99 protein-coding genes and 1 tRNA gene (2 of these 100 cut by a window edge) are annotated in these 115343 nt (G+C 64.2%); 32 read left to right on the top strand and 68 right to left on the bottom strand.

Annotated features, from left to right (window positions below; all coding sequences use genetic code 11):
* Positions 1-3983: the 5' portion of an ATP-dependent RNA helicase HrpA gene (gene hrpA / locus AC3WR5_RS25350; RefSeq protein ID WP_492488066.1), read on the bottom strand. The gene continues 76 nt to the left of window position 1, outside the view; 3983 of the gene's 4059 nt are visible here — the first part of the coding sequence; it begins with the start codon at positions 3981-3983; its stop codon lies beyond the left edge, outside the window.
* 125 nt (positions 3984-4108) lie between these two features.
* Here hrpA and argA point away from each other — a divergent pair, with 125 nt between their 5' ends.
* The 7 genes from argA (at position 4109) to hemH (ending at position 13418) form a co-directional block, all read left to right on the top strand.
* The gene (gene argA, locus AC3WR5_RS25355; RefSeq protein ID WP_141290057.1) at positions 4109-5449 is read left to right on the top strand and encodes an amino-acid N-acetyltransferase; all 1341 of its coding nucleotides are present in this window, start codon (positions 4109-4111) and stop codon (positions 5447-5449) included.
* A 63-nt stretch (positions 5450-5512) separates the two neighbouring features.
* Positions 5513-5785: an oxidative damage protection protein gene (locus tag AC3WR5_RS25360; protein ID WP_492488068.1), complete on the top strand. Its 273-nt coding sequence runs from the start codon at positions 5513-5515 to the stop codon at positions 5783-5785.
* Positions 5786-5949: 164 nt separating this feature from the next.
* The gene (locus tag AC3WR5_RS25365; RefSeq protein WP_141290055.1) at positions 5950-6255 is read left to right on the top strand and encodes an H-NS histone family protein; all 306 of its coding nucleotides are present in this window, start codon (positions 5950-5952) and stop codon (positions 6253-6255) included.
* 303 nt (positions 6256-6558) lie between these two features.
* The gene (gene dnaG, locus AC3WR5_RS25370) at positions 6559-8502 is read left to right on the top strand and encodes a DNA primase (protein WP_492488070.1); all 1944 of its coding nucleotides are present in this window, start codon (positions 6559-6561) and stop codon (positions 8500-8502) included.
* Between the two features lie 505 nt (positions 8503-9007).
* On the top strand, positions 9008-11218 hold the full coding sequence (rpoD, locus tag AC3WR5_RS25375) for an RNA polymerase sigma factor RpoD (RefSeq protein ID WP_141289601.1): 2211 nt from the start codon (positions 9008-9010) through the stop codon (positions 11216-11218).
* A 143-nt stretch (positions 11219-11361) separates the two neighbouring features.
* Entirely contained in the window at positions 11362-12321 is a 960-nt protein-coding gene (locus AC3WR5_RS25380; RefSeq protein WP_141289602.1) for an adenylate/guanylate cyclase domain-containing protein, read from the top strand.
* A gap of 5 nt (positions 12322-12326) precedes the next feature.
* Positions 12327-13418, top strand: a complete 1092-nt coding sequence (hemH, locus tag AC3WR5_RS25385; protein WP_492488073.1) for a ferrochelatase — start codon at positions 12327-12329, stop codon at positions 13416-13418.
* Positions 13419-13436: 18 nt separating this feature from the next.
* Here hemH and AC3WR5_RS25390 read toward each other — a convergent pair whose 3' ends face one another.
* The 3 genes from AC3WR5_RS25390 to AC3WR5_RS25400 are packed head-to-tail and all read right to left on the bottom strand — an operon-like array spanning position 13437 to position 16438.
* On the bottom strand, positions 13437-14930 hold the full coding sequence (locus AC3WR5_RS25390) for a tripartite tricarboxylate transporter permease (protein ID WP_141284975.1): 1494 nt from the start codon (positions 14928-14930) through the stop codon (positions 13437-13439).
* Between the two features lie 15 nt (positions 14931-14945).
* Positions 14946-15455 (bottom strand): tripartite tricarboxylate transporter TctB family protein, encoded by a 510-nt coding sequence (locus AC3WR5_RS25395; RefSeq protein WP_492488075.1) that lies wholly within the window; start codon positions 15453-15455, stop codon positions 14946-14948.
* Positions 15456-15475: 20 nt separating this feature from the next.
* Positions 15476-16438 (bottom strand): Bug family tripartite tricarboxylate transporter substrate binding protein, encoded by a 963-nt coding sequence (locus tag AC3WR5_RS25400; RefSeq protein WP_141284979.1) that lies wholly within the window; start codon positions 16436-16438, stop codon positions 15476-15478.
* 141 nt (positions 16439-16579) lie between these two features.
* Between AC3WR5_RS25400 and AC3WR5_RS25405 the strand changes: the two genes are divergently transcribed.
* The 6 genes from AC3WR5_RS25405 (at position 16580) to dnaJ (ending at position 23332) form a co-directional block, all read left to right on the top strand.
* On the top strand, positions 16580-17263 hold the full coding sequence (locus tag AC3WR5_RS25405) for a response regulator transcription factor (RefSeq protein ID WP_141284981.1): 684 nt from the start codon (positions 16580-16582) through the stop codon (positions 17261-17263).
* A gap of 16 nt (positions 17264-17279) precedes the next feature.
* Positions 17280-18737 carry a sensor histidine kinase gene (locus AC3WR5_RS25410; protein WP_141285013.1) on the top strand — a complete coding sequence of 486 codons (1458 nt, stop codon included), beginning with the start codon at positions 17280-17282 and terminating at the stop codon, positions 18735-18737.
* Positions 18738-18825: 88 nt separating this feature from the next.
* Positions 18826-19266 carry an RNA-binding S4 domain-containing protein gene (locus AC3WR5_RS25415; protein ID WP_231012866.1) on the top strand — a complete coding sequence of 147 codons (441 nt, stop codon included), beginning with the start codon at positions 18826-18828 and terminating at the stop codon, positions 19264-19266.
* A 224-nt stretch (positions 19267-19490) separates the two neighbouring features.
* On the top strand, positions 19491-20027 hold the full coding sequence (gene grpE / locus AC3WR5_RS25420) for a nucleotide exchange factor GrpE (protein ID WP_141284985.1): 537 nt from the start codon (positions 19491-19493) through the stop codon (positions 20025-20027).
* A 98-nt stretch (positions 20028-20125) separates the two neighbouring features.
* A complete protein-coding gene (gene dnaK / locus AC3WR5_RS25425; protein WP_492488077.1) occupies positions 20126-22072 on the top strand; it encodes a molecular chaperone DnaK in 1947 nt (648 codons plus the stop codon).
* A 114-nt stretch (positions 22073-22186) separates the two neighbouring features.
* On the top strand, positions 22187-23332 hold the full coding sequence (dnaJ, locus tag AC3WR5_RS25430) for a molecular chaperone DnaJ (RefSeq protein WP_141284989.1): 1146 nt from the start codon (positions 22187-22189) through the stop codon (positions 23330-23332).
* 85 nt (positions 23333-23417) lie between these two features.
* On the opposite strand, the gene AC3WR5_RS25435 is transcribed toward dnaJ, so the two are convergent.
* From AC3WR5_RS25435 to ppsA, 9 genes are all read right to left on the bottom strand, one after another.
* Positions 23418-24704: a hypothetical protein gene (locus AC3WR5_RS25435; RefSeq protein WP_141284991.1), complete on the bottom strand. Its 1287-nt coding sequence runs from the start codon at positions 24702-24704 to the stop codon at positions 23418-23420.
* 448 nt (positions 24705-25152) lie between these two features.
* Complete coding sequence (locus AC3WR5_RS25440; protein ID WP_492488080.1) at positions 25153-26478, bottom strand: hypothetical protein; 1326 nt, start codon at positions 26476-26478, stop codon at positions 25153-25155.
* Between the two features lie 233 nt (positions 26479-26711).
* The gene (locus AC3WR5_RS25445; protein ID WP_492488082.1) at positions 26712-27824 is read right to left on the bottom strand and encodes a PA0069 family radical SAM protein; all 1113 of its coding nucleotides are present in this window, start codon (positions 27822-27824) and stop codon (positions 26712-26714) included.
* A gap of 170 nt (positions 27825-27994) precedes the next feature.
* Positions 27995-29419: a replicative DNA helicase gene (gene dnaB / locus AC3WR5_RS25450; RefSeq protein WP_141284995.1), complete on the bottom strand. Its 1425-nt coding sequence runs from the start codon at positions 29417-29419 to the stop codon at positions 27995-27997.
* A 193-nt stretch (positions 29420-29612) separates the two neighbouring features.
* Entirely contained in the window at positions 29613-30065 is a 453-nt protein-coding gene (gene rplI / locus AC3WR5_RS25455; RefSeq protein ID WP_141284997.1) for a 50S ribosomal protein L9, read from the bottom strand.
* 12 nt (positions 30066-30077) lie between these two features.
* Positions 30078-30362: a 30S ribosomal protein S18 gene (rpsR, locus tag AC3WR5_RS25460; RefSeq protein ID WP_141284999.1), complete on the bottom strand. Its 285-nt coding sequence runs from the start codon at positions 30360-30362 to the stop codon at positions 30078-30080.
* 19 nt (positions 30363-30381) lie between these two features.
* On the bottom strand, positions 30382-30690 hold the full coding sequence (gene priB, locus AC3WR5_RS25465) for a primosomal replication protein N (RefSeq protein WP_141285001.1): 309 nt from the start codon (positions 30688-30690) through the stop codon (positions 30382-30384).
* Between the two features lie 40 nt (positions 30691-30730).
* On the bottom strand, positions 30731-31093 hold the full coding sequence (gene rpsF, locus AC3WR5_RS25470; protein ID WP_141285003.1) for a 30S ribosomal protein S6: 363 nt from the start codon (positions 31091-31093) through the stop codon (positions 30731-30733).
* A gap of 171 nt (positions 31094-31264) precedes the next feature.
* On the bottom strand, positions 31265-33664 hold the full coding sequence (gene ppsA, locus AC3WR5_RS25475; RefSeq protein ID WP_492488084.1) for a phosphoenolpyruvate synthase: 2400 nt from the start codon (positions 33662-33664) through the stop codon (positions 31265-31267).
* A 221-nt stretch (positions 33665-33885) separates the two neighbouring features.
* On the opposite strand from ppsA, the gene ppsR reads away from it, so the two are divergent.
* Positions 33886-34710 (top strand): posphoenolpyruvate synthetase regulatory kinase/phosphorylase PpsR, encoded by an 825-nt coding sequence (gene ppsR, locus AC3WR5_RS25480; RefSeq protein WP_141285007.1) that lies wholly within the window; start codon positions 33886-33888, stop codon positions 34708-34710.
* Between the two features lie 43 nt (positions 34711-34753).
* Here ppsR and AC3WR5_RS25485 read toward each other — a convergent pair whose 3' ends face one another.
* The 16 genes from AC3WR5_RS25485 to rpsB form a co-directional block, all read right to left on the bottom strand.
* Positions 34754-35530: a TrmH family RNA methyltransferase gene (locus tag AC3WR5_RS25485; RefSeq protein WP_141285009.1), complete on the bottom strand. Its 777-nt coding sequence runs from the start codon at positions 35528-35530 to the stop codon at positions 34754-34756.
* Positions 35531-35543: 13 nt separating this feature from the next.
* Complete coding sequence (gene rnhB / locus AC3WR5_RS25490; RefSeq protein ID WP_141285011.1) at positions 35544-36176, bottom strand: ribonuclease HII; 633 nt, start codon at positions 36174-36176, stop codon at positions 35544-35546.
* Entirely contained in the window at positions 36148-37305 is a 1158-nt protein-coding gene (gene lpxB, locus AC3WR5_RS25495) for a lipid-A-disaccharide synthase (protein ID WP_492488086.1), read from the bottom strand. The genes rnhB and lpxB overlap by 29 nt, the downstream gene beginning before the upstream one ends.
* Before the next feature lie 16 nt (positions 37306-37321).
* A complete protein-coding gene (lpxA, locus tag AC3WR5_RS25500; RefSeq protein WP_492488088.1) occupies positions 37322-38110 on the bottom strand; it encodes an acyl-ACP--UDP-N-acetylglucosamine O-acyltransferase in 789 nt (262 codons plus the stop codon).
* Between the two features lie 7 nt (positions 38111-38117).
* Positions 38118-38567, bottom strand: a complete 450-nt coding sequence (fabZ, locus tag AC3WR5_RS25505) for a 3-hydroxyacyl-ACP dehydratase FabZ (RefSeq protein ID WP_492488090.1) — start codon at positions 38565-38567, stop codon at positions 38118-38120.
* Positions 38564-39610, bottom strand: a complete 1047-nt coding sequence (gene lpxD, locus AC3WR5_RS25510; RefSeq protein ID WP_492488092.1) for a UDP-3-O-(3-hydroxymyristoyl)glucosamine N-acyltransferase — start codon at positions 39608-39610, stop codon at positions 38564-38566. The genes fabZ and lpxD overlap by 4 nt, the downstream gene beginning before the upstream one ends.
* A gap of 27 nt (positions 39611-39637) precedes the next feature.
* Positions 39638-40141 (bottom strand): OmpH/Skp family outer membrane protein, encoded by a 504-nt coding sequence (locus AC3WR5_RS25515; protein WP_141287902.1) that lies wholly within the window; start codon positions 40139-40141, stop codon positions 39638-39640.
* Positions 40142-40143: 2 nt separating this feature from the next.
* Positions 40144-42489, bottom strand: coding sequence for an outer membrane protein assembly factor BamA (gene bamA, locus AC3WR5_RS25520; RefSeq protein WP_492488094.1), 2346 nt, complete (start codon positions 42487-42489; stop codon positions 40144-40146).
* Between the two features lie 11 nt (positions 42490-42500).
* Positions 42501-43871 (bottom strand): RIP metalloprotease RseP, encoded by a 1371-nt coding sequence (gene rseP, locus AC3WR5_RS25525; protein WP_492488096.1) that lies wholly within the window; start codon positions 43869-43871, stop codon positions 42501-42503.
* Positions 43872-43883: 12 nt separating this feature from the next.
* The gene (locus tag AC3WR5_RS25530; protein ID WP_492488097.1) at positions 43884-45074 is read right to left on the bottom strand and encodes a 1-deoxy-D-xylulose-5-phosphate reductoisomerase; all 1191 of its coding nucleotides are present in this window, start codon (positions 45072-45074) and stop codon (positions 43884-43886) included.
* 82 nt (positions 45075-45156) lie between these two features.
* On the bottom strand, positions 45157-45993 hold the full coding sequence (locus tag AC3WR5_RS25535; protein WP_492488098.1) for a phosphatidate cytidylyltransferase: 837 nt from the start codon (positions 45991-45993) through the stop codon (positions 45157-45159).
* Positions 45994-46000: 7 nt separating this feature from the next.
* Entirely contained in the window at positions 46001-46771 is a 771-nt protein-coding gene (gene uppS, locus AC3WR5_RS25540; protein WP_141289401.1) for a polyprenyl diphosphate synthase, read from the bottom strand.
* A 15-nt stretch (positions 46772-46786) separates the two neighbouring features.
* Positions 46787-47347: a ribosome recycling factor gene (gene frr / locus AC3WR5_RS25545; protein WP_141289400.1), complete on the bottom strand. Its 561-nt coding sequence runs from the start codon at positions 47345-47347 to the stop codon at positions 46787-46789.
* Between the two features lie 24 nt (positions 47348-47371).
* Positions 47372-48082 carry a UMP kinase gene (pyrH, locus tag AC3WR5_RS25550; protein ID WP_141289399.1) on the bottom strand — a complete coding sequence of 237 codons (711 nt, stop codon included), beginning with the start codon at positions 48080-48082 and terminating at the stop codon, positions 47372-47374.
* Between the two features lie 97 nt (positions 48083-48179).
* On the bottom strand, positions 48180-49103 hold the full coding sequence (gene tsf / locus AC3WR5_RS25555) for a translation elongation factor Ts (protein WP_492488100.1): 924 nt from the start codon (positions 49101-49103) through the stop codon (positions 48180-48182).
* Positions 49104-49222: 119 nt separating this feature from the next.
* Positions 49223-49969 (bottom strand): 30S ribosomal protein S2, encoded by a 747-nt coding sequence (gene rpsB / locus AC3WR5_RS25560; protein WP_141289397.1) that lies wholly within the window; start codon positions 49967-49969, stop codon positions 49223-49225.
* 715 nt (positions 49970-50684) lie between these two features.
* On the opposite strand from rpsB, the gene AC3WR5_RS25565 reads away from it, so the two are divergent.
* Positions 50685-51953 carry an NAD(P)/FAD-dependent oxidoreductase gene (locus AC3WR5_RS25565; RefSeq protein WP_492488101.1) on the top strand — a complete coding sequence of 423 codons (1269 nt, stop codon included), beginning with the start codon at positions 50685-50687 and terminating at the stop codon, positions 51951-51953.
* A gap of 28 nt (positions 51954-51981) precedes the next feature.
* Complete coding sequence (locus AC3WR5_RS25570; protein WP_492488103.1) at positions 51982-53607, top strand: NAD(P)H-hydrate dehydratase; 1626 nt, start codon at positions 51982-51984, stop codon at positions 53605-53607.
* Positions 53608-53631: 24 nt separating this feature from the next.
* On the opposite strand, the gene rnr is transcribed toward AC3WR5_RS25570, so the two are convergent.
* Positions 53632-55887, bottom strand: a complete 2256-nt coding sequence (rnr, locus tag AC3WR5_RS25575) for a ribonuclease R (protein ID WP_141286967.1) — start codon at positions 55885-55887, stop codon at positions 53632-53634.
* Positions 55888-56039: 152 nt separating this feature from the next.
* Between rnr and AC3WR5_RS25580 the strand changes: the two genes are divergently transcribed.
* Positions 56040-56124 (top strand) — tRNA-Leu (locus AC3WR5_RS25580).
* Between the two features lie 155 nt (positions 56125-56279).
* On the opposite strand, the gene AC3WR5_RS25585 is transcribed toward AC3WR5_RS25580, so the two are convergent.
* From AC3WR5_RS25585 to rlmN, 16 genes are all read right to left on the bottom strand, one after another.
* Positions 56280-56801: a phosphoribosyltransferase gene (locus AC3WR5_RS25585; RefSeq protein ID WP_141286969.1), complete on the bottom strand. Its 522-nt coding sequence runs from the start codon at positions 56799-56801 to the stop codon at positions 56280-56282.
* A 51-nt stretch (positions 56802-56852) separates the two neighbouring features.
* Positions 56853-58205, bottom strand: coding sequence for an adenylosuccinate synthase (locus AC3WR5_RS25590; protein WP_211361342.1), 1353 nt, complete (start codon positions 58203-58205; stop codon positions 56853-56855).
* 61 nt (positions 58206-58266) lie between these two features.
* On the bottom strand, positions 58267-59430 hold the full coding sequence (locus AC3WR5_RS25595; protein WP_492488105.1) for an ATP phosphoribosyltransferase regulatory subunit: 1164 nt from the start codon (positions 59428-59430) through the stop codon (positions 58267-58269).
* A gap of 75 nt (positions 59431-59505) precedes the next feature.
* Positions 59506-59694: a DUF2065 domain-containing protein gene (locus tag AC3WR5_RS25600; RefSeq protein WP_141286973.1), complete on the bottom strand. Its 189-nt coding sequence runs from the start codon at positions 59692-59694 to the stop codon at positions 59506-59508.
* 62 nt (positions 59695-59756) lie between these two features.
* On the bottom strand, positions 59757-60653 hold the full coding sequence (hflC, locus tag AC3WR5_RS25605) for a protease modulator HflC (RefSeq protein ID WP_141286975.1): 897 nt from the start codon (positions 60651-60653) through the stop codon (positions 59757-59759).
* A gap of 34 nt (positions 60654-60687) precedes the next feature.
* Positions 60688-61989, bottom strand: a complete 1302-nt coding sequence (gene hflK / locus AC3WR5_RS25610; RefSeq protein ID WP_141286977.1) for an FtsH protease activity modulator HflK — start codon at positions 61987-61989, stop codon at positions 60688-60690.
* A gap of 63 nt (positions 61990-62052) precedes the next feature.
* Entirely contained in the window at positions 62053-63297 is a 1245-nt protein-coding gene (gene hflX / locus AC3WR5_RS25615) for a GTPase HflX (protein WP_141286979.1), read from the bottom strand.
* Positions 63298-63346: 49 nt separating this feature from the next.
* A complete protein-coding gene (gene hfq, locus AC3WR5_RS25620) occupies positions 63347-63589 on the bottom strand; it encodes an RNA chaperone Hfq (RefSeq protein WP_141286981.1) in 243 nt (80 codons plus the stop codon).
* An 81-nt stretch (positions 63590-63670) separates the two neighbouring features.
* Positions 63671-65005, bottom strand: coding sequence for a ribosome biogenesis GTPase Der (gene der, locus AC3WR5_RS25625; protein WP_141286983.1), 1335 nt, complete (start codon positions 65003-65005; stop codon positions 63671-63673).
* A gap of 22 nt (positions 65006-65027) precedes the next feature.
* On the bottom strand, positions 65028-66167 hold the full coding sequence (gene bamB / locus AC3WR5_RS25630; protein WP_492488108.1) for an outer membrane protein assembly factor BamB: 1140 nt from the start codon (positions 66165-66167) through the stop codon (positions 65028-65030).
* On the bottom strand, positions 66164-66832 hold the full coding sequence (locus tag AC3WR5_RS25635) for a YfgM family protein (RefSeq protein WP_231012858.1): 669 nt from the start codon (positions 66830-66832) through the stop codon (positions 66164-66166). The genes bamB and AC3WR5_RS25635 overlap by 4 nt, the downstream gene beginning before the upstream one ends.
* A gap of 101 nt (positions 66833-66933) precedes the next feature.
* On the bottom strand, positions 66934-68253 hold the full coding sequence (gene hisS, locus AC3WR5_RS25640) for a histidine--tRNA ligase (protein WP_492488110.1): 1320 nt from the start codon (positions 68251-68253) through the stop codon (positions 66934-66936).
* 113 nt (positions 68254-68366) lie between these two features.
* Positions 68367-69671: a flavodoxin-dependent (E)-4-hydroxy-3-methylbut-2-enyl-diphosphate synthase gene (ispG, locus tag AC3WR5_RS25645; RefSeq protein WP_492488226.1), complete on the bottom strand. Its 1305-nt coding sequence runs from the start codon at positions 69669-69671 to the stop codon at positions 68367-68369.
* Positions 69672-69681: 10 nt separating this feature from the next.
* Positions 69682-70713 carry a helix-turn-helix domain-containing protein gene (locus AC3WR5_RS25650; protein WP_492488112.1) on the bottom strand — a complete coding sequence of 344 codons (1032 nt, stop codon included), beginning with the start codon at positions 70711-70713 and terminating at the stop codon, positions 69682-69684.
* Positions 70706-71482, bottom strand: coding sequence for a type IV pilus biogenesis/stability protein PilW (pilW, locus tag AC3WR5_RS25655; protein WP_141290516.1), 777 nt, complete (start codon positions 71480-71482; stop codon positions 70706-70708). Before pilW ends, AC3WR5_RS25650 begins: the two co-directional genes overlap by 8 nt.
* Before the next feature lie 92 nt (positions 71483-71574).
* Positions 71575-72654, bottom strand: coding sequence for a dual-specificity RNA methyltransferase RlmN (gene rlmN, locus AC3WR5_RS25660; protein WP_492488228.1), 1080 nt, complete (start codon positions 72652-72654; stop codon positions 71575-71577).
* Here rlmN and AC3WR5_RS25665 point away from each other — a divergent pair.
* On the top strand, positions 72592-72735 hold the full coding sequence (locus tag AC3WR5_RS25665) for a hypothetical protein (RefSeq protein ID WP_231012888.1): 144 nt from the start codon (positions 72592-72594) through the stop codon (positions 72733-72735). The genes rlmN and AC3WR5_RS25665 overlap by 63 nt on opposite strands.
* A 25-nt stretch (positions 72736-72760) precedes the next feature.
* Here AC3WR5_RS25665 and ndk read toward each other — a convergent pair whose 3' ends face one another.
* The 4 genes from ndk to AC3WR5_RS25685 form a co-directional block, all read right to left on the bottom strand.
* Positions 72761-73186 carry a nucleoside-diphosphate kinase gene (ndk, locus tag AC3WR5_RS25670; protein WP_492488114.1) on the bottom strand — a complete coding sequence of 142 codons (426 nt, stop codon included), beginning with the start codon at positions 73184-73186 and terminating at the stop codon, positions 72761-72763.
* Positions 73187-73352: 166 nt separating this feature from the next.
* Positions 73353-75494 carry a pseudouridine synthase gene (locus AC3WR5_RS25675; protein WP_492488116.1) on the bottom strand — a complete coding sequence of 714 codons (2142 nt, stop codon included), beginning with the start codon at positions 75492-75494 and terminating at the stop codon, positions 73353-73355.
* Between the two features lie 10 nt (positions 75495-75504).
* Positions 75505-76287 carry an SMC-Scp complex subunit ScpB gene (scpB, locus tag AC3WR5_RS25680; protein ID WP_492488118.1) on the bottom strand — a complete coding sequence of 261 codons (783 nt, stop codon included), beginning with the start codon at positions 76285-76287 and terminating at the stop codon, positions 75505-75507.
* 503 nt (positions 76288-76790) lie between these two features.
* A complete protein-coding gene (locus AC3WR5_RS25685; RefSeq protein WP_492488120.1) occupies positions 76791-77831 on the bottom strand; it encodes an RluA family pseudouridine synthase in 1041 nt (346 codons plus the stop codon).
* A 94-nt stretch (positions 77832-77925) separates the two neighbouring features.
* Between AC3WR5_RS25685 and AC3WR5_RS25690 the strand changes: the two genes are divergently transcribed.
* Positions 77926-78732, top strand: a complete 807-nt coding sequence (locus AC3WR5_RS25690) for an outer membrane protein assembly factor BamD (protein ID WP_141291065.1) — start codon at positions 77926-77928, stop codon at positions 78730-78732.
* Positions 78733-78777: 45 nt separating this feature from the next.
* Here AC3WR5_RS25690 and yoaA read toward each other — a convergent pair whose 3' ends face one another.
* Positions 78778-80790, bottom strand: a complete 2013-nt coding sequence (gene yoaA, locus AC3WR5_RS25695; RefSeq protein ID WP_231012853.1) for a DNA repair helicase YoaA — start codon at positions 80788-80790, stop codon at positions 78778-78780.
* An 8-nt stretch (positions 80791-80798) separates the two neighbouring features.
* The gene (locus AC3WR5_RS25700; protein WP_141289428.1) at positions 80799-81002 is read right to left on the bottom strand and encodes a DUF465 domain-containing protein; all 204 of its coding nucleotides are present in this window, start codon (positions 81000-81002) and stop codon (positions 80799-80801) included.
* A 44-nt stretch (positions 81003-81046) separates the two neighbouring features.
* Here AC3WR5_RS25700 and AC3WR5_RS25705 point away from each other — a divergent pair, with 44 nt between their 5' ends.
* Entirely contained in the window at positions 81047-81814 is a 768-nt protein-coding gene (locus tag AC3WR5_RS25705; protein ID WP_141289429.1) for a PP2C family protein-serine/threonine phosphatase, read from the top strand.
* Positions 81815-81959: 145 nt separating this feature from the next.
* Here the strand turns inward: AC3WR5_RS25705 and zapE are convergent, their stop codons facing one another.
* The 4 genes from zapE to AC3WR5_RS25725 all read right to left on the bottom strand — a co-directional run bounded on the left by zapE (position 81960) and on the right by AC3WR5_RS25725 (position 88958).
* On the bottom strand, positions 81960-83057 hold the full coding sequence (gene zapE / locus AC3WR5_RS25710) for a cell division protein ZapE (RefSeq protein WP_492488122.1): 1098 nt from the start codon (positions 83055-83057) through the stop codon (positions 81960-81962).
* A 94-nt stretch (positions 83058-83151) separates the two neighbouring features.
* On the bottom strand, positions 83152-84579 hold the full coding sequence (gene lpdA / locus AC3WR5_RS25715; protein ID WP_492488124.1) for a dihydrolipoyl dehydrogenase: 1428 nt from the start codon (positions 84577-84579) through the stop codon (positions 83152-83154).
* Positions 84580-84659: 80 nt separating this feature from the next.
* Positions 84660-85925, bottom strand: coding sequence for a 2-oxoglutarate dehydrogenase complex dihydrolipoyllysine-residue succinyltransferase (gene odhB, locus AC3WR5_RS25720; protein ID WP_492488126.1), 1266 nt, complete (start codon positions 85923-85925; stop codon positions 84660-84662).
* 174 nt (positions 85926-86099) lie between these two features.
* A complete protein-coding gene (locus AC3WR5_RS25725) occupies positions 86100-88958 on the bottom strand; it encodes a 2-oxoglutarate dehydrogenase E1 component (RefSeq protein ID WP_492488128.1) in 2859 nt (952 codons plus the stop codon).
* 338 nt (positions 88959-89296) lie between these two features.
* On the opposite strand from AC3WR5_RS25725, the gene AC3WR5_RS25730 reads away from it, so the two are divergent.
* Positions 89297-89644 (top strand): hypothetical protein, encoded by a 348-nt coding sequence (locus AC3WR5_RS25730; protein ID WP_141285019.1) that lies wholly within the window; start codon positions 89297-89299, stop codon positions 89642-89644.
* A 30-nt stretch (positions 89645-89674) separates the two neighbouring features.
* On the opposite strand, the gene AC3WR5_RS25735 is transcribed toward AC3WR5_RS25730, so the two are convergent.
* The 4 genes from AC3WR5_RS25735 to AC3WR5_RS25750 form a co-directional block, all read right to left on the bottom strand.
* Complete coding sequence (locus tag AC3WR5_RS25735) at positions 89675-90634, bottom strand: NAD(P)H-dependent flavin oxidoreductase (RefSeq protein ID WP_492488130.1); 960 nt, start codon at positions 90632-90634, stop codon at positions 89675-89677.
* Entirely contained in the window at positions 90634-92424 is a 1791-nt protein-coding gene (locus AC3WR5_RS25740) for an acyl-CoA dehydrogenase (RefSeq protein ID WP_492488131.1), read from the bottom strand. Before AC3WR5_RS25740 ends, AC3WR5_RS25735 begins: the two co-directional genes overlap by 1 nt.
* Before the next feature lie 87 nt (positions 92425-92511).
* The gene (locus AC3WR5_RS25745; RefSeq protein ID WP_492488133.1) at positions 92512-93441 is read right to left on the bottom strand and encodes an electron transfer flavoprotein subunit alpha/FixB family protein; all 930 of its coding nucleotides are present in this window, start codon (positions 93439-93441) and stop codon (positions 92512-92514) included.
* A gap of 2 nt (positions 93442-93443) precedes the next feature.
* On the bottom strand, positions 93444-94193 hold the full coding sequence (locus AC3WR5_RS25750) for an electron transfer flavoprotein subunit beta/FixA family protein (protein ID WP_492488135.1): 750 nt from the start codon (positions 94191-94193) through the stop codon (positions 93444-93446).
* A 252-nt stretch (positions 94194-94445) separates the two neighbouring features.
* Here AC3WR5_RS25750 and murI point away from each other — a divergent pair, with 252 nt between their 5' ends.
* Complete coding sequence (gene murI / locus AC3WR5_RS25755) at positions 94446-95261, top strand: glutamate racemase (RefSeq protein ID WP_492488137.1); 816 nt, start codon at positions 94446-94448, stop codon at positions 95259-95261.
* A 262-nt stretch (positions 95262-95523) separates the two neighbouring features.
* Here the strand turns inward: murI and AC3WR5_RS25760 are convergent, their stop codons facing one another.
* The 3 genes from AC3WR5_RS25760 to AC3WR5_RS25770 all read right to left on the bottom strand — a co-directional run bounded on the left by AC3WR5_RS25760 (position 95524) and on the right by AC3WR5_RS25770 (position 97152).
* The gene (locus AC3WR5_RS25760) at positions 95524-95832 is read right to left on the bottom strand and encodes an H-NS histone family protein (protein WP_492488138.1); all 309 of its coding nucleotides are present in this window, start codon (positions 95830-95832) and stop codon (positions 95524-95526) included.
* Between the two features lie 122 nt (positions 95833-95954).
* Positions 95955-96839: an ImmA/IrrE family metallo-endopeptidase gene (locus tag AC3WR5_RS25765; protein ID WP_492488140.1), complete on the bottom strand. Its 885-nt coding sequence runs from the start codon at positions 96837-96839 to the stop codon at positions 95955-95957.
* Complete coding sequence (locus AC3WR5_RS25770; RefSeq protein ID WP_492488142.1) at positions 96832-97152, bottom strand: helix-turn-helix domain-containing protein; 321 nt, start codon at positions 97150-97152, stop codon at positions 96832-96834. The genes AC3WR5_RS25765 and AC3WR5_RS25770 overlap by 8 nt, the downstream gene beginning before the upstream one ends.
* A gap of 251 nt (positions 97153-97403) precedes the next feature.
* On the opposite strand from AC3WR5_RS25770, the gene AC3WR5_RS25775 reads away from it, so the two are divergent.
* The 5 genes from AC3WR5_RS25775 to AC3WR5_RS25795 all read left to right on the top strand — a co-directional run bounded on the left by AC3WR5_RS25775 (position 97404) and on the right by AC3WR5_RS25795 (position 101701).
* Complete coding sequence (locus tag AC3WR5_RS25775) at positions 97404-97724, top strand: DUF3892 domain-containing protein (RefSeq protein ID WP_492488144.1); 321 nt, start codon at positions 97404-97406, stop codon at positions 97722-97724.
* 184 nt (positions 97725-97908) lie between these two features.
* Positions 97909-98169, top strand: coding sequence for a multiubiquitin domain-containing protein (locus AC3WR5_RS25780; RefSeq protein WP_492488146.1), 261 nt, complete (start codon positions 97909-97911; stop codon positions 98167-98169).
* The gene (locus AC3WR5_RS25785) at positions 98144-99334 is read left to right on the top strand and encodes a ThiF family adenylyltransferase (protein WP_492488147.1); all 1191 of its coding nucleotides are present in this window, start codon (positions 98144-98146) and stop codon (positions 99332-99334) included. Before AC3WR5_RS25780 ends, AC3WR5_RS25785 begins: the two co-directional genes overlap by 26 nt.
* A complete protein-coding gene (locus tag AC3WR5_RS25790) occupies positions 99267-99707 on the top strand; it encodes a ubiquitination-like system serine protease family protein (protein WP_492488149.1) in 441 nt (146 codons plus the stop codon). Before AC3WR5_RS25785 ends, AC3WR5_RS25790 begins: the two co-directional genes overlap by 68 nt.
* A gap of 860 nt (positions 99708-100567) precedes the next feature.
* Positions 100568-101701: an Lcl C-terminal domain-containing protein gene (locus tag AC3WR5_RS25795; RefSeq protein WP_492488151.1), complete on the top strand. Its 1134-nt coding sequence runs from the start codon at positions 100568-100570 to the stop codon at positions 101699-101701.
* Positions 101702-101777: 76 nt separating this feature from the next.
* Here AC3WR5_RS25795 and AC3WR5_RS25800 read toward each other — a convergent pair whose 3' ends face one another.
* From AC3WR5_RS25800 to AC3WR5_RS25820, 5 genes are all read right to left on the bottom strand, one after another.
* A complete protein-coding gene (locus AC3WR5_RS25800; protein ID WP_492488153.1) occupies positions 101778-102350 on the bottom strand; it encodes an AAA family ATPase in 573 nt (190 codons plus the stop codon).
* 295 nt (positions 102351-102645) lie between these two features.
* Complete coding sequence (locus AC3WR5_RS25805) at positions 102646-103299, bottom strand: DUF7002 family protein (protein ID WP_492488155.1); 654 nt, start codon at positions 103297-103299, stop codon at positions 102646-102648.
* 25 nt (positions 103300-103324) lie between these two features.
* Positions 103325-104932: an adenylosuccinate synthetase gene (locus AC3WR5_RS25810; protein WP_492488156.1), complete on the bottom strand. Its 1608-nt coding sequence runs from the start codon at positions 104930-104932 to the stop codon at positions 103325-103327.
* Positions 104933-104965: 33 nt separating this feature from the next.
* Positions 104966-106336, bottom strand: coding sequence for an ImmA/IrrE family metallo-endopeptidase (locus AC3WR5_RS25815; protein ID WP_492488157.1), 1371 nt, complete (start codon positions 106334-106336; stop codon positions 104966-104968).
* An 85-nt stretch (positions 106337-106421) separates the two neighbouring features.
* Positions 106422-106847, bottom strand: a complete 426-nt coding sequence (locus AC3WR5_RS25820; protein WP_492488230.1) for a LexA family protein — start codon at positions 106845-106847, stop codon at positions 106422-106424.
* A gap of 130 nt (positions 106848-106977) precedes the next feature.
* Between AC3WR5_RS25820 and AC3WR5_RS25825 the strand changes: the two genes are divergently transcribed.
* The 5 genes from AC3WR5_RS25825 to AC3WR5_RS25845 form a co-directional block, all read left to right on the top strand.
* Positions 106978-108600, top strand: coding sequence for a peroxidase family protein (locus AC3WR5_RS25825; RefSeq protein ID WP_492488159.1), 1623 nt, complete (start codon positions 106978-106980; stop codon positions 108598-108600).
* Positions 108601-108712: 112 nt separating this feature from the next.
* Positions 108713-112180, top strand: a complete 3468-nt coding sequence (locus AC3WR5_RS25830) for a patatin-like protein (protein ID WP_492488160.1) — start codon at positions 108713-108715, stop codon at positions 112178-112180.
* A gap of 24 nt (positions 112181-112204) precedes the next feature.
* Positions 112205-113110, top strand: a complete 906-nt coding sequence (locus AC3WR5_RS25835; protein WP_492488162.1) for a DUF2147 domain-containing protein — start codon at positions 112205-112207, stop codon at positions 113108-113110.
* Positions 113111-113232: 122 nt separating this feature from the next.
* Complete coding sequence (locus tag AC3WR5_RS25840) at positions 113233-113874, top strand: glycoside hydrolase family 25 protein (protein WP_492488164.1); 642 nt, start codon at positions 113233-113235, stop codon at positions 113872-113874.
* 122 nt (positions 113875-113996) lie between these two features.
* Positions 113997-115343, top strand: partial view of a pentapeptide repeat-containing protein gene (locus AC3WR5_RS25845; RefSeq protein WP_492488166.1) — the 5' portion only. 45 nt of this gene lie beyond the right edge of the window; only the first 1347 of its 1392 coding nucleotides appear in the window; the start codon lies at positions 113997-113999; the stop codon falls past the right edge of the window.

Raw genomic sequence — 115343 nt, forward strand, 5'->3', positions numbered from 1 at the left:
AACAGGCTGATGCGCAGTTCTTCCAGCTGCCAGCGGAAGTCGTCAAACCGCGCGTCGGCCTGGCCTTTGAGTTCGGCCAGGCGGCGCGTGTAGCGCTGCTCCAGCGGGCGCAGTTCGGCCAGGCGCTGGCTGTCGCGCGCGGGGTCGGCACGCAGCTTGTCCAGCCGCATCACGATGCCCTTCAGGTAGCGGCTGAAATGCTGCAACTGCGGGTAAGGCGTGACAGCCACGAAGCGCTTGGGCATCAGGCGCTGCAGTTGGCCGGTGATGTCGTCGCTCACCTCCTTGGGCGCGCGGGCGTCCTTGAGCTTGCGCAAGGCGGCGGCGTAGTCGACAAGGATGCTGCCGGCCAGGCGCGCCACTTCCTGTGCGATCAGGTTCAGCCGGGTGCGGCCGGTTTCCAGGCGCTGGTTGAAGGCCTGCGCGTTCTGCGGCAGCGGGTCCTGCAGGAAGGCCCGCTCCAGCGCCACATCGATGATCTGCGCTTTCAGTTCGTCGGCCGTGCCCAGCGGCATGTAGGCCACGGCCATCTGCGTCAGGTCCGGGATGTTTTTCTCCAGGTACTTCAGTGGCTCCTTGAGCTGCAGCCCCACCAGGCGACGCAGGCCGGCGCGATGCTTGGCCGCGGCCACATCTGGTTCGTCAAAAACTTCGATCTCGACGTGCGTGTTCTTGTCGATCAGCGCCGGGAAGCCGATCAGCGTCTGGCCGGCCTTGCGGATCTCCATCAGCTCGGGCAGCTCGCCGAAGGTCCAGCTGGTGTGTCTGGCGGGAGCCGTGTCGGCCGGCGGCGGTGGTGCCGCCTTGATGCCCGCGACCACGGCCTTGCCACCCGAAGGCGTTGCAATGGTCTGCGGCTGAGGTGCTGCCACCGCGGCGGCGCCCAGCTTCAGCGAGGCCAGGGCCTGGAACGCGGAGCGTGCCTGGCCACCGAGTTCGGCCTTCAACGTGGCGAGCTGGCGGCCCATGCCGAGCTGGCGACCATGTTCGTCCACCACGCGGAAATTCATGAACAGGTGCGGCGCGAGTTGCTCCAGTTTGAAGTCGTTGCGCTGCACGGCGATCTGGCTGCGCTCACGCACGGCCTTCAGCAGCACGTCCACCAGGTTGCCCTGCGCGAACGGCGCGCTCGCGCAGAACTCGGCCACGAACTCCGGCAGCGGCACCAGGCGCGAGCGCGGGCGCTGGTGCAGGCTCTTCACCAGCGCCAGCACCTTGGCTTCCAGCATGCCGGGCACCAGCCACTCGCAGCGATCTTCGCTGACCTGGTTCAGCGCGTAGATCGGCACGCTGACGGTCACACCGTCTTTTGGGTCCTGCGGCTGGTGCAGGTAGGTCGCGACGCAGTCCACACCGCCCATGCGCAGGGTCTTCGGGAAGGCGTTCGTGGTGATGCCGGCCGCCTCGTGGCGCATCAGCTCTTCGCGCGTGAGGCGCAGCAGCTCGGGCTGCCCGCGCTGGGCCTCGCGAAACCAGCGCTCGAAGCTGTGGCCGCTGACGATGTCGCCCGGCAGCTGCGCGTCGTAGTAGGCGTAGATCAATTCGTCGTCGACCAGCACGTCCTGCCGGCGCGACTTGTGCTCCAGTTCCTCGACCTGCGCGATCATCTTGCGGTTGTGCGCGAGGAAGGGCAGCTTGCTGTCCCACTCGCCGTTGACCAGCGCTTCGCGGATGAAGATCTCCCGCGCCAGCTTCGCGTCCACATTGCCGAAGTTCACGCGCCGATTGCTGTAGACGACGATGCCGTAAAGCGTGGCGCGCTCCAGCGCAATGACCTCGGCCGCCTTCTTCTCCCAGTGCGGCTCCAGCAGCTGGACCTTGAGCAAATGCCCGGCGATCTGCGGAATCCACTGGGGCTCGATGTTCGCAAGGCCGCGGCCGAACAGGCGCGTGGTCTCGACCAGCTCGGCCGCAACGATCCAGCGGCCCGGTTTCTTGCTCAGGTGTGCGCCCGGGTGGCGCCAGAACTTGATGCCGCGGGCGCCAAGGTAGAACTCGTCATCGTCCGCCTTCAGGCCGATGTTGCCCAAGAGGCCGGCCATCATCGCCAGGTGCAGCTGCTCGTAGGTCGCAGGGCTGCCGTTGATGCGCCAGCCTTGTTCGGCGACGACGGTGTGAAGCTGGGAATGGATGTCTCGCCACTCGCGCACGCGGCGCGGGTTGACGAAGCTGTCGCGCAGGCGCTGTTCCTGCTGGCGGTTGCTGAGCTTGTGCGAGTCAATCTGCTGGCCGGCCTGCGCAGCATGGCCGTGCTGTCCACGGCCTTCTTCTATCCACTTCCACAGCTTCAGGTAGCCCATGAATTCCGACTTCTCATCGTCGAACTTCTTGTGCTTTTCGTCTGCCGCCTGCTGCGCTTCCAGCGGCCGGTCGCGCACGTCCTGCACGCTGAGCGCGGACGCAATGATCAGCACCTCGCTCAGTGCTTCGCGCGAGCGGGCTTCCAGGATCATGCGGCCCACGCGCGGGTCCAGCGGCAGGCGCGAGAGCTCCTGGCCAATGCGCGTGAGCACGTTGGCATCGTCCACCGCGCCCAGTTCACCAAGCAGCGCGTAGCCGTCGGCAATCGCCTTCTTCGGCGGCGCTTCGAGGAAAGGGAATTCCTCCACGTCGCCCAGCCGCAGGCCCTTCATGCGCAGGATCACGCCGGCCAGCGAGGAGCGCAGGATTTCGGGGTCGGTGAAGCGCGGGCGCTCGTTGAAATCCTTCTCGTCGTAAAGCCGCACGCAGATGCCGTTGGCCACGCGACCACAGCGGCCGGCGCGCTGATTGGCGGCCGCCTGGCTGATGGACTCGACCTGCAGCTGCTCGACTTTGTTGCGGTAGCTGTAGCGCTTCACGCGCGCCTGGCCGGAGTCGATCACGTAGCGAATGCCGGGCACCGTCAGCGAGGTCTCGGCCACGTTGGTGGCCAGCACGATGCGATGGCCGTTACCGGCCTCGAAGACGCGGTCCTGCTCGGCCTGACTGAGGCGTGCGAACAGCGGCAGGATGTCGGCATCCCGGTGCAGCGGCTGGTGCGCCAGGTGCTTGCGCAAATGGTCCGCCGCTTCGCGGATTTCGCGCTCGCCAGGCAGGAAGACCAGGATGTCGCCACGGGCCTCGCGCCAGAGCTCGTCGACCGCATCGGCGATCGCGTCGTTGAGGTCGAAATCCTTCTTCTCTTCGAAGGGGCGCCAGCGCTGCTCGACTGGAAACGTCCGTCCGCTGACCATGATGGTCGGCGCCGGGCCGTGGATGGATTCGAAGTGCCTGGCGAAGCGGTCCGCATCGATGGTCGCCGAGGTCACGACGATCTTCAGGTCGGGCCGGCGCGGCAGGATCTGGCGCAGGTAGCCGAGCAGGAAATCGATGTTGAGGCTGCGCTCGTGCGCCTCGTCGATGATCAGCGTGTCGTAGGCCTTGAGCAGTGGGTCGGTCTGCGTCTCGGCCAGCAGGATGCCGTCCGTCATCAACTTGACGGATGCCCCTGCTTGCAATCGATCCTGGAACCTCACCTTGTAGCCCACCACCTCGCCCAGCGGCGAATTCAGCTCCTCGGCAATGCGCTTGGCCACCGAGCTCGCGGCAATGCGCCGCGGCTGGGTGTGGCCGATCAGGCCCTTGCCGCCAGCCCCCAGGCCACGGCCCAGTTCCATCGCGATCTTCGGCAACTGCGTGGTCTTGCCCGAGCCGGTCTCGCCGCAGACGATGATGACCTGGTGCTGCTGCAGCGCGCGCGCAATCTCCTCGCGCCGGCCGGAGACCGGCAGCGATTCGGGATAGCGAATGGGCGGCACCGGATTGGCCGGGCGCGGAGGGCGGGCTTCGCGCACAGCTCGCGCCTCGCGGGGTTCACGGGCTTCGCTGCGCTCTGCACGCTCGGTGCGGGGCGGACGCGGCGGCCTCGCGGCGGCGGGGGTGGCGGGGGTGGCGGCAGTGTCCGCAGCAGGGGCGGCGGGCGCGTCGGCGGTGGGATTGGGAGGGGAGGCTTGTCGATTCACGAGGCGCGGATTATCCCGCGCCGGGCAAGTCCGGTCCTGCGAGCCCGTCGTGTCCTTGTCGACGCGCCACCGAGCAAGCCCTTTCCAAGGACGGCGACGGCAGCTGCGGCACAATCCGCCCCGTGATGGATCTTGTCTTTCCCCATACCTTCGTGCCCTGGTTTCGCTCGGTGGCGCCCCATATCCATGCTTACCGCGGCAAGACCTTTGTCGTCGGCATGACCGGGGAGCTGATTGCGGCGGGGAAACTCAATTTTTTTGCGCAGGACATGGCCATCCTGCAGGCCATGGGCGTGCGGCTGGTGCTGGTGCATGGCTTCCGGCCGCAGGTCAACGAGCAACTGGCCGCCAAAGGCCATGCCTCGGTGTTCTCGCATGGCATGCGGGTGACCGACAGCGTGGCGCTGGATTGCGCGCAGGAGGCCGCCGGCCAATTGCGCTTCGAGATCGAAGCGGCGTTTTCCCAGGGCTTGCCGAATACGCCGATGGCAAATTCCACCGTCAGGGTGGTGTCAGGCAATTTCCTGACGGCACGGCCGGTCGGCATTGTCGATGGCGTGGATTTCATTCACAGCGGTGTGGTGCGCAAGGTGGACGCAGCGTCGATACGCCGAGCGATCGACATTGGCGCGATGGTGCTGCTCTCGCCTTTTGGCTTTTCGCCCACAGGTGAAGCCTTCAATCTCTCGATGGAAGACGTGGCCACCCAAACCGCGATTGCGCTGCAGGCCGACAAGCTGCTTTTCATGACCGAGATACCCGGTATTCGCGAGCAAATTTCCGATCCGGAAAGTGCGATTGACACCGAGCTCTCGCTGGCCGAAGCCGAGCGCCTGCTGAATGCCTTGCCGGCACCGATGCAGCCCACCGACACGGCGTTTTATCTCAAGCATTGCGTGAATGCCTGCCACGGCGGCGTAGAGCGTTCTCACATCCTGCCGTTTGCCACCGATGGCGCACTGCTGATGGAGGTATTCACCCACGATGGCATCGGCACCATGGTGGTCGATGAAAAACTCGAAAGCCTGCGCGAAGCGGGCTCCGACGACGTCGGCGGCATCCTGCAGTTGATCGAGCCATTCGAGCGCGACGGCACGCTGGTCAAACGCGACCGTACCGAAATCGAACGCGACATTACCAACTACACGGTGATCGAACACGACGGCGTGATTTTTGGCTGCGCTGCGCTGTATCCCTACCCCGAAGCGCGCACCGGAGAAATGGCCGCGCTGACGGTTTCGCCGCAGGTGCAAGGCCAGGGCGATGGCGACAAGATTCTCAAGCGCGTGGAGCAGCGCGCGAGGCAGATGGGCATGGACACCATCTTCGTGCTGACCACGCGCACCATGCACTGGTTCATCAAGCGCGGTTTCGTGCAGGTCGATCCCGATTGGCTGCCCGAGGCCCGCAAGCGCAAATACAACTGGGACCGTCGCTCCCAGGTGATGATCAAGAAGCTGGGCTGAAGCCCAGCATTCCGGGGCCGCCGGCCCCTTTTGAGAACCCGAACCCGATACGAGAGCAATACCATGGCACGCATCATCCAGTGCAGCTACCTGAAGAAAGAAGCCGAAGGGCTGGACTTCCCCGTCTACCCGGGCGAACTGGGCAAGCGCATCTACGAGAACATCAGCAAGGAAGCGTTTGACCTGTGGAAGCGCCACCAGACCATGCTGGTCAATGAAAACCGCCTGAACCTGGCCGACGCACGCGCCCGCCAGTACCTTGCGCGGCAGATGGAACAGTTCCTGTTCGGCGGCGGTGCCGAACAGCCGGCCGGCTTTGTGCCACCCAGCACCTGAGCGCAGCCACTAACCAGGGTTTTTTCTGACATCTGGTATTGGCATATCGGGTTTGTCGCAGTCGTGGGAATCTGTGACAGTTTTGTGGGCTTGCCTGCGGAACCTTTCGCTGACCTCGGTTATCATTCGCTTGCCCTCCGGGTTCATTGATTGGAGATAACCGAATGACCACGATCCAGGAACTGCTGGCGCAGAAAGCAGCGCTCGAGAAGCAAATTGCTGAAGCGCAGCGCGCCGCCAAGTCCGATGCCATTGCCAAGGTCAAGTCGCTGATGAGCGAATATGGCCTGACCGCCGCCGATCTGGCTGGCAAGGCGCCCACCGCCCCCAAGGGCGAAGGCACCAAGAAAGTGGCCGCGAAATACCGCGACCCGGCCACCGGCCAAAGCTGGACCGGCCGAGGCCTGAAGCCCAAGTGGCTGCAGGCTGCGCTGGCTTCCGGCAAGTCGCTTGGCGACTTCTCGGTTTAAGCTTTGCGACTTCGCGGTTTGAGTACCGCGGGTTCGCCCGGACCTTCCGGTTGAAATTCGCCAGCATTCAGGGGGACGCCGTCAGCGGCGGTGCATGGCAGAAATCAATCGGCAAATCGGCGGCCAGCCGATGCGGCGAACATTTCTTCAGGCAATAGCGCGCTTCATATTGCTTTGCCACACCACAGGGCGGCCTCGGCTGCCCTGTTGCTTTTTCTGGCGCAGCTTTTGGGTGGTGCTGAGCCTTGCCCCAGGGCAATGCCCTAGACTTCCGTTGTGATCCCACCAGGTTTTATCCAAGAGTTGCTGTCGCGCGTGGACGTGGTCGAGGTGGTCGGCCGCCATGTCGAGCTGAAGAAGGCCGGCATCAACCACAAGGGCCTGTGTCCTTTTCACGGCGAAAAGTCGCCCAGCTTCATCGTCAGCCCGTCTCGCCAGACCTATCACTGCTTCGGCTGCGGCGTGCATGGCGACGCGATTCGCTTCCTGACTGAGCACCACGGCATGAGTTTTGTGGAAGCCGTGCAAGACCTGTCGCAACAGGTTGGCCTGCAGGTGCCGGAAGACGAGCGCAGCGAGGCCGACCGCGCCGCAGCGGCCGAGCAGCGCCAGCGCCAGACCACGCTGACCGATGTGCTGGCCAAGGCAGCGCAGCATTACCGCCAGCAGCTGAAGTCCAGCCCACGCGCCATCGACTACCTGAAACGCCGAGGCCTGACCGGCGAGGTCGCCCAGCGCTTCGGCCTGGGCTATGCACCCGAAGGCTGGCGCACGCTGGCCAGTGCGTTTGCGCGCTATGACGATCCGCTGCTGGCCGAATCCGGCATGGTCATCGCGCAAGGCGCGGACGAAGGCAAGAGCGAAGCCGACCAGAAGCGCTACGACCGCTTCCGCGACCGCATCATGTTCCCCATCCGCAACGTCAAGGGGGAAACCATCGCCTTTGGCGGCCGGGTGCTGGACAAGGGCGAACCCAAGTACCTGAACTCGCCCGAGACGCCGGTCTTCGTGAAAGGCCGCGAGCTGTATGGGTTGTACGAGTCGCGCACCGGGCTGCGGGAAAAAGGCTACGCGCTGGTCACCGAAGGCTACATGGACGTGGTGGCACTGGCGCAGCTGGGTTTTCCCAACGCGGTGGCCACGCTGGGCACGGCCTGCACTGCAGAGCATGTGCAGAAACTGCTGCGCTTCACCGAACAGGTGGTGTTCAGCTTCGACGGCGACGCCGCCGGCCGCCGCGCCGCCGGCCGGGCGCTGGAAGCAGCACTGCCACATGCCACCGACACGCGCAGCTTCCGCTTCCTGTTCCTGCCCGCCGAACACGACCCGGACAGCTATGTGCGCGCCCACGGCCAGCAGGCCTTCGAAGCCCAGGTGCGGGACGCCGTGCCACTGTCGCGCCAGTTGCTGGAACACGCGGCCATCGACTGCGCGCTGGACACGGCCGAGGGCCGGGCGCGCATGCTGGCCCAGGCCCGCCCTCTGTGGCAGGCCTTGCCCGACGGCGCACTGAAGCTGCAGCTGCTCAGCGAGCTGGCCCGCCAGGGCGGCCTGCCGGCGGAAGAGCTGTCTGGCCTGTGGGGCCAGGGCCAGGGCAATTCACGCGGCAGACCAGGCAATGCCCAGGCCCACGGCAGCTCGCCGGCAGAGACAGACGATCCTTTTGACGACGGCACGCCGCCGGGCGAGCGCTACGCCAGCCGCGGCAAGTTTGGCAGCGGCGAGCCGGCCTGGCGCAAGCGGCCTTTCAACCGCGACCGCGCCGGCCATGCGGAAGGCCCGCCAGCGGTGCGAGGCCGCAGGCCGGCACCGAAGCGGCCGGAAGACCGGGTGCTGCAAATGCTGTTTGGCCAGCCGCAATGGTGGGACAGCCTGCCCGGCAACGAACACGATTTCCTGCACGCACTGCCCGCTCCGCACGGCGACCTGATTGCCTGGCTGGAGCGCGACCTGGCCGAGCACGGCCCGCGCTCCTGGGCGGTGCTGCGCGAAGCCCTGGCCGCTGACGAAGCACTGCCCGAAGCCAGCCGCCAGCTGGCGGACGGCGACGCCGACCCGGGCGCCACGCTGGACGATTTCCGCCGCGCGCTGGACGTGCTGCTCGAACGCGACCTGGCACAGCAGATGAAGCAGCTGCTGGCCCAGGCCGGCGCTGACCCGGCCGCGCTGCAGCAATACCGCGAGCTGGACCGCCAATGGCGGGAAGTGAAGCGTCGCCAGGCGGCTGCGCCAAAGGACGAAAGCTAGTCCGGCAGCGACGCCTGCGCGTGGCGTGGCGTGCCAGTACGCGGAAAAGTCACCGAAGTCCCTTCGCTTTTCAAGGCCTTGGCTTGCTCAAAAATAGTGCATTTGGGTAAAATCCGATTTTCAGCGGCAAGAGTGACAGCAGCACTGCCGGCATGGACCACCCGCATGGACAGCCCATGCCATGGGTAGAACGCACTTCAAGTTCTCAAGGCCGGTCCCCTCCCTCCGCCAGTGCTGCACGCAAAAATGTCATGTCCAAGCGAACTTGCCCGCCGGAATGAGCTGACTGGTTTGCGCCCACTGATTGCGCTGCCTTTGCTTGTGATGTGGCGACACCGTCGCCACATGGTGAGCAAGGCGGCCGGCAGGTTTTCAGTTCTCCATGCCCTGCTTTTGCTGCAGCGCGTTTGCGCGCTGCAGCTGCCGCACGTCGGCAAGGCAGTATCAGGAGCCTGAAAGCGCTGCCCCTCACGACTGTTTCCCCAAGGTTCCCTCAAGGATCTGCATGACCGCCAAGAAGACCGCCGCCACCAAGACCGTCAAGGCCGCCGCCGATGCGGAAGACACCAAGCTGACCAAGACCAAAGCGGCAGCCAAGACCGCCACGGCCACGGCGGAAGATGGCAAGGCCAAGCGTGGCCGCAAGCCGAAGGCGGAAACCCCGGCCAAGAAGGAAGCGGTCGAGGAAGTCGAAGACGACCTGAGCGACATCGAGGCCGAGCTGGAAGGCGAGGTCGAAGTCGAGGTGGTCGAAAGCTCCGAAGTCGTCGAGGAAGCCGAAGACAAACCCAAGGCCAAGCCGCTGCGCATGAAGGTCAGCCGCGCCAAGGAGCGCGCGCTGATGCGTGAATTCGGCCTGGACGAAACCGCGCTGACCGAAGAAGAAGTCGCCAAGCGCCGCCAGGAGCTGAAGACGCTCATCAAGATGGGCAAGACGCGTGGCTACCTCACGCACCAGGAAATCAACGACCACTTGCCCGAGAAGCTGGTCAACGAGGAAATCCTCGAAGCCATCATCTCGATGCTCAATGACATGGGCATCGCGGTCTACGAGCAGGCGCCCGATGCGGCCACGCTGCTGATCGCTGGCGGCGCCACCTCGACCGCCACCGAAGAAGAAGCCGAAGAAGCGGCCGAAGCGGCGCTGTCCACGGTCGACTCGGAATTCGGCCGCACGACCGACCCGGTGCGCATGTACATGCGCGAAATGGGCTCGGTCGAACTGCTGACCCGGGAAGGCGAAATCGAAATCGCCAAGCGCATCGAAGGTGGTCTGCAGGCCATGATGCAGGCCATCTCGGCCTCGCCGACCACCATCGCCGAGATCCTGGCGATGGCCGACAAGATCGCCGCCGGTGACATGCAGATCTCCGACGTGGTGGATGGCTTCGTCGCCAAGGACGAGGCCGACGACTACGTGGCCGAAGAAGACTTCGACGAGTTCGACGAGGAAGACGACGACGACGGCAATGGCGGCTCCAAGGCCCTGACCAAGAAGCTCGAAGAGCTGAAGAATGCCGCGCTGACCAAATTCGCCGACCTGCGCATTCACTTCGACAAGATGCGCAAGTCCTTCGAGAAGGAAGGCTACAAGTCGCAGCCGTACAGCAAGGCGCAATTGGCCATCAGTGAAAACCTGATGACCATCCGCTTCACGGTCAAGACCATCGAGAAGCTGTGCGACATCCTGCGCTCGCAGGTGGACGACGTGCGCCGCTACGAACGCGAGATCCGCAAGATCGTGGTCGACAAGTGCGGCATGCCGCAGGAACACTTCATCAAGACCTTCCCGCCGAATGCCTTGAACCTGAAGTGGGCCGAGAAGGAAATCGCGGCGGCCAAGCCGTTCAGCGCCATCCTCGCCCGCAACCTGCCGGCCGTGCAGGAACTGCAGCAGAAGCTGATCGACCTGCAGGCCCGCGCCGTCGTGCCGGTCGAAGACCTGAAGGACATCAACCGTCGCATGAACGAGGGAGAGAAGGCCTCGCGCGATGCGAAGAAGGAAATGATCGAGGCCAACCTGCGCCTGGTGATCTCGATCGCGAAGAAGTACACCAATCGCGGCCTGCAGTTCCTGGACCTGATCCAGGAAGGCAACATCGGCCTGATGAAGGCGGTGGACAAGTTCGAATACCGCCGCGGCTACAAGTTCTCGACCTATGCGACGTGGTGGATTCGTCAGGCCATCACCCGCTCGATCGCCGACCAGGCGCGCACCATCCGCATCCCGGTTCACATGATCGAGACGATCAACAAGATGAACCGTCTGTCGCGCCAGCACTTGCAGGAATTCGGCTTCGAGCCGGACGCTCCGACGCTGGCCGAGAAGATGGAAATGCCCGAGGACAAGATCCGCAAGATCATGAAGATCGCCAAGGAGCCGATCTCCATGGAAACGCCGATCGGGGACGACGACGACAGCCACCTGGGCGACTTCATCGAGGACACCAACAACACCGCGCCCATCGAGGCCGCGATGCAGGCCGGCCTGCGCGACGTGGTGAAGGACATCCTCGACAGCCTGACCCCGCGCGAAGCCAAGGTGCTGCGCATGCGCTTCGGCATCGAAATGTCCACCGACCACACGCTGGAAGAAGTGGGCAAGCAGTTCGACGTGACCCGCGAGCGCATTCGCCAGATCGAAGCCAAGGCGATCCGCAAGCTGAAGCACCCGAGCCGCTCGGACAAGCTGCGCACCTACCTGGACAACATCTGATCCAGCAATGCCTGACGCGGGCCTGACAGGCCCAAAATGAAAAGCGGGGAACGCAGCAATGCGTCACCCGCTTTTTCGTTGGTGCCCGGGTTTTCCTGGCCCCTTGCGCCGGCCTGTGGCTTGCGCGCTAAACTCAATCGGGCATGGCGACCATCAAGCGCAGATACGTATTTTTTGCTGACCTGCGAGGCAGCACCGCGTTGTACGAAACGCTGGGCAACGCGCACGCCACGTCAGTGGTGACGGACGTGATCCGCAACCTCGCCCGCCGCGTCCCGGAATGCGGCGGTCAGCTCGTCAAGACCCTGGGCGACGGCCTGATGGCCGTGTTTCCGCGCGCCATCAACGCAGTGACTGCCGCGGTGCAGATGCAGGACGACCTGGAGCGCCAACCCGCGCCGAGCGACCGGCCCACACCACGCGTGCAGCTGCAGATCGCGATCAGCGCCGGCGAAGTGGTCGAAGTCGGCGGCGACTGCTTCGGCGACGCCGTCAACGTCGCGGCCAGGCTGCTGGACCATGCCGGCGACAGCGAATCGCTGATCGGCCGCGAGGTCTACGACGAATTGCCCTGGGAAGTGCGCTCGCGCTTCCGGCACCTCGACAAGGTGCACCTGCGCGGCCGCGTGGAGCCAGCCGAGGTGTTCCTGTTGGCCCGCAGCAAGGGGCCGGACACCGAAGTCACCCACCTCGAAAGCCCTTCGGCCACGCATGACGCGCTGGGCGTGCTGCTGAGCTGGCGCGGCCAGCCGCACCGCTTCCTGCGCGACCGCATGCCGGTGTTGCTGGGCCGCGGCGCGGCCTGCGGCATGAAGGTGGAGGACGCCCGTGTTTCCCGTACCCATGCACGCATCGACCTGATGGGCGGCGCGCTGCAGCTGACCGACCTGAGCATCAACGGCACCTTCGTGCGCTTTGCAGGCGACGACGAGGTGCTGAGCCTGCGCCGCGGCAGCTGCACGCTGCATGGCCAGGGCGAACTGGGCCTGGGCGGTTCGCCCAACGACGCCAGCGTCGCCACGCTGCGCTTCTCGCTGATCGCCCACAACGACCCGCCACCACCGCCCTTCCCGCCAGCCGCCGCTCCCTGGCAGCACCGCTGAACCGCATGCCACCACCCGCTCCCGCCCCGTCCTTCCAGCACGGGCAGGCGCCGCGTGTCGGCATCCTGTTCACCAACCTGGGCACCCCCGACGCCGCCACGCCGGCGGCACTGCGCCGCTACCTGGCCGAGTTCCTCAGCGACAGCAGGGTGGTCGAGATCCCGCGGCTGGTCTGGTGGCCCATCCTGCACGGGATCATCCTGCGCACCCGTCCGGCCAAGTCGGCAAGCAAGTACGCCAGCGTCTGGCTGCCCGAAGGCTCGCCGCTGCTGGTCTGGACCCAGCGACAGGCCCGCGCGCTGCAGGCCGAGCTGGCCGCCGACGGCCTGCCTGTGATCGTGGTCGCAGCCATGCGCTACGGCAATCCGGGCATCCCCGCCGCCCTGCAGGCCCTGCACGACCAGGGCGTGGACCGCATCCTGGTCCTCCCGACCTATCCGCAATACTCCGGCGCCACCACGGCCAGCACCATCGACAAGGTCGCCGAATGGACCCGCCGCACCCGCCGCCTGCCGGCGCTGCGCTTCGTCACCCAGTACCACGACGACGCAGGCTACATCCAGGCGCTGGCCGCCAGCGTATGCGCGCATTGGCAACAGGCGGGGCGCGCGCCCGTGCTGGTGATGAGCTTCCACGGCATGCCCGAACGCACGCTGCACCTGGGCGACCCCTACCACTGCCAGTGCCACAAGACCGCCAGGCTGCTGGCCGAGGCCTTGGGCCTGTCGACCGAGCAGTACCGCGTCACCTTCCAGAGCCGCTTTGGCAAGGCGAAGTGGCTGGAGCCGGCGACAGAACCCACCCTGGTGGCGCTGGCGCAGCAGGGTGTGGCGCAAGTCGACGTGGTCTGCCCTGGGTTCTCAGCCGACTGCCTGGAAACACTGGAGGAGATCAGCCAGGAAGCCAGGGAGGCCTTCCTGCACGCAGGCGGCCAGGTGTTCCACTACATCCCCTGCCTGAACGATTCACCGGCGCACGTCGCCGCGCTGGCGGCGCTGGCGCGGCGCCATCTGGCCGGCTGGGAACTCGACCCGCCCTCGCCGGCCACATTGGCGGCCACGAAAGCACGGGCCCTGGCGGCTGGCGCCAGGGCCTGATCGTCAAGCGGTGGACGCTCAGGCGACGCGCCGGCGGCCCCACCAGCGCATCACGCGCGGCAGCACCAGCACCGCCACCACGCAGGCCAGGAAAAAGACTGACACCGGCCGGTCGATGAAGACCGTCCAGCGGCCTTCGCCGATGGAGAGTGCGTTGCGCATCTGCGCTTCGGCCAGTGGCCCCAGGATCATGCCGACGATGACCGGTGCGGTGGGAAAGTCGAAGCGCCTCATCAGCACGCCAGCCAGGCCGACACCGAACATCAGGAACAGGTCGAAGCTGCTCTGGCGCATGCCGTAAACACCCACGGTGGCGAAGATCAGGATGCCGGCATAGAGCTGCGGCCGCGGGATCTTCAGCAGCTTCACCCAGAGGCCCACCAGCGGCAGGTTCAGCACCAGCAGCATCACGTTGCCGATGTAGAGCGAAGCGATCAGCGCCCAGACCAGGGTGGCCGAGGTGGTGAACAGCTGCGGCCCGGCCTGGATGCCGTAGTTGGACAGCGCAGAGAGCAGGATGGCCGCGGTCACCGAGGTCGGGATGCCCAGCGTCAGCAGCGGCACCAGCGTGGCCGTCACAGCCGCATTGTTGGCCGCCTCCGGCCCGGCCACGCCTTCGATGGCGCCCACGGTGCCGAACTCTTCCGGATGCTTGGAGAGCTTGCGCTCGGTGGCGTAGCTGAGGAAGGTCGGGATCTCCGAGCCGCCCGCAGGCAGCGTGCCGAACGGAAAGCCGATGGCCGTGCCGCGCAGCCAGGCCGGCCACGAACGGCGCCACTCCTGCCTGCTCATGTGCACGCGGCCGGTACTGTTCAACTTGGCTTCGCTGCGGCCCTCGTAAAGGGCGTTGTAAAACGCCTCACCCACCGCAAACAGGCCCACTGCGATCAGCACCACCTCAATGCCATCGAGGAACTCCGGAATGCCACCGGTGTAGCGCACCTGGCCGGTGATCTGATCCAGCCCGACCAGGCCGATGGCCAGGCCGATGAACAGCGCCGTCATGCCGCGCAGTGCACTGGCACCCAGCACCGAGCTGACGGTGGTGAAGGCCAGCAGCATCAGGCAGAAGTATTCCGGCGGGCCAAGTTGCACGGCGTAATCGGCCACCAGCGGCGCAAACAGCGTGACCAGCACCGTGGCGATGGTGCCTGCCACGAAGGAGCCGATGGCGGATGTGGCCAGCGCCGCGCCCGCGCGGCCGCTCTTGGCCATCTTGAAGCCCTCGAGCGCGGTCACCATGGTGCCCGTCTCGCCAGGGGTGTTCAGCAGGATGGAGGTGGTGGAGCCGCCATACATCGCGCCGTAGTAGATGCCAGCGAAGAAGATCATCGACGCGGTGGGCTCGACCTGCGAGGTGATGGGCAGCAGCATCGCCACCGTCACCGCCGGGCCCAGGCCAGGCAGCACGCCGATGGCCGTGCCCAGCGCGCAGCCCACGAAGGCCCACAACAGGTTCACCGGCGTGCCCGCCGTCATGAAGCCTTGCAGCAGTTGGTGCCAGATGTCCATGGTGTCTCCCTCCGCTCAGAGCCAACCGGTGCCGGTCAGGCCCGGCAGGTTGATGGCCAGCAATTGCGTGAACAGCCAGAACACCGGCGCCGAGATTGCCAGCCCAACGGCCGCGTCAACCAGCGTGGTCCGCACGCTGCCGGCCGGCTTGCCCTCGGACAGCCGCAGCCCGCGCACCGCCAGCACATAGCAGAGCGCGCAGCTAAAGACAAAGCCAATGCGGGTGATGGCTGCGGCGTTCAGCAGCACGCCGGCCGCCACCCAGGCCATCGAGCGCCAGTCACCGTGCGCCGCGCCTGACGGCGTTTCCATCGCACGAAAGCCGCCCCGCCGGGCTTGCCAGACCAGCCCCACGCCGCAGGCCAGCAGCGCCACGGCCACCAGCCAGGGCAGGAAGTTCGGACCCACGCCGGCATAGCCGGCATTGGCCGGAATGGCCAGCGCGCCAACCGCCAGCACCCCACCCAGCACGATCACACCGGCACCGACCAGCGTCTGCGGCCGGTTCACCGCGGGCGGTGACATCAATTGCTCATCAGCCATGCTCAGACCATGCCACTCTTGGCCATGATGGCGCGCAGCGAGGCGAACTCACGATCCACGAACTCGTCGAAGGCCGGGCCGCTGAGCAGCGCCGGGGTCCAGCCGTTTTTCTGGATCGCCTCGGCCCAGGCCGGGGCCTTGGTGGCCGCCAACACCATGGAGGTCAGTGCCTTGCGCTGATCGGGCGTGATGCCGGGCGCACCATACACGCCGCGCCAGTTGCCGATCTCGACGTTGATGCCCAGCTCCTTCAGCGTGGGCGCATTCAGCCCAGGCAGCCGGGCTGGCGAGGTGACGGCGATGGGCAGCATCTTGCCGCTGGCGATGTACGGCTGGAACTCGCTGTAGCCACTGCCGCCCACGCTGACATTGCCACCCAGGATGGCCGCGACGGCTTCGCCACCGCCGCGGAACGGCACGTAGTTGATCTTGGCCGCGTCCACACCCACTTCGCGCGCGATCATGGCCGCGGCAATGTGCTCGGTGGCGCCGCGCGAGCCGCCGCCCCACTTGACGCTGCCCACGTCCTTCTTCATCGCGTCAACCACGTCCTTCATGGTCTTGAAAGGCGAGTTGGCCGGTAGCACGAAGACGTTGTATTCGCTGATCAGGCGCGCGATCGGCGTGGCCTGGCTGAGGTCGACCGGCGGCTTGCCGGTGATGATGCCGCCCAGCATCACGGCGCCCATCACCATCAGGGCGTGCGGGTCGCCCTTGCTGGCATTGACGAATTGGGCCAGCCCCAGCGCGCCAGCGGCACCACCCTTGTTGTCGTAGCTGACCGAGGAAGCCACGCCGGCATCCTGCAGCGCCTTGCCCAGCGCTCGGCCGGTGCTGTCCCAGCCGCCGCCCGGGTTGGCCGGCACCATCATCTTCAGCGCCACACCAGCGGCGTGGCCCGACATCGGCAATGCGCCGGCTGCGGCCATCGCGGCCAGGCTCTTGAGGAAAGCGTCTCTGCGCATGGGCATGTCTCCTGGGAGTTTTTGAATCGAATCGGGCGATGGTGACGCGCGAGGCTGTCAAATGGCTGTCCATCGGCCTAGGGGAAATGCGGGTACGGCCACCGGCATGGCCCTACCGCGGTCGGTGCTATGGTGGCCCGCATGAAGGTGCTGCTGATCGAAGATGACGCCACGATGCAGGCCACGCTGGCCCGCACGCTGAACCGGCGCGGCATGCAGGTGGTCTGCTGGGGCGAGGGGCAGCGGGCATTGGAACGCTGGGAGGCCTGCATGCCCGACGTGGTGCTGCTGGACCTCAGCCTGCCGGGCCTGGACGGGCTGGAGGTGCTGGCACATGCCCGCGCTGCCGGGCTGACGACGCCAGTGATGATCCTGACCGCGCGCGGCACCATCGGCGACCGTGTGATCGGCCTGAACACCGGTGCCGATGACTACCTGCCCAAGCCCTTCGATCTGGACGAGTTGGAGGCGCGCATCCGCGCCATGGCCCGCCGCGCCGCCGGCAGCGGGCCTGCTGCCTTTGCCGCGCCCAGCAACGGCTTTGGCGGCCTGCGCTGGGAGGGCGATGAAGGAGCGATTTACCACGGGGACGAGGCCCTGGAGCTGACCCCGCGCGAAACCGCGCTGCTGCGCGCACTGCTGCAGCGGCCCGGTCATGCGGTGACCAAGGAGCGCCTGTTCGAGGCCGTGTTTCCGGGTGAGCATGAAGTGCAGTTCGAGGCAGTCGAGGTGGTGGCTTACCGGCTGCGCAAGCGCCTGCAGCCCACCGAGGTGCAACTGGTGACGCTGCGCGGCCTGGGCTACCTGCTCAAGGCCGACAGCTGAGCCGGGGCACGTGAACATGGGCTCGACCGGCTGGCTGGACACGGCCGGGGCGCGGCTGTCGCTGCGCAGCCGCTTGCTGCTGGGCATCCTGCTGCCTGCACTGCTGGTCATCGCGGTCAACACGGTGATGCTGTACCGCCAAGCCTTGCGCGCGGCGGACATTGCCTATGACCGAACGCTGTTGGCCACGGCCAAATCCATCGGCGAGCTGCTGGAGGTCAACAGCGAGCAGCCCGGCACCCACCTCAAGGCCACCCTGCTCTACTCGGCGCTGGAGCCTTTCGAGGCCGACAACCGCAGCCGCATCTTCTACAAGGTCACCGGCTTTCAGGGCGAAACAGTGTCCGGCTTCGAAGCCTTGCCCACTTGGCACGGCCAGTTGCCCGCCAAAGGCCCCTACGCGGCGCTGGTGGACTTCTACGACGACCGCTACCAGGGCACGCCGGTGCGCGTGGCGGTGCTGCTGCAGCCAGTCGTCTGGCCGGGCGGACAAGGCATGGCCATGGTGCAGGTGGCCGAGACGCTGGAGCTGCGACAGACGCTTGCGCGCAGCCTGCTGGTCGACACGCTGTGGCACCAGGGCGCACTGCTGCTGCTGATTGCGGCGGTGGTCGGCGTGGCAGTGCAGCGGGCCACGCGGCCCATCCGCGCATTGAGCCAGGCACTGCACACCCGGGCCGAGGGCGACCTGACACCGGTGGACAGCAGCGGCGCGCCAAAGGAGTTGCGGCCGCTGGTGGATGCCACCAATCACTTGATGGGCCGGCTGCGCCACCTGCTCGACCACCAGCGCCGCTTCGTGAGAGACGCCTCGCACCAGTTGCGCACGCCGCTGGCGGTGTTGCGCGTGCAGGTGCAATCGGCCCGCCGCGGCGATGTGCCGGCCGAGCTGGCGCTCAAGGAGATCGAAGTGACGGTGGCCCGCGCCACGCAACTGGCCAACCAGATGCTAGCGCTGGCCAAGGTCGAACAGATGCGCCAGGGCGAGCCCGCACCCGTGGAAGACTGGGCCGAGATCACCCGCGCGGTGGCGCTGGACCTCTCGGCGCTCATTGTCGACCACGGTCTGGACTTCGAGATCAGCACCCAGCCCGCGCCCATCCGCAGCCACGCCTGGGCGCTGCGCGAGCTGACACGCAACCTGCTGCACAACGCCATCAAATACAGTCCGCCGCAAGGCCGGCTGACGGTGCAACTGGTCTGCGACGGCCGGCACGCTGCGCTGACCGTGGCCGACACCGGCCCCGGACTGGGCGAAGCCCAGCAGGCCCGCCTGTTCCAGCCCTTTGCCACCGGCGCCAGCAGCCTGGGGGCGGACGAGGCGCCGACCGAGCACGGCAGCGGCCTGGGCCTGGCGATCTGCGACCAGATTGCGCACTCGCTGCAGGGCCAGGTGACGCTGGAAAGCCGCAACGTACACGGCCGCATCACCGGCCTGGACGCGATCGTGCGGCTACCGCTGGCGGCTGTGTGACGCGCCCAGTGGCGGCACTCGGATCGGCATGCGCCTTGCCCAACCACCCCGGACAAACCGAGCGTGAAGCTGAAGGACAATGCATGCCGTGATCGATCCGAAACTGTGTGACCACCCGGTGCGGCTGGACAAGTGGCTCTGGGCCGCGCGCTTCTTCAAGACCCGCTCGCTGGCCGTGGAGGCCATTGGCAAGAACCGCGTCGAAGTGAACGGCCAGCCGGCCAAACCCTCACGCGACCTGCGCTTGAAAGACCGCATCCTGCTGCGCGAGCCGGGGCTTCCAGCGCGTGAAGTGCAGGTGCTCGGCCTGACCGAAATCCGCGGCCCGGCGCCTGTCGCACAGCAGCTCTACGAGGAAACCGCGGCCAGCCTGCTGGCTCGCAGCGAAGCCCGCGAGGCGCGCCGCCAGGGCGTGGAACCGGCGCAATCGCTGGCGCATGGCCGCCCCACCAAGCGCGACCGGCGCCAGTTGAGCGACTGGAACCGCTGGAGCGCCAGCATCGACGACGCCGAGGGCGGCAAGGTCTGACCCATCATCCTGACCGCGACCGCTCTTTCCGGGCAAAGCTCGCCCATCTCGCGCTCGCGTTTGCCACGGCCGCGCAAAAAATCTTCAAGAAAGCGCGCAAGGCCCTCTTGAAAGTGCGGACACCGCCCTCAGTTGACCCGCCAAGTCGGGCATCACACGCCACAACCACCAATTTCGCCCGCGCCACCGCGGGCCCTCCCAACGGGCCTATGCCCCCGCCTCCGATGAACACCAACGACTCATCCCTGGATCCAAACGCATCGGCCGAACAGCAGGACGCCGCACAGGCCGTGGCGGGCGACCCTCCGGCCGAAGCCCGCCTGGCCGAGCTGGAAGCCAAGCACACCGAAATGGCCGATGCCTACCTGCGCGCCAAGGCCGAGATGGAAAACATCCGCCGTCGCGCAGAAGACGAAATCAGCAAGGCACGCAAGTTCGGCGTCGAGTCTTTTGCCGAAAGCCTGCTGCCGGTGAAGGACAGCCTGGAAGCCGCGATCGCGATGCCGGACGCGCCGGTCGAAAAGGTGCTGGAAGGCGTGCACGCCACGCTGCGCCAGCTGGCTGCGGCGCTGGAGCGCAACAAGGTGCTGGAGATCAACCCGCCAGCCGGCACTCGCTTCGACCCGCACCAGCACCAGGCCATCAGCATGGTGCCGGCCGAACAGGAAGCCAACACCGTGGTGGCCGTCCTCCAGAAAGGCGCGTCCATCGCCGAGCGCGTGCTGCGCCCAGCCCTGGTGACCGTGGCCGCGCCGAAGTAAGCCGAATCAGTTGTTCACAGGGCCCCGCGCCCTTGAAATCAAGACAGTTATCCACAATTCCGAGACAACCGGAACACATTCCTCACAGGAGCAGAAAAATGGGCAAGATCATTGGCATTGACCTGGGGACCACGAACTCGTGCGTCGCCGTCATGGAAGGCAACTCGACCAAGGTGATCGAGAACTCCGAGGGCGCTCGCACCACCCCGTCCATCATTGCCTACCAAGAAGATGGCGAAGTGCTGGTGGGTGCCTCGGCCAAGCGTCAGGCCGTGACCAACCCGCGCAACACGCTGTACGCAGTGAAGCGCCTGATCGGCCGCAAGTTCACCGAGAAGGAAGTTCAGAAGGACATCAACCTGATGCCCTACGAGATTGCCGCCGCCGACAACGGCGACGCCTGGGTGTCAGTGCGCGGCAAGAAGCTGGCGCCCCCGCAGGTCTCGGCCGAAGTGCTTCGCAAGATGAAGAAGACCGCCGAGGACTACCTCGGCGAAGAAGTGACCGAAGCCGTGATCACGGTGCCAGCCTACTTCAACGACGCCCAGCGCCAGGCCACCAAGGACGCGGGCCGCATTGCCGGCCTGGACGTCAAGCGCATCATCAACGAGCCGACTGCGGCTGCCCTGGCTTTCGGCCTGGACAAGCACGGCAAGGGCGACCGCAAGATCGCCGTGTATGACCTGGGTGGCGGCACTTTCGACGTGTCCATCATCGAGATCGCCGATGTGGACGGCGAGATGCAGTTCGAAGTGCTGTCGACCAACGGCGACACCTTCCTGGGCGGCGAAGACTTCGACCAGCGCATCATTGATTACATCGTCTCCGAGTTCAAGAAGGAACAAGGCGTCGACCTGACCAAGGATGTGCTGGCCCTGCAGCGCCTGAAGGAAGCCGCTGAAAAGGCCAAGATCGAGCTGTCGAACTCTTCGCAGACCGACGTCAACCTGCCCTACATCACGGCAGACGCCTCCGGCCCGAAGCACCTGAACATCAAGCTCAGTCGCGCCAAGCTGGAAGCGCTGGTCGAAGAGCTGATCGAACGCACCATCGCGCCTTGCGCCACCGCCATCAAGGACGCGGGCGTCAAGGTCAGCGAAATCGATGACGTGATCCTGGTCGGCGGCATGACCCGCATGCCCAAGGTGCAGGACAAGGTCAAGGAGTTCTTCGGCAAGGAACCGCGCAAGGACGTGAACCCTGACGAAGCCGTCGCCGTGGGTGCCGCGATTCAAGGTCAGGTGCTGGGCGGCGACCGCAAGGACGTGCTGCTGCTGGACGTCACTCCGCTGAGCCTGGGCATCGAGACCTTGGGTGGCGTGATGACCAAGATGATCAAGAAGAACACCACGATCCCGACCAAGTTCGCGCAAGTGTTCTCGACGGCGGACGACAACCAGCCGGCCGTGACCATCAAGGTCTACCAAGGCGAGCGTGAACTCGCCGCAGGCAACAAGAGCCTGGGCGAATTCAACCTGGAAGGCATTGCCCCGGCCGCGCGTGGCCTGCCGCAGATCGAGGTGAGCTTCGACATCGACGCCAACGGCATCCTGCACGTCGGCGCGAAGGACAAGGCGACCGGCAAGGAAAACAAGATCACCATCAAGGCGAACTCGGGCCTGTCGGAAGATGAGATCCAGAAGATGGTGAAAGACGCCGAGCTGAACGCGGCGGAAGACGCCAAGAAGCTGGAACTGGTGCAAGCCCGCAACCAGGCCGACGGCATGATCCACTCGGTCAAGAAGAGCCTGGCCGAACACGGCGACAAGCTGGACGCCGGTGAGAAGGAAAAAATCGAGACCGCGCTGAAGGAAGCCGAAGAGGCACTGAAGAGCGACGACAAGGCCACCATCGACGCCAAGAGCGAAGCCCTGATGACCGCCAGCCAGAAGCTGGGCGAGAAGGTTTACGCCGAGCAGCAGGCGGCTCAGGCCGCCGCCGGCGGCGCTGCAGGCGCGCAAGCTGGCGCCGAACAGCCGCAGGCTGCCAAGCCGGCTGACGACGACAACGTGGTGGACGCCGAGTTCAAGGAAGTCAAGAAGTGATCTCCGGCCGGGCCTCGCATGGGGGCCCGGGTCGGTGATTCGCCGCGTCGGGCGCGCAGCTTGCAAGCTGCGCCCTCACGCGGCGGCTTTGTTTGAAGCGTTCAGAAAGAGTACATGGCAAAGCGTGACTTTTACGAAATCCTTGGCGTGGCCAAAGATGCCACCGAGGACGACATCAAAAAGGCCTACCGCAAGCTGGCCATGAAGCACCACCCCGATCGCAACCAGGGCGACGGGGCGAAGGCGGCCGAAGAGAAATTCAAGGAGGCCAAGGAAGCCTACGAGATGCTCTCCGACGCGCAGAAGCGCGCGGCCTATGACCAGTACGGACACGCCGGCGTGGACCCGAACCGCGGCGGCGGCGGAGCGGGCCCTGAAGGCTTCGGCGGCTTCGCCGAGGCCTTCGGCGACATCTTCGGCGACATCTTCGGCGGCCAGGGACAGGGCGGGCGCCGCGGCGGCGGTGGCCAGCAGGTCTACCGCGGCAACGACCTCAGCTACGCGATGGAGATCACGCTGGAAGAGGCTGCGCTGGGCAAGGAGAGCCAGATCCGCATTCCCACCTGGGACAGCTGCGACACCTGTGGCGGCAGCGGCGCCAAGCCTGGCACCAAGGCCAAGACCTGCACCACCTGCAATGGCGGCGGCACTGTGCACATGCGCCAGGGCTTCTTCAGCGTGCAACAGACCTGCCCGCACTGCCACGGCACTGGCAAGATCATTCCCGAGCCCTGCACGACCTGCAACGGCGCCGGCAAGATCAAGCGCCAGAAGACGCTGGAAGTGAAGATCCCCGCCGGCATCAACGAAGGCATGCGCATTCGCTCGGCTGGCAACGGCGAGCCCGGCACCAATGGCGGCCCGGCCGGTGATCTCTACATCGAGATTCGCATCAAGCAGCACGAGATCTTCGAGCGCGACGGCGACGACCTGCACTGCACCGTGCCCGTCTCGATGACAACCGCGGCGCTGGGCGGCTCGGTCGAGGTCCCCACGCTGACGGCCAAGCTGGAGATCGAGCTGCCCGAAGGCACGCAGCACGGCAAGACCTTCCGCTTGCGAGGCAAGGGCATCAAGGGCGTGCGCTCGGCCTACCCCGGCGACCTGTATTGCCACGTAACAGTTGAAACGCCAGTCAAGCTCACCGAGCATCAGCGCAAGTTGCTGAAGGAGTTGGAGGAGTCGCTGAAAAAAGGCGGCGAGAAGCACTCTCCGAACGCCAAGAGCTGGACAGACAAGGTCAAGGACCTGTTCAAGTAACTCGCAAGCTGCCCCCGGGTGGCAGCGGAATTGAAAAGGCGACCCCAGGGTCGCCTTTTTTGCGGGGTGGATTCCAAACGCGCGATCAGTCAAGTTCGCCGGGCGCTTCCGGGATCACTCGGCGACTGGCTGCCTGCAAAGCAGGATTGGGTTTTCCGAGCCGGGTATCCACACGCCATACGCCTTCAGGCTGAGAGTCCTCGGTATCAGTCCGGAGCTTGTAGCGGTTGTAGTACAGATACGGCCCTTTGGCCGTGATGAAGTATTCAGGATCCATGCGCACGCGGGGCTCTGCGTCGGGTGAAATCAGTGGAATGATTTTCGCTTTTTTGGGCAAAATCATCGACATGGCCAGCACCCCCGGCTTGGACAAGTCCGACGCGTTGGCACTCTTGTTCATCTGGTAAAAAATATAAGACTTGCCATTGAAGAGGAAATACTCCGGCGACCAGAGATGCGGCGTTTCAGGCGGCAGATCGAGTTGAATGATGGAAGTCCAGTGCTTCTTTCCGGTTTCATCCTTCAACTTGCGATGCACCACCAGTTGCTTGCCATTGCGCACACTGAAAAATACATACTGGTTGTCGTATTCGGGCGCGCGCCACATCATGGCACCTGCATGGTCTGCATCTTCGTCGGTGATTTGCTTGAGTACCGCGGTATCGGTGTCGAACAGGAAGACCTGCTGCCGGCCGTAGCCCTTGGTGCCTTCGAGGCCGGTGGCGGTCAGGATGATCTTGTGCGTCCCCGGAACCCAACGGCGCGAACCGCCGCTGAAGCCAGTGGTGGGCAACTTGGTCTCATCATTGGTAGACACCTCGGAGTCGCGCCAAAAGGTGCGGCGCTTGGCCACGTCCTGGTAGTGGATGCGCGGCGCCAAATCGTCCAGATCCTGAGTGCCAATTGGTGATTGGCGCTTCTCTCCGCCCGGCAGCGATGCTGGCAGCCAGGTTCCGTCAGCGTTTTGAGTGGCGATGGCAAGCACGGCCGAATCCGGGCTCTGCGGGACGTCTGGCTGGTAGCGCGTATAGACCAGCTGCGAACCCGCGATCGAGGAAAACATCCATTCCGGGCCGTTGCCGAAGTCCGTGGCGTAAGCAGTATGGCTGTCGACCTGCGTGCCCTTGCCGTTGTCCGGCAGAAACTTGCCGGTCTTGATGTCCAGGGGCGCCACCCACAGCCGATAGTTGTGATCGGTGAAGGCCAGTCTCGAATTGCCGGAGCCGTGGTTGCAGGTCGGGCAGTCCACGCCGTCTCGTCCCCAGTCGAATTCGAAGTCGACGATGTAGTTGGGCGTCACCTGGACTTCCGGGGCTGGCCCTTCCTTCTTGGCCGAGGCGACTTGGCCGGCCAACAACAAAACAGACATCATGGCAACACGCCATCTGGCCCGCTTTGTCAAATGGCGGACAGTTTGCTTTGAATACTCAACCGCAGAGTTGCAAACTACGCTCTCTACAGGGATGCATAAGGGGTTCTGAGCCATCATGTTGACCTCTGCGGCCATGCCGCTGGCAGGAGCAGTTTGGCCACTGCTCGCATGTCACAAGTTGAAGTTGCAGCCTCGAATCGAGTTACAACCGCGGGCGCCCACCGATACTGCTGAGTCGACGTTCAGATATCGAATTTACACGGATTTTTTTTGATGGCAATCCACCATTGTGGGGTACTTCCTCAGCTTTGGGGAAGATGCCAATATGTCTCGCCAATTCGCTTGGTGATGCACCGCTGGATCGGAAATTAAAAAAGCGACCCGCAGGCCGCCTTTTTTGTCAATTTGCCGACACTATCGGCAAGTCATGCAGGAACATTTACCTGGCTCATTTGGTGGATGATTCGCCACCCAGCTGGGTATCGACACGCCACACACCCTCAGGAACTGATGGCATCGTGTCGGTCTGCAGCTTGTAGCGGTTGTAATAGATGAACGGCCCCCCGGCGGTGATGAAGTACTCCGGGTCCATGCGCACGCGCGCCGGAGCGTCCGGGGGCGTCAGCAAGGTCAATGCCGAATTTCCCGGCAGGATGCCCATCATCCCCAAGGTACTCGGTTGGGTGAGGTTGGTGGAGTCGCTGGTGGTGTTCATCTGGAAGAAGATGTACGACTTCCCGTTGTACACAAAATATTCCGGCGACCAGATGTAGGGCGAATTGGACGGTGCAGCCAAGGTGGCCACCGGCGTCCAGGCGGCCACACCGGCGGCATTCGGCAACTTGCGATAGACGACCAGTTGCGTGCCGTCTTTCACCGTGAAGAAAACGTACTCGTTGTTGAACTCAGGCGCCTGCCACATCATGGCACCCACCTGGTTCGAAGCATCGTCCGTGATCTGGGTCAAGGTGTCGGTATCGGTGTCGTACAAGTAGACCTGCCGGTAACCCTGACCCGAAGTCTTTCGGGTACCCAGGCCCGTCAGGATGATGCTGTGTGTGCCGGGAACCCAACGGCGTGACCCACCATTGAAGCCTTTGGTCGGCACCTGGGCCTCTGTTGAACTGGCTGACTGCCGCCAGTAAGTCTTGACCTTGTTGTAGTCCTGGTACTGGATGCGCGGCAGGGTGTCGCTGAGGTCCAGCGTGCCAATCGGCGACTGCCGCTGCATGCCGTTTGGCAAGAATCCAGCGGCCCAGGTGCCGTCGGCGTTTTGGCTGGCAATGCCCAACCCTGTGCTGTCTGCCGTCGGCGGATCCACGTCCGGCTGGTACCTGGTGTAGACAAGCTGGGAGCCCAGCGCTGAGAACATCCATTCCGGGCCATTGCCGAAGTCGGTCGGCAAGGCAGTGTGGGTGTCGACCAATTGGCCACGACCGTCCAGCGGCTTGAACTTGCCCGTCTGGAAATCGACCTGACCTACCCAAAGATTGTTGGTCAGGTCTGTGTAGGCCAACCGTGAATTGCCGGCTCCACTGTTGCAGGTCGAGCAGTAGGTGCCGTCGCGACCCCAATCGAACTCATAGTCGATGATGTAGCGAGAGGTCACCTGCACTTCGGGTGCGGGCGTTGCCGTGGCGGTGCCTGCGGCGTGGACAGCACTGGCCACGCCGCCAGCCAGACAAAGGGCAAGCGCGGCACGGCTCAAAATCGCCGCGCAATGTTGCACGCCGATCGGCATGACGTCTGCTTGCGAAATGTCCTGCTTCTTCATATCTGAATCTCCTGGCCGCCGGTCAAACAGGCGGCATGCGGGTCACCGTTGCCGAAACAAGCCACCGTGACATTTGTCATCTGAAGCTTGCTAACCGTCACCTACGACTACACCGATGACGTACGGTTACCACTCTACGCAGCGCAGCGTCATGACACCAGCATTTTTGGCGCTTGCTCCCTAACTCTCATGACGTCACACGTCAACCCGCACTGGCGCGGTGCAACATGGGGTTAAAACAAGCTCAATTGGTGCAGTGCGCCAGCTCTGGCAGGCGGTCTGAATTGACCGAAATCCAACACTGTCCGGGTGTTGTTCAGCCCCAGCTTGCGCACCGCGAGCGTGAACCGCTGGCGCAGCAGTTCCGCCCAGGCGCCTTCGCCGCGAAGCCGGGTGCCAAAGCGAGCGTCGTTGTCGCGGCCGCCCCGCATCTCGCGCACCCTGGCCATGACCCGCGCGGCCCTGTCCGGGAAGTGGGTCTGCAGCCAGTCCTGGAACAGCGGATTCACTTCCCAGGGCAAGCGCAGCGGAATGCTGAAAGCCGAGACGGCACCGGCCTGTGCGGCCGCCTCCAGGATGCGCTCAAGCTCCGGTTCATTCAGGAACGGGATCACCGGCGATACGCTGACCCCCACCGGTACACCCGCCTCGCTCAAGCTCTGGATGGTTTTCAGGCGCCGCTGCGGTGAAGCGGCGCGCGGCTCCAGGATGCGCGCGAGTGCCGGCTCCAACGTGGTCAGGGACACATAGGCCGCCGCCAGGCCTGCACCGGCCATGGGCGCGATCAGGTCCAGGTCGCGTTCGATGCCTGCTGACTTGGTGATGACAGAGAACGGATGCGAAGCTTCGCAGAGCACCTCGATGATCGCGCGGGTGATGCCCAGCTTGCGCTCGACCGGCTGGTAGGCATCGGTCGCGGAGCCGATGTTCAGCTGCGCTGGCGTGTAACCCGGCCGGCTCAAGGTTTCCCGCAGGCGCTCGGCAGCGTTCACCTTGGCAATGATGCGCGTCTCGAAATCCAGCCCAGGCGAGAGGTTGAGATAGCTGTGCGTGGGCCGCGCAAAACAGTAGATGCAGCCGTGCTCGCAGCCCCGGTACGGATTGATCGACAGGTCGAACGGAATGTCTGGCGACTCGTTGCCGGTCAGGATGGATTTGACATGCTCGAAGATGACTTGCGTGCCCGGCGCCAGTTCTTCGGCTTGCACAGCCTGATCCAGCGCACCCCAGCCGTCGTCGACCGGCTCACGCTCGTCGCGGCTGAAGCGGTGCGCAATCGCCCAGGTCGTGCCCCTGCCCTTGCGCGGTTGCAGCGTGATGGGCGCCGTGGGCACCGGCGCAGCCATGGGTGCGGGTGTGGAACGCCGCAATGGCGAACGCGTCAGCGAGGCCGCATCGTCCAGGGACTCGTCAGCCGGCGGGAGTGAAAAACGGAATGACATACTGTATTTTTATACAGTATTTCATCCCTCACCACCAGCCATTGAATCCACCGCGCAGCCGGTGGCACGGAGGTTCAGTATTCGCTGCCGCCGTAGGCGGCGTCGGGCGCCAGATTGTCGAACTTGGTCGATTGCTTCAGGAAGGCGAGGTGCACCGAGCCCACCGGGCCGTTACGCTGCTTGCCGATGATGATTTCGGCGGTGCCAGGAATCTTGGATTCCTTGTTGTAATAGTCGTCGCGGTAGATGAACATGATCACGTCCGCGTCCTGCTCGATGGCGCCGGATTCGCGCAGATCGGACATCATCGGCCGCTTGTCGGTGCGGGTTTCGACCGAGCGGTTCAGCTGCGACAACGCGATCACCGGGCAGTTCAGCTCCTTGGCCAGCGCCTTCAAGCCGCGCGAGATCTCGGAGATTTCGGTGGCGCGGTTTTCGCCGTTGCCGCTGCCGCTGCCGCTCATCAGCTGCAGGTAGTCGATGACGATCAGGCCCAGCTTGCCGCATTGGCGGGCCTGGCGCCTCGCACGGGCGCGCAGTTCGGCCGGGTTCAGCGCAGGGGTCTCGTCGATGAACACCGAAGCCTTTGAGAGCTTGTCCACGGCCTCGGTGAGCCGGCCCCACTCGTCATCCTTCAACGCGCCGGTGCGCAGGTGCTGCTGGTCGATGCGGCCCAGCGAACCGACCAGACGCAAGGCCAGCTGTGCGGCGCCCATTTCCATCGAGAAGATGACCACCGGCAAACCTTCGCTGACGGCCACGTACTCGGCGATGTTCAGTGCGAATGCGGTCTTGCCCATGGACGGACGCGCGGCCAGGATGATCAGGTCGCCGCCCTGCAGGCCCGCGGTCATGCGGTCCATGTCGTAGAAGCCGGTGCGCACGCCGGTCACGTCTTCGGCGCCGTTTTCAGCGAGCTCGGTGACCCGGTCGATCAGTTGCATGACCAGCTGGTCCATGCTCTGGAAACCGCCCTTGCTGCGCTGGCCTTCCTCGCCGATCTTGAAGATCTTGCCTTCGGCCTCGTCGAGGATTTGCGAGACCTGCTTGCCCTGCGGGTTGAAGGCCTGGGTGGCGATCTCGTCGCTGGCGGCGATCAGCTTGCGCAGCACCGCGCGCTCGCGCACGATCTCGGCGTAGCGCCGCAGGTTGGCCGCACTGGGCACGCTTTGCGCCAGTGCGTTCAGGTAGCCGAGACCGCCGCATTCGTCGGCCTTGCCGAGGTTTTGCAGCCGCTCGAAGACGGTGATGACGTCTGCAGGCTTTGAGGTGCTGATCAGGCCGCCGATGGCGCCAAAAATCATGCGGTGCTCGTAGCGGTAGAAATCGCCCTCGCTGAGCACGTCCGCCGCCCGGTCCCAGGCACCGTTGTCCAGCAGCAGACCGCCCAGCACCGACTGCTCGGCCTCGATGGAGTGCGGCGGCACGCGAAGTTTGGCGACCTCGTCGTCACGGCTCTTGGCGGAGCGTCCGCCCAGTTCTTCGAAGATCGTCGACATCAGCAAATCATAAGAGGCAGGCGCCTGGCACGGTGTGCGCAAGCCTGTGGAAAAGCTGGGGGAAGCGGGTGCACAAGCACCGGCCGTCCCTTGCGAAAGCGCCCGTCCGGAAAAGAAAAAGGGCCGGTTCGAAAACCGGCCCCTTCTGGGCGTACACCAGTGTCGCAGCCAAGCTGCGACCTGTGGGCCAGGATCAGTCGGTGGCGCCGACGACCTTGACGTTGACTTCCACGACCACGTCGGTGTGGGCAGCCACGTTGACCGAGAAATCGCCAACCGCCTTCAGCGGGCCGTTGGGCATGCGCACCTGGGCCTTGACGATCTGGAAGCCTTGCTTGACCAGGGCTTCGGCGATGTCGCCGTTGGTGACGGAGCCGAACAGTCGGCCATCAACGCCAGCCTTCTGGCTGACGATGACGGTGACGCCGTTCAGCTTCTCGCCCAGTGCCTGGGCGGTCGACAGCTTCTCGGCAGCGACCTTTTCCAGTTCCGCGCGGCGGGCTTCGAATTCCTTGATCGCGGCGTCCGTGGCACGGCGGGCGCGCTTGGTCGGGATCAGGAAGTTGCGGGCATAACCGTCCTTGACCTTGACGATGTCGCCCAGGTTGCCGAGGTTGGCCACTTTGTCCAGCAGGATGATTTGCATGGTGTGGACTCCTTAGACGCGGTGCATGTCGCTGTACGGCAGCATCGCCAGGAAGCGCGAGCGCTTGATGGCGGTGGTCAGCTGACGCTGGAAGAACGCGCGCGTGCCCGTCAGGCGAGCCGGCGTGATCTTGCCGTTTTCACCGATGAAGTCGCGCAGCAGGTCCACGTCCTTGTAGTCGATCGATTCGACGCCAGTGACAGTGAAGCGGCAGAACTTCTTGCGGCGGAACAGCAGCGATTGCTGGTTGCGCTTGGGACGGCGGTCCTTGGAAAAACGTGACTTTGGCGGGGGCATGTCAATGACCTCTGAATTTCTATCCGGATACAGAAACGGGCTCGTCGACGTCGAGTTGCGTGATGTGAAACACCAGACCCTTGCCATTGCGCGAGGGGGCCAGGAAGCCGGCAAACATCGCCTGCACTCCCAGCGCCAGCCGCTCGGCCTGACGGGTGATGTCCCCGATGACCACCGAGCGGATCTCCAGCGAGACCTTGCGGGGTTGCCCGTTCTGGCTGACCTCGGACTCTGCCTTGAGCAGCATGTCCAGGGCCGGCAGACCGGCGGGGGTGTAACGCATCTTGCCTCGCTCCACCACTTGGGCGGCCAGAACCAATCGGTTCATCGAGGCTTGCAACTCACAACCGACTTGAACCCTGCTGGGCTCAGGCGGTGGTTTCCTGGGCAGCCTTGCGGGCTTCTTCCTTCTCGACCGACTTCATCATCACGGAAGGCGTTGTTTCAGCCTTCTCGAGCTTGACGGTCAGGTGACGCAGCACGGCGTCGTTGAAGCGGAAACCGGTTTCGAGCTCAGCCAGCACCGCGGTGGTGCACTCGATGTTCAGGCACAGGTAGTGCGCCTTGGCCAGCTTCTGGATCATGTAAGCCAGCTGACGGCGGCCCCAGTCTTCCACCCGATGAACCTTGCCACCACTGGTGGTGATCAGGCTCTTGTAGCGCTCCAGCATGGCCGGAACTTGTTCGCTTTGATCCGGATGGATCAGCAGAACGATTTCATAGTGACGCATCGAAACTCCTTGTGGATTCCATTGAGGAAGCCGCACCGCGCGTCAATCTGCAGGTACGGCAAGGGGGAAAAGCCTTCGATCATAGCACAAGGGGCGCCAGGTTCCCCGGCGCCCCTTGTGACGAGCGGCCCATGCAGCGCCTGGGCACGCTGCACGGTGCTGTCGCCTGGCCTACTTGGTGCCGGCCAGGCGAGTCCAGGTCTCGATGACCGAATCCGGGTTCAGCGAGATCGACACGATGCCTTCGGCTGCCAGCCAGTCGGCGAAATCCGGATGGTCGCTCGGGCCCTGGCCGCAGATGCCTACGTACTTGCCGGTGGCCCGGCAGGCGGCGATGGCGCGCGAAATCATGGCCTTGACGGCAGGGTCGCGCTCGTCGAAGTCATCGGCCAGCTGCTCCAGGCCAGAGTCGCGGTCCAGGCCCAGCGTCAGCTGCGTCAGGTCGTTGGAGCCGATGGACATGCCGTCGAAGTGCTCCAGGAACTGCTCAGCCAGGATGGCGTTGCTCGGCACTTCGCACATCATGATGAGGCGCAGGCCGTCGACGCCGCGCTTCAGGCCGCGGCCCGCCAGCAACTCACCGACCTTCTCGGCCTGGCGCACCGTGCGCACGAAGGGCACCATGATCTCGACGTTGGTGAAGCCCATGTCGTTGCGCACGCGCTTGAGCGCTTCGCATTCCATGCCGAAGGCATCGGCGAACTCGCTGTTGATGTAGCGCGAGGCGCCGCGGAAGCCCAGCATCGGGTTCTCTTCGTCCGGCTCGTAGCGCGAACCGCCGATCAGCTTCTTGTACTCGTTGGACTTGAAGTCAGACAAACGCACGATGACAGACTTGGGCCAGAAGGCAGCGGCAATCGTCGCGATGCCTTCTGTCAGCTTGTCGACATAGAACGCACGCGGCGAGGCATGGCCACGGGCCACCGACTCGACCGCCTTCTTCAGGTCCTTGTCGACGTTCGGATAGTCCAGGATGGCCTTCGGGTGCACGCCGATGTTGTTGTTGATGATGAACTCGAGCCGGGCCAGGCCGACGCCGGAATTCGGCAGCTGCGCGAAGTTGAAAGCCAGCTGCGGGTTGCCGACATTCATCATGATCTTCACCGGGCAGTACGGCAGTTCGCCGCGCAGCACTTCGGTGACTTCGGTTTCCAGCAGGCCGTCGTAGACGTAGCCGGTGTCGCCTTCGGAGCAGGCCACCGTGACCAGCGCGCCGTCGCTCAGCGTGTCGGTCGCATCACCGCAGCCGACCACCGCCGGAATGCCCAGTTCACGCGCGATGATGGCCGCATGGCAGGTCCGGCCACCGCGGTTGGTGACAATCGCCGAGGCCCGTTTCATCACCGGTTCCCAGTTCGGATCGGTCATGTCGGTGACCAGCACATCGCCGGGCTGCACGCGGTCCATCTCGGCAATCGAGCTGACCAGGCGAACCGGACCGGTGCCGATCTTCTGGCCGATCGCGCGGCCCTCGGCCAGCACCGCGCTCTGGCCCTTGAGCTTGTAGCGGAGCTCGACCTGGCCTTCGGCCTGGCTGCGCACGGTCTCGGGCCGAGCCTGCAGGATGTAGAGCTTGCCGTCCACACCGTCCTTGCCCCACTCGATGTCCATCGGGCGACCGTAGTGCTTCTCGATGATCACGGCGTACTTGGCCAGCTCGGTCACGTCCGCATCGCTCAGCGAATATCGGTTGCGCAGCTCGGGCGGCGTGTCCACTGTCTTCACCAGCTTGCCGGTGGCCAGGCGCTCATCGTCGCTGGCGAACTCCATGCGGATCAGCTTGGAGCCCAGGCCACGGCGGATCACCGCGAACTTGCCGGCGGCCAGCGCCGGCTTGTGCACGTAGAACTCGTCCGGGTTCACGGCGCCCTGCACCACGGTCTCGCCCAGGCCGTAGCTGGAGGTGATGAAGACCACGTCCTTGAAGCCGGACTCGGTGTCGATCGTGAACATCACGCCGGCAGCGCCGACGTCCGAGCGCACCATGCGCTGCACGCCGGCAGACAGCGCCACGTCGGCGTGGGCGAAGCCCTTGTGCACGCGGTAGCTGATGGCGCGGTCGTTGTAGAGCGAGGCAAAGACTTCCTTCATCTTGTGCAGCACGTCTTCAATGCCATGCACATTCAGGAAGGTCTCTTGCTGACCAGCGAAAGAAGCGTCCGGCAGGTCTTCGGCAGTGGCCGACGAGCGCACGGCCCAGCTGGCCGACGGCGAGCCGGCCACCACACGCTCGAATTCGGCGCGCACAGCGGCCTCGAAGTCCGGCGGGAACGGCGCGTCGATGACCCACTGGCGGATCTCAGCACCGGCCTCGGCCAGCGCCCGCACGTCTTCCGTGTCCAGCCTGGACAGGCGGGCGTTGATCCTCTCGGTCAGGCCGCCGTGTTTCAGGAACTCGCGAAAGGCATGCGCCGTGGTGGCGAAACCACCCGGTACCCGCACGCCCGAGGCGGCCAGCTGGCTGATCATTTCGCCGAGGCTGGCGTTTTTCCCGCCAACGACCTCGACGTCGTTCATCCTCAGTTCTTCAAGCGGCGCGACCAGGGCGGTCGCCAGGTTGGTTGTAGACACGGGAAAGCTCCTTGATGACAAAAAACCTGTGCCGCTGTCCAACCCACCCATGACGGAGCCCGCGCTGCAGCGCGCTGAAATTCGATGACGAGACTGCAGGGGCTCATGAACGCCGGGGGTTGCCGCGAGCAGATCGCGGCCAAAGGATGCGAGATGCGCGCCATTCTACGGACGGATTGCCTATCATCGGCAAACCATCCCTGAAACCCTCGCGTGCATTCATGCCCAACCGCAGTGTTTTCTACGTCTCCGACGGCACCGGCATCACCGCGGAGACCTTCGGCAATTCCATCCTCGCGCAGTTCACGGCCAAGCCACGCCATGTGCGCAGGCCGTTCATCGACAGCGTCGAGAAAGCCAACGCCGTGGTGGACGAGATCAACACCACGGCCGAGCACGAAGGCAAACGGCCCATCGTCTTCCTGACGCTGGCCAGCGTGGAGATCCGCGCCATCCTGACCGGCGAAACCTGCAAAGGCATGGTGATGGACATGTTCCAGTCCTTCATCGAGCCGCTGGAAATCGAGTTCAACCTGAAGTCCAACCACCGCGTGGGGCGCTTCTCGGATGCCGCCAAGAGCCAGGAGTACAACGACCGCATCGAGGCGATCAACTTCTCGTTGGCGCATGACGACGGCCAATCCTCGCGCAACCTGCAATCTGCTGACGTGATCCTGGTCGGCGTGAGTCGCAGCGGCAAGACGCCGACCTCGCTCTACCTGGCGATGCAGCACGGCATCAAGGCCGCCAACTACCCGCTGATCCCCGAAGACTTCGAGCGCGGCCACCTGCCCAGTTCGCTCTCTCCGCACAAGCGCAAATGCTTTGGCCTGACCATTGACCCGGACCGCCTGCAGCACATCCGCAACGAGCGCCGGCCGGGCAGCAAATACGCGTCCATCGAGAACTGCCGCTACGAGGTCAACGAGGCCGAGGTCATGATGAAGCGCAGCGGCATTTCGTGGCTCAGCTCGACGCACAAGTCGATCGAGGAAATCGCCACCACCATCCTGCGCGACATCCGGCCAGACCGGCTGATCTACTGATCGTCAGGCCGTCCGCCGAAGCCCTTCGCTCAAGCGAGCGGTTTCAGCGATGGCGTGTCGCAAAAAGGCAGATCGCCGCCGCCGCGGCCACGTTCAGCGACTCTTCGCCGCCCGGCTGCGGAATGCTCACGGTGTGGGAGCAACGCGCCATCAATGCCGCGTCAATGCCCTGCCCTTCATGGCCCAGCACCCAGTTGCAGGGCTGAGGTAGCTGGCTTTCGCCCAGCACCAGGCCGGCATGCGAACTGGTGGCCAGCAGCGGCAATTGCAGCGGCGCCAGGTCTTCGGGCAGCAGCCCCTCGACCAGCTGCAGCGCAAAGTGTGCGCCCATGCCGGCGCGCAGCACCTTGGGTGACCACAGCGCCGCGGTGCCCTTCAGCGCCAGCACCTGCTTGACACCAAAGGCCGCCGCGCTGCGCAGGATGCTGCCCACGTTGCCGGCATCCTGCAGGCGATCCAGCACCACGCCAGGCTGGTCCGACAGCAAGGCCGGGCTGGCCGGCCAGGCCACCAAGGCGCCGATGCGCGCCGGTGACTCCAAGGTGCTGAGGCTGCGGAACAGCGCCTCGGGCAACTGCACGCAGCGGCCTGCATGGTCGGCCCAGACCCGCCAGTCGACCCGCTCGCGCCAGGCCGATTCGGTCATCACCAGGACCTCCAGCGCCCAGCCGCGGCGCAGCGCCGCGTCGACCAGGTGGTCACCCTCCAGCCAGATCGAGCCGAGCTTGCGATAAGCCGCCGGCTCCGCACCCAGCTTGCGGATGCGCTGCAACAGCGGGTTGTCGCGTGCGCTCAGGCGCTCGGCCTCTTCGTGGTTCATGGGCAGGCGAAGGTCAGCAGGCGTCGAGGCCAGGCAGGCAGGCACGCACCGGCGCAAAGCTGCGGCGGTGCACCGGCGCGGCGCCGTGGGCACGCAAGGCTGCCAGGTGTTCGGGCGTCGGGTAGCCCTTGTGGCTGTCGAAGCCGTAGTGCGGCCACTGCGCGTGCATGTCCAGGCACAGCCGGTCGCGGTGCACCTTGGCCAGGATGGAGGCCGCCGAAATCGACTGGACCTTGGCGTCACCGTCGACGATGGCTTCACCGGGCATCTTCAGCACCGGCAGCCGGTTGCCGTCCACCAGCACTTTGGCCGGCAGCAGGCGCAGGCCTTCGACCGCGCGGCGCATCGCCAGCATCGTCGCCTGCAGGATGTTGAACTGGTCGATCTCTTCGACACTCGCCTGGGCGATGGCGCAGCACAAGGCCTTGGCGCGGATCTCATCGAACAGCGCCTCGCGCCTGCGCGCCGTCAGCACTTTCGAATCCTTCAGGCCGGCAATGGGCTGCAGTTCGTCGAGGATGACGGCCGCGGCCACCACCGGTCCGGCCAGCGGGCCGCGCCCGGCCTCGTCCACGCCGGCGATCAGGCCGGCCACTTCGAAGTGCAGGTGAATCTGCTCAGGCTTGGAGGAGCGTCGCGATGGCATCACTGGCCTTGCGCGCCGTGTCCTGGCGCAGCGTGAGGTGCATGGTTTCAAAACGCCGCGCCAGTTGGGTGCAACGGTCCGGATTGTCCAGCCAGGCCAGCGCTTCGCGGGCAATGGCTTGCGGCGTCGCCTGGTCCTGGATCAGCTCGGGCACCAGGAATTCACGCGCCAGGATGTTGGGCAGGCCGTGCCAGGGCAGATAAGCCTTGCCACGCATCATGCGGTAGTTCAGCCAGTGCAGGCGGTAGACGATCACCATCGGCCGCTTGAAAAGCGCCGCCTCCAGCGTCGCCGTGCCGCTGGCCAGCAGCGTCAGGTCACAGGCGGCCAGCACCTCGTGCGAGCGACCATCCACCAGGTCGACCGCGAGCCCGGGCGCGTGCTGGGCCAGCAGCGGCAGCAGCAGAGGCCGCAAGCCGGGTGCAACCGGGACGACAAAGCGCAGCGGCCCCCGTTGCACAGGCCACACTGCCGCCATCTGCACCGCGGCTTGCAGCAGTGCGGGCGCGATGTGGCGAATCTCGCTGCGGCGGCTGCCGGGCAGCAGCGCGACGATGGTGTCCCCGGCGCCGAGGCCCAGCGCCTGCCGCGCGGCTTCGCGTGGCGGCGCCAGCGGAATCAGGTCGGCCAGTGGATGGCCCACAAAGGTCGCGGCCACGCCGTGTTCGGCCAGCAGCGCTGGCTCAAACGGGAACAGGCACAGGACATGGTCCGCCGCGGCGGCAAGCTTCTTCACACGCTCTCCGCGCCAGGCCCAGATTGACGGACAGACGAAGTGCACCGTGCGCAGGCCACCGGCTCGCAATGCAGTCTCCAGGCCGAAGTTGAAATCGGGCGCGTCGACACCGATGAAGACGTCCGGCCGCTCGACCAGCAGGCGCTCGCGCAACTGGCTGCGGATGCGCAGCAACTCGCGCAAGTGCATCAAGGCGTCCACGTAGCCGAACACCGACAGCTTGGCGCTGGGCCACCAGGCACTGAAGCCCTCGGCGATCATGCGCGGCCCGCCAATGCCGGTCGCCTGCGTGCCTGGCCAGCGTGCGTGCAGGCCTTTGAGCAGCAGGCTGGCCAGCAGGTCGCCAGAAGCTTCGCCGGCCACCATTGCCAGGCGCGGGGCCGGGTTCGTCATGGGTGCGGGCCGGCGCTCAGCGCACGATGCCGCGCTTGGCGGCCGCGAGGAAGTCCAGCATCGTGTCGATGTCAGCATCAGCCTCGGGCTGCGGACCTTTCAGCGCCGTCATGCCTTCGACGGCCTGCTCCAGCGTCAGCGACGAGCGGTACAGCAGCTTGTGCAGCTGCCGGATCACTGTGGTGCGCTCGTTGCTGAAGCCACGGCGACGCAGGCCGGTCAGGTTGACCGCGCGAGCCACCAGCGGGTTGCCGTCTACCGTCATGAAGGGCGGCACATCTTGCGAGACATGGGCCTGGAACCCGACCATCGCCTGCGAGCCGATGTGCACGAACTGCAGCACGCCAGTGAGGCCACCGATCGTCACCCAGTCACCCACATGCACATGGCCGGCCAGCGTGACGCCGTTGGCCAGCACGTTGTGGCTGCCCAGGCGCACATCATGGGCCACGTGCACATAGGCCATGATCCAGTTGTCCGAGCCAATGCGGGTGATGCCATCTTCCTTGGCCGTGCCGAGGTTGAGGGTACAAAACTCGCGCACCGTGTTGCGGTCGCCGATCTCCAGCGCCGCCGGCTCGCCGGCATAGCTCATGTCCTGCGCCACCGCACCGATCGAGCTGAACTGGAAAAAACGGTTCTGCTCGCCAATGGTCGTGCGACCTTCAATCACGCAGTGCGGGCCGATCACCGTGCCGGCACCGATGCGCACATGCGGGCCGATCAGGCTGTAGGCCCCCACCTGCACCGACTCGTGCAGCTCGGCCGCCGGGTCCACCAGCGCAGTGGCGTGGATCTGCGTCATGGCTGACTCAGCAGATCTTGCGCATCGTGCACATCAGCTCGGCCTCGGCGGCGAGCTCGCCGTCCACCGTGGCGCGGGCCTTGTACTTGATGATGCTGGCCTTCACACGTTCGATGGAAGCTTCCAGGATCAACTGGTCGCCCGGCTCGACCGGCCGCTTGAACCGCGCGCCGTCGATGCCAGCGAAATACACCACCATGTCGTCGCCCGGATCGACGTCGTTGGACGCGAAGGACAGCAGCGCAGCGGCCTGGGCCATGGCTTCCAGGATCAACACGCCCGGCATCACCGGGCGGTGCGGGAAGTGGCCCAGGAACACCGGCTCGTTGATCGACACGTTCTTCAGTGCCTTGATGCGAACGTGCTTTTCCATCTCCAGCACGCGGTCGACCAGCAGGATGGGGTAACGGTGCGGCAGGCGCTTGAGGATCTCGTGGATGTCCATCGTCGGGGTCATGGTGTCTTGTTCTGCTGTTCAAGCGCGCGCACGCGACTTCTGAGGGTATACAACTGGCGCAGCGTGGCTGCGTTCTTTTCCCAGTTCGCGTTGGTATCGATCGGAAAGATGCCGCTGTAATGACCCGGCTGGCGCAGCGAGTGCATCACGAAGCTGCCGGCCGACACCTGCACATGGTCGACGATCTCGATGTGGCCCTGGATCAGCGCCGCACCACCGATTAGGCAATGGGCGCCAATGCGCGCGCTGCCGGCCACGCCCACGCAGGCGGCCATGGCCGTGTGTTCGCCAATGCGCACGTTGTGGGCGATCTGGATCAGGTTGTCCAGCTTCACGCCATTGGCCAGCACGGTGTCGTCCAGCGCGCCACGGTCCACGCAGGTGTTGGCGCCAATGTCAACGTCGTCGCCGATCTGCACCGTGCCAAGCTGTTCGATCTTTTCCCAGCGCCCTTCGAACGGCGCGAAGCCGAAACCGTCTCCGCCGATGACCGCGCCGCTTTGCAGCATGCCTCGCTCGCCGATGCGGCAGGCCTCGGCGAACACCACATGCGCGGCCAGGCGGGTGTGCGCGCCGATCACGGCCGCAGCGCCCACATGGCAGTGCGCGCCAATGATCACGCCTTCGCCAATGAACGCACCGTCGTCGATCACCGCTTGCGGTCCAATGCTCGCCGTGGGATGCAGGCGCACGCCTTCACCGATCACGGCGCTGGCGTGCACGCCGGTCTTGACCGCGGCACGGCGGCGCTCAGCCCACCAGCGTGACAGCCGGGCATAGTAGAGGTAGGGATCGGCGGTGACGATCACCGCACCGCGGGCCTGAGCCGCCTCGCTCAGGTCGGCCCGCACGATCAGGCAGCCTGCCTGCGTCGTGTCCAGCAAGGCCCGCAAACGGGCCTGGGCCAGAAAGCTGATGCTGTGCGCGTCAGCCGCCTCCAATGAGGCGATGCGCCGGATCTCCAGCGCTGCATCGCCCACCAATTCGCCGCCCAGGGCCTGAACAATCTCTGCCAGGCGGACCGGAGCGGTCGCACCCGGCATGTGATTCATTGTTCGTGCCGCCGCAATTCACTTGCCGGCGTTCAACGCGTCGATCACCTTCTTGGTGATGTCCACGCGCGGGCCTGCAAACACGACTTCCTGCAGGATCAGGTCGTACTTTTCCTGCTCGAAGATCTGCTTGATGACCTTGCTCGCGCGCTCGGTCACCGCGGCAAGCTCTTCGTTCTTGCGCTGGTTCAGGTCTTCCAGCAATTCGCGGCGCTTGCGGTCGAAGTCGCGCTGCTGGTCAGACAGATCACGCTGGCGGCGGCTGCGCTCAGCCTCGGGCAATGTCGGTCCGTCCTTGTCCAGCTTGTCCATCGCGGCGCGCAGCTTGGTGCCAACGTCGTTCAGCTCGGTTTCCCGCTTCTTGAACTCGGCTTCCAGCTTGGCCTGGGCCGCTTTCGCCGGCGTGGCTTCGCGCAGCACCCGCTCGCCATTGACATAGCCGATCTTCAGCTCCTGCGCGGACACACCCAGCGCAGCGCACAGGGCCACGGCGGCCAACAGGGATTTCAAAAGCGAAGTCATCATCAAAAGGCCGTTCCGATCTGAAACTGGAAGCGCTGGATTTTATCCCCGCTGAAAGAACGCAAAGGCGTGCCGTAACTCATCTTCAATGGGCCCACCGGCGAGATCCAGCTGAGGCCGAAACCGGCAGAGGCGCGGATGTCGGTCAGGCTGCCCGTGCGGCCACGATCACGGTCCTGCTGCGTCACGGTACCAGCGTGGTCGCCCCACACATTGCCAGCGTCCGCAAACGTGAAGATGCGCAGGCTCTTGTCGTTTCCGGTGCCTGGCACCGGGAAATACATTTCCGCATTCAGGTTCAGGCGCTTGTTGCCGCCGTTGTAGACGCCGGTGACGTCCACGTCGCCCAGCGAATTCGGCTCGAAGGCACGGACTGAACCGAGGCCGCCACCGTAGAAATTCTTGAAAGTGGGATAAGGCAAACCACCCAGCCCTGCGCCATACCCAATTTCACCGTTCAGGCCCAAGGTGAGCTTGGGGAAATACGGCACGGCCATGAAGTGCTGCATCTGGCCGTTCAGGCGCGCGTACCGCACGTCGCCGATGAGGCTCAAGTCCAGGTTGATGCGCTTGTATTGACCCCGTGTCGGCGACACCGGGTTGTCGCGCTCTTCCCGCGCCCAGCCCACCGTCAGCGGCGTGGCCCAGCTGTAGCGACCGAAGGTGTCGACGTACTTGGTGTAGCTCAGCGGCAGGCCCTCTGAGGTGCCGATGACGGTCTCTTCACCGCCGACGCCAAAGAACACGGTATCGAACTCGGTGAACGGCACACCAAACCGGATCGAGGCACCCGGCGTGGCCAGCTCGAACTTGTCGCCCCGGCTGTTGATTGGCTTGGAGGTTCGGTAGTACACCTCGATGGCACGCGACACGCCATCATCGGTGAAGTACGGGTCTACGGTGCTGACCGACAGGCTGCGGCTGGACCTGCTGGTGTTGATGTCGAAACCGAGGTAGTTGCCGCTGCCGAAGACGTTTTCCTTGCGGATCGACGCACTCAGCGAGAGCCGATCAGCACTGGAGAAGCCGGCAGACAACTGCAGGCTGCCGGTCGGCTTTTCGGTCACGGTGATCACCAAGTCGACCTGGTCGGGCGAACCTGGCACCTCGTTGGTCTCGACCGTCACCTCATTGAAGAAGCCCAGTCGCTCGACACGGTCGCGCGAGAGCTTGATCTTGTTGCCGTCGTACCAGGCACCTTCGAACTGCCGGAACTCGCGGCGAATGACTTCGTCGCGGGTGATGGAGTTGCCGGCAATGTTGACGCGACGCACATTGACGCGCTGGCCTGGCGCACCTTGCAGCACCAGCACGACCTGGCCGGTCTTGCGATCAATCTCCGGCCGCGATTCGACCTTGGCGAAAGCGTAGCCGTAGCTGGCGTAAAGATCGGTGAACAGCCGGGTCGTGGCGGTCACATCGTCCCCGCGATAGGCCTCGCCGGGCCGAACCACGACACGGTTGCGGAAGTCGGCTTCGCGGCCCAGGAACTCGCCTTCCAGCCGCACACCTGCCACCACATAGGGCTGGCCTTCGGAGACCGTGACCGAGATGTCGATGTTCTGCTTGTCCGGCGAGATCGTCACCTGGGACGAAGTGATGTCGAACTCCAGGTAGCCGCGGTTCAGGTAGTACGAGCGGATCTTTTCCAGGTCAGCATTGAGCTTGGTGCGGGCATAGCGGTCGGACTTGGTGTACCAGGTCAGCCAGCCGCCAGTGGTCAGGTCCATCAGGCCCAGCAGCGTGGACTCGGAGAAGGCGCGCGTGCCGAGGATGCGGATGTCGCCGATCTTCGCGACGCTGCCTTCGGTCACGTTGAAGGTGATGTCCACGCGGTTGCCGCCCACCGGCGTCGCGGTGGTCACGACTTCGGCACCGTACAGGCTGCGCGAGAGGTACTGCCGCTTGATTTCCTGCTCGGCGCGATCGATCACCGCCTTGTCGTACGGCTGGCCTTCTGCAATGCCGTTGTCCTTCAGCGCCTTGGCGAGGGTGTCCTTGTCGAACTCCTTCAGGCCGCTGAAGTTGACCGATGCGATGAACGAACGCTCATCGACGATGATCACCACGACCTTGCCATCAAGCTCGATGCGCACGTCCTTGAACAGGCCGGTGGCAAACAAGGCTCGCAGTGCCGCAGCGCCCTTGTCATCGTTGTAGGCGTCGCCAACGCGGAAAGGCAAGGCAGCGAACACGCTGCCCGGGTCGCTGCGCTGCAAGCCTTCGACGCGGATGTCGCGAATGTCGAAAGGTTCGACAGCCAGGCTGACTTGCGCAAAGCCCGCGGCCATCAGAGCCACGCAGGCCGGCACCGGCCGCAAGAAACTTGCTAGAGGGGAAAATCGCATCGGGAGGAGTGTCACTGCAGGCCCAGGAAGCGGGCCACGTCGTTGGATAGGGCGATGGACATCATCAACAGCAGCACCAGCGCACCGCCACGTTGCAGCCACGTGAGCCACTGGTCGGACACCGGCCTGCCGGTCACCGCCTCAAAAAGATAATATATCAGGTGCCCCCCGTCGAGCATCGGCAGCGGCAGCAGGTTGAGCACACCCAGGCTGACGCTGACCATCGCCAGGAAACCGAGGAAAACCGCCACACCCTGCTGGACCGATTGACCCGCATAGTCGGCAATCGTCAACGGACCGCTGAGGTTGCGTAAAGAAGCTTGGCCGATCAGCATGCGGCCCATCATCCGCAAGGTGGTCCACGAGGTCTCGACGGTGCGCTGGTAGCCGGTCTGCAGGCCCTCCAGAACCCCGAGTTGCACCCAGGTCATCGCTGGCGCCTGCCCGATGTAGGCCTCGATGCGGCCCACCGTGCGACCGTCGGCGTCTTTTTCCTTGCGTGGCTCCACGACGAGCAAATGCCGCTGCTGCGCACGTTCGATCTGCCACTGCATGGCTGGTATCGGAAGGTCACCGGCAGCCCGGATGCGCTGGAACAGCTTCTGCGCGTCTTCGACGGTTTCACCGTCGATGCTCAGCACGCGGTCACCTTCCATCAAGCCTGCCTGTGCCGCAGCGCCACCAGGCATCACACGCCCTATCACCGGCTCGCGAAAAGGCTCGCCAACGCCAATGCGCCGAAAGGTTTCGACACCCGGCTCTTCGCCCGCCAGCTGTGCCAACGGCAGCGTCAGGACACGGCGGTGATCGCCTTCCGAGTCGGCCACCTGCAACCTGAGCGACTCACCATCCAACAACGCCAGGCTGATTTCACGGCCGAGTTCGCTCATGGCGCTCACGTCCTGCCAGTCCCCGTACTCACGGGCCACTGCCTGCACCTGGTCGCCGGCCTGCAAGCCGATCTTTGCAGCCAGGCTGCTGGCAGGAGGCGAGGCCAGAATGGCCCGCGGCTCATTCGCCCCCCACCAGCCTGCAGCTGCGTAAAGAAGAATGGCCAGTGCCAGATTGGCCAGCGGTCCGGCCAACACGATGCTGGCACGAGCGCGCAAGGACTGACGGTCGAAGGCCTGATGCAGTTGATCAGGTGCCACCGCGCCTTCGCGCGTGTCGAGCATCTTGACGTAGCCACCCAGTGGCAAGGCCGAGAGCGTGAACTCGGTGTCGCCAGGACGCGCCTGACGGCGCAGCAGCACCGGCCCGAAGCCAATGGAAAAACGCAGCACTCGCACGCCGCACCAGCGCGCCACGCGGTAGTGGCCGTACTCGTGGACGATGATCAGAATGCCCAGCGTCAGGATGAAGGCGAATACGGTGTTCATCAAAGCTCCCCGGGCTCAGCGCCGCAACCTGGCAATGACAGCCCGGGCCACAGCGCGCGCTTCCTGGTCCAGCGCCAGCAGGGCTTCGACAGGCGCCTGAAGGTCCAGCTTGGGTGGCAAGGCTTCGAGCGTTGCCGCATTGGCCTGGTGGATGGCGTTGAAGCCGAGCCGGCCGTCCAGGAAGGCCGCCACCGCCTCCTCATTGGCCGCGTTCAGCACGGCCGTGCTGCCGTGCGGCCCCCGCAGCGCGTCCCAGGCCTGGAACAGGCCGGGAAAGCGGCTGCGCTCCGGCGCCTCGAAGGTCAAGGGCGGCAGGCTCAGGAAGTTCAAGGCTTGGGCGCCGGAGGCGATGCGCGCGGGGAAGGAAAGCCCGTAGGCAATGGGCACGCGCATGTCGGGCGTGCCCATTTGCGCCAGCACCGACTGGTCGCGGCAGACCACCATCGAGTGCACGATGCTCTGCGGATGGATCACCACCTGCACCTGCTCGGGCTGCAGGTCGAACAGCCAGCGCGCCTCGATCACTTCGAGCGCCTTGTTCATCATCGTCGCCGAGTCGACCGAAATCTTGCGGCCCATGACCCAGTTCGGGTGCGCGCAGGCCTGGTCCGGCGTCACGTCGGCCAGGCTGGCCGGGTCGCGCTGGCGGAAAGGCCCGCCGGATGCCGTCAACACGATGTGATCAATGCGCTGGGCCCAGGTGCCGCGGTCTTCCGGCAGGCACTGGAAGATGGCCGAGTGTTCACTGTCGATCGGCAGCAATTGCGCACCGCCCTGCCGCACGGCGGCCATGAACTGCGCACCGCCCACCACCAGCGCTTCCTTGTTGGCCAGCAGCAGGCGCTTGCCGGCCAGTGCAGCGGCCATGCAGGCCGGCAAACCTGCAGCGCCGACGATGGCCGCCATCACGCTGTCCACGTCTTCGTGCGCGGCCAGCTCGACCAGCGCCTGCGGGCCTTCCAGCACCTCGGTTGGCAAACCGGCTTCCCGCACCTGCCGGCGCAATTCGGCCGCAGCAGCCGGGTCGCTCATCGCCGCGAAGCGTGGTTGCCATTGGCGCAGCTGCGCAAGCAACTCAGGCACCCGCGCATGGCCGGTCAGGGCGACAACCTCGAAACGATCGGGGTGGCGCGCCACCACGTCCAGGGTGCTGGTCCCGATCGAACCGGTGGCGCCCAGAATGCAAAGACGCTGGCGAGTGGTCATGGACAAGTCCGTCAAAACGTAAGAGGCCGACATGACAGTCTGCGCCATCGCGGGACGGCGCGGCGCGGCGTGAAAGGACTGCTCAAAAGCTGGTCAAGGCCATGATGGCCGGCAACACCGGCAGCAAGGCATCCACACGATCCAGGATGCCCCCATGCCCAGGCAGTAAGGCGCTGGAATCCTTGGCGCCCACGGCCCGCTTGGCCATCGACTCCACCAGGTCACCCATCACGCTGAGCGCGGACAGGAACACCAGCGCCACCGGCCAGCCCAGCCAACCCAGGCGCGCCCAGAGCTGGGCAAAGACGCTGCTGGCACTGCCGAACCAGACGGGCTCCAGTTGCATCCACAACACGCCCAGCACCAGCACGCCCAGCATGCCGGACCAGACACCTTCCCAGCTTTTGCCGGGACTGATGGCCGGCGCCAGCTTGTGGCGGCCGAAGGCACGCCCACCGAAGTAGGCCGCAATGTCGGCCATCCAGACCACGCAGAAGCAGGACAGGATGAAATTCAAGCCGCGGGCCCGCGCAGCAGTCAGCGCCAGCCAGGCGGCGCAAAGCACCAGCACGCCAATCAGCAGGCGCAGGCCCTGGGCCCGCTGCGGCCACGCGCTCGGGCCAGCCCGCAGCGCCGCGGCGCCACCCAGCACCCAGCAGGCCGTGGCCAGCCACCAACCGGCCGCTGGCATGCGCGCCACCCAGCCCGCCCACCAGGCCAGGCCGCACAGCAGCAGCACCAACAGGCCAAGTGCCACCGGCGACACGCCCTTCAGCCCATTCAACCGCCCCCACTCCCAGCCCCCCAGGCCGATCAGCACCAAACTGAGCAACGCGAACGGCAGGGGGTTGGCGACCAGCAAGGCTGGCAGCAGCAGTGCGAGCAGCACCAGTGCGGTGATCACACGCTGAAGCAGCATCTGGGTCTCAGGCCGAAGCCTCTTGAGTGGAAGGTGACGGCTTGACGCCACCGAAGCGACGGTCGCGCGAAGCGAAGACGGCAATCGCCTTGTCGAGTTCGGCCTCGTCGAAATCCGGCCACAGGCAATCGGTGAAATGCAGCTCGGCATAGGCCAGCTGCCACAACAGGAAATTGCTGATGCGCACCTCACCGCCGGTGCGGATGAACAGGTCCGGATCCGGCGCATAGCCCAGCGCCATGTACTTGCTCAGGGCTTCTTCGCTGAGCGCCTCGGGCGCCAGGCCATCGGCGATGGCCCGCTTGCAGGCCTGCACGATGTCCCAGCGGCCACCGTAGTTGAAGGCCACGGTCAGCTCCAGCCCGGTGTTGCCCGCGGTCGTGGTCTCGGCGTGATGCCACGCCTGGCAGACCCGCTCGGAGACCTTGCTGCGGTCACCGGCCACATGGATGCGAACACCCTTGTCGGCCAGCCTGGCCAGGTACTTCGAAACACCCACCAGCACCAGGTTCATCAGGCCGGACACTTCCTCGTCTGGCCGCTTCCAGTTCTCGGAAGAAAAGGCGTAGACCGTCAGGTATTGGATGCCGCGGCGGTGGCAGTCGTCAATGACGCGCACCAGCGCTTCCATGCCGAACTTGTGGCCGAAGATGCGCGGCATGAAGCGCTTCTTGGCCCAGCGCCCGTTGCCATCCATCACGATCGCAACGTGGCGCGGCAGCGCGGAGTCAGGCTTGGCCGCAGCGCCGCCGCGGAGGAAATTGGACAGGTCGACCATGTACCTTTGTCGACCTCAGACCGCCAGGATGTCGGCTTCCTTGCCCTGCACCAGCTTGTCGATCTCGCCAATGGTGCGATCGGTCAGCTTCTGCACTTCGTCCTGCGAGCGACGCTCCTCGTCCTCGGTCGCCAGCTTGTCCTTCAGCAGCTTCTTCAGCTGCTCGTTGGCATCGCGGCGCAGGTTGCGCACGGCCACCTTCGCGTCCTCGCCCGTGTTGCGCACGACCTTGGTCAGGTCGCGGCGGCGCTCCTCGGTCAGCGCCGGCATCGGCACGCGGATCAGGTCGCCCTGCGAGGCCGGGTTCAAGCCCAGGTCCGACTCGCGGATGGCCTTCTCGATCTTCGCGCCCATGCCTTTTTCCCAGGGCTGCACGCTGATCGTGCGTGCGTCCAGCAGGCTCACATTGGCCACCTGGCTGATGGGCACCATCGAGCCGTAATAGTCCACGCTGACCTGGTCCAGGATGCCCGGATGGGCCCGGCCAGTGCGGATCTTCTGCAACTCGCCCTTGAACGATTCGATGGACTTGGCCATCTTCGTCTCGGCGGTCTTCTTGATGTCGGCAATCGTCATGATGTTGGCACTCCTGTCGAGAGGTCAGACGTGCACCAGGGTGCCCTCGTCCTCGCCCATGACCACACGCTTGAGCGCGCCGGGCTTGAAGATGGAAAACACCTTGATGGGCAGTTTCTGGTCGCGGCACAGCGCAAAGGCGGTCGCGTCCAGCACCTGCAAATTCTTGGAAATGGCTTCGTCGAAGCTGATGTTGGTGTAGCGCGTGGCCGTCGGGTCCTTCTTGGGATCCGCGGTGTACACGCCGTCCACCTTGGTGGCCTTCAGCACGATCTGCGCGCCGATCTCGGCGCCGCGCAGCGCTGCAGCCGTGTCGGTCGTGAAGAAGGGATTACCGGTGCCGGCAGCGAACACCACCACCTTGCCTTCTTCGAGATACTGCAGCGCCTTCGGGCGCACATAGGGCTCGACCACCTGGTCGATCGCGATGGCCGACATCACACGGGCCGTCATGCCTTCCTGGCGCATCGTGTCGGCCAAGGCCAGGGCGTTCATCACCGTGGCCAGCATGCCCATGTAGTCGGCCGTCGCGCGGTCCATGCCGACCGAGCCGCCAGCCACGCCACGGAAGATGTTGCCGCCGCCGATCACCACCGCGACTTCACAGCCCAGTTCGGTGACCTCCTGCACTTCCTGCACCATGCGCACGATGGTCGCGCGGTTGATGCCGTACGAGTCGTCGCCCATCAGGGCTTCGCCGGACAGTTTGAGCAGGATGCGCTTGTAGGCTGGCATTGTTTTCTTCCCTGTGGAGCGTGGATCTTGTGAATCGGCTGAAAGTGTACGCGGCAGCCTCTCGATCAGAGTTGCTGCCACGTACAGAGCGGCTGACTCAGCCGCCCTTGGCGGCCGCGACTTGCGCGGCCACTTCGGCTGCGAAGTCGTCGACCTTCTTCTCGATGCCTTCGCCGACCACGTAGAGCGTGAAGCCCTTCACCGTGGTGCCGGCAGCCTTCAGCATCTGCTCGACGGTCTGCTTGCCATCCGCGGCCTTCACGAAGACCTGGTTGAACAGCGAGACTTCCTTCAGGTACTTCTGCACGCCGCCTTCGATGCGCTTGGCAACGATTTCGTCGGACTGCACCGGCTTGCCTTCGGCAGTCGCCTTGGCGGCATCCTCGGCAGCCTTGGCGGTCGCGACCGAGCGCTCACGGGCGATCAGCTCAGCTGGCACGTCACCTGAGGTCAATGCCACCGGCTTCATGGCGGCCACGTGCATGGCCACGTCCTTGGCGGCGACGGCATCGCCGTCAAACTCCACCACGACACCGATGCGGGTGCCGTGCAGGTAGCCGGCCAGTGCGCCGCCGTTCGACCAGCGCTGGAAGCGGCGGAAAGACATGTTCTCGCCGATCTTGCCAATCAGGCCCTTGCGCACGTCTTCCAGCGTCGGGCCAAAGCCGTCCTGCTCGTAAGGCAGTGCGCCCAGCGCGGCCACGTCAGCCGGGCCGTGCTTGGCGATCAGTTCGGCCGCGGCCTTGGTCAGGGCCAGGAAGCTGTCGTTCTTGGTGACGAAGTCAGTTTCGCAGTTCACTTCCAGCAACGCGCCGGTCGTGCCTTCGATGAAGCTCGACACCACGCCTTCGGCGGTCACGCGCGAAGCGGCCTTGCCGGCCTTGGTGCCCAGCTTGACGCGCAGCAGCTCTTCGGCCTTGACCATGTCGCCATCGGCTTCGGTCAGTGCCTTCTTGCACTCCATCATCGGGGCGTCGGTCTTGCCACGCAGTTCGGCAACCATGCTTGCGGTAATGGCCATTTTTCTCTCTCCGTTTCGGTGGCAGCCACCAGGGCTGCCGGGCGTTTCATCAGGTTTCGATCGGGGTGTGAAAAAGGGGCTGAAGCAGCCCCTTTCTCATTGGCGCTCAGGCGCCTCGATCAAGCTTCTTCGCTGACTTCGACGAACTCGTCACCATCGGCTGCAACAGCCTGGACCAAGTCGTGGCCGGCGTTGGCCTTGCCTTCCAGCACGGCATCGGCAACCGCCTTGGCATACAGCGCCACGGCCTTGGCCGAGTCGTCGTTGCCAGGGATCACGTAGTCCACGCCTTCGGGCGAGTGGTTGGTGTCGACGATGCCGATCACCGGAATGCCCAGCTTGATGGCTTCGGCGACGGCGATCTTGTGGAAGCCCACGTCGATCACGAACAGCGCGTCAGGCAGCGCACCCATGTCCTGGATGCCGCCAATGTCCTTTTCCAGCTTGGCCAGTTCGCGGTCGAACAGCAGGGCTTCCTTCTTGATCCGCATTTCGGAGCCGGAATCCTTGACGGACTGCATGTCCTTCAACTTCTTCAGCGAACCCTTGACGGTCTTGAAGTTGGTCAGCATGCCGCCGAGCCAGCGCTGGTCGACAAAAGGCATGCCGGCGCGCTGGGCTTCCATCGCGACCACGTCGCGTGCCTGGCGCTTGGTGCCCACCATCAGGATGCTCCCGCGCTTGCTGGACAGCTGGCGGATGAACTTCAACGCTTCCTCGAACTTGGGCAGCGTCTTTTCCAGGTTGATGATGTGGATCTTGTTGCGATGGCCGTAGATGTACGGGGCCATCTTGGGGTTCCAGAAGCGGGTTTGGTGACCGAAGTGGACACCGGCTTCCAGCATTTCACGCATTGAGACAGACATGGAAAACTCCAAAGGTTGGGTCTTGAATCCCGGCAACCATCGCCACTGCCATTCCCTCGATCATCCTGGTAACTGGCAGCACGCGACACCTTGATAGGCCGGGTTCGCGAATTCGGCCCTGCGTCGCTAAGTCGCTACGTTGACCAGCCAGACCGCGCCGCGGGTGCTCACCACCTGCGCCACTGCCCAGCCAGCCGCAAGGCCGGCTCAGCCAATCAACACCACCTGCTCCGCACCGGCCCTTCGCGCTCAAAAAGCACAAAACGGCGGCATTCGGCAAACAGCTGTCGGCTAAACCCAAGGAGTATAGCAGGCTGGCAAGCCCGATCCGGGCGGCACATGTCAAGCCATGTGCCAGGGCCTGGTTGCACGGACCCCACGAACGCCGCCAAGCTGCGCCCGTCGCCGGCAGCAGCGGCAGCGCACAGGCACAATGCGGCCGCTTGACAGGTGGTTACCCGATGGCACGGCTGCACACTTTTGCCCCCCTGCGCGCAAACCACGCTCGGCTCAGAGCCCCGTCGCGCCCACATGCGCCGACCCGCTGCACTTGCGGTCACGCGCTGCTGACGGTGTCGCCGGTCTTCTCGCCTCATCCGATTTTCCCACCCTCTCGCCCTCCCCTCCTTGTTGTTCGTGCGCCCGGCGCCATCTGCCCTGTGATCACCTGCCTCGCCAACGCCCCAGGCCCCGCCTTTCCATTCAGGAGCTGCGCATGCATGTCGCAGTGATCGGTGCCGGCATCAGTGGCGTGAGCAGTGCATTGGCGCTCGCGCGGGCAGGCCACAGGGTCGAAGTCTTCGAACAGCACGGCAGCATCGCTGCGGGCGCCAGCTTTGCCGACGCAGGCCTGATGCTCCCGATCGCCCTGCAAGCCCTGGTCCGGCCGCGCCGTGGCTGGCGCAAGCTGACTGCGTGGCTGGGCGGACCGAAAGCCACCGTCACCGCATCGCAGCAGGCCCAGCGCGATACCCAGCGCCTGCTCGCGCTGGCCAGCGCCTCGTTGCTGCAGGAGCTGACGCCTGCGCTGCACCTGGACCACGCGCACAGCCAGGGCTGGACCCTGCTGCTGCGCACCGAGAAGGAACTGAAGGCGCTGGCACCAGACCTGTCGCAACTGGCCAGCGCCGGCATTGCCCATTCGCTGCTCGATGCCTCGCAGATCCGCCAGTTCGAACCCGCCTTGAATCCCGAGGCTCCACTGCATGCCGCGCTGCACCTGCCAGGCGCACCGGTGGTCAACACCCGCCAGCTGAGCCAGCAGCTGCGCATGGCCGCCCAGCGGGCGGGCGCCCGCTTTCACCTGGACAGCAGCGTGCAGCGCATCACGCCCGGCCAGCCGGTCCAGTTGCACTGGCAGCGCAGCAACCCGCCGCCCCGCGCCGCCGCAAGCGACGGCGACACCCGGCCTGAACCGCCGCCCGAGATCGGCACCCCCAGCGGCAGCGGACGCTTCGACGCGGTGCTGCTGTGCGGCGGCCTGGGCAGCACCGGCCTGCTGCGTGAGCTGGGCCTCAAGCTGCCGCTGCGCGCGGCTGGCGGCTGCTCGCTGACGGCACCCATGAGCCTGCCCGAGGCCATGCCCGACCCCGGCCCCCGCAGCGCACTGACCGATGCCCAGCAGCAGATCACACTGACCCGCCTCGGGGACAGGGTGCGGGCCACCGCCATGTGGTCAGAGCCAGACGCCAGGCAGCAAGCAGAGACGGAGACGGTCGAGCGGCTGTATGCCGCGCTGGACCTCTGGTTCCCTGGCGCCGCCAAGCACGGCCACCACCCGGTCTGGCAAGCCAGCCGCGTGGCACCCGCCGACGGTGCGCCTGTACTTGGCGCCAGTGGCCTGCCCGGCCTGTGGCTGAACCTGGGCCACCCGGACCACGGCACCGCCTTGGCCCTGGGCGCCGCCAGCGCGCTCACCACCATGATCTCCGGCGGCACCCAGCTGATCGACTGCAGCGCCCTCAGTCCACAGCGCTGGCGTTGAGCCGGCACGGTGGTAGGCTGGCCTGGCCATGCGCCAGCCTACAACTTCATTGCCCACAGCAGCCCTGCATGACGCGCTGACCAGCGGACCCGCCTGGCTGCACGACAGCGCAGCCTCGCGCTCACTGGAGGCGCAGGCACTCGCGCAGCAGCCTGCACCCGGCCACCTGATGGCACTTGCCGGGCTTTCAGTGGCACGCCTGGCGCTGGCCATCACGCCACGCATGCATGCCGACCAGGGTTGCGTCTGGGTGCTGGCCGGCCCTGGCAACAATGGCGGTGATGGCCTGGTGGCCGCGCGGCAACTGCACCAGGCCGGACGGCGGGTGCGGGTGGTGCAGGTCGGTGATACAGGCCGGCTGCCGGCAGATGCGCACCAGGCCTTCGAGGCCGCACGCGATGCCGGCGTGCCCTTCTCCGACGCGCCGCCAGCATCCGGCGCCTCCCGCGAAGACCTGATCGTGGACGCGCTGCTGGGCCTGGGCCAAAGCCGACCGCCCGACGGTCCGATCGCCACGCTGGTCGCGTGGCAACGCCAGCAAGCCGGCACGCTGACCCTGGCCGTGGACCTGCCGACCGGCTTGTGCGCTGACACAGGCCGTGTGCTGGACCCGAGCGGCGAGCTGGCCGTGCAGGCGCAGCACACGCTGTCGCTGCTGACACTCAAGCCCGGCTTGTTCACCCATCACGGCCGCGACCTGGCCGGCCGCATCTGGCTGGACACCCTGGGCCAGACCGACGCGGCGTTGGCCGCAGGCGCCAGCGCACGGCTGCTGCGCAGCGAAGCGGCGCAAGCCGCATGGCCTGCGCGCCACCATGCACAGCACAAGGGCAGCTTTGGCGACCTTTGGGTCATCGCCGGAGCGCAGGGCATGACCGGCGCCGCCTGGCTGGCCGCTCGCGCGGCGCTGGCGGGCGGCGCCGGCCGCGTCTACCTGGCAGCACTGTCAGGCGCGACCGAGGTCGATCCGCTGTGGCCCGAGCTGATGCAGAGAACCACCGCCGACTGGCAGAAGCCGGGCGTGCTGGAGGCGGCCACCGTGGTCTGCGGTTGCGGCGGCGGAGGAACAATCGCCGCGCTGTTGCCCGAAGTGCTGGCACGCGCCGGCAGGCTGGTGCTGGACGCGGACGCCCTGAACGCCATCGCGGCGAGCGACGCCTTGCTGCGCGCACTGCAGCAGCGCCGCTCCGCCGGACTCGCCAGCGTGTTGACGCCGCACCCGCTCGAAGCCGCGCGGCTGGCAGGTGTCCAAACAGCAGAGATCCAGCAGCATCGGCTGCAGGCCGCTCAAGCACTCGCACTGCGCTGTGGCAGCGTGGTGCTGCTCAAGGGCGCCGGCACGGTGATCGCCGGGCCGGCAGCCATGACCTGCGTCAACGCCAGCGGCAACGCCAGGCTGGCCACGCCGGGCAGCGGTGACGTGTTGGCAGGCTGGCTGGGCGCAGCCTGGTCCGCCATGCCGACGCCAAACGCGAATGCGGCCGACACTGACCAACGCTGGCAAGCCGCCACGCTACTGGCCATGCAGGCCGCCGGCGCGGCAGCCTGGGTCCATGGTGCGGCAGCGGAAATCGCCCCAGGCGATCTGCGGCTGCCGCTGCGTGCCAGTCAGCTGGTGGCGGCCATGACACAGCTCCTGCAGCCCGCACCCTGAGGCGCTGCCACGGACCGCCGGCCTTCAAGCGCCGCTGGTGCGGGACTTGGCGGGTTTGCCGCCTTTCGCAGGCTTGCCGGTAGCCGCAGCCTTGCGGGCGGCGCCCTTGCCTGCCGTGCCGCGCGCCGAACCCTTGGAAGCCCTGGCCGACTTGGCCGCGCTGGTCACGCGGCGCTGCGCGCGGTCGGCCGCCTGGACCTCGGCCAGTTCGTCAACCGCCTTCGTTTCACCCCGCGCCGGAGTGCGCCCCTTGACCGGCGGTCGATCAGCTTCGTTTTCGCGGATCATGCGGAAGTCGATGCGGCGACCGTCCAGGTCCACGCGGCTGACCTGGATGCGCACCCGTGCACCGATGGCGTAACGCACGCCCGTGCGTTCACCACGCAACTCCTGGCGCGCCTCGTCGAAGCGGAAGTACTCGCCACCCAGCTCGGTGATGTGCACCAGGCCGTCGACGTACAGCGCGTCCAGCGTAACGAACACGCCGAAGGTCGTCACTGCGCTGACGGTGCCAGAGAATTCCTCGCCCAGGCGCTCGCGCATGTAGCGGCACTTCAGCCAGGCTTCGACGTCGCGCGAGGCTTCGTCCGCCCGGCGTTCATTGGCACTGCAATGCGCGCCCGCACCGTCCCATGCCGCCTGCTCGGCGGCAGACACCCTGGGCGGCTTGGTCGGTGGCGTGCCGGGCTTGGCGCCCGCGACCAGCGAGCCGCTGCTCAGCTGAAAGCGCTTGCCCTGCAGGATGGCCTTGATGACCCGGTGCACCAGCAGGTCGGGGTAACGGCGGATCGGGCTGGTGAAATGGGTGTATGCCTCATACGCCAGGCCGAAGTGGCCGCCGTTGTCGGGCGTGTACAGCGCCTGCTGCATCGAGCGCAGCAGCATCGCGTGGATCTGCGCCGCGTCAATGCGGTCCTTGGTCGCCGTGGCGATGGCCTGGTATTCGGCCGGCGCCGGATCCTCGCTGATCGTCATGCCCACGCCGACGCTTTTGAGGTAGTTTTGCAGCGTCAGGCGCTTCTCGGGCGTGGGGCCATCGTGAACACGGAACAGGCTCGGATGCTGGGCTTGGGCAATGAAGTCCGCCGCGCAGACGTTGGCCGCCAGCATGGCTTCTTCAATCAGCCGGTGCGCCTCGGTGCGCACCCGCGGCACGATCTTCTCGATGCGACCGTTTTCGTCGCAGACGATTTGCGTTTCGGTGGTTTCGAAGTCCACCGCACCGCGCCGCTGACGCGATTTCAGCAGTGCGCGATAGACCTCGTGCAGGTGCAGCAGGTGCGGCAGCACCGCGGCACGCTTCGCAGCCTCCGGGCCACGGGTGTTGCCCAGCGCCGCGGCAACCTCGGTGTAGGTCAGCCGCGCCTGCGAGCAGATCACCGCCGGGTAGAACTGGTAGGCCGTGACGTCGCCATGCTCGTCGACCAGCATGTCGCAGGCCATCGTCAGGCGGTCGACTTCCGGATTCAGCGAACACAACCCGTTGGACAGCTTCTCCGGCAGCATCGGGATCACCCGGCGTGGGAAATAAACCGAGGTCGCGCGCTCGTAGGCGTCCACGTCCAGCGGCTCGCCCGGCTTCACGTAGTGCGACACATCGGCAATGGCGACGATCAGGCGCCAGCCGCTCACCGCTGTGCGACCACGGCCACTCTGGTAAGGCTCGCAGTAGACCGCGTCGTCAAAGTCGCGAGCGTCTTCGCCGTCGATGGTGACCATCGGCACGTCGCGCAAATCGATGCGCTGCTTCAGGTCGACCGCGCGCAGCTTGTCCGGCAGTCCTGCCGCCTGGGCCAGCGTTTCGGCCGAGAAGCGGTGCGGCACCTCGTACTTGCGCACGGCTATCTCGATCTCCATGCCCGGGTCGTCGATCTGGCCCAGCACCTCGGTCACGCGGCCTACCGGCTGCGAATACATCGAGGCCGGCTCGGTCAGTTCCACCGCCACGACCTGCCCGGCCACCGCATTCGCAATCCCGTTTTTCGGGACCAGGATGTCCTGGCCGTAGCGCCGGTCTTCCGGCGCCACCAGCCAGATGCCGTTTTCCTGCAGCAGGCGGCCGATGATGGGCGTCTTGCGGCGCTCCAGGATGTCAACGACCCGCCCTTCGGGCCTGCCCTTGCGGTCCAGCCTTGCCACGCGCACGAGCACGCGGTCACGGTGCAGCACGGCCCGCATTTCCTGCGGCGGAAGATAGATGTCGGGCTCTCCGTTGCCACGCTGCACGAAGCCGTGTCCGTCGCGGTGGCCGAGGACGATGCCCTCGATGTCGTTCAGCATGGCGCCTGCCGTCGCGGCGGCGCTTGTATTGTTTTTGGCTTTAATGGTATAGTCCTATCTTTCGGCTGGACGCAAATGCGCAGCCGAGATCTGTGCAGTGAAACGTTCTTGAATATGCTGTTTCAAACGGCCTTCCAAAACGTACTGCGCATGCCCAGGTGGCGGAATTGGTAGACGCACTAGTTTCAGGTACTAGCGGGTAACTCCGTGGAGGTTCGAGTCCTCTCCTGGGCACCAAGCATAACAAGAACGAAGAAGAACAAAAAAGGCCGGCACGAAAGTGCTGGCCTTTTTGCTTTGCGCCTTCGTGCCTTGTGCTTTCATCTTCAGGGCGGCGTGCATCGCACGCCGCCGAGTGCGAGTCCAGGTCCAGCTCAGACCGCAAATGCGAGTCAGACTGCAAACTTCTTCGCCAGCCCTTCGGGCCTCAGGCTGTCGTACTCTTCGAACGGCTGGTGAATCCAGGGGCTGGTTGCCAGCATTTCGACGTAGTAGTCCGGCATGTAGCTGGACACGGCCTTGGTCCAGATGACCGCGGAGCGCAGCTCCTGGATCTGCGGCAGGCCACGCAGCCTGTCCACCACGGCCTTCAAGGTCTCGCCGGAGTCGGACAGGTCGTCCACCAGCAGCACCCTGCCCGCCAGCTCACCCTTGGGCATGGTGATGTACTTGGCCATGTCCAGCCGGCCCTGGATGGTGCCGGCTTCGGCCCGGTAGGAACTGGTCGACATGATGGCCAGCGGCTTGTCGAAAACACGCGACAACACGTCGCCCGGGCGCATGCCGCCACGCGCCAGGCAAAGGATCTGGTCGAACTGCCAGCCCGACTCATGCACCTGGATCGCCAGGCGTTCGATCAGCAGGTGGTAGTCGTCCCAGGACACGTACAGGTGTTTGCCATCGTCAGTCAGCATGCGGTCTCCGGCGGGTTGGCGGTGGGCAATGAAAAGGCGATCAGGATCACATCAGGCCTGGTACGGATGGCGCAGCAGGATGGTGTGGTCGCGGTCCGGGCCGGTGGACACCATGTCGATCGGCGCGCCGATGTGGGCCTGCACGCGCTCCAGGTAGCGGCGCGCGTTTTCCGGCAGCTTGTCCCATTCGGTGATGCCGAAGGTGCTGCCTTCCCAGCCCGGGAAGGTCTCGTACACCGGCTCGCAGGCGGCAATGTCGTCCGCGTCCAGCGGCAGGATGTCGATGGCCTGACCGTCCAACCGGTAACCGACGCAGACCTTGATCTCGCTCAGGCCGTCCAGCACATCCAGCTTGGTGATGCACAGGCCGGACACACCGTTGATGATGATGGAGCGCTTCAGCGCTGCCGCGTCCAGCCAGCCGCAGCGGCGCGGGCGGCCGGTCACGGTGCCACGCTCCTGGCCCACGGTCGACAGGTGATGGCCAACGGTGCCCGGCTCGTCCATCGGCAGCTCGGTCGGGAACGGACCGGAGCCCACACGCGTGGTGTAGGCCTTGGTGATGCCCAGGATGTAGTGCAGCATCTGCGGGCCAACGCCCGAGCCCGCAGCGGCATTGCCGGCCACACAGTTGCTGGAGGTCACGTACGGGTAGGTGCCGTGGTCGATGTCCAGCAGCGTGCCTTGCGCGCCCTCGAACAGGATGTTGGCGCCAGTCTGGTGGGCCTTGTGGATCAGGTAGCCCACGTCGGCCATCATGGGCTTCAACACCTCGGCCATCTTCATCGCCTGGTCGAAGATGGGCTGGAATTCCAGCGCGCTGCCCTTCAGGTAACCAGTGAGCGCGAAGTTGTGCAGTTCCAGCAACTCCTTCAGCTTCTTCGCGAACCGTTCCGGATGTTTCAGGTCCTGCACGCGCAATGCGCGGCGGGCGACCTTGTCTTCGTAGGCCGGGCCGATGCCCTTGCCGGTGGTGCCAATCTTGCCGGCGCCACTGGTTTCGCGCATCGATTCACGCGCCTTGTCGACCTCGACGTGGAACGGCAGGATCAGCGGGCAGGACTCGCTGATGAACAGCCGCGAACGCACGTCCAGACCCGCCTTTTCCAGGCGCTCGATCTCGCTGAGCAAATGCGTCGGGTCGACCACCACGCCGTTGCCGATGTAGCAGGCCACGCCGTCGCGCATGATGCCCGAAGGGATCAGCTGCAGCGCCGTCTTGACGCCACGGATCACCAGCGTATGGCCCGCGTTGTGGCCGCCCTGGAAGCGGGCCACGCCCTGGGCGTGGTCGGTCAGCCAGTCGACGACCTTGCCCTTGCCTTCGTCGCCCCATTGGGTACCGACGACAACGACGTTGCGGCCGCGCAAGATGGTCGCGGCTGAAGAATTGCCTTGTTGCATGGCGTTCTAGCGAGTTCTCAAAAGTTGTTCATCTCGGTGCAGCGGCGGTTTCGCCAAAGGCTCAAAGCGCGCGCAACACCCACTGTCCGTCGACCTCGCACAGCGCACGGTCGCAGTTGAATTCTTCGGTCTGGTCGGCGTGGCCCGGCAGCATGCAGACCACTGTTTCGCCCTGGGTGCGCAAGGCACGCACCGCCGCTCGCAGGCCCGGATCTTCACCCCAGGGCGCACGCACGGCAGCGTGCGGCGGCACGCTGCCTGCCACGCTGGCGAGGTTCTTCAGGTCCAGGCTGCAGCCGACCGCCGGTCGGTTGCGGCCGAAGACCGCACCCACCTCGTCGTAGCGCCCGCCACGCACCAGCACATTGGGTGACCCATGGCCATACACCGCAAAGCGGGTGCCGCTGTAGTACGCGTAGCCGCTCATGTCGGAGAGGTCGAAGCCGACCCGGACGTCCGGATAGGCCTGGCGGATGTGGCCCGACAGCCAGGCCAGATCATCCAGCGCCGCATTGATGGGCGCGCGCGCCGGCAGGCGTTTGCGGGCCTCGGCCAGCACTTCGTCGCCGCCGTAGAGGTCCAGCAAGGCAGCCAGGCCATCGCGCGTGGCCGCCGGGCAGTCGCGGGCGATCTGGCGCACGGTGCTGCCATCCTTGGCAGTCAGCGCGGCGACCAGTTCGGTCAGCGCCATGGTGTCCAGGGTCACGCCGGCCAGCACCGAACGCACCACGCGGGCGTCGCCCAGGTCCAGCATCAGGCCCGACAGCTTGGCAGCCTGCAGCCCGTCCAGTGCAAGTTCGATGATTTCGAGGTCGGCTTCCAGGCCTGCGTGGCCAAACAGCTCGACACCCAGTTGCAGCGGCTCGCGCGTGGCGTGCAGGCCGGCCGGGCGGGTGTGCAGCACGGGGCCGCAATAGCAAAGACGGGTCACGCCTTCGCGGTTCAGCAGGTGGGCGTCAATGCGCGCAACCTGGGGCGTGGTGTCGGCCCGCAGTCCGAGGGTGCGGCCGCTGAGCTGGTCCACCAGTTTGAAGGTCCGCAAGTCCAGCTCGCGGCCGGTACCGGAAAGCAGGGACTCCAGGTGTTCGAGCAAGGGCGGCATGACCATCTCGAACCCATATGCGCGCGCCAGATCCAGCCACTGGCGGCGCAATTCCTCGATGCGCCTGGCCTCTGCGGGCAAGACGTCAGCAATGTGCTCTGGCAACAGCCAAGCAGAGGACATGAAAATGCACCGGGGGTTAAAACCGGCATTGTACAGGTCACCCCCTACAAACGAAGCCGGTCGCGCCGATGCTGGTCAGCTTCGGAACAGCAGCAACAGCACGAGGCCCAGCACCATGCTGCTCAGGCCCAGGAATCGGATCTGCTTGTCGCCCAGCTGCGTGGCCCGCAGGAACAGCTCCCGCCAGATGCCTGGATTGAGGAAGGGCAGCAAGCCCTCCATCACCAGCATCAGGGCCAGCGCGGTCCACATCACGTCACTCATGCGCCCTCACCCGCCTCCATCGCCCCGCATCGCCAGAGACCCAGCCGGCCCAGGCGCAGGCTTCACTTGCGCGCCGGTGACGCCGCCGGAGCCGCGCCGGCACCGCGCATGGCCTTGAAGAAGTCAGAGCTCGGGTCCACCACCATCACGTCATTGCGACTGCGGAAGCTGGAGCGGTAAGCCTCCAGGCTGCGGTAGAACTGCGCGAACTGTGGATCGCGGCTGAACGAGGCGGCATACAGGCTGGACGCCTCGGCATCGCCCTCGCCCTTGATCTTCTGCGCGTCACGGTAGGCCTCGGCCATGATCACCTGACGTTGGCGATCGGCATCGGCGCGGATCTTTTCGCCTTCGGCCTGGCCTTGCGAGCGCAGCTCGTTAGCCACCTGCTGCCGCTCGGACTGCATGCGGCGGTAGACCGAGTCGGTGATGCTGGCGACGAAGTCAACGCGCTTGATGCGCACGTCCTGGATCTCGATGCCGAAGGACTTGGCTTCGTCGGCCAGGCGGGCCTTGACGTCGCTCATCACCTTCTCACGCTCGGTGGCCAGCACGCCGCCAACGGTGCGCTTGGTCACCTCTTCATTGAAGGCCGCCTGCACGACCGGGCTCAAGCGGTTTTCCAGGCTGCGCATGTCCACGCCGTTGTTGCGAATGAACTGCCGCGGCTCGGTGATGCGCCACTTGATCAGCCAGTCGATCACCAGGCTCTTCTTCTCGGCCGTGAAGATGGGCCGGGTTTCCGGGCTGTCCAGGGTCTGGATGCGGCGGTCCAGCATCACCAGGTTCTGGAACGGCGGCGGCAGCTTGAACTTCAGCCCGGGCTCGACGATGACTTCCTTGATCTCGCCGAGCGAATACACCACGGCGATCTGCCGCTGGTCCACCACGAAGAGCATGGACGAAGCCAGCATCAGCGCGACCAGCACGCCACCTGCAATCAGTGCTAAACGGTTCATGTTCAGGTTCTCGTTTTTCTAGGCAGGCCGTGACTCAGCGCGACTCGCGGTCGCGCGAACGGGCGCTGTCGCGGACGCGGTTGTCGCTGGCGGCCGGTACGTCGGACTGGACTGCCGTGGCCGGCGCGGAGGTCGCCCCCGAAGCCGAGCCGACCGCGCCACCACCTGCTTGCTGCATCAGCTTGTCCAGCGGCAGATACAGCAGGTTGGAACCGTTGCGGCTGTCCACCATGACCTTGCTGACGTTGCTGTAGACCTCGCGCATGGTGTCGATGTAGAGCCGGTCGCGGGTGACGGCGGGTGCCTTCTGGTATTCGGCATAGACGGAATTGAAGCGCTGCGAATCGCCTTCGGCGGTCGCGATCACGCTGGCCTTGTAGCCCTCCGCCTCCTCGTGCAGCCGCGCGGCCGTGCCCTGCGCCTTCGGGATCACGTCGCTGGCGTAGGCCTGGCCTTCATTCTTGAAACGGTCGCGGTCGGCACCGGCCTTGAAGGCGTCGTCGAACGAAGCCTGCACTTGCTCGGGCACCTGCACGTTCTGCAGGTTCACGTTCTTGATCAGCACGCCGGCCTCCAGCTTGTCGAGCTGGGCCTGGACGGACTTGACCAGCTCGGCGGCGATCGCGTCACGGCGCTCGTAAAGCACTTGGTCGACCCGGCTGCGGCCGACGATCTCGCGCACCGCAGATTCAGCCGCCTGGCGCACCGCTTCGTCGGTGTTCTTGTTCTGGAACAGGTATTGGCGCGCATCCTTCAGCGTGAACTGCACGGTGAAGCGGATGTCGACGATGTTCTCGTCCTGCGTGAGCATCGAGGAGTCACGCAAACCGGTCGCCTGCGCCACCGATTGACCCCCGACCTCGACCGAACGCAGCTGCGTGGTCGGCACGATCTCGTGCGCCTGGACGGGATACGGCATGCGCCAACGCAGACCCGCTTCCAGCGTGCTGCTGTAACGGCCAAAAGTGGTCACCACGGCCTGGTGGCCTTCCTGCACGATGAACACGCCGCTGCCGGCCCAGATCAGCACCACCACCGCGGCGATCAGGCCGACGCCGATGCCGGCACTTTTCATGTCCGGCTGGAAGCCGTCCGGCCCGCTGCCGCCCGGTGGCGTGGACTTGCCGCCAAACAAGTTGGACCACTTGCGATTGAAGTCGCGCCAGAGCTCGTCCAGGTCAGGCGGGCCGTCGTTGCGGCCATTGCTCAGCACCACGGTCGCGCCGGCCGGGCTGGGCCGCTTGCGCTGCAACGAGCCGAGCAACAAGGCCTGGCTGGCACTTGCCAGGGCTGACAGTCGGCCGAAGAATCCGGCCCGTTGGGGAAGTTCACGCATGGTCATGCCATTCGGAGAAAGGTCGGAAAACGTCAGGAGGAGCTCAAGCGCCGTCGTGGCCGGTCAGTCTACCGGCCAGGCGTCGTCGGATTCACCTTCGCCGCGCACCGCCGCCACCGCCCGCCCATCAGGCAAGGTGGTGACGACGCCACGCGGATTCAAGTCGGGTGCAGGTGCGGCGTACTCGGCAATCAGCTGGCGCAGCAGGTCCAGGCCCTCGCCGGTCCTGGCGCTGACAAACACCCGTGGCACACGTTGGCCGTTGGCACGCGTCAGTTCATCGCGAAGCTGGCGCGGCCGCTGGCTGGACTCGATCATGTCCAGCTTGTTGTAGACCAGGACCTGCGGCAAGCCGTCGGCACCGATTTCTTCCAGCACCCGTTCGACCTCGGCCTGCTGGTCCTGCAGATGCGGGCCAGCGGCGTCGATCACATGCAGCAGCACATCGGCATCCGCCGCCTCCTGCAGCGTGGCGCGGAAAGCCTCGACCAGCTTGTGCGGCAGGTCGCGGATGAAGCCGACGGTGTCGGACAGCGAGACCGAACGCCCGGCTTCGCCGAGGTACAGCGAACGTGTCGTCGTGTCGAGGGTCGCGAACAGCTGGTCGGCAGCGTAGGTGCGGGCCTTGGTCAGCGCATTGAACAGCGTGGACTTGCCGGCATTGGTGTAGCCGACCAGCGAGACGCTGTAGGTGCCGCTGCGCTCGCGCGCGCGCCGCTGGGTGCTGCGCTGCCGCTTGACCTTGACCAGCCGCTCCTTGATCGCCTTGATGCGGTCGCCGATCATGCGGCGGTCCAGCTCGATCTGGGCTTCGCCAGGGCCACCGCGCACACCGGTCCCGCCTTGCTGGCGCTCCAGGTGGCTCCAGCGCCGCACCAGGCGGGTCGACAGGTATTGCAGCCGAGCCAGTTCGACCTGCAGCTTGCCTTCGTGGCTCTGCGCGCGGGCCGCGAAGATCTCGAGGATCAGCGCAGTGCGGTCGGACACCGGCACGCCGAGGTGGCGCTCCAGGTTGCGTTGCTGCGCAGGCGACAGGGCCTGGTCGAAGATCACGCCGTGGGCGCCATGGGCCTGCACCAGCAGCTTGATCTCATCAGCCTTGCCTGAACCGACAAACAGCGCCGGGTCCGGCGACTTGCGCCTGGCGACCACGCGCGCGACAGCCAGGTCGCCAGCCGATTCGGCCAGCAACGCCAGCTCATCCAGCGTGGCCTCAAAAGAAGAACCCGGACCCAGGTCCACGCCCACCAGCACCGCGCGGGGCTGGTTGGCATTGACCTGGTCCGGGGCGGACGCGGGGGCGCTCACGGCATCATCCGGTGGCGCCGGTCGGCAATGAGGAAACGGGGAAAGGGCTTCAGTTGGTTTCGCCCGCGTCAGCGGCGTGGAAGTTGACCGCGCGGCCCGGCACGACGGTGGAAATGGCGTGCTTGTAAACCATTTGGGTCACGGTATTACGCAGCAGCACGACATATTGGTCGAACGACTCGATGTGCCCTTGCAGCTTGATACCGTTGACCAAATAAATGGACACCGGCACATGCTCCTTGCGCAGGAGGTTCAGGAAGGGGTCTTGCAGGAGTTGCCCTTTGTTGCTCACGATATGCTCCGTGTTGGAAAGATGAAGACGGCTTGCACGTTAACACAGGCCGCCCGGCGCCACATTGCGCGGCACCAAGAGTCAGTGTTCGTTTTCAGCAAATGGGTTCCCTGAAAGTTTCATCTGAATGCGCAGTGGCGTGCCCACCAGCTTGAAATGTTCCCGGAAACGCCCTTCGAGATAGCGTTTGTAGACTTCGGTGACGTGCTCCAGCGAATTGCCGTGGATCACGATGATGGGAGGATTCATGCCCCCCTGGTGCGCATAACGCATCTTCGGCCGGTAGGCCCCCACGCGCTTGGGATTCTGGTGCTCCACCGCCTCATGCAAAAGGCGCGTCAGCACGGGCGTAGGCATCTTGCAGGTGGCGGACGCATGCGCGTCGGCAATCGCCTTCCACAGCGGGCCTAGGCCCTGGCGCCGCAGCGCCGAGATGTTCAGCAGCGGCGCGAACTTCAGGAAGGCCAGACGGGACTCGATCGAGCGCTCCAGCGTCTGGCGCTGGTAGCTGTCGATGGCATCCCACTTGTTGATGGCAATCACCACCGCCCGTCCGGAATCGAGGATGTAGCCGGCGATGTGCGCATCCTGCTCGCTGACACCCTGCGTCGCGTCGATCATCAGCACGACCACGTTGGCGTCGGCAATCGCCTGCAGCGTCTTGACGACCGAGAACTTCTCGATCGCCTCGAAGACCTTGCCCTTGCGCCGCAGGCCCGCGGTGTCGATCAGCTCGAAGCGCTGGCCGTCACGCTCCAGCGGCACCTTGATGGCGTCGCGCGTGGTGCCGGGCATGTCGAAGGCGATCAGGCGCTCCTCACCCAGCCAGGTGTTGATCAGCGTGGACTTGCCGACATTCGGCCGGCCGGCCACCGCCAGGCGGATCGGACCGTCGGCCTCGTCTTCGGGCTCATCCTCGTCCTCGGGAAAGTCTTCAAGCGCAGCTTCCAGCAGGCTGCGAATGCCCTGCCCATGCGCCGCCGAGATGGGGTGCGGCTCGCCCATGCCCAGTTCGTAGAACTCGGCCAGCAGTGGCGATTCCTGCATGCCTTCGGCCTTGTTGACCGTCAGCAGCACGCGCTTGTTGGCCTGGCGCAGGAAGCGGGCAATGTCGTGGTCCTGCCCGGACAAGCCGTTGCGCACGTCGACGACAAACACCACCACGTCGGCCTCGGCCACGGCCTGGCGCGTCTGGCGCGCCATTTCCTTGACGATGCCGGTCGTGCTGTCGGGCTCGAAGCCGCCGGTGTCGACGACGATGAATTCACGGTTGCCGAGACGGCCGTCGCCATAGTGGCGGTCGCGTGTCAGCCCGGAGAAATCGGCCACGATCGCGTCGCGGCTCTTGGTCATCCGGTTGAACAGGGTCGACTTGCCAACATTGGGCCGGCCGACAAGGGCAATCACGGGTTTCAAGCCAGGCCTCGGGTCAAATCAGTCATTCAGGACGGAAGCCGAACAAGCCGCCATTGCGGGTCGTCACGACCATCGTGGTGTCGGACAGCACCGGCACGCCGATCACCGCCGAGCCGTCGGTCGGCAGACGCAGCAGCGGCGTGCCGGCGTCACGCGACAGGAAGTGCACCTGGCCTTCGAAATCGCCGAACACCACCGTCTTGCCGACCGAGATCGGCGCGCTCAGGCTGCGGTTCAGGAAGCGTTCGTTGGTCCAGACAGTGCTGCCGTCGCGACGGCGGCGGGCGCTGATGCGGTCCGAAGCGTCTGCGCTGAACACGTAGTCAGCATCGGCCGCCACGCTCTGCACGCCGCCGCCGGGCATGGTCCACAGCACTGCGCCACGGTCCGCATCGACGCAGCCGACGCCGGTCTGGAACGCACGCATGCACAGCACATTGCCATTGCGGGCCGGCGGGCCGACCAGGTCGGACAGGCGCTCGACCTCGTTGGTGCCGCGCGGCGTGGCCACGGTGGCCTCCCAGCGCACATTGCCCTGGGTCGGGTCCAGGCCCAGCAGACGCGAGCCCTGGGCGGCCAGCAGCGTGTCCTTGTAGGCGGCCAGCACCGAGGACTGGGCCAGCGTCAGCGCGTCGCCGGGGCGGCGCAGCGTCCACAGCTTGTGGCCGTCCAGCACGTCGTAGGCCGAGACGGCGCGGTCCACACTCATCACGAACACGCGCTCGCCCGCCACCAGCGGCGCGGTCACCACGCGGGCGTCCAGCCGGGCCTTCCACTTGTCCTTGCCAGCGTCCAGCACGACGAGTTCGTTGTCCTGCGTGACCACCGCGGCAAAACGCCCGTCGCTGCCAACACCGGCGCTGAGCTTGCCGTCCACCCGGGTGCGCCAGATTTCGCGGCCGGTCGCGGCCTCCACCGCCACCACGCTGCCATTGTCGGAGGCGGCGAAGACCTTGCCGTCGCGCACGACGGTGGCCATTGGGAAGCTGACATCGCTGCCCAGTGGCAGGCGCCAGACCTGGCGGCCGGCGATTTGCGGCTGGACCGGCTGCAGCGGCGCGGGCGGCGCCTTGTCGCTGGAACAACCGGCCAGGCCGAGCGAGGCGGCGGCCAGCACGCCCAGCAAGCCACCGGACAGCCAGCGGTTCAGCGCGCCGTTCATTTGGCGGCCCCGGAAGCGGCCGGCGCAGGTGCGGCGGCCTGGGCGGTCAGCTTGGCGTCGATCACGCGACGGTAGTCCTGCTTCTCATCCATCGCCTTCCAGGCCTTCTGCCAGGCGGCCACGGCCTCGGCCGTCTTGCCCTGGGCCATCAGCACGTCGCCACGCCTGTCGTCGGCCAGCGCGGCGAATTCGGGCGACTTCACGGCATCGACCTGCTTCAGCGCTTCGTCATAGGCCTTCTTGTCGATCAGCAGCGCGGCCAGGCGCAGGTGTGCCAGCGCCTGGTAGTCGTCGTCGCTGGCCTGCGTGGCCACCCACTCGAGCGTGGCCTGCGCGGCATCGGCCTGGCCCTTGTCGGCCTGCACGTGCGCCGCCAGCAGGCCGCCTTGCTGGGCGAAGGTGGTGCGCGGGAAGCGCTGCTTCAGGTCATTGAAGACCAGTGCGGCCTTGGCGGCGTCACCAGCCTGCACGGCATGATCAAGTTCGTCGAACATGGTGCCGGCCTTGGCGGCCTGGTCACGCTGGTAGTAATTCCAGCCGTTCCAGCCGGCGAAGCCGGCCAGCACCAGCGTCAGCGTCCAGGTGATCAGGTTGCCATACTGCTTCCAGAACGCCTTGAGCTCGTCGAGTTGTTCTTGTTCCTGAAGGTCGAGATTGCTTGCCATGAACACGGCCCACGCGAGGCGGGCATAGAAATCGGAACCCGGCAGGGCCAGGGCGTTTTGGGATGCAGTTGGCGCTCGAAGCTTCAGGCGCCAACTGCGGATTATGCGTTGCCCGCAGGCCCGCGCAGCAGCCCGGCCCAGTGCTTCACATCGGCCAGCGGCTGCAGGCTTTGTTCCCCCGCCTCGCGCAGCGGCTTCAGCGTGACCTGGCCCTGGCTCAACTCGTCGGCACCGAACACCAGCGCGTAGCGGGCACCGCTGGCATCGGCCTTCTTGAACTGCGCCTTCATGCTGCCGCCGCCGGCATGCATCTGCACCGCCACGCCTTCGGCGCGCAGGCCTTCGAGCACCGGCAGCACCTGCGGCAGCGCCGTGGCATCGGGGATCACCGCATAGGCGTCCGCAGCGCCACTCGGCACCGGCAGTCCCAGTTCCTGGATCAGCAGCAGCAGCCGCTCGATGCCCAGGCCAAAGCCCACCGCCGGCGCGCTCTTGCCGCCGAGTTGCTCGATCAGCCCGTCGTAGCGGCCACCGCCGCACACCGTGCCCTGCGAGCCCAGGTGGTCGGTGACCCACTCGAAGACGGTCAGGTTGTAGTAGTCCATGCCGCGCACCAGCCGGGTGTTGACGCGGTATTCGAGGCCGGCGGCGTCAAGGATCGCGCGCACCGCATTGAAGTGCGCCAGCGTCTCTTCACCGAGGAAATCCATCAGCTTGGGCGCGGCTTCCACCATCGCCTGCATTGCCGGATTCTTGGTGTCCAGGATGCGCAGCGGATTGCTGTGCAAGCGGCGCTTCGCTTCTTCGTCCAGCAGCTCGGCGTGGGCTTCGAAGTGGGCGATCAGGGCAGCGCGGTGCGCCGCCCGCTCGGCCGGCTGGCCCAGGCTGTTCAGCTCCAGGCGCACGTGCTCACCCTCGACCAGGCCCAGCTCCTTCCACAGCCGGCGCACCAGCAGGATCAGCTCGGCGTCCACGTCAGGACCGGCAAAGCCCAGCGCCTCCACGTCCAGCTGGTGGAACTGGCGATAGCGGCCTTTTTGCGGCCGCTCGTGGCGGAACATCGCGCCCAGGGTCCACAGCCGCAGCGGGCCGTTGTAGAGCGCGTTGTGCTCGACCATTGCACGCACGATGCCGGCGGTCGCCTCGGGGCGCAGCGTCAACTGGTCACCGTTCATCGCGTCGGTGAAGGAGTACATCTCCTTCTCGACGATGTCGGTCACCTCGCCAAGCCCGCGCACAAACAGCGCGGTCGGCTCGACGATGGGCGTCAGGACGTACTGGTAGCCATAACGCGCCAGCACCGAGCGTACGGTGGACTCGAACCAGTGCCACAGCGCCGAATCCGGCAGCTTGTCCTTGCGGGTCACGCTGCCCGGCAGGATGTCGTTCATCCCCTTGATGGCCTGTAGGGTCTTGCTCATGGTGGTTTGCAACAGAAATGGCAGCCTGAGCCCCGAAAGCGGGCTCGGCAAAGTCATGTAAAACTTGCGCGGCCAGGCCGCGCAGGGTCAGCAAGCGAAGGCGCGTGGCGGCGTCAATGCTCGGCTGTCACGCTGCCGTAGCGACGCTCGATGTACTGCTCGACCACCGTCTGGAACTCGGTGGCAATGCCCTCGCCGCGCAGCGTCATGGCCTTTTCACCGTCGATGAAGACAGGCGCGGCCGGCGCTTCGCCGGTACCTGGCAGGCTGATGCCGATGTCGGCATGCTTGCTCTCTCCGGGGCCGTTGACGATGCAGCCCATCACGGCGACCTTCATGCTCTCGACGCCCGGATAGCGCGACTTCCAGACCGGCATCTGCGCACGCAGGTAGTCGTCGATCTGCTTGGCCAGTTCCTGGAAGGTGGTGCTGGTGGTGCGGCCACAGCCGGGGCAGGCGGTGACGCTGGGGTTGAAGCTGCGCAGGCCCAGCGACTGCAGGATTTCCAGCGCGACCACGACCTCTTGCGTGCGCGCCTCGCCGGGCTGCGGCGTCAGCGAGACACGGATGGTGTCGCCAATGCCTTGCTGCAGCAGCACCGACAGTGCCGTGGCCGAGGCCACCGTGCCCTTGGTGCCCATGCCGGCTTCGGTCAGGCCCAGATGCAGCGCGTAGTCGCAACGCTGCGCCAGCGCGGTGTAGACCGAGATCAGGTCCTGCACGCCACTGACCTTGCAACTGATGATGATCTGGTTGGCCGACAGGCCGATGGACTGCGCGTCGCGGGCGGAATCCAGCGCCGACTGGATCAGCGCCTCGTACATCACCTGCTTGACGTCCCAGGGCTTGGCGCGGCGGCTGTTGGTGTCCATCAGCGCGGCCATCACCTCCTGGTCCAGGCTGCCCCAGTTGACGCCGATGCGCACCACCTTGTCGTAGCGGCAGGCGGCCTCGATCATCTGCGCGAACTGCTTGTCGCCCTTCTCGCCCTTGCCCACGTTGCCGGGGTTGATGCGGTACTTCGACAGCGTCTCGGCGCAGGCCGGATGCTCGGTCAGCAGGCGGTGGCCGTTGTAATGGAAGTCGCCCACCAGCGGCACGTCAATGCCCATGCGGTCCAGCTGCTCGCGGATGTGCGGCACTGCGGCAGCGGCCTCGGGCGTGTTGACCGTGATGCGCACCATCTCCGAGCCGGCAATCGCCAGCTCCTTGACCTGGATGGCGGTGCCGATGACGTCCACCGTGTCGGTGTTGGTCATGGACTGCACGCGCACAGGCGCATCGCCGCCCACCGTCACCACGTGCGATCCCCAGGCCACGCGAGCTTGGCGGCTGCGGCGCGCCAGCGGGCTCAGCACGGGGATGGGGGCTCTGTCGTCGGGCACCTCGACCTGGTCACGCGCGGCTTGCTCAGTCATCTTCATCAACCTATTTCAGCTCGAGGCGGACCACGTTGTCCCGCGTCAGCGATTGCAACTCGATCGGCTTGCCGCGCAGCGTCAAGTCGGTGCCCACGGCATTGCCAATCTTCACACGCATCGGGAAAGCCCCGCTCAGCCCCACGGTATCGCCGGCGGCCACGGTGCGCGCCAACAGCGTCTTGCCGCTGCCGTCGATGACCTCGATCCAGGAATCCTGGCGCGCATGCAGTTGCAGCGGGCCAGCCGGGTCCAGGCCAGCCGACGCGGCCGATTGCGGTTTACTTGCAGCCTCGACGGCGGCCAGTGCAGCCACGCTGCTCGCAGCGGGTTTGACGGCAGGCAACGCGGCGCTGGCCGGGGCCTGAGCCACCGGCGCGGGCTGCGACACCACAGGCGCCGGGCTGCCAGCATCACCGGCGAGCGGCAGATTGGCCTGCGGCACATTCGCCAGCGGCGCGTCGGCCATCACCGGAGTTCCGGCGTCATGGGTGCCTGTGGCCTCAGCACCATTCGCCGCGCTGGCGGCACCGCTGTCGCCCACGGCCGATGCTGCGGCCACGCTTTCCGGTGCCGCCTGGGTCAGCCAGCGCCAGCCGGCGCCATCGCGTGGCAACAACCAGAGCGCCAGCGCGGCAATCACCAGCAGTGCGATCAGGCCCAGGAAAGCGCGGCTGGCCAGCAGTTGCTCGGCCGGCTCGCGCTTGCCGCCGCGCTCGCGGAAAGGCGCATTCAAGCCGTTGCTCACATGCTCCAGCTTGTGCGCCTCGGCCCGCGGCAGCCGCGCCAGCACCGGTGCCGGGTCGATCTTCAGGGCGCGGCAGGCGGCCTGGGCCAGCGCGCGCACAAAGGTCGCCCCTTGCAGTTCATCGTAGCGGTCGGCCTCCAGCGCCTCCAGCTTGCGTGGCGCCACCTTCAGCTGTGTGGCCAGCGCGCCCAGGTGCAGGCCCTGGGCCTCGCGGGCCTGGCGCAACATCGCACCTGGCATGGCGTGCACGTCAGCGGCGACGGGGAGGCTGTCCGCCTCGTCTGGCTCACTCATCGAATCGACCCTTTTCGAACAGCAGGGTTTCGGGGGCTTCGGGGAAGCGACCGCGCAACTGGTTGCCCAACACGCGCACCTGACTGTCCTGGCGCAAGCGATTCTCGACGCGCAAGGCCAGCCACAGCGACTGGGCAGTGACCAGGTTGTCCTGGGAATTCACGCGCCGGATGTAGAAGCGCGCGCGCTCGAACTCGCCTTCCTTGTACAGCACCTCGGACAGGTTCACGGCCGTGGCCGGATTGGCTGGGTCGATCTCGTAGGCGCGCGACAGCGTCTTCTCGGCGTCGGCCAGGCGGAAGTCACGGGCCTGGCAGACACCCTGGGCCAACAGGGCCCGCGAAGCGTCGCGCAGCTCGGGTTGAGCGACCAGGGTGTTGTACTGCGCGTCAGCCTCGCTGAAGCGGCGCTGCTGGCACAGGAACCAGCCGTAGTTGTGCATGGTGCTGAGGTCGCTGGGCGCGAGCCTCAGCGCATGCCTGAAGCTCTCTTCAGCCAGTTGCGGCTGGTTCAGGCTGGCGTAGATCAGCCCGCGCAGGTTGTAGGCCTCGACCGAGGTCGGCTTGGCAACGATGGCCTGCTTGACCTCGTCCAGCGCGGTGGTGTTCATGCCGCGGCCGAAATAGGCCTCGGCGAGCTCCATGCGCACCTTGGCACGGCGGTCGGCATCGGTCTGGTCCGAAGCGGTGACTAGGTCCTTGCTGTCCCTGGGCTTGTCAGCCACGCAGGCGGACAGACCCCAGACGAGCCCCGACGCCAATCCCCACATCAGCAGCCCCCGGCCCAGCGCGGCGCGCCAAGCAGCACGGCCATGGAGTACACCGTCTTGCGAACGGCCCTGTGCGGCGCCAGGAGCAAACATCATCGTAGCGGAGACCCCAGGGGAACAATGGGCACGGGCAGGCGCTTCATGCGCTCGCTCGCTCGGGTGCGGTCCTGCACTTCGCCAGCAAGCTGGCCACAGGCCGCGTCAATGTCGTCGCCGCGCGTCTTGCGCACGGTGGTCACCAGGCCACCGTCTTGCAGGATTTTGGCAAAGCGCATCACCTGCTCGCGCGGCGAGCGCAGCAGGCCGGATGCCGGGAACGGGTTGAACGGGATCAGGTTCAGCTTGCAGGGCACGCGGTTCGGGCCGCGGCCATTGACCAGCGCCAGCAGCGCGCGGGCGTGGTCTTCAGTGTCGTTGACACCGTCAAGCATGCAGTATTCGAAGGTGATGAAGTCGCGCGGCGCGGCTTCCAGGTACCGCAGGCAGGCCTGCATCAACTCGGCAATCGGGTACTTGCGGTTCAGCGGCACCAGGTCGTCGCGCAATGCGTCGATGGGCGCATGCAGCGACACCGCCAGCGCCACCGGGCAGTCTTCGCGCAGGCGGTCCATCATCGGCACCACGCCGGAGGTGGAGACCGTGACACGACGGCGCGACAGGCCATAGGCATGGTCGTCCAGCATCACGCGCAGCGCAGGCACCAGTGCGTTGTAGTTCTGCAGCGGCTCGCCCATGCCCATCATCACGACATTCGTGATGGCACGCTCGCCGGGCTTCAGGCCCAGCCGCTCGCGCAGCTTGTGTTCGGCCATCCAGAGCTGCGCCAGGATCTCGCCGGTCGTCAGGTTGCGGCTGAAGCCCTGATGGCCGGTGGAGCAGAAACGGCAGCCCACCGCACAGCCGGCTTGCGACGACACGCACAAGGTGCCGCGGTCGTCTTCCGGGATGAACACGGTTTCGACCGCATTGCCGGCGCCGACGTCAAACAACCATTTGACGGTGCCGTCGGTCGAAACCTGCTCGGTGACGACGGGCAGCGGGCGAATCTCGGCCTTGCCGGCGAGCTTCTCGCGCAGCGATTTGGCCAGGTCGCTCATGGCGGCAAAGTCTTGCGCGCCTCTTTGATGAATCCAGCGGAAAAGCTGGGTGGCGCGGAAGCGCTTTTCACCCAGACCTTCGCAAAACGCGGCCATGCCATCGAGATCGAAGTCGAGAAGATTGACGACGCCGGTCATGACGATGTGGCCGCTTGAGTTCGCAGAAGAATCCAGCCCGCGATCAGCGCGAGTGGATGTTCATGCCAGGGAAGAAAAACGCGATTTCGACGGCAGCCGTTTCGGCGGCGTCAGAACCGTGCACCGCGTTGGCGTCGATGCTGTCGGCGAAATCGGCGCGGATCGTGCCCTTCTCGGCCTTCTTCGGATCGGTGGCGCCCATCAAGTCGCGGTTCTTCAGGATTGCGCCTTCGCCTTCGAGGGCGGTGACCATCACCGGGCCGGAGATCATGAAGTCGACCAGGTCCTTGAAGAAGGGACGGGCGGCATGCACGGCGTAGAACGCTTCGGCATCGGTGCGCGACAGCTGCATCATGCGCGCAGCGATGACCTTCAGGCCAGCGCCTTCAAAACGGGCGTAGATCTGGCCGATGACGTTCTTGGCGACGGCGTCGGGCTTGATGATCGAGAGGGTGCGTTCGATGGCCATTTGATTTTTCCTTCAGGAGTAGTTTTCGGCGAGCGAAAGGACAAAGCTCATAATTTTAGCCTTGCCCTGTGAAACTGGAATAAGACGAAGCAGCCGCGGGGTCAATCCTGGCTTGCCTGAGCGACGCCGGCTGCCCTCAAAAGGGACCCGCGACACTCACCGGGCTTCAGCGGCCGCCTCGGCGACCACCGCCGCCGCCGCCATTGCCCCGACCCTGCATCTTGCGGGTGAAGGCATCGGCACCGATGTAGCCGACCGAGGTCTGCATCGGATCCGGCTGGCCCTGGCCGCCACCGCCGCCGCCCTTGCCACCCTTGCCGTTGCGACCCGGGCCGGGGCCACGTCCGGTGTTCTGGACGAAACGCTTGTCGTAGGTCTGTTGCAGCGGATTCGGAATCGGGCCGTTCTCGAAATCATGTTCGCGCGAACCGGCACGCTCGCGCTGGATGGCACGCTTGTCGTAGGTCTGCTGCAGCGGGTTCGGAATGCGGCTGGGATCGCCCGGCTCCCTGTCATCGCGCGGCAGCATCGGTTCACCCTGGTCGCGCCGGCTGGCGTTGGGACCAGGGTTGTTGTTGCGGCCACGCGGGCCATCCGCCCGGGCCTCGTCGCGCCGGCCGCCTTGCTGCTGGCCGGGGCCGCCACGGGCCGGCCGACCGTCACGGCGGTCCTGCTGGCCACGGTTGTCGCCGCGTGGCTCCTGGCGCGGCTCACCACGCGGTTCCTGGCGACCCTCGCCGCGCGCCCCCTGGCGCGGCTCGCCACGGCGCCCGTCTTGCGGACCATCCCGGCGACCCTCTCGCTTTTCAGGCCGACCTGCATCGCCGCGCGGCGCGCCTTGCGACTGGCCTTGCGGGCCACCGGTCAGCTGGCGCAGCGCCTTCACGTCCATCTCGCCCAGGTCCACGCAGGCGCCGCGCTTCAAGCCGCGCGGCAGCACCACGCAGCCGTAGCGCACGCGGATCAACCGGCTCACCGCCAGCCCGACGGCATCAAACAGCTTGCGCACTTCGCGGTTGCGGCCTTCGGAGATCACCACGCGATACCAGCGGTTCACGCCTTCGCCGCCACCCTCCTCGATGGACTTGAACGCGGCCGTCTGGCCCTCGATTTCCACGCCCGCCAGCAAGCGGTCCTTGGCCGGCTTTTCCAGCGTGCCCAGCACGCGCACCGCGTACTCGCGCTCCACGCCGAAGCGCGGATGCATCAGCTTGTTGGCCAGGTCACCGGAGTTGGTGAACAGCAGCAGGCCTTCGGTGTTGATGTCCAGCCGACCCACCGACTGCCACTTGCCTTGCTGCAGGCGCGGCAGCTTGCGGAACACGGTGGGCCGCTGTTGCGGGTCGTCATGCGTGACGACCTCGCCAACCGGCTTGTGATACGCGATCACGCGCGGCGGCGGCGGCGCGATGCGCACACGCACCGGCTTGCCTTCGATCGAGATGCGGTCGCCAAACGAGATGCGCATGCCTGTGTGCGCCACCTCGCCATTCACCTCGACCCGACCTTCCTGGATCATCTGCTCCATGTCGCGGCGCGAGCCAATGCCGGATTGCGCCAGCACCTTGTGCAGCTTGGGTGCGTCTGCATCCGGCAGCAGCACCCGCTTCTCGGCCAGCGCCTCGCCCTCGAACGGCGCCTCAGCTTCCGGCTCTGCATCGAACTCGCCCGACAGCAGGCTGGCAAACACCTCGCCGGCATCGACCGCGCTGGGGGCAGCAACCGGCAACCCGGCGCCCGCCGCCTCGCCTTCGCTGTCCGACTCCACCGCCTGCACCTCGCCCGGCGCAGCCTGCGCCTGATCCGCCCCCGCTTCGGCCCGACCGGCACCCCGGCGCCCGCGCCGACGATTGCGCCCGCGCTCGGCACCCGATTCAGCCTCGGCCGAAGCCTCGCCTTCGCTTGCCACGGATTCTTCGCCAGACGGCGCGCTGGCAGCCACATCGCCCCCCACCGCAGCCACCACGGGTGAGGATGCTTCGACCCCGGCCGGCGCAGCAACTGGCGCCGCCTCGGCCACAGTCGCCGCCTCGGCCACCGGAACCTGCGCCACCGCTTCGTCAGCCACGGCAGCCGCGGTCTTGCGCGGTGCCCGAGGCTTGCGCGGTGCGCGCGCCGGCGCAGCCGCCTCTTCGGCAACCACGGGTTCAGCCACCTCAGGCGCAGCCGTCACCTCGGGTGCAGGCTCCGCAGCTTCAACCGCCGCCGCAGGCTTGCGGGTGCGGGTGCGCTTCTTCGGCGCTTCGGTGGTTTCGGGTGCCGGGTTGGCGGGCAAATCGTCGGGGGCGTCAGGTGCGTCGGAGTTCATGCTGGGAGTGCTAGGGCTTGGGCGGCGCGGCGGTCGCGTCGGGTTCGGGAGGAAGTTCCGAGGCGGCGGCAGGTGCCGGCGCGTCGAGGGAGGGTGCAGAAGAAGGCGGAAGGGATTCGCCGTCTTCGGATGTGGGGACCGTCAGTTCGGCCTGCAGGATGGGATCGGGGCTTGCGGTTTCAGCGGGCGTGGGCAGCGGCTCGTCCAGTGCCAGCGCGCCCTGCTCGACCAGCAGCTCGGGCTGCGCAGCCGCGAGGCTGGCCAGCGCGGCGTGGCCACCGCCAGCCGATTCCAGCAAGGGCAAACGATCCAGGCTTTCCAGCCCCAGGTCGTCCAGGAACTGCCGAGTGGTGGCATACAGCGCAGGCCGGCCCGGGGCGTCCCGGTGGCCGATGGCTTCGATCCAGTTGCGGTCTTCCAACTGCTTCATGATCTGGCTGGACACCACGACACCGCGAATGTCCTCGATGTCGCCGCGTGTGACCGGCTGCCGGTAGGCAATGATGGCCAGAGTTTCGAGCACAGCGCGCGAGTAGCGCGGCGGCTTTTCCGGATTCAGCCGGTCCAGGTATTCGCGCATTTCCGGCCGGCTCTGGAAACGCCAGCCTGAGGCCAGGCAGACCAACTCCACGCCCCGCCCCTGCCAGTCCCGCCCCAGTTCGTCGAGCAGGTAGCGCAGCGTGTCAGCACCGACCTGGTCATCGAACAACACCCGCAGCTCGCGCAGCGGCAAAGGCTGCGCCGCGCACACCAGTGCTGTTTCCAAAACGCGCTTGGCGTTCTCTGTATTCATGGACACACGTCGATGGACCAGGCCTGAGGACAGGCGGTTTTGTCGCCACAATGGGCGGACTGTTTCGGCATCAAAGGCCGCATGGGCAGACAGGCAAATACCAGTGGCCAGCCCCATCCTGGCAAACGGATGAAGCGAACAACAGCGGCCGGCATGCCGACTCAATCACCGGCACAGCAAAAACCTGCGGCGGGCATTTTTCAGGGTTGCCGAATTCGGGCGAGTGGTGCGACGGGCTGTGTTGCGGCTTTTCTGCACACAGACGGTGGCAACGAGGCAACGTCTTGGGCCCTGATCTTCAGGGCGCCGCGGACCGGATTGTGAACAATCAAGGGCCCAATGCCTGCCACGTTCGCAAAGCTTCTCAGAGCGCTTCGCACCATACACCGAGGGCTGCTGGATGCATCTGCTCACCCAAGGCGCGCAGTACAAACTTGATTCACCAACTCGGTTCAGTTGCGAATTGTACAGCCTGCCCGCTGGCCGGCGGCAATAAAAGAGCTTCAGCCCGAAACTGAAGTCTGCTCCGGCGCATGGTCAGGCGCAATCTGCGCCCAGGCCTGGGCCAGATCAGCCGGTGGTGGCACGCGAAACAGCAGCGGCTCGCGGGTGATCGGATGCTCGAACCCCAGTTCCACCGCGTGCAAGGCCTGCCGCAGTAGGCCGAGCCCCGGCACACCGCCATACACCGCGTCGGCCAGCAGCGGGTGCCCGCGCTGGCTCAGGTGCACCCGGATCTGATGCGTGCGGCCGGTGTGCAGCTTGCAGCGCACCGCGCTGACGCCACCCGCGAAGGCGACCGGGTAGACATCGGTGCGTGCGGGCTTGCCGCCCGCCTGCACCGCCATGCGCACGCGGGTGCTGGGGTCGCGGCCAATGGGGGCGTCGATCACGAACGGACTGCTGCCCACGTCGCCATGCACCAGCGCAACGTAGCGTCGCCGCACGTCGCGCTGCGCCATGTCGCGCACCAGCGCCGTCACCGCCTCCAGGCTGCGGCCCACCACCATCAAGCCCGAGGTGTCCTTGTCCAAGCGGTGCACGATGCCGGCGCGCGGCAGATGCGCCGCGCGGCCGTCCAACGCCAGTAGGCCATTGAGCAAGGTGCCAGACCAGTTGCCCGCTGCCGGATGCACCACCATGCCGGCCGGCTTGTTGACCACCAGCACATGGGTATCCTGGTAAACGATGTCGAGTTCAATCGGCTCGGGCCGGAAGGCCAGGCTTTCGGCCGGCGGCACCAGCCGCACGACCAGCACCTGCCCGGCGCGCGCCTTGCGCGACACGCTCTGGCTGGCCACGCCGTCCAGCATCACCTCCCCCTGCTCGATCAGGCCTTGCAGGTGGTTGCGCGAGAACTCGGGAACCAGCGTCGCCAGCACCTTGTCCAGCCGTTGGCCATGGGCCTGGGCACCCAGCGCATGGGTGCGGACCTCGAATTCCTCGCCAGGCATGGCGCTGGCGTCCAGCGCCACATCGTCCAATTCCAGCACGGCGTCGGCGGACACGTCCATCGACGCAGCCGGCAGCAGCACGGGGGCCATTTTCGGGCTCTGGGCACTCATATAATCGTTTGGCTTTCTTTCTTGTGTATTCACGCTCAACCGTGTTGCGGGTGCCCCGGCGCCCGCCGGATCCATGACCCAATTTCCCGCATTCCGCGTCGCGTCCCGAATGGCCCTGGTGGCCCTGCTGGCGGTCACCGCTGCCTGTGGCTCACTCAAAGATGAGGAGATGAAGGGCACGGCAGAGAAATTGTATGCAGATGCCAAGGAAGAAATGGCGTCCGCCAACTGGACCGCTGCCATCAAGGGGCTGGAGCGCGTCGAGGGCCGGGCTGGCGGCGGCCTACTGGGCCAGCAGTCTCAACTCGACCTGGCCTACTCCTACTGGAAGTCCGGCGAGAAGGCCCAGGCCATCACCACGCTGGACCGCTTCATCAAGCTGAACCCGTCCAGCCCCGGCCTGGACTATGCGCTGTACCTGCGCGGCCTGGTGAACTTCAACGAAGACTTCGGCATCCTCGCCGCCGTCTCGCAACAGCAGCAGTCCGAACGCGACCAGCAGGCCTCGCGCGAGTCCTACCAGTCGTTCAAGCAACTCGTCGACCAGTTCCCGGACTCCAAGTACGCGCCCGATGCCCGGGCCCGCATGGACTACATCGTCAATGCGCTGGCGGACTACGAAGTGCACGTGGCCCGCTACTACCTGCGCCGGGGCGCGCTGGTGGCCGCGGCCAACCGGGCTCAGCAGGCGATCACCGTCTACCCGCAGACGCCTGCAACCGAAGAAGCGCTGTACATCCTCGGCCAGGCCTACGACCGGCTCGGCCTGGACAAGCTGCGCGACGACGCCAACCGCGTGCTGGCCCTGAACTTCCCGAACAGCCGCCTGCCCCAGGAAGGCTTCAAGGAACGTGAAAAGGCCTGGTGGCAACTCTGGTGAGCGCCGCTGCGCCAGCAGAACACGGCGACCCGAGGGTCGCCTTTTTCATGCCTGCGCTCGCTCGCTGGCCAGCTCGCGCAGCCAGCCCAGCGCCTGCTCACCGCTGGTGAGCTCGGCCATTGGCGGCAAGGCCCGCAGCAAGCGCGCGCCGTAGCGGGCCTGCAGCAACCGCACATCGCACACCACCAGCAAACCCTTGTCGGTCTCGGTGCGAATCAGCCGGCCCGCACCCTGCTTCAGCGCGATTGCCGCTTCGGCGACGAAATAGTCGTTGAAGGCATCACGTCCCTGGCTCTTCAACTGCTTGACCCGGGCCTCGACCAAGGGGTCATTCGGCGGCGGAAACGGCAGCTTGTCGATGATCACGCATTGCAGTGCGTCGCCCGGCACGTCAATGCCTTCCCAGAAACTGTGCGAACCGACCAGCACGCTGTTGCCGGCCTGGAAACGCGACAGCAGCGCGCGCTTGGCGGCCGTGCCCTGCACCAGCACCTCCAGCGGGCTGCCCAGCGTCTTCAGTTCCCCCTGCAATGCCTCGGCAATCGTGCGCATCGCGCGCAGCGTGGTCGTCAGCACGAAGGTGCGGCCACCGAGTGCCACGGCGCAATGTGCCGACGCGCGGCCGACCATCACGGGATGATTGCTCTCGCTGGGCGCCGGGAAACGCGGCGGCACATAGACGCGCGCATGAGCCGGGTAGTCAAACGGACTGCCCAGGCGCAGCTTGCGAGCATCCTCCAGACCGGCAGCTTCGGTGAACCAGCTCAGGTTCTCATCGTCGCCCAGCGTGGCCGAGGTGAAGACCCAGGCCCGGCTGCCAGCAGCACGCTGCTCGCCCATCATGCTGCGAATGTCCAGCGGCGATTCGACGAAGCGTGCCTGGTGCGGCGTCAGGTCGACCCAGCGCACCCTGTCCGCTGGCGTGGGCCCCTGGAAGCGCGCGGCCTGCGCGGCGAGTTCCTGCGCGCGCGCTTGCAGGCGGCCGAAGTCGGGCGAGGCGCCGGTGTTGGCGTCCAGGGCAGCCGCTGCCGACTTCAATGCCTCGGCCAGGCCGCTCAGGCGCTCCTGCAACGCAGCGCCCCGGCGCGTCACCTCTTCCCAGCTCAGCCGCAAGGCCGCGCGCACTTCCAGCTGCGGCCCGGCCGCTGCCAGGCGCAGCTCACGCGCCGCGTGTTCGCAGGCCGCCACCAGGTCCTGCCAGGGTGCCAGGCCACGGGCCTGCTGCAGGCCGGCCGCCAGCATGTCCTGGCCAAAGTCCAGCACCTGGCCGGTGCCCAGGGTCTTGCCGAGGAACTGCACGCCAGCCTCGACCATCTGGTGCGCCTCGTCGAACACCGCCACGTCCACCGTCGGCAGCAGCTCGGCCACGCCGGTGTCGCGCAGCGACAGGTCGGCAAAGAACAGGTGATGGTTGACGACCACCACATCGGCCGCCATGGCCTCGCGCCTGGCCTTCATGACGTGGCAGGCGTGGTATTCGCCGCATTCGCTGCCCAGGCAGTTGTCGCGCGTGGACGTGACCAGCGGGATGATCTCGGAGCGCTCGTCAAGCCCCTCCAGTTCGCTGATGTCGCCGCTCTGCGTCGCCTGCGCCCAGGTTTCGATGCGGGCCAAAGCGCGAATGGCCATGCGGTCCGGCAGCTGCGCGCCCTCGCGCGCCTGCACCAGACGGTGCTTGCACAAGTAGCTGGCCCGGCCCTTCAGCAGCGCCACCGTGGTCGGCAGCTTGAGCACCTCCCTCAGGCGCGGCAGGTCGCGGAAGAACAACTGATCCTGCAGGTTCTTGGTGGCCGTGCTGACCAAGGTGCGCCGGCCCGACAACAGCACCGGCAGCAGGTAGGCAAAGGTCTTGCCGACGCCGGTGCCGGCTTCGGCGACCAGCGCACTGCGCCCGGCAATCGCGTCGGCCACGGCGCTGGCCAGCGCGGTTTGTTGCTCGCGTGGCATGAAGTTGCCGTCCGCCTGGGCGAGCGCGCCGGTGCCGGACAGCGCTTCGCGAACCGCCTCGCCCAGCTCGGCCAGATCGGCCAGCATGGGCTCGTCGGTTTCAACATTCATGGGTGGGTTCAGGCGGGCTCTTTCGGCTCCAGCGATGCTGCCAGCCGGGAAATCTGGTCGCGCAGCAGCAGCCGGCGCTTTTTCAGGCGGCGCAGCGCCAAGTCGTCGCGCTGCGGGGTTTCGCTGGCCTGGTCGATCAGGCTGTCGAGATCGGCGTGTTCCATGCGCAACTCGATCAGCCGCCTTTGTGGCGAATGCAGGCTATCGGGCATGGGAAGGTCGGCGTCCACAGAACTGAGAGTTTATATTGCGGCCCATGAGTTCGACACCCCAGGGATACCGCATCGCCGCAGCCACCGGGCTGCACAAAGGCGACCGAGCCTATCAGCAGGACCAGGTCCTGGTGCTGCCCCACCCTCGCGTGCAAGGCTGCGCGCTCGGCCTGGTGGCCGACGGCATGGGCGGCAAGAGCGGCGGTCGTACGGCGGCCGATCAGGTCATCATGACCGCCAAGCAGGTGTTCGACCGCTTCACACCCGCCAGCATGGACCCCGGCGAGATGCTGCGCCAACTGGTCATCGAGTCGCACCTGATGATCAAGCTGACGGCCATCACGGCCGACGAAGAGCCGCACAGCACGATTGCCGCCTTCCTGTTCCTGCCCGACCGCAGCGCCTGGACGGTGCACGCCGGCGATTCACGGGTCTACCATTTCCGCGGAGGCGAGCTGGTGCGCCGCACGATCGACCACTCGTACGTGCAGCGGCTGATCGACGAAGGCAAGATCACCGAAGCCCAGGCCAACACCCATCCACAGTCCAACCTGCTGACTGGCTGCCTGGGCACGCAACAAGACCCGCCGATCACTCTCACACAACTGGACAAGCTGGAACTGGGCGACACGCTGCTGGCCTGCAGCGATGGCCTGTGGCACTACCTCAGCCCGAAAGAGCTGGGCGCCATCGTCACCGCACTGCACCCGCGCGACGCCAGCGAGATGCTGGTCAGCAAGGCGCGCCAGCGCGCCCGCGGCATGGGCGACAACCTCTCCCTGGCCATGGTCCGCTTCGACCCGTTGACTTGATGGGGCACCCGGCTTCGCGGGTACGCGAAGCCACCCGCCGAGCGGGTTGGCGCAGCCGCCTTGGGGCGGCCCGGCGCCGGCTGCGCTTCGCTCCGATCTGCGTTGCTGCTGCGACTCCTATCAAGCTCGACCAAGTCAATCTGGCTCAAGTCAATGATGTATCGACGTTCCGGCGCTCGAGGGACAGGTATTCCTGCGAGCGCATCTCGTGCAGGCGGGAGACGGTGCGGGGGAATTCGTGGGCCAGCGGGCCTTCGTTGTAGAGGTCTTCGGCGGGCACTTCGGCCGAGATGATGAGCTTGACGCGGCGGTCGTACAGCACATCGACCAACCAGGTGAAGCGGCGCGCTTCCGAGGCCAGCCGGGGCGGCATCTTCGGCACCCCCGAGAGCAGCAAGGTGTGGAACTGGGTGGCCAGTTCCAGGTAGTCGTTCTGCGAACGCGGGCCGCCGCACAGGGCCTGGAAATCGAACCAGACCACGCCACCGGCGCGGCGCTTGGCCTTCAATTCGCGGTGCTCGATGTGCAGCAGCGGCGACTCGTCCTTGGCCTCGGCCAGTTCGTCGAAGGTCTGCTTCATCGCGGCTTCTGCCGACGCGTCCAGCGGCGTGTGGTACAGCGCCAGATGCTCCAGCGTGCGCTGCCGATAGTCGGTTCCGGCGTCGACGTTGATGACCTCCAGCTTGTCCTTCAGCAATTCGATGGCCGGCAGGATGCGATCACGGTGCAGCCCGTTGGGGTACAGCTCGTCGGGCTTGAAGTTCGAGGTCGTGACGATGGAGACCCGGTTCTCGAACAGCGATTCCAGCAACCGGTGCAGGATCATCGCGTCGGTCACGTCTGCCACGTGGAATTCATCGAAGCAGATCAGCCGGTAGCGTCGGGCAATGCGCCGGCCCAGCTCCTGCAGCGGGTTCTGCAGGCCCTTGAGATCCTGCAGCTCACGGTGCACCTCGCGCATGAACTCATGGAAGTGCAGGCGCGTCTTGCGGGTCAGCGGCACGGACTGGAAGAAGCAGTCCATCAGGAAGCTCTTGCCGCGGCCCACGCCGCCGTACATGTAGACGCCGCGCGGGATCGGCGGGCGCACCAGCATCTTGGTCAGCGCATTGCTGCGCCGGCCCTTGTAGTCGGCCCATTCGTTCTCGCAACGCTCCAGCGCGTCGATCGCGCGCAGCTGGGCCTCATCGGCGCGGAAGCCGCGCTCTTCGAGCAATTGCGCATACAGCTGGCGAACAGTCATGGCGAGGACAACCGGAGAGGAGATGAGGATTGAAAAGGCCCGCCGGCCTTGGCAGGCGGGCGGGCCGGGGGCTTGCGCAGTCAGCGCTGCCCGGTCAGAAGTTCAACGTGCGCTTGTCCACCGCCAGCGCGGCTTCCTTGGTCGCCTCGCTGAGCGACGGGTGGGCATGGCAGATGCGCGCGATGTCTTCGGCCGAGGCCTTGAACTCCATCGCCACCACGGCTTCGGAGATCAGCTCCGAGGCCATCGGGCCGATGATGTGCACGCCCAGGATCTCGTCGGTCTTGGCGTCCGCCAGGAACTTGACGAAACCGGTTGTGTCGCCCAGTGCACGCGCCCGGCCGTTGGCCAGGAACGGGAACTGGCCGGCCTTGTAGGCCACACCGTCCGCCTTCAGCTGCTGCTCAGTCTTGCCGACCCAGGCAATTTCCGGGCTGGTGTAGATCACCCACGGCACGGTGTTGAAGTTGACGTGGCCATGCTGGCCGGCAATGCGTTCGGCCACTGCCACGCCTTCTTCCTCGGCCTTGTGGGCCAGCATGGGGCCGCGCACCACGTCGCCAATGGCCCAGACGCCCGGCAGGTTCGTCTTGCAGTCGCCGTCGACCACCACCATGCCGCGTTCGTCCAGCTTCAGGCCCACGGCTTCCGGATTCAGGCCGATGGTGTTGGCGACGCGGCCGATCGAGACGATCAGCTTGTCCACCACCAACGACTGCTCGGCACCCTTGGCATCGGTGTAGGCCACGGTCACGCTGTCAGCGGCCTTGGTCACCGAGCTGATCTTCACGCCCAGTTCAATGTTCAGGTTCTGCTTCTTGAAGACCTTGGCCGCTTCCTTGGCCACGCTTTCGTCGGCTGCGCCCAGGAAGGCCGGCAACGCTTCGAGGATGGTGACCTCGGCACCCAGCCGGCGCCAGACCGAGCCCATTTCCAGGCCGATGACACCGGAGCCGATCACGCCCAGCTTCTTCGGCACCGCGGGAATGCGCAGCGCGCCGTCGTTGGACAGGATCAGCGATTCATCGAACTCGGCGCCGGGCAGCTGGCGCGGGTTCGAGCCAGTGGCGACGATCACCTGCTTGGCCTGCAGCGTCTCTTCAGCAGCGCCAGCGACCTTGATCTCGTAGCCACCGTCCTTGGCTGCGACGAACGAGCCGCGGCCGTGGAAGAAGCTGACCTTGTTCTTCTTGAACAGGTACAGGATGCCGTCGTTGTTCTGCTTCACGACCGCGTCCTTGCGACCGATCATCTTGGCGATGTCGATCTTCAGGTCGCTGACCGAGATGCCGTGATCTGCAAAGGCGTGGCCGGCATGGTCGAAATGCTCGCTGGACTGCAGCAGCGCCTTGGACGGGATGCAGCCGACGTTGGTGCAGGTGCCGCCGGGCGCAGGGCCGCCCTTGTCGTTTTTCCACTCGTCGATGCAGGCGGTGTTGAAACCCAGCTGCGCTGCGCGGATCGCCGCGATGTAGCCGCCAGGGCCGCCGCCGATCACGACGACGTCAAATTGCTTGGACATTGAATGAGGTTCCTGTCAGGTCTTGGCAAAACGCCCCCGGCGCGAGCCTGGGGGCGTTGGATCGTTCCGGAGGAAGGCGATCAGATGTCGAACAAAAGACGCGCGGGATCTTCCAGCGCTTCCTTCATCGCAACCAGGCCCAGCACGGCTTCGCGGCCGTCGATGATGCGGTGGTCGTAAGACATCGCCAGGTAGTTCATCGGGCGGATCACGATCTGGCCGTTCTCCACCACCGCGCGGTCCTTGGTCGCATGCACGCCCAGGATGGCCGACTGCGGCGGGTTGATGATGGGCGTCGACAGCATGGAGCCGAAGGTGCCGCCATTGGAGATGGAGAAGGTGCCGCCGGTCAGTTCTTCCAGGCCCAGCTTGCCGTCCTTGGCCTTCTGGCCGAACTGCGCGATGGTCTTCTCGATCTCGGCGAAGGTCAGCTGGTCCGCGTTGCGGATCACGGGCACGACCAAACCGCGCGGCGAACCGACGGCGATGCCGATGTCGAAGTAGCCGTGGTAGACGATGTCATTGCCGTCGACCGAGGCGTTGATGACCGGGTACTTCTTGAGCGCATGCACCGCCGCCTTGACGAAGAAGCTCATGAAGCCCAGCTTGACGCCGTGTTCCTTCTCGAACTTGTCCTGGAACTTCTTGCGCATGTCCATCACCGGGGCCATGTTCACTTCGTTGAACGTGGTCAGGATGGCGTTGGTGGCTTGCGACTGCAGCAGGCGCTCGGCAATGCGGGCACGCAGGCGCGACATCGGCACGCGCTGCTCGGCACGCTCGCCCAGGTTCTGCTGGACCGGTGCGGCCACTGCGGGCAGCGGCTTGGCCACGGCTGCCGAAGCGGGCACGGCAACCGGTGCAGCCACCGGCTTGGCAGCGCCGCCGGCCACAGCGCCGAGCACGTCGCCCTTGGTGATGCGGCCATCCTTGCCCGTGCCCGGCACCGAGCCGGTGGCCAAGTTGTTGTCGGCCATCAGCTTGGCGGCAGCAGGCATCGCCACGTCGGACTTGGAACCGCCAGCAGCGGGTGCCGGTGCGGATGCAGCGGCCGGCGCAGGAACTGCAGCGGCGGCGGGCGCCGGTGCCGCGGCACTGGCCTGGCCTTCGGTGTCGATCTGGGCGATGACCTGGTCGGCCACCACGGTGCCGCCATCGGCCACCACCAGTGTCTTCAGCACGCCGGCGGAAGGCGCCGGCACTTCGAGCACGACCTTGTCGGTCTCGATCTCGATCAGGATTTCATCGATCGCCACGGCATCGCCGGGCTTCTTCTTCCATTGCAGCAGGGTGGCCTCGGCCACTGACTCGGACAGCTGCGGAACCTTGACTTCTACGATTGCCATGATGTTGTTCGTTGGGTGCGGGGATGGGGTTGGTCACCGGATGCGACCTTCGCCAGCACCGCTGTGAGGCTGGCGCAGCAGGTGCCCCGGAGGGCGGCACCTGCGCGCGTTGGCCTGGACTGTGTCTGAGGACGTTGAGCCTGAACGGCTGGATGAGGTCTGTGGACGACAGGCTTATTTCGAGAGCACAAAGCCCTTGAGCTTGCCGAAGGCCTGGTCCAACAGCGCCTTGAGCTGCTCCTGGTGCAGGTGGGCGTAGCCGACAGCCGGCGATGCCGAGGCCGGGCGGCCGGCGTAACCCAGCTTCTGGCCGTCGAGCATGTTCTCGTGGATGTAGTGCTGCACGAAGAACCAGGCGCCCTGGTTTTGCGGCTCGTCCTGGCACCACACGATTTCCGTCGCGTTCGGGTACTTCTTGATCTCGGTCGCGAAGGCCTTGTGCGGGAACGGATAGAGCTGCTCGACGCGCAGGATCACCACGTCGGTGGCCCTCTTCTCTTCGCGCTTCTTGACCAGGTCGTAATAGACCTTGCCCGAGCAGGCGATCACGCGCTTGACCTTGGCGTTGTCGATGTCGGCCGCGGCGTCCGGGATCACGGTGCGGAATTCGCCCTTGGTGAACTCGGACAGCGGCGAGGTCGCTTCCTTGTTCCGCAGCAGCGACTTCGGCGTCATGATGATCAGCGGCTTGCGGAACTGCCGCACCATCTGCCTGCGCAGCAGGTGGAAGATCTGGCTGGCCGTCGTCGGCTGCACCACCTGCATGTTGTTGTCGGCCGAGAGCTGCATGAAGCGCTCCAGGCGCGCCGAGCTGTGCTCCGGGCCCTGGCCTTCATAGCCGTGCGGCAGCATCAGCACCAGGCCATTGGCCCGGCCCCACTTCACTTCGCCAGAGGCGATGAACTGGTCGATCACGACCTGCGCGCCGTTGACGAAGTCGCCGAACTGGCCTTCCCAGATGGTCAGCGTGTTCGGTTCGGCAGCGGCGTAGCCGTATTCGAAGCCAAGCACTGCCTCTTCAGACAGGATGGAGTCGATGACGACAAACGGGGCCTGGTTCTCGGCCACGTTCTGCAGCGGGATGTAGATGCCTTCGTCGAAGCGCTCGCGGTTCTGGTCGTGCAGCACGGCATGGCGGTGCACGAAGGTGCCGCGGCCGCTGTCTTCGCCCGACAGGCGGATCGGGTAGCCCGACGCGACCAGCGACGCATAGGCCAGGTGTTCGCCCATGCCCCAGTCGATGTTCACGTCGCCACGGCCCATGGCAGCGCGGTCGGCAATCACCTTCTCCACCAGCGGGTGCAGCTTGAAGTTGGAAGGGATGGTGGTGACACGCTCAGCCAGGCGCTTGATCTCGGCCAGCGGCAGCGCGGTGTCGGCTGCGTCGGTCCACTTCTTGCCGAGGAAGGGCGACCAGTCGACCGCGTACTTGCTCTTGAAGTCGGTCAGCACCGGATCCACCGTGTGCTTGCCGGCATCCATCGCGGCACGGAAGGCCTTGACCATGTCGTCCGGGCCTTCGGGCGGCAGCACGCCCTGCGCCACCAGCTTGTCACCGAACAGCTTGCGCGTGCCCGGGTGCTTGGCAATGGTCTTGTACATCAGCGGCTGGGTCAGGGCAGGCGTGTCCTGCTCGTTGTGGCCCAGCTTGCGGAAGCAGATGATGTCGACGACCACGTCCTTCTTGAACTGCTGGCGGTAGTCCATCGCCAGCTGCGTGCACCAGACGACGGCGTCAGGATCGTCGCCGTTCACGTGCAGCACCGGCGCCTCGATCATCTTGACCACGTCGGAGCAGTACAGCGTCGAGCGAGTGTCGCGCGGGTCGCTGGTCGTGAAGCCGATCTGGTTGTTGATGACGATGTGCAGCGTGCCGCCGGTGTAGTAACCGCGGGTTTGCGCCAGCGCCAGCGTTTCCATCACCACGCCCTGGCCGGCAAAGGCCGCGTCGCCGTGCACCAGCACCGGCAGCACTTGGCTGCCGACCTTGTCGCCGCGGCGGTCCATGCGGGCCTTGACCGAGCCCTCGACCACCGGGTTGACGATTTCCAGGTGAGACGGGTTGAACGACAGGCTCAGGTGGACCGGGCCACCAGGCGTCGAAACGTCGCTGGAGAAACCCTGGTGGTACTTCACGTCGCCGGAAGGCAGATCTTCCGGCGCCGTGTGGTCGAACTCGGAGAACAGGTCCTTGGGCGCCTTGCCCAGGGTGTTGACCAGCACGTTCAGGCGGCCACGGTGGGCCATGCCGATGACGATTTCCTGCACGCCTTTTTCACCGGCGCGCTGCACCAGTTCGTCCATCGAGGCGATGAAGCTTTCGCCGCCTTCCAGCGAGAAGCGCTTCTGGCCGACGTACTTGGTGTGCAGGTAGCGTTCCAGGCCTTCGGCCGCGGTCAGGCGATCGAGGATGTGGGTGCGCTTCTCGGGGCTGAAACTGGGCTTGCTGCGCGCCGTTTCCAGGCGCTCATGCCACCAACGCTTTTCGGTCGGGTCGGTGCAGTGCATGATTTCCGCACCCACCGAGCCGCAATAAGTCTCGCGCAAGGCTTGCATGATCTCGCGCAGAGTCATGTGTTCAGCCTTGCTGAAATAGGTGTTCGTGGCGCTGAACGTGATGTCCATGTCGGACTCGCTCAGGTCATAGAACGCCGGTTCCAGTTCGGGAATCTTGGGCCGCTCGGTGCGCTTGAGCGGATCCAGGTCGGCCCAGCGGGAGCCGAGGAAGCGGTAAGCCGAGATGAGCGACTGGACGTGCACCTGCTTGCGGGCGACGGCCAGGTCGGTCGAGCTGGCCTTGACGGCGAAAGCGTTCGACTTGGCGCGCTGCGCAAAGGATTCGATCACCGGCGCGTGGGGCACGTCGCGGCTGTCGGAGCCATCGGCTGCCGGCACGTTTTGCAACGCGTCGAAGTACTGGCGCCAGTTGTCGGGCACGGAGCCCGGGTTGTCGAGGTAGGCCTCGTACATCTCTTCGACGTACGGCGCATTGCCTCCAAACAGGTACGAGTTCGCCCCGTATTGCTGCATCATGTTTCGCTCACCTTTCGCTCCGGTTTCCAGAGCTCCGATGGGTTGATCAACCTTCCGCGGCCCGGCTAGACCGTTTGGCGGATTGCGATCCGCCTTGCTGCCGTGGAAGCGACCAGCAAGGGGACACAGAAGGATCGGATAAGAGGCGGCACTCTAACACCCTTGCTTTGACCTAGGCTAAGCAAAACTACGTGGCAAGGAGGTATCTGTGCGCCGCTTGCAATACGAAGCTTACTGCTGCGCCGCGGAAGTCACAGCCTCCATCGGGGGATAACAGCACTGGCAAAAAGGGGGTGTTCGGCATTTTGGCCAGTGCGGCGCCGGCAGAAACTGGCGGCATGGTTCACCCGCCACCCGCCGCGCCGTTTGTCCAGCGCGTGATCCGCCTGCAACTGGAAGCACCGCCCAAACCGGCCGTTGGCCAGGCCTGCAATGGCTGCGGCGTTTGTTGCGCCTGGGCACCCTGCCCGCTTGGCATGCTGGTGAGCGGCAAACGCCAAGGCGCTTGCCTGGCCTTGCAGTGGCAGGCCGATGCCGGGCTCTACCGCTGCGGCATGGTCGCCGCACCGCGCCAGGTGCTGCACTGGCTGCCCGAACCGGCCGCAAAGCTGCTGAGCCGGCTGGCACGGCGATGGATTTCGGCGGCCAGCGGCTGCGATGCAGACCTGGCGGTCAGCGCCACCTGAGACTGACCTGGCGCGCTGAGGCGATGCCCGTCACCGTGCCGAGAGCTGCAGGCGCGCACGCGCCGTGTCGTACTCGCGCTTGAAGCGGGCCACCAGCTCGGCGGTCGGCTGCACCTTGTCGATCGCCCCAATGCCCTGGCCGCAGCCCCAGATGTCCTTCCAGGCCTTCTTCGCATCGCCGCCGAAGTTCATCTTGGACGGGTCGCTTTCCGGCAGGTTCGCCGGGTCCAGGCCAGCCGCGACGATGGAAGGCGCCAGATAGTTGCCGTGCACGCCGGTGAACAGGTTGCTGTAGACGATGTCATCGCTGCTGCCGTCGACGATGGCCTGCTTGTAGGCATCGGCCGCGCGCGCTTCATCGGTGGCGATGAAGGCCGAACCGATGTAGGCAAAGTCGGCCCCCATGGCTTGCGCCGCGAGGATGGCACCACCCGACGCAATGGCGCCGGAAAGGGCCAGCGGGCCGTCGAACCACTGGCGGATTTCCTGGATCAGCGCAAACGGGCTCTTCACGCCGGCATGGCCGCCAGCACCAGCGGCCACCGCCACCAGGCCGTCCGCGCCTTTCTCGATGGCCTTGTGCGCAAAGGCGTTGTTGATGATGTCGTGCATCACCACGCCACCCCAGCTGTGCACCGCGTCATTCACATCGGTGCGCGCGCCCAGCGAGGTAATGACCAGGGGCACCTTGAACTTGGCGCACATCGCCATGTCATGGTCCAGCCGGTCATTGCTCTTGTGCACGATCTGGTTGATCGCGAACGGCGCGGCGGGCTTGTCCGGGTTGGCGCGGTCGTAGGCGGCCAGGGTCTCGGTGATCTCGGCCAGCCAGTCCTCCAGTTGCTCGGCAGGGCGGGCGTTGAGCGCCGGCATCGAGCCGACGACACCGACCTTGCACTGCTCGATGACCAGCTTGGGGTTGGAGATGATGAACAGCGGCGAGCCGATGACCGGCAGCGACAGGTTCGCGAAAACAGCAGGCAAAGCCATCAGAAAGCCTCCAGGGCAAGGGCGGTGACGGCGTCTGCGCCATCGACGATGCGGTCGCGCAGGCCGGGCACCTGGGTCAGGATGTGGTCGGCGTAGAAGCGCGCGGTGGCGATCTTGGCCGCCATGAAGTCGGAGTCAGTGCCTGCCGCCAGGCCTGCTTCGGCAGCCAGCAGCGCGCGGCCCATCTGCCAGCCTGCCACCAGGTTGCCCGCCAGCATCAGGTAGTTGACGCTGCCGGCGAACACCGCGTTCGGGTTGCTGCGCGTGTGGGCCACGACAAAGTCCACCACCTGCAGGAATGCCTCGCGCGCCGCACCCAGTCGCTTGGCGAAGGACCGCGCTGCGGCGCTGTCTTGCTGTGCCAGTTGCTGCTCGGTGACAGCGACCTGCGCGGCGACAGCTCGCGCGGTGGCGCCGCCGTCGCGCGAGGTCTTGCGGCCAACCAGATCGTTGGCCTGGATCGCCGTCGTGCCTTCGTAGATGGTCAGGATCTTGGCATCGCGGTAGTGCTGGGCCGCACCGGTCTCTTCGATGAAGCCCATGCCGCCGTGCACCTGCACGCCCAGGCTGGCCACGTCGATGCTCATCTCGGTGGAATAGCCCTTGATCAGCGGCACCATGAATTCATAGAAGGCGGCGTTCTGCTTGCGGACTTCCGCGTCAGGGTGCGCGTGCGCAGCGTCCGAGGCTGCAGCCGCGACCAGCGCCATCGCCCTGCAGCCCTCTGTGTAGGCGCGCATCGTCATCAGCATGCGGCGCACGTCAGGGTGATGGATGATGGGCGCGGCGCCAGGCAGCGAACCGTCGACCGGGCGCGACTGCACGCGGTCGCGCGCATAGGCCACCGCGCGCTGGTAGGCACGGTCTGCCACGCCGATGCCCTGCATGCCCACGCCGAAGCGGGCCGCGTTCATCATGATGAACATGTACTCCAGGCCACGGTTTTCCTGGCCCACAAGGTAGCCGATGGCGCCACCGTTGTCGCCGTACTGCAGCACGGCGGTCGGGCTGGCCTTGATGCCCAGCTTGTGTTCGATGCTGACGCAGTGCACGTCATTGCGAGCGCCCAACGAACCGTCCGCATTCACCATGAACTTGGGCACGATGAACAGCGAGATGCCCTTCACGCCTTCGGGTGCGCCGGTGACACGGGCTAGCACCAGATGGACGATGTTCTCGGCCATGTCATGCTCACCCCAGGTGATGAAGATCTTGGTGCCAAAGACCTTGTAGCTGCCGTCCGCCTGCGGCTCGGCGCGGCTGCGCACCGCCGCCAGGTCCGACCCGGCCTGCGGCTCGGTCAGGTTCATCGTGCCCGTCCAGCTGCCGTCGATCAGCTTGGGGATGTAGGTGCTGCGCTGTTCTTCGGTGCCCGCCGTCAGCAGTGCTTCGATCGCGCCATCGGTCAGCAGCGGGCACAGTGCGAAGCTGGTGTTGGCCGCATTGGTCATCTCGATGCAGGCCGCGTGGATCAGCTTGGGCAGGCCCTGACCGCCAAAGTCCGCCGGGTGATGCAAGCCCTGCCAGCCCCCTTGCGCAAACTGCTGGAAGGCTTGCTTGAAGCCTTTGGTGGCGCGCACCTCACCGCCCTCGAACCACGAAGGGTGCAGATCGCCTTCCCAGTTCAGGGGGGCGATCACATCTTCGTTGAGCTTGGCGCATTCTTCGAGCACCGCCTGCGCGGTGTCGAAACCAGCGTCCTCGAAGCCGGGCAGTTGCGCCACGGCCTCGATGTTCGCGAGTTCCTTCATCGCGAACAACATGTCCTTCACGGGAGCGCGATAGGTCATTGGGCTTGTCTCCGGTCGGAAAAAAGGCGCCATCAAGGGCGCCTCTGGGCAAAGCCGCCAGTGCGTGCCGCACCGGCAAGCCATGGGTCAAAGGGCCTTGATCAACTCAGGCACCGCAACAAACAGATCGGCTTCCAGCCCATAGTCCGCCACGCTGAAGATCGGCGCCTCCGGGTCCTTGTTGATCGCCACGATCACCTTGGAGTCCTTCATGCCGGCCAGGTGCTGGATCGCGCCGGAGATGCCGCAGGCGATGTACAGGCTGGGTGCCACGATCTTGCCGGTCTGGCCGACTTGCCAGTCGTTGGGCGCGTAGCCGGCGTCCACCGCGGCGCGGCTGGCGCCCAGGGCTGCGCCCAGCTTGTCGGCCAGCGGCGTCAGCACCTCGTTGAACTTGTCGCTGCTGCCCATCGCCCGGCCGCCGGAGACGATGATCTTCGCGGCGGTGAGTTCGGGCCGGTCGCTCTTGGTGACCTCGCGGCCGACGAAGCTGGACTTGCCGTTCGGCGCGACTGCGGTGATGGCCTCCACCGCTGCCGAGCCGCCGGTCGCCGCAGCGTCAAAGCCGGTGCTGCGCACGGTGGCGACCTTGGTCGCGTCGGCGGTCTGCACGGTGGCAATCGCGTTGCCGGCGTAGATCGGGCGCTCGAAGGTGTCGGCGCTGATCACCTTGGTGATGTCGCTGAGCTGGCCCACGTCCAGCTTGGCGGCCACGCGCGGGGCGACGTTCTTGCCGTGCGCGGTGGCGGGGAAGAAGATGTGGCTGTAGCTGCTGGCGATGGCGAGCACCTGGGCTGCAATGTCTTCGCCCAGCTGTTCGCCCAGGTGCGGCGCGTCGGCCTGCAGGACCTTGGCCACACCGGCGATCTGCGCTGCGGCCGCTGCGGCGCCACCGGCATTGCTGCCGGCGATCAGCACGTGCACGTCGCCACCGATCTGCACGGCGGCGGTGACGGTGTTCAGGGTGGCACCCTTGAGGCTGCCGTGGTCGTGTTCGGCAATGACAAGCGTCGTCATGGTCAGATCACCTTCGCTTCGTTCTTCAGCTTGTTCACCAGCGCCGCAACGTCCGGCACCTTCACGCCCGCGCCGCGCTTGGGCGGCTCGGAGACCTTCAGGGTCTTGATGCGCGGCGTCACGTCCACGCCCAGGTCAGCCGGCTTGAGCACGTCGAGCTGCTTCTTCTTGGCCTTCATGATGTTGGGCAGCGTGACGTAGCGCGGCTCGTTCAGGCGCAGGTCAGTGGTGATGACCGCGGGCAGCGAGAGCTTCAGCGTCTCTCCGCCACCGTCCACCTCGCGGGTGACGGACACCGAGTCTGCGCTCAGCTCGACCTTGGAGGCGAAGGTGGCCTGCGGCAGGTCGGCCAGCGCCGCCAGCATCTGGCCGGTCTGGTTGCAGTCGTCATCGATGGCCTGCTTGCCCAGGATCACCAAGCTGGGCTGTTCCTTGTCGACCAGGGCCTTGAGCAGCTTGGCCACCGCCAGCGGCTGCAGTTCCTCGCTGGTTTCGACCAGGATGGCCCGGTCGGCACCGATGGCCATCGCGGTACGCAGGGTTTCCTGGCACTGGGTGACGCCACAGGACACGGCGATGACCTCGGTCACCAGGCCCTTCTCCTTCAGGCGCACAGCCTCTTCGACGGCAATCTCGTCGAACGGGTTCATGCTCATCTTGACGTTGGCTATGTCCACGCCTGTGCCGTCGCTCTTCACGCGGACCTTGACGTTGTAGTCCACCACCCGTTTCACGGGGACGAGTACCTTCATATCGCGTTGCTCCTGTCGGATCTGTCGGTTTGATTGACGTTTACGTAAACGGGGAATTCTATGGCGGCGCAGGTGGCACGCCATCGGGAACAGCTACAGCGAGGCGATCTGAAACGCTCGCCGGATAAAACGAACGATCGTGCTATTTTAGACACAAGGGCAGCAAAATCCAAAGCCCTGCCGTGAACAGATTGCAAGCAGCCTGTCAGGCCGGAACAAGGCCTGCCCCTCCCCGCTAGACTTGCGACCTCCATGAACCATCCTGCTCCGAACAGCCGACTGATCGGCGTTTTCGACTCCGGCGTGGGCGGCCTTTCGGTGTTGCGCGCACTGCGCCAACGCCAGCCCGCGCTGCCGCTGCTTTACACCGCCGATTCAGGCCATGCGCCCTACGGTGACCGCAATCCGGCGCACGTCGTCGAACGCTCACTGAAAGTCACCCAGCACCTGATTGATCAGGGTGCAGGCCTGATCGTCATTGCTTGCAACACTGCAACGGCCTGGGCCATTGACACCTTGCGCCAGCGGCACCCCACGCTGGACCTGGTGGGCGTGGAACCCGGCGTGAAGCCTGCCGTCGCGCTGAGCCGCAACCGCAGGGTGGGCGTGATGGCCACGCCGTCAACACTGGCCAGCGAACGTTTTGCCAGCCTGCTGGCCCGCTACGCGAATGACTGCAAGATCCTCGGGGTCGCTTGCCGCGGGCTGGCAGCCGCCATCGAGCAAGGCGAAATCGGCTGCGAACAGGTCGACCAGTTGCTGGACCTCTACTGCGCAGAACTGCGCCAGGCCGAGGTCGACACCGCAGTGCTAGGCTGCACGCACTATCCGTTCGTCGCCGAGCGCATCGCACAGCGGCTGGGCCCCGAAGTGCAGTTGCTGGACACGGCAGACGCCGTTGCTCGGCAGGCCTTGAACCTCTGGGTGGCGCGCCATCCGGAACGGGCAGCCGACAGCGGGAACAAGGGCCAGGTGCGGCTTCAATCGACCGGCGACACCACGGTGCTGGCTCGCCTCGCACGAGAGCAACTCGGGCTCTTCGAGCCAGTCGAGAACATCACGCTCTGAGCATGCCGGAAAGCCAGCCGCCTGCGTGGTACCCGGAACGGGACTTGAACCCGTACGCCTTTTACGGCGGCGGATTTTAAGTCACCCGAGTCTGATGTAACTTGTTGATTTATATAGTGAAATTTTCCAAGTCAGAAAGAGTGTGCAAGGATTTGTGCAAGTTTTTAGTGTTGCCAAAGAGCCACTCTGCCGACCTGGTCAATGTGAACGCGGGCCGCGATGCGCGGCTTGTACCGAAGACATACGGCGCCGCACCCAGCGCTTAAACCGCGAAATCCTCCAAGGTCTTCCCCGCGGCAAGCGCGCTGCTGAGCCAGCGCGGCTTCAAGCCTCTGCCGGACCAGGTTTCGCCAGTCGCGCTATTCCGATATTTGGCCGCGACCTTGGACTTGGACTCTTTAGCGGGCTTGCCTGAGGGCGCACGCGTCGCAAGGTCATCCACCGTCAGCCCATATTCGGACATGAGCGATTTCACCTTGCTGATTGCGTCCGCTCGAGCACCACGCTGCGCCTGTTCGATTTGGCGAGCCAGTGCGTCCCGCTGAGCGATCAGTTCTTGAATTGAGGTCATACAGCAAGCATGGAGAGTAAAAGTGTCGCCATAGTAACGCAGCACTCCAACTTAATCGACCGAACGGGCGGCGCCTGGCGTGAGCATCAGTTGCCCAGCGCCTGCCCACGAAATTCAGGCCTTTACGCAGACCGGCCGAAACCGATAGTCCCCTCCAACACTTGATCAAAAGCGTCAACTGTCGGCTCCTCTTCATGCAAGACAAGACTTGCTTCGGGATAACGCACGAGGAAAATGGTCAATTCGAACTGATCGGATACGATCACAGACTCTTCAGCCTCTAGCGAGGAATGCCAAATGCCAGCAGAAACGCTGCACCGACTGTTCTTGGTTTGCCCCTCGGCAGCCATTGAGCGCGCGATGGCTGATTGAGGGACCGGCGTGCCTGGCGGTAGATAGGCGGACCGATTTGACGCCGATTTGCTGGGATAAGACCAGCACACAAACTCGTCCCGGGTCACCACAAGTATTGCAGCCTCATGGGTGATCTCCAACCACCTGAGAGCAGTCGCGGTGAAAGAGGTGCCGTAGCGATTCGCGACCTCACCAAGAAGCTCCAGCGTGATTGCCTGCCCTTCAATCTGCTGCCGGAAATCGTTCGCCGGCATGAGTAGAAAGGACGCGAAGACATTTGCTTCGCGCTCCATGCGTCGCGAGACATCCCCCTGGTAATCGAGCATCGCTCCCTGAGCGCAGCTGAACTGCTCGTGCAGCGCGCGATGGCAAAAATAATGGCCCAGTTCGTGAGCCAAGGTGAAGTTGATCCGACCCGGGACTGTGACACCTTCATCGTATGAGATGCACCAGTCTCCTCTCCTACGCCGAGAAAGCATGCCATCGATCCCTGGCACGCCGTGCGGCTTGATCAAGCCGACCGGATCAGAAAAGCGCTGAGGCGTTACCTCAAGGGCAAGTAGCTTTACGTCCACGGGAAATGACTGGCCCGACGCCATCCAGAGTCTGGACATCTGAATGCCCCACCCTGCGGGTGTCGTTGGTTCAGTCATCGTCTATCGCCTTCAGAAATTTTTCTAGCTGAGCCCGCTTCGCAGGATCAAGCTGTCCGATACGGCGAAAGAAGGCTTTGTCAGCATCGGATTCTGTCGGGGTCTGCTTCTCGTCGTCGAGCAGAAATTCGACGGTGACGCCAAAGACCTCCGCAATCTTGCTGATCTTTTCTGCCGACGGCCTGACGACCGGTCGGTTTTCAAGCTCCCAGATGTAGCTCTTGCTGGACTCCGTCTTCTGGGCAAGCTCGTCCAATGTGAGCTTCAGCCGCTTTCTTTCAGTGCGGATCTTCTGTCCTAGTGGGGTGGTCAACGGCTCTCTCCTGATTGCTGAAGCCAGGCCTTAGACATCAAGGCCTTGGCTCCATGCGCTTGGTAGGTGGCAGGTGCCCGGCTTGGACCAAGACATCCAAGCAAGCAGCGACAGCGACCCCCTTGGTCGCCACAAGTTCAGAGTAGACGCATTTTTTCTGCTTGACAAGAGGGTTCTGACTGAGCAGACTACAAATGCGCCTACACCGAACACGATGGTTGGCGCGTCCTCAAACCTTTTGGGAACCCAGCATGACCACGATCACCAAGACGACGACCATCAAATGCACCGGCAAGCGCATGAGCGGCGGCAGCGGGCACGAACACATCAGCCATCTGTGGTGGGTGAAGTTCGAAAACGGCAGAGACACCAGCGAGAAGGGCTACAGCACGCGCGAGCAAATGGTCGCGTACATCGAAGCCAACGGGAACGAATCCGTTTGGTGCCCGGACCGCAATCCGCAGCTCAAAGGCGCCTGGGTGCACGTTCACAGCAACGGGCGCATCAAATACGTCCAGACCGTGGCAGACGGGCGCAAGACGGACAACCTCCTATCGCTCCCTGACATGTAAATACAGCAGAGCAAACGAGGCTCCGCCGCAAAAAATTATCCTCAATATGAGGGACTCTCAAAAAAAAGAGGCCGGCCTTTGCGCCTACGATGAACGGTCAGACGACCTCAACAAAGAAGTTGGAACAACTACAAGTAAAGCACGAGTTAGTTAACAAACAAATCTCAACGAAAAAGGAAACGAAATGGACCAGTTACAAGACCAGGAGCTTCTGCCGCGAGTTGAAATCTTCATCAACACCGCTCCCCATATCCATCATCTCCACGAGATCCACTTTGCACGTGTCGTAGATCTTTCTGGGGTGAAGGCAGCAGAAGGACAGCAATATTCCGTCACATACAGCGACGGTCCCGCACAGAATATCGAGGGAGAAATGACCCTTGGTGAATCTGTGAAAATCCAAAACGGAATGATATTCGATGTCTCAACAACTTATCGATCGTAGCCCCGATCTGCAGAAGTTCAGGGGTGAGGGATATAACCTCCTCTACAAAGATAGTCATCTCATCGTTTGGGATATCCCCTACCTCAATGCGCAAGGCGAGCTCTGTACCGGGATGTTTATCTCGACCGCCGAACTGCAAGGCGATTTCACGAGCAATCCCGTCACCGATCACACCGTATATTTCTGCGGTGAGATGCCATGCGCGTCGAATGGCACGCCTCTCGATATCGTTGCAGACACCGCTGGCGGCACAGCGGCGGGATTGCGTTGGAATTTCAGGTTTTCGGTGAAATTTACCAACGGCAGTAGCTACACCGACTACTACCAGAAATTCAAAAAGTACATTGCCTGCATCTCTGGGCCCGCGCGATTAAAATATAATGTCACTGCAGCGACTCGGCAGGCAATCGAAGCCGATGAAGATGATTCCGTCTTCGTATTGCAGGAGACATGGTCCTCGTCAGCGCAGATCTCTTCCATCGTGAATCGCCTTAAGGGGCAACGAGTTGGCATAGTGGGCCTTGGCGGCACTGGCTCCCACATCCTCGACCTCGTCGCGAAGACGCCGGTACTGGAAATTCATCTTTACGATGGTGATGTGGTCGAGCAAAAGAATATCTGGCGTTTTGCTGGAGCAACTCCACGCTCGGCGGTAGACACAAGGTCACCAAAGGTTGAGTATTTCTCGACAGCCTATGCCGCGCTTCGCCGGGGCATCATCCCGCACGCCTATCACGTTACGGACGAGAACGTTGCGGAGCTACTTGCGCTAGATTTTATCTTCATTTCCGTTGACAGCGGATCTGCTCGAGAACTGATAGCGCGCGCCTTACACGGGGCCAACAAACCATTCATTGATGTCGGCATGGGCATCGACATTGTACAGGGCGAGCAACTAGGCGGCTTGGTACGGACGACGCTGGTCGTGAATGGAGACAGTCAAGCTCTTTCCCGTTTGCCTACCGGCGAAGGCAACGAAGCTGATGCCTACGCCAAAAACATTCAAATAGTCGACATGAATTGCCTGAACGCGGCACTTGCAGTGATCCGCTGGAAGAAGTTTAATGGGATTTATGCCGACATGAAGGGAGAGTGGAATGCCCACTACGCCATCACGACCAACAAGCTCATCAACTCCACTCAAGCTAAAGTCGCTGAGACATGAGTTTGTTGAGAGCGTCCCTTCGCCACTAGAGTTTGGCGTAATTTACGTCTCGATCCGGTTCAAGACGGCGATACATCTGTGCTGCTGCGGCTGCGGAAGCCAAGTAGTCACGCCTATTTCCCCGGCTAAGTGGACTTTGCTTTTCCATGGAAAGTCCGTCTCTCTCTGGCCATCCGTTGGCAATTGGGCTCTACCCTGCAAATCGCACTACTGGATTCGGGAGAGTAATGTCGTTCAGGCCGGTAGAATGACAGATGAGGAAATAGAAGACAACGGCGCCCGAGATGCGTCGTTGCGAGCTCACTACTATGCAAACCCGCAAGATGGAAAAACCCCATCACAGGGATTTCTGAAGAAGCTGCTTGGGAAATAACTTTTCTCGCAGAGAAAGCGCTGCCGACGTACCCGGTAGTCGCAAGCAAGCATGAGGAATCCGCGAGTCTAGCCAATCGCTATTGATGGCACCAATTCGGCTAAGTCTATTTTCAGAAAGAATAAAATGGCTTCGGTGAAAATTGAGGAAGTGGTCGATCACTTGAGTTCCGAAATGCGCCGCGCCCTTGAGGTACTGTTCGAGAAGTGATTCCAGATGCGAGTTTTGACTCCCATGCACTATTCCGATCATTCAAGCGAGCGGTTTATCGAAAATGCAATGTTTGGGAACAGATTCCCGATCAGTATGTACAGAAGTGAACGCGTGCCGACGCCCAAGAAATTCCAACCAAACAATTAATCTGCAAGGGGTATTTCAAGCCGGTTGAGCGATGGGGACGACAGACAGTCCGAACTTGGCTGCACGCAGGGTGATCTGGCGGATGTGGGCAGAAACGGATAGAGGTCTGCCAGCGACTGCTGCGGCAGGTTGCCCAGGACACCGATGACACCTAACTATGTAGCGTTAGGACGGTTTGTACACAAAATAGATGACCCATTGGCCCGATTCGCTATAAGGCCCAAACATCCCGATTCGCGGTGAGTGCGCACCATTTCGGCGCAGATTTAGGCGCGATCGCTGCAGAGCACTGACTGCATAGCAGCCGCAACCTCATCAAAATGACGGATCCCGACGCGCATGACGCGTTCGCCTTTGTTGACAGGCCACCTAACCCGATGAAAGATGGAATAGCCACGCTCACACCCTTGTGAGCGTCTAGCCGGCTCACCGTGCGCCTATGTGTCGAACGAGGTCGCCTGGGACCAGCCATCGCGTCAACAATGCAAATGGAGGATCAAATGGCTATCCGGACACTTCTTTCTGATAAGCGGTGGAAACTTGCTATTGGGCTTGCCGGACTGCTGTCGGCTGGCTGCGCCGCGGCAGGTCCCACTGGAAAGCTAAATGACACTGGAATGACGCAATGCGTCAACGCTACAGAATTCACACCGCGCTGCAAAGGCACCGGTCAAGACGGCGAATACGGACGAGACGTCACGGCTCGCGATTACAGCGATGGTTCCGCAGGTTTTGGGTTTATAAAGATTTCTGCGACGGGTGCCCGGCTACCATCAAATGCATTGCTGTGGAGCTGCGTCGAGGATACCGTGACCGGATTGATCTGGGAAGTTAAGACCAATGATGGTGGATTCAGGGACAAGGATGCGTTCTATCAATATGGCGCCTCCGGCTATGAGGGCCAGGTGAATGAGCAAGGTCTATGCGGCGCGAAAGACTGGCGCATTCCCAATGTAGCTGAGCTTCAATCGATTTTGCTCTATCGCCCCCATGAGGACTCCAGCACGCCATTGGCAATAGATTCATTGTGGTTCCTTCGCACTAATGAAAATCCAGGTGTTTACTGGACCTCCACTTTGAATATTCCGGAACGATGGCATTGGACGGTAGACTTCACCACCGGCGTCATTGGCGTTGCAAACGAAGGCAATGGTCCAGTCTCGCTGCCCGTTCGCGTCGTTAGAAACAGTGCCGGTGCTGGACCAGTGGAGCCGCGCTTCGAAATTAATGGCGCCGAGGTCATGGATCGCCAAACTGGATTAGTGTGGCGTAGATGTGCAGAAGGCTATACCTGGGACGGCACCACCTGCGCGGGTCTAACCCCCGTAAGTGGGAGCTTTCAACTTGCTATCGAATATGCAAAGCAGCAGGCTGCTGCAACAGGCGTTGCGTGGCGAATGCCAAATGTGAAAGAACTCATTAGCCTCATTTCATATTCGACAGTGAATCCAGCGATGGATCCGACAATATTCCCGAATACACCACACGTGGTCTTTGCAACGTCTACACCTTTTGGCACCGGCGCCTATTGGTATGTGCAAGCTACGACCGGCTCGTCTGGCTATTGGGACAACTCACAAAGCGGTGCAATTCGCTTGGTGAGAGATTCAACTCCTGCTATCTCCACCGAATAGTCGATGCCTGCGTGCAGGTTGAAGCTATAGGTGACAGCCTGGCGAAACTGCAGCGCGTTCCGTTAGGTCGTTTCGCCTAGGGCCGCAACTGGAATAACGCGGCTAGGATTAGCTCCGCCGACTCAGCCGGCGAGGCGACATTCGTGTCGATGACGAGGTCGGCGCGGGAGATTTGCGCCCTCGAGAGAATCTCATTTTCGTGCTGCACCGCGACGTCGTACGGAGTGGGGTCAGCCTGCTCGCCGGCAGCCGCTTGGCGAGCTTCGTAGCGCGCGCGAATCACCTCTTCATCGGCGCGCAAATGCACATGCAACACGCGCCCTCCGAAGGCGTTGCGAAAGTGCGCGACCTGGCGCTCTTTGCGCACTGCGTCCACAAGCCAAAGCCGCTGGTTAGGAGACGCTTCGATGGCTGGACGTGCAACCTCGTCGACGACCCACCTGTAGTCCGTGACCGCGTCCAGCTCATCGCCCAGGTTCTGAAGCGCCGTCCTGCTTGCCGCCAGCCGCTTCTCCTTGGCAAGCTGCATGAGATAGCCGCTGGAACGCACGTAGTCGAAGCCGTGTGAGGACAACAGTTCCTGTCGTAGTGTCGTCTTGCCAACCGCGACCGGGCCACTCAGGAGGACGATTCCGTTCTCAGAAGCCATCGAAAGTCCCCCCAACAGGCTTGCAAAGGACGGTTGCTATACCGCGCTGGAACCAACCGCCTTCAGGAGGCGAGCAGCAATGACACCCAGCGCATTCCCGACAGACGTCATGTCGACCAGAGACCTTTTTGACCGCCGCCGCCAGCGCAGCAACGCAGTCGAGCCATCCAATGCGTTGAGCTGTATTGAGTCACTTCGACTGAGAAAATTCTCATTCTCGCAGAAGACCATCGTCGCCTTCAAGATGAGGTGAACCACTTGCGTGCAACGTCAGCTCGCACGCGCAGACGTCGATTCAAAGGGGGAGCGGCCCAATCACCGTTCTCCCTTGTATTCTTCTGACGGCGACGACGTAGTCCGCGATGTCCGGGATGCTGTAGTCGACGACCACTTCAACCACTGCCGGTTTGGGCGTCCCGGCCCGCGGCTTGACTGGGTAGTCGGGGATGCGTTTGAACGCCTCCATGCCGCGCTTGTGCGGCATTGGGAACGTGTTGCCCGAGTTCATGCGGCACAGCATCGTTCGATCAGCGTAACGAGCCATCAAGCGCGCGGTGTCGATGGTCAGGACGTCATGCTCGAGCCCGCGATATTCACGCGCGTTGAGAAGGCCGAACAGTCGTTCCTCCTCCGCCCACATGAAAATGCGCGCGTTGAGAAATTCGTACCACTGGCTAGGCGTTGTTCCGTCGACGAGCGCATCGAGCAGCCGGTCAGGGAACATCGGCTTCTGGTCGCGCAAGACAATCTGAGCGCCGGGCTGACCGACGGTTACCTTATTTGGCCGATGCTCAAACTCGAGTACGCGGCGCTCAGCGCCCGTCACCCCTGCTCTGTCGAGAATGGCTCGAGTACTGAGCAGACCATGAGCCTTGATGGACGGCCAGCTATCCCGCTCAGCCATGTGATATAGCTGCGGATAGCACGCGACGAGGGTCTCAACGTTCATTGTTTGGTTTCTTGTTCTTGACGCTTCACCACATGCGCCTGTCGATGATGTTGCGCTCGTCGAACGCCGTTGAAATCATGGAAACCGGCACGCCACTGACCTTCTCCATCTCTTCGATGAACCGCAGCGTCTCTGCTGTGAGCTGCTCGTAGCGATAGGCTTTCCGGTTCGCAACGCCAAAGTAATCTGCAAATGTCAGCGCGACATCGGTTGGGCCATTGAGGAGCATCGAACGCCGGAACTGCGCCCAGTCGAACTCGGCGACACGTCGCTTGCGGCCGGAGACTGAACCGATTTCGGTGGAGACCAGGTCCTCAATCGGTATCCCCGAACGGTCAGCGATGTCCTTGAACTCGAGTTCCTGGCTCATGAAGCCAGATGTCTTGCCTTCGATGGAGTCACCCACCCGGATGGGGTAGGTGCGGCAGACCATCATGACCCGGCGGACGTGCCGCGAAGCAAGGCCAGCTTCAGAGAGGCAGGCTGCGGCAGTCGTCGCACGTGAGGTGACGTGCGGGTAGTGGCCGTGGTGAAGGCTCAAGGAGGTTCCTTGCGTTCCCTCGAGCATTACCTTGTGCCCCTTGGACAAGCAGCTCGCGAAGAACTCCACCGTGTCGCAGATGTAGTGCTTCAGCGCGGGGATGTCCTGTGCCAGGCGCACGTTGGTATCGGGCCGTCGGTACAGAATCTTCCTGGCCGTGGCGGAGCCGATGCCTTGAGCGGTGGAGCCGATGGCGCCCTTGAGATACTTCACCTCCCAGTCGACGTCCAAGTCCTCGATAATCATCGCGCGATGGTCGATGAAGAGCTTCTTGTACGTGATGGAAAGCTGCCCAATTTCCTTGAGCAGCGTGTTTAGCCCGATGACCGCGCCGGCGCCGATGACGAGCGTCGCATCTCGGTTTCCCAGCGCGCCGGACGGCAGTTGCCGAAACGTGAAGGGCTCCTCGCCAGGACGGAACACCTTGTGTCCCGCGTTCGGGCCACCAACTCGAACCAGCACGTCGTACTCGGGAGCCAAGTAGTGGGCGACGTTTCCCTTGCCCTCGCTGCCGTATTGCCCTCCGACCAGGACATCCACATTCGCCGCAGCGATGACCGGCCGCACCTCCAGTCGGGCAAACACGCGAGCGAAGACATCGTTGGCGTTACACCTGTCTGTGTCGATAACGACGTCAGCCGAGTCCGCCAAAGAGTTGACGTGTCGCTCCGTCCAGTTCTTGTCGAGGTCGGCGTAAGTTCCGAGTTCGCCGGCGCTTGGACGACCGGCATACCGCTTGATTAGCGTTGCCTCGCTGGCGGCCAGATGCACATGGATGACAGACATGCCGCTTTGGCGCAGGTACTTGACCTGATCGGCAGTTCGTACCGAGTCGACGACGTAGAGCTCGATGCTCGGATCGTTCATCGGGCGCTGAATCAGCGCCTGGGCCAGCCAACGTCCGCCGTCCTCGCGGTCGAGGCGCTGGCCTGCGAGTTGTGCGGGCTTGCGCGCTTTCGCCGTGTTCGGCAAGAGCTCGTAAATGAGCTCCTTAGATTTAATGAGAGTCGCTCCGGCGATGGTCTCAAGGTTGCGGGAAAGCGTCGACTTTCCGGCGCACACTTTCCCAGACAGGACGATGAACCTTGGCATTAGTCTCCCGGAGACGTTTTTTTGTCTTCTTCCTCAGCTCGGTAGGCGATAGACCGTCGTGGCGACGCCCTTGTCTACGAGTTCCTCAGCTATCAGCTCTCGAACGATATCCCAGCTGGCACCACCATAGCCAGTGCCTACGCGCGGCATGTGCACCGAGGCGCCAAGTTGCTGCGCAGTTTCACGCACTTTGGTCAGGCACTGCGCGAGCGCTGCATAGCGCAAACGCTGAGTGCTGGAGGTACCGATGCCACGTTGCGCAACCATGTGCGCGACGCTGATGTTGCCGATTAGGGGTCCGACAAAAACGTCACCGAGAGTTGGATGGCGACCTTTCGCCTCCGTCTCGCTTCGATAGTCGACCCACACAGCAGGGAACTTCCGACGGAGACACGAAGCGAAGCCGCCGCCGCCCCAAACAGAAGTGGTGTCCGGCACCACATGAGCGACCAAGCGCGGCCCCGAACCTCGAGGGTCCATCACATCGCCAACAAGCTCGGTGATTTCCGGAGCGCGGTACTTGGTACCGTCAGCCGCAATGAGGATGCCGACGACGCGCGGAAGGAGGCCACCCGGGTAGGGGGCCAAGCCTACGCATTCAACTCGCATCTCTTTGCCGGAGGTCCATTCCTCGTGGCCGACAGCGGTAAAGCCGATGGCGTTGGCTTCCGCGACCACGCTTTCGTCGGGAACAACCTGGCCGACGCTCACCGGGCAGTTCCAGCCAAGAGCGGGAATGACGTAGTCGACCCGGTACTTGCCGTCCGGGTGCGCGGACGCACAGAAAGCGGCACAAGGAGTTCGAGCCAGCTTGATAAGGCGAATCAAGCACGCCTCCACCGAAACGTCATAAGTCTTGCGGGCCTCCATCACTTTCTCGATGGTCAGCTGCTGACCCGCTAGCTGCGTGAAGCTGCCCGAGGGCATCAGGAGTTCCGCAGCGCCTATGTTGCACAGCACTTCGAGTTGCCAGTCGTCGGTTGCCGCGGTCGCGTCGCCACCGCGATGGCGAACCCGGTCTGACCAGTCCGGAAACAAGCTGTGCGCAATCTCGTGGGCGATGGAGAACCTCAAGCGCCCTCTCGGACGCGTCGGGTTGTACTCAAGGACGTTTTTGCCGTCTCTGTGGACAAGACGCGCATCCGCGATGTCTCCGCGAGCCTCGAGCGTCATCCCCAGGCGCTGAGCCAGCATCAACGGGTCAAAGGGCGGGCCTCCCCAACCTCCATCCATGGCCTCAAGCGCCACTTCTCGGGCTCGCCCCTCCATCGTCGCTACGGGGTCTTCTCCATCCGAGAACCCAAGCACAGACCGGTTCGTCCACTGGTATTTTTTCGCCATGCGAAAGAGAGCTTTCTGTTGCACGCCACGCCCGCGAGCGCGGCCAATGACGAGATTGTCCATGCATCAAGCCGCGGCTGCGGCCTTGAAAACCCATGCTTGGACGCTGGCGCTACCTTCGCACGCGGCGGGCGACGCTAACGACGACTCACAGAATCTCCAAGCTCGATGCAGGGTGGATGTCAGCGTACGCCGGGTTGGCCGCCTCGATGAAAAACTTCCCGCTAGGGTCTCGGCGCAGCGTCTTGACAGTCATCTCGTTGTCGCCCCCCGCGACTACGACGTTGCCAGGCGCCGCGGATGCGTTGTGTTCGACTGCGACCAGGTCGCCGTCCAAGATGCCAGCGCCCTTCATGCTGTCTCCGCGAACCTTCAAAAGCGAAGTGCGATTGGGCTCGTCGATGAGGTAGTCGTCCAGTGTCAGAACGTCGGCCTCGGATTGGTCTGCTGGCTGAGGCACGCCCGCGCGCACCGAGCCAAGCAGCGGGCACGCGAAAAACTTCTTGGTCGGAACGACGCGGCCGTCGACTCGCTCAACGAAGCCCTGGTCCGTGAATCCACGAAAAGGTGCGATGCGCGAGCAATGGCGTCCTCAAGCTGCTGTCGCGGTGGCATCGCCTCTCACCAAGGCAGCGGATGCGCGCCGTGGCTACGCATGCAACTCTCTAGTTCCTAGAAAGCCAGCCATATCGAGAGGTTTCTCCATGATCGACACCCCCGGCACCCACGGCTCCGTCGGCCGTCGCGAGGGCGCCTTTACCCGGTTGTTTGACATGCGCCTGGCTGAGTTTGACGCCATCGCATTGAAGACACTCGCCACCCAAATGATCGGCAATGCGGGCGATAAGGCCAGCAACGATCCGGACGGCGAAGAGAATCTCGCCGTACCCGCGGGGTACACGTATTTCGGCCAGTTCATCGATCACGATCTGACCTTCGACACGACGTCATCCCTGACGGATGCCAACGACGGTCCCACGAACCTCCGCACACCCCGCCTGGATCTGGATTGCGTTTACGGGTCCGGGCCGGACGACCAGCCATACCTCTATGCAACCGGCGACTCCGGCGGTCTTTTCGCGGGTGCCAGCTTGCTTCTCGGCGTCGCCTTACCTGGATCACCGGGAAGACACGATCTGCTCCGCGTAGGTAGCGGCGATGGCGCGCGCGCCGTCATTGGGGATCCGCGCAACGACGAAAACTCCATCGTCTGCAACATACAGGCCGCGATGATCCAATTTCACAACACAGTGGTCGCGCGGCTGGCCTCGCAGCCCGGAACGTTGCGCGGGAAGCAACTCTTTGTGGCTGCGCGCAAGCTTGTGCGGTGGACTTATCAGCGCATCGTCGTCGACGACTTCCTGCCTCGCATCATTGAGCCAGCCACGTACGCCATGTTCCGCACGCGACTGACCAATCGTGGGGAGGGCGCTTTCCAGATGTACAAGCCGGCGCTGCGCGGTGGCATGCCCATCGAATTCGCCGGTGCAGCCTATCGTTTCGGGCATTCAATGGTTCGCACCGGCTACAAGCTCAACGAGAAGCACGCTCCTCAGCTGATCTTCACGCCTGGCGCCGGCCTGAACAGCCTCATGGGCTTTGGCAAGTTGGCCACAAATCACTGGATTGAATGGAAACGCTTTTTCCCGGCCGGGAACACGTTCAAGGCGGGCGGCACCCGACCATCTCAGAACACAAACGCAGCTGATGACCGGCTGCAGTGGGCATATCGCATCGACGCCGCTTTGGTCGACCCACTCAAGTTGCTGCCAGACGCCATCAGCAAAGGCGATTCGCTCGCTGACCTCAACCTACGCCGCGGCAACATCTTCCGTCTCGTCAGCGGGCAGACAGTCGCCGATCACCTGGGACAGCCCCGACTGGAAGATAAGTATTTGGTGATACGCGACAGTGCGAGTGGACCTTATGGCTATCAACCTATCCCCGATAGGCTCTTTAAAGAGACCCCCCTCTGGTATTACATCCTTGCTGAAGCCCAACGAGAGCTGGTTGACCTGTGGCTGGCAAAAAATGAGGGCGAGCCGGGAGATCAGAAGCTCGAAGACGAAGACTTGCTGCTCGGGCTCCCCGATCAACAAGGGGACCGAAGTCAATCGCGCGCACCCATCGCCCAACTCGGACCAGTCGGCGGAATGATTCTGCTGGAGACTTTTTTTGGCCTGCTCATGGCGGACGGCGAGTCTTTTATGAACATCGGCGCCGCAGCTGACAGACAGCTGCGCGACGATTGGTTCACGTCCTTCACAGACAACGGCCGGCTTGAGGTCAGCATGTGGCGCCTCCTCGAAGTTGCGGGGTTGACGTAGGTAGACGCGAGCACGCAGCCGCGTGCAGAAAGGTAGCACTACAAAGTGCAGCCGACCACTGAAGCTACCTGTCCTATTGAACGGTCAACGGCCGTCGAGGGAGACACGCCTGATGTCTGAGCAATCTGAGGAACTGCGACTTGCCCTGGTGATGAATGGTGGGGTGAGCTTGGCGGTGTGGATGGGTGGAGTCACCAACGAAATTTTCCGCATCGTCACGCGGCAACACCCTGTCTACACGGCGCTCCTGGACATGACCCACACGACGGCCCGGGTGGACGTCATCAGCGGTACCAGCGCGGGCGGCATCAACGGCGGGGCACTGAGCTTGGCTCTGCTGTACGGCGGTGATTTTGGCAAGCTACGAGACGTTTGGTTGAAGACCGGTGCGTTCGCTTCGCTGCTGAGGCCGCCGCTGGGCGACAACCCGGGCTCGCTGCTGATGGGCGATGACTTCTTCTTGCCACAGATTCAGGAGGCCTTTGCCGCCCTTGCGCAGGAGCCACAACCGATCTTTACGCCGGCAGAGATGCCAATCGATCTGCGCCTCACCACGACGTTGTTGCGCGGCGAGCAAGGCCATTCGGTGGATGACCTTGGTACGGCGGTCCACGACGTGGACTACCGTGGCCAATTCCGCTTCCGACATGCTAGTGATCACAGCGATTTCGACAGGCGCCAACCATTGATTGCCAGCCTGGCGCGAGCCGCTCGCTCAACGGCGTCGTTCCCTTTCGCCTTCGAGCCTTCACCTGTCAAGGGCGCGTGCAGCGATCTGTTTGATTCGCAGGACCGGCCAATTGCGCCTTCCAAACTCGAAAGCGGGGAAGAGGTGCCACGCTACGTGGTCGACGGCGGTGTGCTGAACAACAAGCCGTTTCGCGGCGCGTTACGGAGCATCTTCGCTATGCCAGCCGAGCGAGGCGTGCGACGCGTATTGGCCTACATCAACCCTGACCCCGGCGACGGTCCACCTGGTCAGCCTGCCGAGCACGCTCCGCCGCTGTCAAACGTGCTCGGCGCGAGCCTATTCGGTATTCCGCAGTCGCAGTCCATTGCCGATCAGTTGGCTGAGATTCAGGCGCACAACGATCGCGTGCGCTCGCGACGCAATAGCGTCATCGACACCACGCTTGCCTTGTCGCCCGAAGTTCTCGACAGGCTGCCTGGAGAACTATTCACCATTTATCGTCGGCGCCGCCTTGTGGCGACCTTTGATGCATTTGTGTACGACGAACTGCCGGCCGCAGCGCGCCGCCTGAACTTGGATCCTTCCGGTGCAATGGTTGGCCGCCGCGGCCGAGTGCACCTTCTAGACACCTTCCTGCGTGTCCACTGGCAGGGGTGGATCCCGACTGAATGGCCAACGGATAGGCAACAAAACGCATCAGAGGTCTCGTGCCAAGACGACGAATGGGAATGGGGCCTCTACCCTGTGGAGTTCGCTGTCAAGGTGACGCTCGACCTCTTGCGCCGAACACAGCAACTTTGCGACTTTGATCCGGAGTCGAGAACGAGCACATCAGCAGCAGCAACGTCTTCTAACCCGGCACCGATCACCACAACGGCGCCAGATTGGGCTGACCCGGCAGACCGCGCAGCGGAACTCGATGGCGACAACGATCATAAACATCGAGATCCTGGAGGGCGGATTCGGTCTGGCTGGGACCGCCTGAAACGCCGCATGGGCTTCGGCAGGCCGCAAATCGCTACCTGGGACCGGGAGGCGCTGCGCGGCCGGGCATCCCCGCCGACCGACGAGGCGCGACCATGGCTTCGACAGGCTTGGCGCGACGCCTACAGCTGCGTAGCCCGGGTTGAACGCCTCCGACGGAACGAGCAGCAGATTTGGGAGACGAACGCCGAGACTCTCTTGCGCGACTTGGCAAGAGGTGCTCAAGATGTGCCGAATGTGGGCCGAATCACCGAGAGGCAATTCGAGGAACTCTTTGCCTTTCTTTCCGTACCCGGGAGGCGGGCAACCTGCGGCGCGCTTGCGCGCCGCATCGGCGCTGTATTTCTGAGCCTATCGGCACCTGCCTCAGCGCTCGCGCTTCGCGTACAGGAAAGGTCTGACTTGCGGGAGCGTGACCGGACTGCAGCGCGAGAGTTGCAGAGCTTCCTCAAATGGCTCGCGCCGCAGGATGGTGAGGTTTCGGCGTGCACCATTATGCGTAGATTGATGCAACTGGAAGTCATCGAGCACGCCCAAGGAGACCGCGATGAGCTTGCCGAGGATTGCTTGATTGAGCTTGCCCAGATCAGCGGGAATGCCAAGAGCCCCTTGGGTGGACCAAGTCAGGCCAAAGCCAAGCTTCTTGGTCTTCAGCTGGCGCATTTCGGCGCGTTCTACAAGCAATCCTGGCGTGCGAACGATTGGACCTATGGTCGGCTGGACGGCAGCGAACGGATGGTCAAAATCCTGCTAAACCCGGATCGCCTGCAGCGATTCTTCCCGGACAGCGCCTCAGCCCTGCAACGCATCAAGGCAATTGCCTGCGATGACATCGTCTCTCAAATGCTTCGCAGTGAGGTCCAGAATATCTGGACCGAACGCGAATATGAGCAAAAGCTGCTCAGTGAACTCGCCTTCTTAGACGATCGCTTGGCTGCCGTACCAGATGCGCTGCCCATCGCCACAGAAGTCATCACCCTTCGGCTGCACTTCGGCATCTTGCGGGAAGAGATTGATCCGCTGCTCTCAGCCATCGCAATGGATCAAGCAGACGGTGCAGATGCACTGGGAGCAAGCGAAGCCTTCATACAACGCTTTTCCAGCACTACAGACGATGCCGGCCGGCGCACCCTGCCTTTCTCGCCGGAGCAAGCAGCGCATGCGTTAGGCGCAGGGCTAATCGCAGGCGAAACGTTGTTGGACCAGGCTGGCTCTGACTTGTTCACCCGTACCTTGGCTCACACGTGCGCCACACTGCAGGGCGTATTGGCCAGCAAAGCCGCAAAGCTAGGGCCCGTCAGCGTGTTCTTTGCCGCGCTGAAACTGCCGGTGTTGGGCTTCTACTTTGTTGCCCGCGGCCTTACCCGACAATCTCGCACCAGCGCAGCACTCCACGCCGGCATCTTGGCCGTCGGTCTGGTCATCGTGTGCGCGCAATTGATCCTGCGTGGTGAAAAAACCCCCGCGTCACTCCCAGATGGCGTGACAGCCTTCGGCTGGGCCATGCTTGCCTACGGTCTGTTGTTCTCAATTGCCAGTTCGCCACGCATCGTTGGACCTCTGATGGCCGTTGTGGCACTGGCACTGGCACGTTATTTCGACTTTTGGCCGCTTCTCGTTGGACTGGGTACCTGGGTGATAGTTTGGCTCAGCGTCCGCTTCCGCGTGTTGGCAGTTCTTCAATGGATGTTGGGCGCAGCGGCGATTGCAATAGCGGCGCTGTGGTCCACCCATCCACATGCAAGCTCGCTGCCGAGCATAGACAAGGCGATAGACGAGCCTGTTTATCAGATGGCGCTGCTCGTATGCTTAGTACTTCTACTCGCGGGCTGGCGCGCCTCAATTTGGTCGCGCCGAACCGAGCGCGGGGCACGGCGTCTGCGCAAAAAAGTTTTAAGGCAATGATTGACGGCCACCAAGGAGCACGTGATGACCAATCCTGATCAAAAGAGGGACGAACCCACCTGGGAATTCAGGGCATCCTTCGACTCACTCAAAGACGCTTACAAAGAATTGATCGACTCGAATCAGAAGATCATGGGCATACTGCTAATCGTAGTAGGGTGGTTTGTCTCACAGAAAAACCCCCTGACGATGATATGCGAATTCCAGTGGCTAGCATATTTTGGCATTGGGGCGACCACGTTTGGCCTCTTCGCTCTTGCATACTTGTTTAACAGCATATATCGGCGCGCAGATAGGGCGCGCCAAGAAGTGCTTCAATTGGGCATCACCCGCCATTTGCCCGATGGATATCGAGTCTCACGGCCGATGTACTGGATCGGGCTCTTTGGGCAGTTCACCCTACTGCTGGGCATCGCAACGGTGCTGCATCACAAATACATCACCAAGCTCAGTGATACGTGTGAGCCCGGCAAGTTTGCTAGCGCAGGCCTGCTGCTTCTCATAAGTTCTGCCACATTTCCCGCATACGCTGATGACGGATTGACAGGCCGTTGGATCGCAACCGACAGCAAGACCAAAGTTCAAGTAATCATCGAGCTTCAAGTCCGCAACGAGAAGATGGAAGGGAAAGTCGTATCAATTACGCGGGCGGGCTTACCCATTGATCCCATATGTGCCAAATGTGACGGCCAAATGAAGAATGTTCATATTGTGGGAGCAACTTTTATAACCAACCTGAAACGCCAAGGATCAAAGTGGGTGCAAGGAACCGTTGTAGATATACGACCCGAGGAACCTGGTCAGTTTGGAACACAGGGGTTTGTCGCCCATTGTGATATTGAGTTGGTGAACGGTAAGGCAGAAATATTTGGATGGCCTTACGTCTTCCGGTTCTTGGGGCAAAAGGATACATGGGAGCGGGCTCCATAAAAGCCGAGCAATGTCCAACGCCACCGCAGAACTCAATCTAGAAAAAAATATCCAACTAACACCCAGCACACAGGTGCACGCGGCGCGGGCCACCGAACTCAACACTTTTTTTGGACAATCAAATGATCAACGCCGTCATCGATCTTTCACACCATAACAAAGTCAGTAGCTTTACCAAGGTCGCCCAAGCTGGCATCCTAGGCATATTTCAGAAGGCAACACAGGGATTCACGTTCAAAGATCCAACCTTGGAACTAAATAGCAGAAAGATCCGAGAGGCAGGATTACGATTTGGAGCGTATCATTTTGGAACGTCTGGCGATCCAGTGGTACAGGCCGAGTTCTTTCTCAAGACGGTAGGCAGCAATGCCGGCAAAACGCTCATGGTGTTGGATTTTGAATCCAACCCTCAAGGCCACGACATGTCATTGTTGGAGGCAGAGCACTTCGTTCACCATATCTATACCGTCACAGGTCGCTATCCTGGACTATATTCAGGACACACAATCAAAGAGGCGCTTGCCGCCGCCGGCATTGCCTCCCCGGAACAGACAGAACTATCCAAATGTTGGCTGTGGTACGCCCGCTACGGCGCCGAACCTCTAATTCCAAAAGTGTGGAATCAGTGGGCTCTTTGGCAATATACGGATGGTGCGTTCGGAGATCTGCCACACGACGTGCCGGGGGTGGGCCGTTGCGACAGAGATAAATTCAACGGATCGGAGCAGGAGTTGACCGCGTTTTGGGACCAGAAAGCGGCTTAGCGTCGCAGGATTCAAACGCGTGCTCTCATTGTTCGGTCTGCATCTGTCATCCTTATTTTCTCTCACTCATTGCAAATGAAATGTGCGGCCCGGCTTAGATTCGATCTATTTTGGGAATAGACATGAAAACGTTTCGTCAACGATCTCATGAACTTGCTTATCGGTGCGCGGCATTGGTACTATCTACCGCGGTGATTGCTATCAGCACAGTCCTTGTCCCAAGTAGCGCCACCCCTGCAGCGCCGGATGCTCCTGAGTTTCCTACCCCGTGTCGCGGAAAGTACAATGGGGTCGTGATCACGGAATCAGAATTTGAGACAGTGTATAAGGAGCACCTCCGCTATCTTGCAACTATTGTTTCCCCTCCTATGAAGATGGGTGACGACCCTTATGCCGAACTTACAACCCACGAGCTGGATCCGTACGACCCCGCCAAGGGTTATGCCGATCCCCTGCCGCCCTCAATAAAGGGCGACCCGATATTGGTCAAGGATTCAGGCAGGGCGGATCTTTGTGGTGCAAGAATAAAGAATATTAATATGGCGGATCGCGATTTACGCTATGCCAGATTTATGGGCGCCCGCCTTGAAGGTGTGGATTTATCTAACACGAAGCTGAACGGCTCGTACTGGACCTGGGCAGGTATGCAAGATGTATTGGGTGTCGGCGCACAATTCGCCTTTGCTAAGATGAAAAACGCACTTCTCTATGAAAGCAACTTCAAGTCCACGAACTTCCGTCACGCAGACCTGTCGTTCGCTGACACAAATAGTTCCAATTTCGAAGAAGCTTCGTTTCAAGATTCTATTTTGGTGAAATCCAGACTCACAGACAGCGTTTTGAAAAATGCCGACTTCACAAAGGCCCATTTGGATCACGCAATCTACGAGCCGCGCTTAGGGGCCTTGCCAAGAACCGCTACATTCAAGGATGTTTCCGGCCTATCCAGCCTGCAAACAGTGAATGAGTCTGGCGCGGGCTTGAGAGAGCTTCAGCGTTCGTTAAGTGATAACGGGATGCGTATAGAGTCGGCGCAAGTTCGCATGTCGCTAGCTCATTCTGAAAACATTAAGAGATATCCATTACAGAAATGGCTGGAGTTTATTTTTCTGGAGACTCCGTATGCTTATGGAGAGCGCGCAGAGCGTTTGTTGATAATCGGAGTTCTATTGGTGCCCGCATTTGCAATCGTCTATTTTAGGGCGATTTCAAATCATGGTGATACTGGCATTTGGATTAAGCGAGAGCCAGTTAACATACCTGTGAGCCGGAAAATCCGGTCCATTCGACTGACATCCAAAAACTCCACCCCTGCAAAGATTGCCCTACTTTTCAGCTTGAGGTCGGCCTTCCGGATTGGATGGAAAGACTTCAACATTGGTGAATGGATAGCGAGACTACAGCAGGACAATTATTCATTCGAGGCTCGCGGCTGGGCCCGATCTCTCGCTGGCTTTCAATCACTGATA

It is taken from the genome of Ideonella sp. FW305-24 (assembly GCF_058788035.1).

Excerpts from the sequence above, each read along its gene's own strand:
- argA (WP_141290057.1), top strand. The coding sequence starts at position 4,109 with ATGGATCTTGTCTTTCCCCATACCTTCGTGCCCTGGTTTCGCTCGGTG.
- AC3WR5_RS25360 (WP_492488068.1), top strand. The coding sequence starts at position 5,513 with ATGGCACGCATCATCCAGTGCAGCTACCTGAAGAAAGAAGCCGAAGGG.
- AC3WR5_RS25365 (WP_141290055.1), top strand. The coding sequence starts at position 5,950 with ATGACCACGATCCAGGAACTGCTGGCGCAGAAAGCAGCGCTCGAGAAG.
- rpoD (WP_141289601.1), top strand. The coding sequence starts at position 9,008 with ATGACCGCCAAGAAGACCGCCGCCACCAAGACCGTCAAGGCCGCCGCC.
- AC3WR5_RS25380 (WP_141289602.1), top strand. The coding sequence starts at position 11,362 with ATGGCGACCATCAAGCGCAGATACGTATTTTTTGCTGACCTGCGAGGC.
- hemH (WP_492488073.1), top strand. The coding sequence starts at position 12,327 with ATGCCACCACCCGCTCCCGCCCCGTCCTTCCAGCACGGGCAGGCGCCG.
- AC3WR5_RS25390 (WP_141284975.1), bottom strand. The coding sequence starts at position 14,930 with ATGGACATCTGGCACCAACTGCTGCAAGGCTTCATGACGGCGGGCACG.
- AC3WR5_RS25395 (WP_492488075.1), bottom strand. The coding sequence starts at position 15,455 with ATGTCACCGCCCGCGGTGAACCGGCCGCAGACGCTGGTCGGTGCCGGT.
- AC3WR5_RS25400 (WP_141284979.1), bottom strand. The coding sequence starts at position 16,438 with ATGCGCAGAGACGCTTTCCTCAAGAGCCTGGCCGCGATGGCCGCAGCC.
- AC3WR5_RS25405 (WP_141284981.1), top strand. The coding sequence starts at position 16,580 with ATGAAGGTGCTGCTGATCGAAGATGACGCCACGATGCAGGCCACGCTG.
- AC3WR5_RS25410 (WP_141285013.1), top strand. The coding sequence starts at position 17,280 with ATGGGCTCGACCGGCTGGCTGGACACGGCCGGGGCGCGGCTGTCGCTG.
- grpE (WP_141284985.1), top strand. The coding sequence starts at position 19,491 with ATGAACACCAACGACTCATCCCTGGATCCAAACGCATCGGCCGAACAG.
- dnaK (WP_492488077.1), top strand. The coding sequence starts at position 20,126 with ATGGGCAAGATCATTGGCATTGACCTGGGGACCACGAACTCGTGCGTC.
- dnaJ (WP_141284989.1), top strand. The coding sequence starts at position 22,187 with ATGGCAAAGCGTGACTTTTACGAAATCCTTGGCGTGGCCAAAGATGCC.
- AC3WR5_RS25435 (WP_141284991.1), bottom strand. The coding sequence starts at position 24,704 with ATGATGTCTGTTTTGTTGTTGGCCGGCCAAGTCGCCTCGGCCAAGAAG.
- AC3WR5_RS25440 (WP_492488080.1), bottom strand. The coding sequence starts at position 26,478 with ATGAAGAAGCAGGACATTTCGCAAGCAGACGTCATGCCGATCGGCGTG.
- AC3WR5_RS25445 (WP_492488082.1), bottom strand. The coding sequence starts at position 27,824 with ATGGCTGCGCCGGTGCCCACGGCGCCCATCACGCTGCAACCGCGCAAG.
- dnaB (WP_141284995.1), bottom strand. The coding sequence starts at position 29,419 with ATGTCGACGATCTTCGAAGAACTGGGCGGACGCTCCGCCAAGAGCCGT.
- rplI (WP_141284997.1), bottom strand. The coding sequence starts at position 30,065 with ATGCAAATCATCCTGCTGGACAAAGTGGCCAACCTCGGCAACCTGGGC.
- rpsR (WP_141284999.1), bottom strand. The coding sequence starts at position 30,362 with ATGCCCCCGCCAAAGTCACGTTTTTCCAAGGACCGCCGTCCCAAGCGC.
- priB (WP_141285001.1), bottom strand. The coding sequence starts at position 30,690 with ATGAACCGATTGGTTCTGGCCGCCCAAGTGGTGGAGCGAGGCAAGATG.
- rpsF (WP_141285003.1), bottom strand. The coding sequence starts at position 31,093 with ATGCGTCACTATGAAATCGTTCTGCTGATCCATCCGGATCAAAGCGAA.
- ppsR (WP_141285007.1), top strand. The coding sequence starts at position 33,886 with ATGCCCAACCGCAGTGTTTTCTACGTCTCCGACGGCACCGGCATCACC.
- AC3WR5_RS25485 (WP_141285009.1), bottom strand. The coding sequence starts at position 35,530 with ATGAACCACGAAGAGGCCGAGCGCCTGAGCGCACGCGACAACCCGCTG.
- rnhB (WP_141285011.1), bottom strand. The coding sequence starts at position 36,176 with ATGCCATCGCGACGCTCCTCCAAGCCTGAGCAGATTCACCTGCACTTC.
- lpxB (WP_492488086.1), bottom strand. The coding sequence starts at position 37,305 with ATGACGAACCCGGCCCCGCGCCTGGCAATGGTGGCCGGCGAAGCTTCT.
- lpxA (WP_492488088.1), bottom strand. The coding sequence starts at position 38,110 with ATGACGCAGATCCACGCCACTGCGCTGGTGGACCCGGCGGCCGAGCTG.
- fabZ (WP_492488090.1), bottom strand. The coding sequence starts at position 38,567 with ATGACCCCGACGATGGACATCCACGAGATCCTCAAGCGCCTGCCGCAC.
- lpxD (WP_492488092.1), bottom strand. The coding sequence starts at position 39,610 with ATGCCGGGTGCGACCGCTCCGGTCCGCCTGGCAGAGATTGTTCAGGCC.
- AC3WR5_RS25515 (WP_141287902.1), bottom strand. The coding sequence starts at position 40,141 with ATGACTTCGCTTTTGAAATCCCTGTTGGCCGCCGTGGCCCTGTGCGCT.
- bamA (WP_492488094.1), bottom strand. The coding sequence starts at position 42,489 with ATGCGATTTTCCCCTCTAGCAAGTTTCTTGCGGCCGGTGCCGGCCTGC.
- AC3WR5_RS25530 (WP_492488097.1), bottom strand. The coding sequence starts at position 45,074 with ATGACCACTCGCCAGCGTCTTTGCATTCTGGGCGCCACCGGTTCGATC.
- AC3WR5_RS25535 (WP_492488098.1), bottom strand. The coding sequence starts at position 45,993 with ATGCTGCTTCAGCGTGTGATCACCGCACTGGTGCTGCTCGCACTGCTG.
- uppS (WP_141289401.1), bottom strand. The coding sequence starts at position 46,771 with ATGGTCGACCTGTCCAATTTCCTCCGCGGCGGCGCTGCGGCCAAGCCT.
- frr (WP_141289400.1), bottom strand. The coding sequence starts at position 47,347 with ATGACGATTGCCGACATCAAGAAGACCGCCGAGACGAAGATGGCCAAG.
- pyrH (WP_141289399.1), bottom strand. The coding sequence starts at position 48,082 with ATGCCAGCCTACAAGCGCATCCTGCTCAAACTGTCCGGCGAAGCCCTG.
- tsf (WP_492488100.1), bottom strand. The coding sequence starts at position 49,103 with ATGGCCATTACCGCAAGCATGGTTGCCGAACTGCGTGGCAAGACCGAC.
- rpsB (WP_141289397.1), bottom strand. The coding sequence starts at position 49,969 with ATGTCTGTCTCAATGCGTGAAATGCTGGAAGCCGGTGTCCACTTCGGT.
- AC3WR5_RS25565 (WP_492488101.1), top strand. The coding sequence starts at position 50,685 with ATGCATGTCGCAGTGATCGGTGCCGGCATCAGTGGCGTGAGCAGTGCA.
- AC3WR5_RS25570 (WP_492488103.1), top strand. The coding sequence starts at position 51,982 with ATGCGCCAGCCTACAACTTCATTGCCCACAGCAGCCCTGCATGACGCG.
- rnr (WP_141286967.1), bottom strand. The coding sequence starts at position 55,887 with ATGCTGAACGACATCGAGGGCATCGTCCTCGGCCACCGCGACGGACAC.
- AC3WR5_RS25585 (WP_141286969.1), bottom strand. The coding sequence starts at position 56,801 with ATGCTGACTGACGATGGCAAACACCTGTACGTGTCCTGGGACGACTAC.
- AC3WR5_RS25590 (WP_211361342.1), bottom strand. The coding sequence starts at position 58,205 with ATGCAACAAGGCAATTCTTCAGCCGCGACCATCTTGCGCGGCCGCAAC.
- AC3WR5_RS25595 (WP_492488105.1), bottom strand. The coding sequence starts at position 59,430 with ATGTCCTCTGCTTGGCTGTTGCCAGAGCACATTGCTGACGTCTTGCCC.
- AC3WR5_RS25600 (WP_141286973.1), bottom strand. The coding sequence starts at position 59,694 with ATGAGTGACGTGATGTGGACCGCGCTGGCCCTGATGCTGGTGATGGAG.
- hflC (WP_141286975.1), bottom strand. The coding sequence starts at position 60,653 with ATGAACCGTTTAGCACTGATTGCAGGTGGCGTGCTGGTCGCGCTGATG.
- hflK (WP_141286977.1), bottom strand. The coding sequence starts at position 61,989 with ATGCGTGAACTTCCCCAACGGGCCGGATTCTTCGGCCGACTGTCAGCC.
- bamB (WP_492488108.1), bottom strand. The coding sequence starts at position 66,167 with ATGAACGGCGCGCTGAACCGCTGGCTGTCCGGTGGCTTGCTGGGCGTG.
- AC3WR5_RS25635 (WP_231012858.1), bottom strand. The coding sequence starts at position 66,832 with ATGGCAAGCAATCTCGACCTTCAGGAACAAGAACAACTCGACGAGCTC.
- hisS (WP_492488110.1), bottom strand. The coding sequence starts at position 68,253 with ATGAGCAAGACCCTACAGGCCATCAAGGGGATGAACGACATCCTGCCG.
- ispG (WP_492488226.1), bottom strand. The coding sequence starts at position 69,671 with ATGACTGAGCAAGCCGCGCGTGACCAGGTCGAGGTGCCCGACGACAGA.
- AC3WR5_RS25650 (WP_492488112.1), bottom strand. The coding sequence starts at position 70,713 with ATGAGTGAGCCAGACGAGGCGGACAGCCTCCCCGTCGCCGCTGACGTG.
- pilW (WP_141290516.1), bottom strand. The coding sequence starts at position 71,482 with ATGTGGGGATTGGCGTCGGGGCTCGTCTGGGGTCTGTCCGCCTGCGTG.
- ndk (WP_492488114.1), bottom strand. The coding sequence starts at position 73,186 with ATGGCCATCGAACGCACCCTCTCGATCATCAAGCCCGACGCCGTCGCC.
- AC3WR5_RS25675 (WP_492488116.1), bottom strand. The coding sequence starts at position 75,494 with ATGAACTCCGACGCACCTGACGCCCCCGACGATTTGCCCGCCAACCCG.
- scpB (WP_492488118.1), bottom strand. The coding sequence starts at position 76,287 with ATGAATACAGAGAACGCCAAGCGCGTTTTGGAAACAGCACTGGTGTGC.
- AC3WR5_RS25685 (WP_492488120.1), bottom strand. The coding sequence starts at position 77,831 with ATGGCCCCCGTGCTGCTGCCGGCTGCGTCGATGGACGTGTCCGCCGAC.
- AC3WR5_RS25690 (WP_141291065.1), top strand. The coding sequence starts at position 77,926 with ATGACCCAATTTCCCGCATTCCGCGTCGCGTCCCGAATGGCCCTGGTG.
- yoaA (WP_231012853.1), bottom strand. The coding sequence starts at position 80,790 with ATGAATGTTGAAACCGACGAGCCCATGCTGGCCGATCTGGCCGAGCTG.
- AC3WR5_RS25700 (WP_141289428.1), bottom strand. The coding sequence starts at position 81,002 with ATGCCCGATAGCCTGCATTCGCCACAAAGGCGGCTGATCGAGTTGCGC.
- AC3WR5_RS25705 (WP_141289429.1), top strand. The coding sequence starts at position 81,047 with ATGAGTTCGACACCCCAGGGATACCGCATCGCCGCAGCCACCGGGCTG.
- zapE (WP_492488122.1), bottom strand. The coding sequence starts at position 83,057 with ATGACTGTTCGCCAGCTGTATGCGCAATTGCTCGAAGAGCGCGGCTTC.
- lpdA (WP_492488124.1), bottom strand. The coding sequence starts at position 84,579 with ATGTCCAAGCAATTTGACGTCGTCGTGATCGGCGGCGGCCCTGGCGGC.
- odhB (WP_492488126.1), bottom strand. The coding sequence starts at position 85,925 with ATGGCAATCGTAGAAGTCAAGGTTCCGCAGCTGTCCGAGTCAGTGGCC.
- AC3WR5_RS25725 (WP_492488128.1), bottom strand. The coding sequence starts at position 88,958 with ATGATGCAGCAATACGGGGCGAACTCGTACCTGTTTGGAGGCAATGCG.
- AC3WR5_RS25730 (WP_141285019.1), top strand. The coding sequence starts at position 89,297 with ATGGTTCACCCGCCACCCGCCGCGCCGTTTGTCCAGCGCGTGATCCGC.
- AC3WR5_RS25735 (WP_492488130.1), bottom strand. The coding sequence starts at position 90,634 with ATGGCTTTGCCTGCTGTTTTCGCGAACCTGTCGCTGCCGGTCATCGGC.
- AC3WR5_RS25740 (WP_492488131.1), bottom strand. The coding sequence starts at position 92,424 with ATGACCTATCGCGCTCCCGTGAAGGACATGTTGTTCGCGATGAAGGAA.
- AC3WR5_RS25745 (WP_492488133.1), bottom strand. The coding sequence starts at position 93,441 with ATGACGACGCTTGTCATTGCCGAACACGACCACGGCAGCCTCAAGGGT.
- AC3WR5_RS25750 (WP_492488135.1), bottom strand. The coding sequence starts at position 94,193 with ATGAAGGTACTCGTCCCCGTGAAACGGGTGGTGGACTACAACGTCAAG.
- murI (WP_492488137.1), top strand. The coding sequence starts at position 94,446 with ATGAACCATCCTGCTCCGAACAGCCGACTGATCGGCGTTTTCGACTCC.
- AC3WR5_RS25760 (WP_492488138.1), bottom strand. The coding sequence starts at position 95,832 with ATGACCTCAATTCAAGAACTGATCGCTCAGCGGGACGCACTGGCTCGC.
- AC3WR5_RS25765 (WP_492488140.1), bottom strand. The coding sequence starts at position 96,839 with ATGACTGAACCAACGACACCCGCAGGGTGGGGCATTCAGATGTCCAGA.
- AC3WR5_RS25775 (WP_492488144.1), top strand. The coding sequence starts at position 97,404 with ATGACCACGATCACCAAGACGACGACCATCAAATGCACCGGCAAGCGC.
- AC3WR5_RS25780 (WP_492488146.1), top strand. The coding sequence starts at position 97,909 with ATGGACCAGTTACAAGACCAGGAGCTTCTGCCGCGAGTTGAAATCTTC.
- AC3WR5_RS25785 (WP_492488147.1), top strand. The coding sequence starts at position 98,144 with ATGTCTCAACAACTTATCGATCGTAGCCCCGATCTGCAGAAGTTCAGG.
- AC3WR5_RS25790 (WP_492488149.1), top strand. The coding sequence starts at position 99,267 with ATGCCCACTACGCCATCACGACCAACAAGCTCATCAACTCCACTCAAG.
- AC3WR5_RS25795 (WP_492488151.1), top strand. The coding sequence starts at position 100,568 with ATGGCTATCCGGACACTTCTTTCTGATAAGCGGTGGAAACTTGCTATT.
- AC3WR5_RS25800 (WP_492488153.1), bottom strand. The coding sequence starts at position 102,350 with ATGGCTTCTGAGAACGGAATCGTCCTCCTGAGTGGCCCGGTCGCGGTT.
- AC3WR5_RS25805 (WP_492488155.1), bottom strand. The coding sequence starts at position 103,299 with ATGAACGTTGAGACCCTCGTCGCGTGCTATCCGCAGCTATATCACATG.
- AC3WR5_RS25810 (WP_492488156.1), bottom strand. The coding sequence starts at position 104,932 with ATGCCAAGGTTCATCGTCCTGTCTGGGAAAGTGTGCGCCGGAAAGTCG.
- AC3WR5_RS25815 (WP_492488157.1), bottom strand. The coding sequence starts at position 106,336 with ATGGACAATCTCGTCATTGGCCGCGCTCGCGGGCGTGGCGTGCAACAG.
- AC3WR5_RS25825 (WP_492488159.1), top strand. The coding sequence starts at position 106,978 with ATGATCGACACCCCCGGCACCCACGGCTCCGTCGGCCGTCGCGAGGGC.
- AC3WR5_RS25830 (WP_492488160.1), top strand. The coding sequence starts at position 108,713 with ATGTCTGAGCAATCTGAGGAACTGCGACTTGCCCTGGTGATGAATGGT.
- AC3WR5_RS25835 (WP_492488162.1), top strand. The coding sequence starts at position 112,205 with ATGACCAATCCTGATCAAAAGAGGGACGAACCCACCTGGGAATTCAGG.
- AC3WR5_RS25840 (WP_492488164.1), top strand. The coding sequence starts at position 113,233 with ATGATCAACGCCGTCATCGATCTTTCACACCATAACAAAGTCAGTAGC.